General features: G+C 50.3%; 105 protein-coding genes, 2 tRNA genes and 2 pseudogenes. 58 read left to right on the top strand and 51 right to left on the bottom strand.

Annotated elements, in window-relative coordinates; genetic code table 11:
- Positions 1-165: 165 nt before the first annotated feature.
- From PGU50_RS11415 to PGU50_RS11435, 5 genes are all read right to left on the bottom strand, one after another.
- Positions 166-253 (bottom strand) — tRNA-Ser (locus PGU50_RS11415).
- 223 nt (positions 254-476) lie between these two features.
- Positions 477-1,208, bottom strand: a complete 732-nt coding sequence (locus PGU50_RS11420) for a lysophospholipid acyltransferase family protein (RefSeq protein WP_117836198.1) — start codon at positions 1,206-1,208, stop codon at positions 477-479.
- Between the two features lie 3 nt (positions 1,209-1,211).
- Positions 1,212-1,763, bottom strand: coding sequence for a Fe-S-containing hydro-lyase (locus tag PGU50_RS11425; RefSeq protein WP_055158083.1), 552 nt, complete (start codon positions 1,761-1,763; stop codon positions 1,212-1,214).
- A gap of 65 nt (positions 1,764-1,828) precedes the next feature.
- Positions 1,829-2,269, bottom strand: a complete 441-nt coding sequence (locus PGU50_RS11430; protein ID WP_117836200.1) for a C-GCAxxG-C-C family (seleno)protein — start codon at positions 2,267-2,269, stop codon at positions 1,829-1,831.
- A 131-nt stretch (positions 2,270-2,400) separates the two neighbouring features.
- Entirely contained in the window at positions 2,401-3,243 is an 843-nt protein-coding gene (locus PGU50_RS11435; RefSeq protein ID WP_055248668.1) for a fumarate hydratase, read from the bottom strand.
- Positions 3,244-3,437: 194 nt separating this feature from the next.
- Between PGU50_RS11435 and bioB the strand changes: the two genes are divergently transcribed.
- Positions 3,438-4,409 carry a biotin synthase BioB gene (gene bioB, locus PGU50_RS11440; protein WP_055297481.1) on the top strand — a complete coding sequence of 324 codons (972 nt, stop codon included), beginning with the start codon at positions 3,438-3,440 and terminating at the stop codon, positions 4,407-4,409.
- 50 nt (positions 4,410-4,459) lie between these two features.
- Positions 4,460-5,017, top strand: a complete 558-nt coding sequence (locus tag PGU50_RS11445) for a biotin transporter BioY (RefSeq protein WP_117836202.1) — start codon at positions 4,460-4,462, stop codon at positions 5,015-5,017.
- A gap of 273 nt (positions 5,018-5,290) precedes the next feature.
- On the opposite strand, the gene gyrA is transcribed toward PGU50_RS11445, so the two are convergent.
- The 6 genes from gyrA to dnaA form a co-directional block, all read right to left on the bottom strand.
- Complete coding sequence (gyrA, locus tag PGU50_RS11450; protein WP_117836204.1) at positions 5,291-7,825, bottom strand: DNA gyrase subunit A; 2,535 nt, start codon at positions 7,823-7,825, stop codon at positions 5,291-5,293.
- A gap of 10 nt (positions 7,826-7,835) precedes the next feature.
- Positions 7,836-9,752, bottom strand: coding sequence for a DNA topoisomerase (ATP-hydrolyzing) subunit B (gene gyrB / locus PGU50_RS11455; RefSeq protein ID WP_022220242.1), 1,917 nt, complete (start codon positions 9,750-9,752; stop codon positions 7,836-7,838).
- A 10-nt stretch (positions 9,753-9,762) separates the two neighbouring features.
- Positions 9,763-10,848: a DNA replication/repair protein RecF gene (gene recF / locus PGU50_RS11460; protein WP_008371390.1), complete on the bottom strand. Its 1,086-nt coding sequence runs from the start codon at positions 10,846-10,848 to the stop codon at positions 9,763-9,765.
- A 12-nt stretch (positions 10,849-10,860) separates the two neighbouring features.
- A complete protein-coding gene (locus tag PGU50_RS11465; protein WP_022220243.1) occupies positions 10,861-11,070 on the bottom strand; it encodes an RNA-binding S4 domain-containing protein in 210 nt (69 codons plus the stop codon).
- Positions 11,071-11,092: 22 nt separating this feature from the next.
- A complete protein-coding gene (gene dnaN / locus PGU50_RS11470; RefSeq protein WP_008371388.1) occupies positions 11,093-12,202 on the bottom strand; it encodes a DNA polymerase III subunit beta in 1,110 nt (369 codons plus the stop codon).
- 182 nt (positions 12,203-12,384) lie between these two features.
- Positions 12,385-13,785: a chromosomal replication initiator protein DnaA gene (gene dnaA / locus PGU50_RS11475; RefSeq protein ID WP_117559185.1), complete on the bottom strand. Its 1,401-nt coding sequence runs from the start codon at positions 13,783-13,785 to the stop codon at positions 12,385-12,387.
- Between the two features lie 239 nt (positions 13,786-14,024).
- Between dnaA and rpmH the strand changes: the two genes are divergently transcribed.
- The 8 genes from rpmH to rsmG all read left to right on the top strand — a co-directional run bounded on the left by rpmH (position 14,025) and on the right by rsmG (position 21,711).
- The gene (gene rpmH, locus PGU50_RS11480; RefSeq protein WP_022220244.1) at positions 14,025-14,159 is read left to right on the top strand and encodes a 50S ribosomal protein L34; all 135 of its coding nucleotides are present in this window, start codon (positions 14,025-14,027) and stop codon (positions 14,157-14,159) included.
- Positions 14,160-14,217: 58 nt separating this feature from the next.
- Complete coding sequence (gene rnpA / locus PGU50_RS11485; protein ID WP_008371385.1) at positions 14,218-14,562, top strand: ribonuclease P protein component; 345 nt, start codon at positions 14,218-14,220, stop codon at positions 14,560-14,562.
- Between the two features lie 50 nt (positions 14,563-14,612).
- The gene (gene yidD / locus PGU50_RS11490) at positions 14,613-14,825 is read left to right on the top strand and encodes a membrane protein insertion efficiency factor YidD (RefSeq protein WP_008371384.1); all 213 of its coding nucleotides are present in this window, start codon (positions 14,613-14,615) and stop codon (positions 14,823-14,825) included.
- 51 nt (positions 14,826-14,876) lie between these two features.
- Positions 14,877-16,148, top strand: a complete 1,272-nt coding sequence (locus PGU50_RS11495) for a YidC/Oxa1 family membrane protein insertase (RefSeq protein ID WP_117559189.1) — start codon at positions 14,877-14,879, stop codon at positions 16,146-16,148.
- Between the two features lie 13 nt (positions 16,149-16,161).
- A complete protein-coding gene (jag, locus tag PGU50_RS11500) occupies positions 16,162-17,070 on the top strand; it encodes an RNA-binding cell elongation regulator Jag/EloR (protein WP_022220246.1) in 909 nt (302 codons plus the stop codon).
- Positions 17,071-17,397: 327 nt separating this feature from the next.
- On the top strand, positions 17,398-18,777 hold the full coding sequence (mnmE, locus tag PGU50_RS11505; RefSeq protein WP_117824056.1) for a tRNA uridine-5-carboxymethylaminomethyl(34) synthesis GTPase MnmE: 1,380 nt from the start codon (positions 17,398-17,400) through the stop codon (positions 18,775-18,777).
- On the top strand, positions 18,743-20,635 hold the full coding sequence (gene mnmG / locus PGU50_RS11510) for a tRNA uridine-5-carboxymethylaminomethyl(34) synthesis enzyme MnmG (RefSeq protein ID WP_173826454.1): 1,893 nt from the start codon (positions 18,743-18,745) through the stop codon (positions 20,633-20,635). Before mnmE ends, mnmG begins: the two co-directional genes overlap by 35 nt.
- Before the next feature lie 359 nt (positions 20,636-20,994).
- On the top strand, positions 20,995-21,711 hold the full coding sequence (gene rsmG / locus PGU50_RS11515; RefSeq protein ID WP_008371371.1) for a 16S rRNA (guanine(527)-N(7))-methyltransferase RsmG: 717 nt from the start codon (positions 20,995-20,997) through the stop codon (positions 21,709-21,711).
- Between the two features lie 545 nt (positions 21,712-22,256).
- On the opposite strand, the gene PGU50_RS11520 is transcribed toward rsmG, so the two are convergent.
- Positions 22,257-23,210 (bottom strand): alpha/beta fold hydrolase, encoded by a 954-nt coding sequence (locus PGU50_RS11520; protein WP_270246999.1) that lies wholly within the window; start codon positions 23,208-23,210, stop codon positions 22,257-22,259.
- Between the two features lie 444 nt (positions 23,211-23,654).
- On the opposite strand from PGU50_RS11520, the gene PGU50_RS11525 reads away from it, so the two are divergent.
- The 6 genes from PGU50_RS11525 to PGU50_RS11550 all read left to right on the top strand — a co-directional run bounded on the left by PGU50_RS11525 (position 23,655) and on the right by PGU50_RS11550 (position 28,818).
- Positions 23,655-24,422, top strand: coding sequence for a ParA family protein (locus tag PGU50_RS11525; protein WP_117824052.1), 768 nt, complete (start codon positions 23,655-23,657; stop codon positions 24,420-24,422).
- Between the two features lie 2 nt (positions 24,423-24,424).
- A complete protein-coding gene (locus PGU50_RS11530) occupies positions 24,425-25,321 on the top strand; it encodes a ParB/RepB/Spo0J family partition protein (protein ID WP_117836218.1) in 897 nt (298 codons plus the stop codon).
- A gap of 3 nt (positions 25,322-25,324) precedes the next feature.
- Positions 25,325-25,867 carry a DUF4446 family protein gene (locus PGU50_RS11535; protein ID WP_270247000.1) on the top strand — a complete coding sequence of 181 codons (543 nt, stop codon included), beginning with the start codon at positions 25,325-25,327 and terminating at the stop codon, positions 25,865-25,867.
- Between the two features lie 120 nt (positions 25,868-25,987).
- Positions 25,988-27,268: a serine--tRNA ligase gene (gene serS / locus PGU50_RS11540; protein ID WP_008371361.1), complete on the top strand. Its 1,281-nt coding sequence runs from the start codon at positions 25,988-25,990 to the stop codon at positions 27,266-27,268.
- Between the two features lie 15 nt (positions 27,269-27,283).
- The gene (locus PGU50_RS11545; RefSeq protein ID WP_270247001.1) at positions 27,284-28,162 is read left to right on the top strand and encodes a DUF3881 family protein; all 879 of its coding nucleotides are present in this window, start codon (positions 27,284-27,286) and stop codon (positions 28,160-28,162) included.
- A 582-nt stretch (positions 28,163-28,744) separates the two neighbouring features.
- Positions 28,745-28,818 (top strand) — tRNA-Arg (locus PGU50_RS11550).
- Between the two features lie 210 nt (positions 28,819-29,028).
- Here the strand turns inward: PGU50_RS11550 and PGU50_RS11555 are convergent.
- From PGU50_RS11555 to PGU50_RS11590, 8 genes are all read right to left on the bottom strand, one after another.
- A complete protein-coding gene (locus PGU50_RS11555; RefSeq protein ID WP_270247002.1) occupies positions 29,029-30,537 on the bottom strand; it encodes a site-specific integrase in 1,509 nt (502 codons plus the stop codon).
- A gap of 21 nt (positions 30,538-30,558) precedes the next feature.
- Positions 30,559-30,747 carry a helix-turn-helix domain-containing protein gene (locus tag PGU50_RS11560; protein WP_242991768.1) on the bottom strand — a complete coding sequence of 63 codons (189 nt, stop codon included), beginning with the start codon at positions 30,745-30,747 and terminating at the stop codon, positions 30,559-30,561.
- Between the two features lie 130 nt (positions 30,748-30,877).
- Complete coding sequence (locus tag PGU50_RS11565) at positions 30,878-31,099, bottom strand: helix-turn-helix domain-containing protein (RefSeq protein ID WP_270247004.1); 222 nt, start codon at positions 31,097-31,099, stop codon at positions 30,878-30,880.
- Positions 31,080-31,526: a sigma-70 family RNA polymerase sigma factor gene (locus PGU50_RS11570; RefSeq protein WP_118382994.1), complete on the bottom strand. Its 447-nt coding sequence runs from the start codon at positions 31,524-31,526 to the stop codon at positions 31,080-31,082. Before PGU50_RS11570 ends, PGU50_RS11565 begins: the two co-directional genes overlap by 20 nt.
- A 165-nt stretch (positions 31,527-31,691) precedes the next feature.
- Positions 31,692-32,546, bottom strand: coding sequence for an ATP-binding protein (locus PGU50_RS11575; protein ID WP_270247005.1), 855 nt, complete (start codon positions 32,544-32,546; stop codon positions 31,692-31,694).
- 131 nt (positions 32,547-32,677) lie between these two features.
- Positions 32,678-33,823 carry a phage replisome organizer N-terminal domain-containing protein gene (locus PGU50_RS11580; protein ID WP_270247006.1) on the bottom strand — a complete coding sequence of 382 codons (1,146 nt, stop codon included), beginning with the start codon at positions 33,821-33,823 and terminating at the stop codon, positions 32,678-32,680.
- Positions 33,820-34,173, bottom strand: coding sequence for a hypothetical protein (locus PGU50_RS11585; protein WP_270247008.1), 354 nt, complete (start codon positions 34,171-34,173; stop codon positions 33,820-33,822). The genes PGU50_RS11580 and PGU50_RS11585 overlap by 4 nt, the downstream gene beginning before the upstream one ends.
- A gap of 253 nt (positions 34,174-34,426) precedes the next feature.
- Complete coding sequence (locus tag PGU50_RS11590) at positions 34,427-34,807, bottom strand: hypothetical protein (RefSeq protein WP_270247010.1); 381 nt, start codon at positions 34,805-34,807, stop codon at positions 34,427-34,429.
- A 147-nt stretch (positions 34,808-34,954) separates the two neighbouring features.
- Here PGU50_RS11590 and PGU50_RS11595 point away from each other — a divergent pair, with 147 nt between their 5' ends.
- The 28 genes from PGU50_RS11595 to PGU50_RS11730 all read left to right on the top strand — a co-directional run bounded on the left by PGU50_RS11595 (position 34,955) and on the right by PGU50_RS11730 (position 49,824).
- A complete protein-coding gene (locus tag PGU50_RS11595; RefSeq protein ID WP_175306233.1) occupies positions 34,955-35,212 on the top strand; it encodes a hypothetical protein in 258 nt (85 codons plus the stop codon).
- A 323-nt stretch (positions 35,213-35,535) separates the two neighbouring features.
- On the top strand, positions 35,536-35,841 hold the full coding sequence (locus PGU50_RS11600; protein ID WP_270247012.1) for a hypothetical protein: 306 nt from the start codon (positions 35,536-35,538) through the stop codon (positions 35,839-35,841).
- Between the two features lie 149 nt (positions 35,842-35,990).
- Positions 35,991-36,272 carry a hypothetical protein gene (locus PGU50_RS11605; RefSeq protein WP_117786589.1) on the top strand — a complete coding sequence of 94 codons (282 nt, stop codon included), beginning with the start codon at positions 35,991-35,993 and terminating at the stop codon, positions 36,270-36,272.
- Between the two features lie 610 nt (positions 36,273-36,882).
- Entirely contained in the window at positions 36,883-37,149 is a 267-nt protein-coding gene (locus PGU50_RS11610) for a hypothetical protein (RefSeq protein WP_175306307.1), read from the top strand.
- 176 nt (positions 37,150-37,325) lie between these two features.
- Complete coding sequence (locus tag PGU50_RS11615; RefSeq protein ID WP_156058770.1) at positions 37,326-37,499, top strand: hypothetical protein; 174 nt, start codon at positions 37,326-37,328, stop codon at positions 37,497-37,499.
- 191 nt (positions 37,500-37,690) lie between these two features.
- Positions 37,691-37,918, top strand: coding sequence for a hypothetical protein (locus PGU50_RS11620; protein WP_055168018.1), 228 nt, complete (start codon positions 37,691-37,693; stop codon positions 37,916-37,918).
- Positions 37,915-38,160, top strand: a complete 246-nt coding sequence (locus PGU50_RS11625; RefSeq protein WP_055168020.1) for a hypothetical protein — start codon at positions 37,915-37,917, stop codon at positions 38,158-38,160. Before PGU50_RS11620 ends, PGU50_RS11625 begins: the two co-directional genes overlap by 4 nt.
- 2 nt (positions 38,161-38,162) lie before the next feature.
- Positions 38,163-38,447 carry a hypothetical protein gene (locus PGU50_RS11630; protein WP_055262384.1) on the top strand — a complete coding sequence of 95 codons (285 nt, stop codon included), beginning with the start codon at positions 38,163-38,165 and terminating at the stop codon, positions 38,445-38,447.
- 13 nt (positions 38,448-38,460) lie between these two features.
- Positions 38,461-38,940 (top strand): hypothetical protein, encoded by a 480-nt coding sequence (locus PGU50_RS11635; protein WP_055262382.1) that lies wholly within the window; start codon positions 38,461-38,463, stop codon positions 38,938-38,940.
- 395 nt (positions 38,941-39,335) lie between these two features.
- Positions 39,336-39,557, top strand: coding sequence for a hypothetical protein (locus PGU50_RS11640; RefSeq protein WP_055168026.1), 222 nt, complete (start codon positions 39,336-39,338; stop codon positions 39,555-39,557).
- Between the two features lie 654 nt (positions 39,558-40,211).
- A complete protein-coding gene (locus PGU50_RS11645; RefSeq protein WP_227120629.1) occupies positions 40,212-40,430 on the top strand; it encodes a hypothetical protein in 219 nt (72 codons plus the stop codon).
- A gap of 67 nt (positions 40,431-40,497) precedes the next feature.
- Positions 40,498-40,875 carry a hypothetical protein gene (locus PGU50_RS11650; RefSeq protein WP_173803248.1) on the top strand — a complete coding sequence of 126 codons (378 nt, stop codon included), beginning with the start codon at positions 40,498-40,500 and terminating at the stop codon, positions 40,873-40,875.
- A gap of 11 nt (positions 40,876-40,886) precedes the next feature.
- Positions 40,887-42,020, top strand: coding sequence for a DEAD/DEAH box helicase (locus tag PGU50_RS11655; protein ID WP_270247017.1), 1,134 nt, complete (start codon positions 40,887-40,889; stop codon positions 42,018-42,020).
- The gene (locus PGU50_RS11660) at positions 42,007-42,924 is read left to right on the top strand and encodes a zinc-ribbon domain-containing protein (protein ID WP_270247018.1); all 918 of its coding nucleotides are present in this window, start codon (positions 42,007-42,009) and stop codon (positions 42,922-42,924) included. Before PGU50_RS11655 ends, PGU50_RS11660 begins: the two co-directional genes overlap by 14 nt.
- A gap of 155 nt (positions 42,925-43,079) precedes the next feature.
- A complete protein-coding gene (locus PGU50_RS11665) occupies positions 43,080-43,541 on the top strand; it encodes a hypothetical protein (protein WP_055168036.1) in 462 nt (153 codons plus the stop codon).
- Between the two features lie 9 nt (positions 43,542-43,550).
- Positions 43,551-44,024, top strand: coding sequence for a 3'-5' exonuclease (locus PGU50_RS11670; RefSeq protein ID WP_270247019.1), 474 nt, complete (start codon positions 43,551-43,553; stop codon positions 44,022-44,024).
- A 232-nt stretch (positions 44,025-44,256) separates the two neighbouring features.
- Entirely contained in the window at positions 44,257-44,661 is a 405-nt protein-coding gene (locus tag PGU50_RS11675; RefSeq protein WP_270247020.1) for a single-stranded DNA-binding protein, read from the top strand.
- A 10-nt stretch (positions 44,662-44,671) separates the two neighbouring features.
- Positions 44,672-44,881 (top strand): hypothetical protein, encoded by a 210-nt coding sequence (locus PGU50_RS11680; RefSeq protein WP_055168042.1) that lies wholly within the window; start codon positions 44,672-44,674, stop codon positions 44,879-44,881.
- Between the two features lie 33 nt (positions 44,882-44,914).
- Complete coding sequence (locus tag PGU50_RS11685; protein WP_117527829.1) at positions 44,915-45,487, top strand: ParA family protein; 573 nt, start codon at positions 44,915-44,917, stop codon at positions 45,485-45,487.
- A complete protein-coding gene (locus PGU50_RS11690) occupies positions 45,480-45,716 on the top strand; it encodes a hypothetical protein (protein ID WP_117774004.1) in 237 nt (78 codons plus the stop codon). Before PGU50_RS11685 ends, PGU50_RS11690 begins: the two co-directional genes overlap by 8 nt.
- A 4-nt stretch (positions 45,717-45,720) precedes the next feature.
- Positions 45,721-45,921 carry a hypothetical protein gene (locus PGU50_RS11695; protein ID WP_173686769.1) on the top strand — a complete coding sequence of 67 codons (201 nt, stop codon included), beginning with the start codon at positions 45,721-45,723 and terminating at the stop codon, positions 45,919-45,921.
- Positions 45,922-45,972: 51 nt separating this feature from the next.
- Positions 45,973-46,245, top strand: a complete 273-nt coding sequence (locus tag PGU50_RS11700; protein WP_055158128.1) for a hypothetical protein — start codon at positions 45,973-45,975, stop codon at positions 46,243-46,245.
- A gap of 9 nt (positions 46,246-46,254) precedes the next feature.
- Complete coding sequence (gene mihF / locus PGU50_RS11705) at positions 46,255-46,608, top strand: integration host factor, actinobacterial type (RefSeq protein WP_270247021.1); 354 nt, start codon at positions 46,255-46,257, stop codon at positions 46,606-46,608.
- Positions 46,608-47,015, top strand: coding sequence for a hypothetical protein (locus PGU50_RS11710; RefSeq protein WP_270247023.1), 408 nt, complete (start codon positions 46,608-46,610; stop codon positions 47,013-47,015). The genes mihF and PGU50_RS11710 overlap by 1 nt, the downstream gene beginning before the upstream one ends.
- A 697-nt stretch (positions 47,016-47,712) precedes the next feature.
- Positions 47,713-48,117 (top strand): plasmid mobilization protein, encoded by a 405-nt coding sequence (locus PGU50_RS11715; RefSeq protein ID WP_270247024.1) that lies wholly within the window; start codon positions 47,713-47,715, stop codon positions 48,115-48,117.
- 8 nt (positions 48,118-48,125) lie between these two features.
- Positions 48,126-48,347 (top strand): hypothetical protein, encoded by a 222-nt coding sequence (locus tag PGU50_RS11720; protein ID WP_270247025.1) that lies wholly within the window; start codon positions 48,126-48,128, stop codon positions 48,345-48,347.
- A gap of 373 nt (positions 48,348-48,720) precedes the next feature.
- Positions 48,721-49,272, top strand: a complete 552-nt coding sequence (locus tag PGU50_RS11725; protein WP_270247026.1) for a hypothetical protein — start codon at positions 48,721-48,723, stop codon at positions 49,270-49,272.
- A gap of 303 nt (positions 49,273-49,575) precedes the next feature.
- On the top strand, positions 49,576-49,824 hold the full coding sequence (locus PGU50_RS11730) for a hypothetical protein (RefSeq protein WP_147344047.1): 249 nt from the start codon (positions 49,576-49,578) through the stop codon (positions 49,822-49,824).
- A 121-nt stretch (positions 49,825-49,945) separates the two neighbouring features.
- Here PGU50_RS11730 and PGU50_RS11735 read toward each other — a convergent pair whose 3' ends face one another.
- A complete protein-coding gene (locus PGU50_RS11735) occupies positions 49,946-50,311 on the bottom strand; it encodes a hypothetical protein (RefSeq protein ID WP_117773995.1) in 366 nt (121 codons plus the stop codon).
- Positions 50,312-50,379: 68 nt separating this feature from the next.
- On the opposite strand from PGU50_RS11735, the gene PGU50_RS11740 reads away from it, so the two are divergent.
- Positions 50,380-51,645 carry a relaxase/mobilization nuclease domain-containing protein gene (locus tag PGU50_RS11740; protein WP_117773994.1) on the top strand — a complete coding sequence of 422 codons (1,266 nt, stop codon included), beginning with the start codon at positions 50,380-50,382 and terminating at the stop codon, positions 51,643-51,645.
- Positions 51,646-51,807: 162 nt separating this feature from the next.
- On the opposite strand, the gene PGU50_RS11745 is transcribed toward PGU50_RS11740, so the two are convergent.
- Both PGU50_RS11745 and PGU50_RS11750 read right to left on the bottom strand, forming a co-directional pair.
- Positions 51,808-52,254 (bottom strand): hypothetical protein, encoded by a 447-nt coding sequence (locus tag PGU50_RS11745; RefSeq protein ID WP_270247027.1) that lies wholly within the window; start codon positions 52,252-52,254, stop codon positions 51,808-51,810.
- Between the two features lie 51 nt (positions 52,255-52,305).
- Complete coding sequence (locus tag PGU50_RS11750; RefSeq protein ID WP_270247028.1) at positions 52,306-53,454, bottom strand: hypothetical protein; 1,149 nt, start codon at positions 53,452-53,454, stop codon at positions 52,306-52,308.
- Positions 53,455-53,644: 190 nt separating this feature from the next.
- On the opposite strand from PGU50_RS11750, the gene PGU50_RS11755 reads away from it, so the two are divergent.
- The 5 genes from PGU50_RS11755 to PGU50_RS11775 all read left to right on the top strand — a co-directional run bounded on the left by PGU50_RS11755 (position 53,645) and on the right by PGU50_RS11775 (position 56,437).
- Positions 53,645-53,965 carry a helix-turn-helix domain-containing protein gene (locus tag PGU50_RS11755; RefSeq protein WP_055168065.1) on the top strand — a complete coding sequence of 107 codons (321 nt, stop codon included), beginning with the start codon at positions 53,645-53,647 and terminating at the stop codon, positions 53,963-53,965.
- Positions 53,958-54,173 carry a hypothetical protein gene (locus tag PGU50_RS11760; RefSeq protein WP_270247029.1) on the top strand — a complete coding sequence of 72 codons (216 nt, stop codon included), beginning with the start codon at positions 53,958-53,960 and terminating at the stop codon, positions 54,171-54,173. The genes PGU50_RS11755 and PGU50_RS11760 overlap by 8 nt, the downstream gene beginning before the upstream one ends.
- 79 nt (positions 54,174-54,252) lie before the next feature.
- Positions 54,253-54,441 (top strand): hypothetical protein, encoded by a 189-nt coding sequence (locus PGU50_RS11765; RefSeq protein ID WP_270247030.1) that lies wholly within the window; start codon positions 54,253-54,255, stop codon positions 54,439-54,441.
- 3 nt (positions 54,442-54,444) lie between these two features.
- Positions 54,445-55,026, top strand: a complete 582-nt coding sequence (locus PGU50_RS11770; protein ID WP_270247031.1) for a hypothetical protein — start codon at positions 54,445-54,447, stop codon at positions 55,024-55,026.
- 61 nt (positions 55,027-55,087) lie between these two features.
- Positions 55,088-56,437 (top strand): hypothetical protein, encoded by a 1,350-nt coding sequence (locus PGU50_RS11775; RefSeq protein ID WP_270247032.1) that lies wholly within the window; start codon positions 55,088-55,090, stop codon positions 56,435-56,437.
- A 67-nt stretch (positions 56,438-56,504) separates the two neighbouring features.
- Here the strand turns inward: PGU50_RS11775 and PGU50_RS11780 are convergent, their stop codons facing one another.
- From PGU50_RS11780 to PGU50_RS11910, 27 genes are all read right to left on the bottom strand, one after another.
- Positions 56,505-57,287 carry a hypothetical protein gene (locus tag PGU50_RS11780; RefSeq protein ID WP_270247033.1) on the bottom strand — a complete coding sequence of 261 codons (783 nt, stop codon included), beginning with the start codon at positions 57,285-57,287 and terminating at the stop codon, positions 56,505-56,507.
- Positions 57,288-57,311: 24 nt separating this feature from the next.
- The gene (locus PGU50_RS11785) at positions 57,312-57,692 is read right to left on the bottom strand and encodes a hypothetical protein (RefSeq protein ID WP_195509435.1); all 381 of its coding nucleotides are present in this window, start codon (positions 57,690-57,692) and stop codon (positions 57,312-57,314) included.
- Positions 57,693-57,758: 66 nt separating this feature from the next.
- The gene (locus tag PGU50_RS11790; protein ID WP_197032206.1) at positions 57,759-58,811 is read right to left on the bottom strand and encodes an ArdC family protein; all 1,053 of its coding nucleotides are present in this window, start codon (positions 58,809-58,811) and stop codon (positions 57,759-57,761) included.
- Positions 58,812-58,960: 149 nt separating this feature from the next.
- Positions 58,961-59,779, bottom strand: coding sequence for a class B sortase (locus PGU50_RS11795; protein ID WP_270247036.1), 819 nt, complete (start codon positions 59,777-59,779; stop codon positions 58,961-58,963).
- A gap of 14 nt (positions 59,780-59,793) precedes the next feature.
- On the bottom strand, positions 59,794-60,435 hold the full coding sequence (locus PGU50_RS11800; protein WP_270247038.1) for a hypothetical protein: 642 nt from the start codon (positions 60,433-60,435) through the stop codon (positions 59,794-59,796).
- 80 nt (positions 60,436-60,515) lie between these two features.
- Positions 60,516-66,233 carry a VaFE repeat-containing surface-anchored protein gene (locus tag PGU50_RS11805; RefSeq protein WP_270247039.1) on the bottom strand — a complete coding sequence of 1,906 codons (5,718 nt, stop codon included), beginning with the start codon at positions 66,231-66,233 and terminating at the stop codon, positions 60,516-60,518.
- A gap of 99 nt (positions 66,234-66,332) precedes the next feature.
- Positions 66,333-66,944, bottom strand: a complete 612-nt coding sequence (locus tag PGU50_RS11810; protein ID WP_270247040.1) for a hypothetical protein — start codon at positions 66,942-66,944, stop codon at positions 66,333-66,335.
- 24 nt (positions 66,945-66,968) lie between these two features.
- Positions 66,969-67,499 (bottom strand): hypothetical protein, encoded by a 531-nt coding sequence (locus PGU50_RS11815; RefSeq protein ID WP_270247042.1) that lies wholly within the window; start codon positions 67,497-67,499, stop codon positions 66,969-66,971.
- Positions 67,500-67,648: 149 nt separating this feature from the next.
- Positions 67,649-68,407, bottom strand: a complete 759-nt coding sequence (locus PGU50_RS11820; protein ID WP_270247043.1) for a DUF4313 domain-containing protein — start codon at positions 68,405-68,407, stop codon at positions 67,649-67,651.
- 21 nt (positions 68,408-68,428) lie between these two features.
- Positions 68,429-70,597 carry a type IA DNA topoisomerase gene (locus tag PGU50_RS11825; protein ID WP_270247044.1) on the bottom strand — a complete coding sequence of 723 codons (2,169 nt, stop codon included), beginning with the start codon at positions 70,595-70,597 and terminating at the stop codon, positions 68,429-68,431.
- 82 nt (positions 70,598-70,679) lie between these two features.
- On the bottom strand, positions 70,680-71,429 hold the full coding sequence (locus PGU50_RS11830) for a MuF-C-terminal domain-containing protein (RefSeq protein WP_270247046.1): 750 nt from the start codon (positions 71,427-71,429) through the stop codon (positions 70,680-70,682).
- A 90-nt stretch (positions 71,430-71,519) separates the two neighbouring features.
- The gene (locus tag PGU50_RS11835) at positions 71,520-72,524 is read right to left on the bottom strand and encodes a DUF3846 domain-containing protein (RefSeq protein WP_270247047.1); all 1,005 of its coding nucleotides are present in this window, start codon (positions 72,522-72,524) and stop codon (positions 71,520-71,522) included.
- Positions 72,525-73,631 (bottom strand): hypothetical protein, encoded by a 1,107-nt coding sequence (locus tag PGU50_RS11840; RefSeq protein ID WP_270247048.1) that lies wholly within the window; start codon positions 73,629-73,631, stop codon positions 72,525-72,527.
- Positions 73,632-73,665: 34 nt separating this feature from the next.
- The gene (locus PGU50_RS11845) at positions 73,666-74,541 is read right to left on the bottom strand and encodes a hypothetical protein (protein WP_270247049.1); all 876 of its coding nucleotides are present in this window, start codon (positions 74,539-74,541) and stop codon (positions 73,666-73,668) included.
- Positions 74,542-74,687: 146 nt separating this feature from the next.
- A complete protein-coding gene (locus PGU50_RS11850) occupies positions 74,688-74,927 on the bottom strand; it encodes a hypothetical protein (protein ID WP_270247051.1) in 240 nt (79 codons plus the stop codon).
- A 29-nt stretch (positions 74,928-74,956) separates the two neighbouring features.
- Positions 74,957-75,532 carry a hypothetical protein gene (locus PGU50_RS11855; RefSeq protein WP_270247052.1) on the bottom strand — a complete coding sequence of 192 codons (576 nt, stop codon included), beginning with the start codon at positions 75,530-75,532 and terminating at the stop codon, positions 74,957-74,959.
- Positions 75,533-75,593: 61 nt separating this feature from the next.
- A complete protein-coding gene (locus PGU50_RS11860) occupies positions 75,594-75,749 on the bottom strand; it encodes a hypothetical protein (RefSeq protein ID WP_270247053.1) in 156 nt (51 codons plus the stop codon).
- A 120-nt stretch (positions 75,750-75,869) separates the two neighbouring features.
- Positions 75,870-76,934, bottom strand: coding sequence for a type IV secretion system protein (locus tag PGU50_RS11865; RefSeq protein WP_270247060.1), 1,065 nt, complete (start codon positions 76,932-76,934; stop codon positions 75,870-75,872).
- A gap of 34 nt (positions 76,935-76,968) precedes the next feature.
- Positions 76,969-77,832 (bottom strand): hypothetical protein, encoded by an 864-nt coding sequence (locus PGU50_RS11870; RefSeq protein ID WP_270247061.1) that lies wholly within the window; start codon positions 77,830-77,832, stop codon positions 76,969-76,971.
- 22 nt (positions 77,833-77,854) lie between these two features.
- The gene (locus PGU50_RS11875; protein WP_270247062.1) at positions 77,855-79,627 is read right to left on the bottom strand and encodes a glucosaminidase domain-containing protein; all 1,773 of its coding nucleotides are present in this window, start codon (positions 79,625-79,627) and stop codon (positions 77,855-77,857) included.
- Positions 79,628-79,668: 41 nt separating this feature from the next.
- Complete coding sequence (locus PGU50_RS11880) at positions 79,669-82,425, bottom strand: VirB4-like conjugal transfer ATPase, CD1110 family (RefSeq protein WP_270247063.1); 2,757 nt, start codon at positions 82,423-82,425, stop codon at positions 79,669-79,671.
- On the bottom strand, positions 82,346-82,783 hold the full coding sequence (locus tag PGU50_RS11885) for a PrgI family protein (protein ID WP_082430262.1): 438 nt from the start codon (positions 82,781-82,783) through the stop codon (positions 82,346-82,348). Before PGU50_RS11885 ends, PGU50_RS11880 begins: the two co-directional genes overlap by 80 nt.
- An 18-nt stretch (positions 82,784-82,801) precedes the next feature.
- Positions 82,802-83,026 (bottom strand): hypothetical protein, encoded by a 225-nt coding sequence (locus PGU50_RS11890; protein ID WP_082421059.1) that lies wholly within the window; start codon positions 83,024-83,026, stop codon positions 82,802-82,804.
- Between the two features lie 29 nt (positions 83,027-83,055).
- Positions 83,056-83,250, bottom strand: a complete 195-nt coding sequence (locus tag PGU50_RS11895) for a hypothetical protein (RefSeq protein ID WP_117527907.1) — start codon at positions 83,248-83,250, stop codon at positions 83,056-83,058.
- Between the two features lie 64 nt (positions 83,251-83,314).
- Positions 83,315-85,348 (bottom strand): VirD4-like conjugal transfer protein, CD1115 family, encoded by a 2,034-nt coding sequence (locus PGU50_RS11900; protein WP_270247065.1) that lies wholly within the window; start codon positions 85,346-85,348, stop codon positions 83,315-83,317.
- On the bottom strand, positions 85,338-85,874 hold the full coding sequence (locus tag PGU50_RS11905; RefSeq protein ID WP_270247067.1) for a hypothetical protein: 537 nt from the start codon (positions 85,872-85,874) through the stop codon (positions 85,338-85,340). The genes PGU50_RS11900 and PGU50_RS11905 overlap by 11 nt, the downstream gene beginning before the upstream one ends.
- Before the next feature lie 11 nt (positions 85,875-85,885).
- Complete coding sequence (locus tag PGU50_RS11910) at positions 85,886-87,358, bottom strand: hypothetical protein (protein ID WP_270247068.1); 1,473 nt, start codon at positions 87,356-87,358, stop codon at positions 85,886-85,888.
- A gap of 559 nt (positions 87,359-87,917) precedes the next feature.
- On the opposite strand from PGU50_RS11910, the gene PGU50_RS11915 reads away from it, so the two are divergent.
- The 8 genes and pseudogenes from PGU50_RS11915 to PGU50_RS11950 form a co-directional block, all read left to right on the top strand.
- On the top strand, positions 87,918-88,766 hold the full coding sequence (locus PGU50_RS11915; RefSeq protein ID WP_270247070.1) for a PD-(D/E)XK nuclease family transposase: 849 nt from the start codon (positions 87,918-87,920) through the stop codon (positions 88,764-88,766).
- An 864-nt stretch (positions 88,767-89,630) separates the two neighbouring features.
- Positions 89,631-89,780 carry a hypothetical protein gene (locus tag PGU50_RS11920; RefSeq protein ID WP_270247071.1) on the top strand — a complete coding sequence of 50 codons (150 nt, stop codon included), beginning with the start codon at positions 89,631-89,633 and terminating at the stop codon, positions 89,778-89,780.
- Between the two features lie 131 nt (positions 89,781-89,911).
- Positions 89,912-90,070, top strand: coding sequence for a sigma factor-like helix-turn-helix DNA-binding protein (locus PGU50_RS18250; RefSeq protein WP_004611461.1), 159 nt, complete (start codon positions 89,912-89,914; stop codon positions 90,068-90,070).
- Between the two features lie 228 nt (positions 90,071-90,298).
- A complete protein-coding gene (locus PGU50_RS11930) occupies positions 90,299-90,922 on the top strand; it encodes a TetR/AcrR family transcriptional regulator (protein WP_270247072.1) in 624 nt (207 codons plus the stop codon).
- Between the two features lie 110 nt (positions 90,923-91,032).
- Entirely contained in the window at positions 91,033-92,805 is a 1,773-nt protein-coding gene (locus PGU50_RS11935) for an ABC transporter ATP-binding protein (protein WP_270247073.1), read from the top strand.
- 1 nt (position 92,806) lies between these two features.
- Positions 92,807-94,540: an ABC transporter ATP-binding protein gene (locus PGU50_RS11940; protein WP_270247074.1), complete on the top strand. Its 1,734-nt coding sequence runs from the start codon at positions 92,807-92,809 to the stop codon at positions 94,538-94,540.
- Between the two features lie 19 nt (positions 94,541-94,559).
- Positions 94,560-95,366: a class I SAM-dependent methyltransferase gene (locus PGU50_RS11945; RefSeq protein ID WP_270247075.1), complete on the top strand. Its 807-nt coding sequence runs from the start codon at positions 94,560-94,562 to the stop codon at positions 95,364-95,366.
- An 828-nt stretch (positions 95,367-96,194) separates the two neighbouring features.
- Positions 96,195-96,326: pseudogene (locus PGU50_RS11950) on the top strand (type II toxin-antitoxin system PemK/MazF family toxin); the annotation flags it as partial.
- Positions 96,327-96,328: 2 nt separating this feature from the next.
- Here PGU50_RS11950 and PGU50_RS11955 read toward each other — a convergent pair.
- Positions 96,329-97,434: pseudogene (locus tag PGU50_RS11955) on the bottom strand (IS91 family transposase).
- Positions 97,435-97,525 lie beyond the last annotated feature (91 nt).

Here is a 97,525-nt window from a genome sequence, read left to right on the forward strand (position 1 = left end):
TTTTATATTATATCAAAGTGTTTCATGTTTGTCAACAACTTTTTTAAATTATTTTTTGTTGCTTTTTTGAATCTCTCAAACAGCAACTCTGATATATTATCATATATCTTCTTGCTTGTCAATAACTTTTTTGAAGTTTTTTTCAGAAGTTATTTTCAAACAAAACGGAGAAAGAGGGATTCGAACCCTCGCGCCGGTTGCCCGACCTACACCCTTAGCAGGGGCGCCTCTTCGGCCTCTTGAGTATTTCTCCTCAGCCCGATCCAAGGTCTGTATTTAACTGTGTGTTTACATACTTTTAATGTAACTCCACAGCGCATTGATAATTATACCTAAGAACCCTTTTTCTGTCAACGGTTTTTTCGATTATTTTTTTCTTTTTTTAAGTTTGTTTTCTAATTATCTATATATAGAAGAAACAGACTCTTTTTCACTATATCTAGCAAAGAGTCTGTCCTTTTTACCTTATCTTTATTTTATGCTTCCTTTGGTTCATATTCAGATATGGTTTCTTCTATTCTTCTTTTTACTTCTTTTGCGATCTCTGTCGTCTTCATATTTTGATATTCTTCATAATAAATCGGTTCCAGGAAATGTACCTGTACCGTTACCGGTGCGATACTATTTGTATCAAACGGTTTAAAAGAATCGATCAACGCAATCGGTATGATCGGGCATTTCGCTTTTGTTGCCGCCTTGAAGCTTCCACCTTTAAACTCAAGAAGCTTGTTCCCCATCTTCGAGCGGGTTCCTTCTGCAAAGATCAGATAGTTTCTTCCTTTCTTTACTTCCTCTGTAACATCCATGATCACTTGCATAGACTGACGGATATCTTCGCGGTCGATCATGTAGGCCTTCATACATTTAAATGTCTGCTTGAGAAGTGGAACATTTGCCACTTCTTTTTTTGCCACCACAGAAAATGGACGCGGGCAGGCATCAACAATTGCGAGTACGTCATAAAGCCCTTGATGATTCGGAAAAAACATAAACCCTCCCTCTTTGGGAATATTTTCTTTTCCATATGCCTCGATTGTTACATTTCCGCCTTTATTGGCTCTTTTGACAATATATTTCAGAAGCTTATATCGGGTGATCTCCGGATACTTGTCTACGTGCGCGGCATAGTAACACAGCTTGCACCACATAAACGGAACAAGCAGAATATTCCGAATTACCATAAGTGCAATTCTTTTTACACAATTCATTCCCTATTCCTCCGCATACTCTTTGACGGCTGTCTCGTATAAATTATTGCCCTCGGAGTCGATCACAACAATTGCCGGAAGGTCTTCGATCTCCAGGCGGCGGATCGCTTCTGTGCCAAGATCATCATATGCGATCACATCTGCTCTTTTGATACATTTTGAAAGAAGCGCGCCTGCTCCTCCGACTGCTGCAAAATAAACTGCTTTATTTCTCACGATTGCATCCTGGACAGCCTGACTTCTTTTCCCTTTTCCTATCATTCCGCCAAGCCCCAGATCCAGAAGGCGTGGTGCATATTTGTCCATTCTGCTTGCTGTTGTCGGTCCTGCTGAGCCGATCGGTCTTCCTTCTCTCGCCGGAGATGGTCCCATATAATAAATCATCTGATTCTTAATATCAAGTGGAAGCTCTTTTCCTTCTGAAAGCACTTCATCCATTCTTTTATGAGCAGCATCACGGGCGGTATAAATAACTCCCGTAAGATATACATAATCTCCTGCTCTTAAATCCTGTATTTCTTCCTTTGCTACTGGAACTGTAATATGTCTTTCCATATCCTTTTCCTTCCTGATTCTTTTTCTGTATTCTGCTGCGGCGTTTTTAACTGCTAACAGGAGTCTTATAATTCTCTTAAAATAATTTCAGCCAGTTTCTCAACTGTAAAGTCTACAAAACTAATGCACTGCTCTTTTCTCTCCGGAGAATTTTTTTCTTTTCCTCTTGTCAGCACACGACAGCAGGTTGCTCCGCAATGTTCTTTAAATGCGTCGTGAAACTCTTTCGTCAGCCGCTGGCATTTCAAAAAGGCTTCATCTCCAGGTGTTCTTCTTCCGAAAAAATAGCCGATGCACATGGTTGCTCCTGCAAGCGCACCACAAATACAGCCACCATCTCCGAGCCCCCACGGGAATCCGGATGACATAGCGATCGCATCATCTGACAGATCAAGATCAAAGCCCTTTTTAATCGCATAGATCACCGACTCTGAACAGGCGAACCCTTTCTGAAAAATCTCAACCGCATCTTTTCGCATTGCGTCTACGTCTACATTTGTATTCATAATTATCCTCTTTTCATTTCCTTTAAATATTACACATCCTCTCACCGGGCAGAAAACATTTGTAACATGCTTCATCTTCGCACGAGTACATATCTTCGGCACGGAAAGTCTTTTCAGAATCCCCCGGTAAATTAAATAGTGCGGATCACATGGCGGTTAACATGACAGCAAATATTTACAGCTACCGGAAGTCCGGCAATATGAGTCGGATAAGTGTTGACATTGACAGCCAGCGCGGTTGTACTTCCCCCAAGTCCGCCCGGTCCGATTCCAATCTTGTTGATCCGCTCCAGTAATTCTTCTTCCAGTTCTTTTACATATGGAATGTCTGAATGGCTTCCGACTTCTCTTGTAAGTGCTTCTTTTGCCATCAGTGCGCATTTTTCAAATGTGCCGCCGATTCCCACGCCGACAACCATCGGAGGACAGGCATTCGGGCCGGCATCTTTTACTGCCGTAAGAACTGCTTCCTTTACTCCTTCGATTCCGTCTGCCGGTTTCAGCATAAATACACGGCTCATATTTTCGCTTCCAAAGCCTTTTGGTGCGACCTTGATCTTCACCTGATCGCCCGGAACAATTTTATAATGAATGATTCCCGGTGTATTATCTTTTGTATTCTCTCTGAGAATCGGATCTTTCACAACGGATTTTCTCAGATATCCGTCAACATACCCCCGACGGATCCCTTCATTTACCGCATCTTCCAGGTTGCCGCCTTCGAAATGTACATCTTGTCCGATCTCAAGAAATACGACTGCCATTCCAGTATCTTGGCAGATTGGGATCATATCTTTTCCGGCGATCTTCAGATTATCCTGAAGCTGACTTAATATCTTTTTCCCCAGTGGTGACTTCTCTGTTGAAACTGCATTTTTCATCGCAATGTCCATATCTTTTGAAAGAAAATGGTTCGCTTCAATGCACATTTCTTTGATATTCTTTGAAATCTCTTCCACGTTCAATGTACGCATTGGTTTTTCCTCCTGCATTTCATAATCTGATTTTTATTATACTATGGTTTTTTTTCATCTGCAATGTAATCATCTTCAAATAAACCTGTATTACCTCAATTGTTAACCTTATAAAATTTTAAGTTGACATTCTTTCTTTTGCATGGTAAAGTGTGGAATGTATTTGATATTTTTTTACCAAGGAAGGTTTACTTATGATTTCTGAAATTGAAACAACTACAGATCCGGTGCTTTCACGAGAAGATGCGATTGCAATCCTGAATACACCGGACGAAGAACTCGATCAGCTCATTGCACAAGCTGAAAAACTGCGCAGAAAATATAAGGGCAATCATGTAAGTATTCATATTCTTACCAATGCCCGCAGCGGTAACTGCTCACAGGACTGCGCTTACTGTGCACAATCCTGTCGTTCAAAAGCCGATATCGACAAATATAAGTGGGTAGCTGATGAGAAGTTATATAAAGATAATGATTTTGTAAATGAACATCATCTTTCCAGACACTGCATCGGACTCAGCGGTATGAAATTCACCGACGAAGAGATCGAAGAACTGGCTTCTAAGATCCGCAAGATGAAGGAAGACGGAACCCACCTTTGCTGTTCCATCGGATTTCTTACTGAAAAACAGGCTCTAATGTTAAAAGAAGCCGGACTCGACCGGATCAACCACAACCTGAACAGCAGCCGGGCTTACTACAGTCACATCTGTTCTACCCATACTTTTGAGCAGCGCGTTCAGAATATCAAAATGCTTCAGAGACTTGGATTTGAAATCTGCAGTGGCGGAATCATTGGAATGGGCGAAAGCAAAGAGGATGTTGTTGATATGCTTCTGGAGCTTCGTGAGATCCAGCCGGAAGCTCTGCCGATCAACTTCCTGTTGCCAATTCCGGGAACTCCGCTCGGTGATGCCGATATTTCCGAACTCACAACTGAGTATTGCATGAAAGTTCTCTGCCTTGCAAGACTTCTGGTTCCGCAGTCAGATATCCGTTGTGCTGCCGGACGTGAGGTTTATTTTAAAGGTGAAGAAAAGAAGCTTCTCAGCGTTGTAGATTCCATCTTCGCTTCCGGTTATCTGACCGCAGATGGTCAGGGAATCAAAGATACGATCCGGACGATTACGGATGCCGGTTTTACATACGAGATCGAATCTGCTTAATTTATTGACACACCGAACATTATTAACATTCTAAAAGGAGAATACTTAACATGGCTCAGGGAAACACTCAGACACTTAGAACTACCAATACTTACGCAATGGCTGTCACCGCTCTTATGACCGCTGTCACCTGCATTCTTGCACCGCTTTCCATACCGATCGGACCGGTACCGATTTCACTTACCAACTTTGCAATTTATCTTTCTCTCTATCTTCTGGATTGGAAGAAAGGAACGATCAGCTATATCCTTTATCTTCTTCTCGGACTTGTGGGACTTCCTGTATTTTCCGGATTCACCGGAGGAATCGGAAAGCTTGCCGGACCAACTGGCGGATATATCATTGGTTTCATCCCAATGGCAATCATTGCCGGTATTGTAATTAACAAATTCAGCCAGAGATGGATCCAGATTCTTGGAATGATCGTTGGAACTGCAATCTGCTATGCATTCGGAACTGCATGGTTCTGCATTCAGGCAGGTTACACTGTATCTGCTGCCCTTGCAGTATGTGTCATTCCATTTATCCCGGCGGACCTGATCAAGATGGTGATTGCCATGATCATCGGACCTGAAATCCGCAAAAGACTCGGAGCTGTTGCACAGTAAGATGCACGGCGTCTGCCAGAATATTTGAAGTCTGGCAAAATAATAATTTAGCCCCCTCTACAAAGTCCGGAAAGCCTGTTTGCTGCAGCGTTTCCGGGCTTCTTTGTTTTTTTAATCCGGCTTTTACCAGAGCAAACGCAAGCCATGCCATAACATTTCTTTCCATGCAGCCTCACAAAACAAAGCAAGAGACCAGACAAGGCATTTGCATATTCCCTGTCCAGTCTCTTTATGATTTATCCTGCTTCTGTATTTCTACTTTCGCTCAGATCTTTATTCTTCTGTCTGCTCTTCTACAACCGTCTCAGCAGTTGCTTCTGTATTTGCTTCTTCTGCAGTCTCTTCTGCGTTCTCCTCCAGTTCACCTGAAGCCCTGCGTACCTTTGCGATACTTGCAACTTCTTCGTGTTCCTTCAGATTGATCAGTTTAACACCGGATGTGATTCTTCCGAGTACGGAAATCCCCGCACATTCCATACGGATCACGATACCATCTGTGTTGATGATCATAATCTCATCATCCGGACCTACTGCCTTTGCACCGACTACATTTCCGGTCTTCTCTGTGATCTTATAGCATTTCACGCCTTTTCCACCACGGTTCTGGGCTGTGAATTCTTCCATGCGGGTTCTCTTGCCCATACCCTTTTCAGATACGATCAGAAGCTCTTCACCCTGCGCATCAAGCTGCATTGCAACAACTTCATCACGGTCACTTAAATTCATACCACGAACGCCCATAGAGGTCCTTCCGGTTGAACGTACATCAGATTCATGGAAACGGATGCATTGACCATACTGCGTAACGAGAATAACATCTCTTTCGTCATCCGTAATCTTAACTTCGATCAGTTCATCATCCTCGCGGAGTGTGATCGCAGCAAGTCCAGTCTTTCTTACATTTGCGTAATCCAGGATCGGAGTCTTCTTAACAAGACCTTTCTTGGTTGCCATGAACAGATAGTCGCCTTCCTTGAATTCCTTGATCGGAATCATTGCTGTGATCTTCTCATCCGGCTGAAGCTGAAGGATGTTGATAATTGCTGTACCACGGGATGTTCTTCCTGCTTCCGGAATCTCATATCCCTTCAGGCGATAGCAGCGTCCGGTATTGGTAAAGAACATAATATACTGGTGAGTATTGGTCATGAACAGCTCTTCTACATAGTCTTCATCCAGAGTCTGCATACCCTTGATACCCTTTCCGCCACGGTTCTGGCTCTTGAAGGTATCATTGCTCATTCTCTTGATATAGCCCATCTTAGTCATGGTGATCACCACATCTTCTCTCGGGATCAGATCCTCTGTAGAAATGTCGTATTCATCAAATCCGATGGCTGTTCTTCTGTCATCTCCGTATTTTTCAGAGATCACAAGGATTTCTTTCTTAATTACGCCAAGCAGAAGCTTTCTGTCTGCGAGGATCGCCTTGTACTCTGCGATCTTCTTCTCAAGCTCTGCATACTCTGTTTCCAGCTTCTCTCTTTCCAGACCGGTCAGAGCTCTCAGACGCATATCCACGATAGCCTGGGACTGTGCATCACTTAAGTTAAAGCGGCTCATCAACTCTGCTTTCGCAATCTGTACGGTCTTGGATCCACGGATGATCTTAATAACCTCATCAATGTTATCCAGGGCGATCAGCAGACCTTCCAAGATGTGTGCACGTTCTTCTGCCTTATTCAGCTCGTATTTGGTACGTCTGGTCACAACGTCTTCCTGATGTTTCAGATAATGGTTCAGGATTTCCAGAAGGCTCATAACCTTCGGTTCATTATTGACCAATGCAAGCATGATCACACCAAATGTATCCTGCAGCTGTGTATGCTTGTAAAGCTGGTTCAGAACGACATTCGGGTTCACATCTCTTCTCAATTCGATGCAGACACGCATACCTTCACGGCTTGACTGGTCGCTCAGGTCTGTGATTCCATCAATCTTCTTATCTCTTACAAGCTCCGCGATCTTCTCGATCAGGCGGGCTTTGTTGACCATATACGGAAGCTCGGTTACTACGATTCTGTGCTTTCCATTCTGCATTGGCTCGATATTGGATACCGCACGCACACGGATCTTTCCACGTCCTGTGCGGTAAGCCTCTTCGATTCCTCTTGTTCCAAGGATCGTTGCTCCCGTCGGGAAATCAGGTCCTTTGATGATCTCCATGATCTCTTCGATCGTGGTCTCATCTTTATCTTCAATCTGGTCATCAATAATTTTCACAACCGCACCGATGACTTCTCTTAAGTTGTGCGGTGGAATATTGGTTGCCATACCTACCGCGATACCGGAGGTTCCGTTTACCAGAAGGTTCGGGAATCTTGACGGAAGTATGGTCGGTTCTTTTTCTGTCTCGTCAAAATTCGGTGCAAAATCAACGGTATCTTTATTGATATCCGCTGTCATTTCCATCGAAATCTTACTAAGTCTTGCCTCGGTATATCGCATTGCGGCAGCACCGTCGCCGTCCACAGAACCGAAGTTACCGTGACCGTCTACAAGAATGTAACGGGTAGACCAGTCCTGTGCCATATTAACGAGGGCTCCGTAAATAGAACTGTCACCATGCGGGTGATATTTACCCATGGTATCACCGACGATACGCGCGCATTTACGGTGCGGCTTGTCAGGACCGTTGTTCAACTCGATCATCGAATAAAGAATACGTCTCTGAACAGGTTTCAGACCGTCTCTTACATCCGGAAGCGCACGAGAAGCAATAACACTCATGGCATAATCGATATAGAACTCTTCCATGGTTTTTTTCATATCCACTTCATGAACTTTATCAAAAATATTATCTTCCATTGGTATTCTCCTATATATCTAAGTTCTTAACAAATTTTGCATTCTCTTCGATAAATTCTCGTCTTGGTTCTACTTTATCTCCCATCAGGGTTGTAAAGGTAAGATCCAGTTCGGAAGATGTCTCATCGTCCATTGTCACTCTTCTTAAGATTCGATGCTGCGGATCCATTGTGGTATCCCATAACTGCTCTGCGTCCATCTCACCCAGACCTTTGTATCGCTGAATCTTATTGTTCTGATCACGTCCGACTTCGCTGATGATCTTCGCCAGTTCTTCATCGCTGTATGCATACCAGACTTTCTTGTTCTTCTCCAGCTTGTAAAGCGGCGGCTGAGCCAGATATACATAGCCCTGTTTGATCAGCTCCGGCATAAAACGATAGAGAAATGTCAGAAGCAGTGTACTGATATGTGCTCCATCAACGTCGGCATCGGTCATGATGATGATCTTGTGATATCTCAGTTTGGAAATATCGAAATCATCATGGATTCCTGTACCGAATGCAGTGATCATTGCCTTGATCTCGGCATTACCGTAGATCTTATCCAGTCTTGCCTTCTCTACATTCAGGATCTTTCCACGAAGTGGCAGGATCGCCTGGGTCGCTCTGTCACGGGCTGTCTTTGCAGAACCTCCCGCAGAGTCTCCCTCTACGATGTAGATCTCACACTTGGATGGATCCTTGTCTGAACAGTCTGCAAGCTTTCCAGGCAGTGACATGCCTTCCAGTGCGGATTTTCTTCTGGTAAGATCTCTCGCCTTTCTGGCCGCCTCTCTTGCTCTCTGCGCCATAACCGACTTCTCAACAATTGATTTTCCAATAGCAGGATTCTGTTCAAGGAAGATCTGAAGCTGGCTGCTGACGATACTGTCAACCGCACCTCTCGCTTCACTGTTACCGAGCTTCTGCTTGGTCTGTCCTTCAAACTGAGGATCCTCGATCTTAACACTGATAATCGCTGTAAGACCTTCCCTGATATCCTCACCGGAAAGATTCGGCTCACTGTCTTTTAATAATTTGTTCTTTCTCGCATAGTCGTTAAAGGTCTTTGTGATCGCATTTCTGAATCCGACCACATGGGTCCCACCTTCCGGTGTTGTGATATTATTTACAAAACCATAGGTGTTATCTGTATAAGAATCATTGTGCTGCATTGCAACTTCAACTTCTACATTATCTTTTGTTCCTTCACAGTAGATGATCTGCTCGTAAAGCGGAGTCTTACTGCGATTTAAGTACTGAACGAACTCCTTGATACCGCCTTCATAGTGGAACACTCTTTCCTTCGGTTCTTCATCCCGGAGATCAGTCAGGCTGATGCGAAGTCCCTTGGTAAGGAACGCCATCTCACGGAATCTCTGTTTTAACGTATCATAATCAAATACTGTATCTTCGAAAATAGTTTCATCCGGAAGGAAGGTTACCTTTGTTCCTGTCTTCTCCGGATCACATTCGTCTACAACCTTCAGCTTGTAAACAACATGTCCTTTTTCATATCTCTGTCTGTACACCTTCCCTTCGTGGCAGATCTCAACCTCAAGCCAGTCAGAAAGCGCATTTACAACGGAAGCTCCTACACCGTGAAGTCCACCGGATACCTTGTATCCTCCACCGCCGAATTTACCGCCGGCATGAAGCACGGTAAATACAACCTCTACCGCAGGGAGTCCCGCTTTGTGGTTGATCCCCACCGGAATACCACGTCCGTTATCTATAACCGTAATTGAATTATCCGGATTGATGAACACCTGGATATGATCACAGTATCCTGCAAGCGCTTCATCCACCGAGTTGTCAACGATCTCATAGACAAGATGGTGAAGTCCTCTTGAAGATGTACTGCCGATATACATACCAGGTCTCTTTCTTACTGCTTCCAGCCCCTCCAGTATCTGGATTTGGTCTGCTCCATATTCTGCACTCATATTGATCCTCCTAATTCTCTTTTGATACATGTCCGTTCTGAACATGGAATACTTTATTTATTGAAAATCGATGATTGACAAACTCGTCAAGTCCCGTACAGGTGATCAGAGTCTGTATATCATGAATACTGTCCAGTAAATAGTTTTGCCTGTGTTTGTCAAGTTCAGACAATACATCGTCAAGCAGCAGCACCGGCGTATCCTTTATGATCTGCCGTACCAGCTCGATCTCAGACAGTTTCAGCGAAAGTGCCGCTGTCCTCTGCTGCCCCTGCGATCCGAATCTGCGGATGTCGATCCCACCTGCCATAAAACAGATATCATCCCGATGAGGTCCCACCGAGGTACTCTTCATCCTGATATCGCGCTCCCTGTTCTTCTCAAGCGCCGCCTCAAGCGAAAGTGCTCCGCATCCAGGTTCATACGAAAGGCCGATCCTTTCCCTGCCTCCCGTCAGTTTATGGTGAATGTCTCCGATTATCGCATTGACCTCCTCGATAAACCGGAGCCTTCTCTGAATAATCTTTTCTCCATACTGAACCAGCTGCATATCCCATACATCCAGTGTGTCCAGTATATCATCTCTGTAATAGGCATCCTTCAGCAGACGGTTCCGCTGATTGAGTGTGCGGTTATAATTTGCCAGGTCACTAAGATACACCTTATCAAGCTGTGAAAGCTCCAGGTCCATGAACCTTCTCCTCTCCGCCGGACCATTTTTAATAATGTTCAGATCCTCCGGCGAGAAAAACACAAAATTCGTCAGACCGAAAAGCTCACTCGCCCTCCGGATCGGGACCTTGTTAATCGCAATCCCTTTCGGACTGTTCTTCTTCAGGTGCATATCGATCTGCCATGGAACGCCATTTTTCTCAATGACAGTCTCAATATGAGCCTCATCCTGCCCGAATCGGATCAGATCCCGGTCCTTCGTCCCCCTATGAGACTTCGTGGTTCCCGACAAATACACCCCTTCCAGGATATTCGTCTTGCCCTGCGCATTATCACCGTAAAAAATATTCGTGGCATGATCAAATTCAATATTCAATATTTCATAATTTCTGTAATCTTTTAATTTTAATGATTTGATAATCATACCTGTGCCAGCCTATTTTTCAATCTTGATCTCTTCTCCGTTAAATGTAACAACGTCGCCGTCATATAATTTTTTACCACGTCTGGTATCTACTTCTCCATTAACTTTTACCAGACCTTCTGTAATGACTTCCTTGGCTTCCACACCGGATCCTACAAGACCTGCTGCTTTCAGTGCCTGACCAAGCTTGATAAATTCATCTCTGAGTTTGATTGTCTCCATATTTTTTGTCCTCTCTAAATTCCTATACTGCTCCACTGAAGTTCACCGGAAGAATCAGGTATACATAGCTTTCTCCTTCATCCTTGATAAAGCAAGGAGCCTTTGCATTCATAAAGTAAAGATCTGCTTCTTCGTCATCAATGACACGAAGTGCGTCAATGAGGAACTTCGGATTGAAGCCGATCAAGAGGTCTTTTCCCTCTTTGGTGATCATAATCTCTTCATCCATCGTACCCTTCTCTGACTTGATCTTAAGTTCCATCATTTCATCCTGAATGTTGATGATGATCGGCTTCTTATCACCTTCTTTTACAAGAAGAGTTGCACGGTCAATACAGTTCAGGAGTTCTCTTTTATTGATTCTTACCTTTGTCTCATAATCATTGGACAGCATCTGCTCGATACGGAAATATTCTCCTTCAATCAGTCTGGATACTACAACGGTATCATCAAATTCAAATACAATGTGGTTGGCTGTGAAATACAGTCTCACTTCGCTGTCTGCTTCACCTGAAAGGATCTTGCTGACTTCGATCAGGGTCTTTCCCGGAACCACGATCTTCTTCGGTTCATAAGATTCCTTCAGCTCGATCTTGCGGATGGAAATACGGTGTCCGTCAAGGGATACCACTTTCAGAATATCCCCGTTCATATCGAAGAGTTCTCCTGTCATCAGTTTGTTGCTGTCGTTGTCTGCAATTGAGAAAATGGTCTGGCGGATCACTTCTTTCAGTGTGAACTGGGAAATGGAAACCGGATTTTCTCTCTCAATATACGGCAGATAAGAAAAATCTTCACCGGATTTACCGGAAATATTGAATTTTGCTTTTTCACAGGTAATGAGCGTCTGAAAGTTCACTCCACTTTCAATCACGATTTCATTATCAGGAAGCTTTCTTACGATATCTGAGAAAATCCTCGCATCCAGTGCGATCATTCCCTTCTCATCGATCTGCCCTCTGATCACAGTCTCGATCCCAAGCTCCATATCGTTCGCTGTAAGTTTGATAATATCTGTAGTTGCATCTATCAGAATGCATTCCAGGATCGGCATGGTTGTCTTTGTCGGAACAGCCTTTGATACAATGCTGACCCCTTTCACAAGATCTGATTTAAGACATCTGATTTTCATAATGTGTAAAACTCCTTTCGACGCGCAAAATATATATTTATATAAAACAAATCCGTAGTTATCTTAGTAGTGTCTGTTGAATTGTGGACAAGTACTTTAAGGCCTTGATCCAAAAGGATTTAAGGCTTTGACAAGTCCATGGACAGTTCTTTTTCTTCCCTGGCAGATCATGGAAAACTTTTCTACAGCGGGCTGATTTTCTTCTGAATGATCTCGATCGTATTTCTCAAAGTCTCATCTTTTTCCACATCCCGGGCAATCTTGTCCACACCGTGGTTCACAGTGGAATGGTCACGCCCTCCGAGCAGATCACCGATACTTTGAAGAGACGCATCCGTCATCTGCCTGCACAGGTACATCACGATCTGTCTGGCTCCGGCCGTTCTTGCATTTCTCCGACTCCCCTTAAGTTCAGAGACGGAAACATTAAAATGATCGGAGACAACATCCAGAACCAGCTCCGGCGTCACCTTGTGGCTTTCGTCCGGTGCGATCATATCCTTCAGTGCCTCTGCCGCCAGAGAAACATCAAAGTTCTTTCTTCCACCGATCCGGTATAATGCGATCAGCTTGTTAAGTGAGCCTTCCAGTTCCCGGATATTGGTCTTGATGTTCATCGCAATATACTGGATCACCTCATCCGGAATCTGATATCTTTCCAGTTGGTCCAGTTCTATTTTCTTATAAAGAATCGCCATACGTGTCTCGTAATCCGGCACCGAAATATCTGCGATCAGTCCCCATTCAAATCTTGTCCGCAGACGCGCCTCCAGTGTCGTCATATCCTTTGGCGGTTTGTCGCTGGAAATGACGATCTGCTTTCCGGCATTGTGCAGATGATTGAACGTATGGAAAAATTCTTCCTGTGTACTTTCTTTGCCGATAATGAATTGTACGTCATCGATCAGAAGTACGTCATTATTGCGGTACTTATCGCGGAATGCATTCATCGCCAGATCGTTGCCGGTCTTTCCGTTGCGGATCGCCGTGATCAGGTCATTGGTAAATGTCTCACTTGTCACATACAGGACTTTCTTCGATGGTTCCCGGTCCAGTATGTAGTGTGCGATCGAATGCATCAGATGGGTCTTGCCAAGTCCTACCCCACCATATAAAAACAGAGGATTGTAAACCTCACCGGGAGATTCGGCAACTGCCAGTGATGCGGCATGTGCAAAATTATTATTCCCTCCTACCACAAAGGTATCAAACGTATACTTCGGATTCAGATTCGCTTTTTCAGCTATCGGGCTTACCTCTTTATGCTTATGTGTCTTCTCTTTTACGGGCGCAGTCTTCTCCAGATATCTGCGCTGCTGCTCGCGCGGCAGATCTCTGGGAATAAACTTAATCTGATACTCTGTCCCGGTAACTTCCGCGATGCATACTTTAAGCGGAAGAAGATATTTATTCTGAATGTGTTCGATGCTCGCCTTAAAATTAACGGTAAGATACAGAGTGTTGCCTCTGATCTCATATACCTCCAGCGGGCGTATCCACGTTTCAAAAGAAATGTTCGATAGAAAATATTCTACTTTTAGCTTTTGAATGATCTCTTCCCATTTTTCTTTTATGACGTCCATATTCCTGCCCCATTCATCTTCAAAATAAGCATAATCATACTCTTATATTCTACCTTAAAACGATTTCAGAATCAATCAAAAACCATAAACTTATTCATAATTTCCTTAAAATAAGGGTCGAAACTTTATTAAAACTGCTTGACGGAGACAGCTTTTTTGATTATAATGAAGTACGATGTCTTAAAAACGTAAATAAGCTTCTATTCATATAAGAAGGAATCGATAGGAGGTGGATATCAATGAAGATGACATTCCAGCCAAAGAAACGTTCCAGAGCGAAAGTTCATGGATTCAGAGCAAGAATGGCCACAGCAGGTGGAAGAAAAGTTCTTGCAGCAAGAAGAGCAAAAGGAAGAAAAGTATTATCAGCATAGGTCACATATATGTGGCCTTTTCTTCTATGCAAATTTATGTAAATCGGGAGAATAAAGTATGAAATTTTCCGAATCATTGAAGAAAAACAGGGATTTCCAGTCTGTATACAGAAAGGGAAAACCTTATGGCAACAAGTACCTTGTAATGTATCTCCTGGCGAATGATCTCGGACGCAACCGCGTCGGAATTTCCGTCAGCAAAAAAGTTGGGAACAGCATCATAAGACATCATTTAACAAGGCTGATCCGTGAGAGTTACAGGTTACACGAAGAACAGTTCCAATGTGGATATGATATCGTGATCATCGCAAGGACGACCGCCAAAGACCGGTCATACCATGAGATTGAAAGCGCTCTCATCCATCTGGGCAAACTTCATCACATTTATTCGGACTGCAATTAGCCAGTTCAGTATATCGAGAAGACGGATATACACTACGAGGCACTGAAATTATGAAAAAGATATTATTATATTTGATTCGTTTTTACAGAAAATATTTATCACCTATGAAGGTATATACCCACTGTATTTACATTCCAACCTGCTCAGAATATGCGCTGGAGGCGATTGAAAAATACGGGGCGTTTAAAGGAGGCCTTCTGACCGTATGGAGAATCCTCAGATGCAATCCATTCGCCAAAGGTGGATATGATCCGGTGCCTTAAACCTATAGGCCGTCCAAATACCGGGACGGAAATGTTTATGGAGGAAAGGTTATGACAGGAATTTTAATGACACAGGTCAGCACACCAATCATCGGACAGGCTGCCTGGCTGCTCGGTAAGATCATGGATGGTATTTACCGGGTAATGGATTTAATCGGCATTCACAACCTGGGTGTATGTATTATTCTTTTGACAATTGTCATCTACACTTTACTGATGCCGCTCACCATCAAGCAACAGAAATTTTCCAAGATGTCCGCTGCAATGAACCCTGAGCTCCAGAAGGTTCAGCAGAAGTACAAAGGAAAAAATGATCAGGCTTCCATGCAGAAGATGCAGGAAGAAACACAATTGGTTTATGAAAAATACGGAGTATCACCGACCGGCGGATGCTTAAGTATGTTTATCCAGTTCCCAATTCTCTGGGCAATGTACTATGTAATCCGCAACATCCCTGCTTATGTTGGGCAGGTTAAAGCGGTATACACACCGCTTCTTACCTCTATCATGGCACAGGATGGATGGCAGAAGGTCATGGAAAAGATCGGCGAAGCAAAACCGATCCTTATGTCCGCCTCCAAATATGATTACTCTGATAAAAACGTACTGATCGACGTACTGTACAAATTCCAGACTTCAACCTGGGAAACTCTCGGCAAGAAGCTTCCGGATCTGCAGCCTACGATCGACAGCACCGTCGATACATTAAAGTCCATGAATAACTTCCTTGGACTTAACATTGCGGAAACTCCTATGAACCTCATTAGCAACGGTGTAAAAGCCGGCGCATGGGGAATTGTGATCATGGCAGTGCTGATTCCTGTCCTTTCAGGACTTTCCCAGTACCTGAGCGTGAAGCTTTCTCAGCAGACAACTGCAGTTACGAACAATCCGCAGGCTGACCAGATGGCTTCAACCATGAAGACAATGAACGTTACCCTTCCTCTTGTATCTGTATTTATGTGTTTCACATTACCTACAGGTCTTGGAATCTACTGGGTTGCAAGTGCCGTTGTCCGTATGGTACAGCAGTTCTTTATCAACAAACATCTGAATAAGATTCCGATGGATGAACTGATCAAAGAGAATATGGAAAATGCTGCTAAAAAACGCAAGAACAAAAACGAAGTGGATGCAAGCAATGTAAACAAAATGGCTCATAAGAACGTGAAAAACATTCATGAGCCGGTAAGAACAGCTGCTCAGACAAAAGAACTTGAAGAAAAGCTTGAAGAAGCCAAGAAGAAAAATGAAAATGCAAAGGCAGGAAGTCTTGCAGACAAAGCAAACCTTGTAAAGCGCTTTAACGAAGGCCAGAAATAGGGGGACAAGTCAAATGAATGAGATTACAGTATCAGCAAAAACTTTAGACGATGCCATCACAGAAGCTTCTATCCAGCTCGGCGTAGCAAGTGATCAGATGGAATATGACGTGATTGAAAAAGGAAGTGCAGGCTTCCTCGGAATCGGAAGCCGTCAGGCAGTTATCCGTGCCCGTATCAAAAAAACTGTAACAGAAGAAATCAAAGCCGAAGAAATCAAACCGGAAGAGATCAAAAAAGAATTCAAGAAGGATTTCCGAAAAGACCGCAAGGAATTCGTTGGACACAAAGAACGTAAAGAGTACAAAGAACACAAAGAATACAAAAAAGATTCGAAAAAGGACTTCAAAAAAGAGCCTAAGAAAGAATTTGTAAAAGAAAACAAAACAGAAACAGCCTCTGCCGTAACAGCAGCAGCTCCGGTTTATGAAGAAAAGAAAGAACTTCATGTAGCCGTTGTAACAGAAGCGACACAGAAGATCTGTGAAAAATTCTTACAGGAAGTTCTTCAGGCAATGGGAATGGGCGAAGTAACTATCGTATCCTCCATTGATGAAGAAGGTGCTCTTGCAATTGAGATGAGCGGTGACAACATGGGTATCCTGATCGGTAAGCGTGGACAGACATTGGATTCTCTCCAGTACCTCACCAACCGTGTAGCCAACAAGTCACAGGATGGTTATGTACGTGTCAAACTCGACACAGAAGACTACCGCAAGAGAAGAAAACAGACTCTTGAAAATCTCGCAAAGAATATCGCTTACAAAGTAAAACGAAGCAGAAAGCCGATCTCACTGGAGCCGATGAATCCTTATGAAAGAAGAATCATCCATTCCGCTCTGCAGGCTGATGACAGAGTTTCTACCCACAGCGAGGGCGAAGAACCATACAGACGTGTTGTTGTAACACCGAACCGCCGTTAAACAGTAACGCAAATTGGTTGCATACACCGTTATAACTGAATCATTCACAGTAAACCGCAGTCATTTAATGGCTGCGGTTTTTTTACTGTTCACTCCCGTGTCAATCACTACGCTGATTGGCACGGAGGATGCACGTTTTATCTTAAATGGCATCTCGCCCATCGCCAAAGGCGATTTAAAATGGCGAGATGCGTTGCTGGTCACAGGTACTGTGAACAGTAACGCGGTTTTTTTCTACTCTTCACAATAGGCACTTCCATTTTGACAGCTTTCGGGGTAAAATGATAACATCGCATTTATTACAAAAGTATAGAAGGAAGCAATAAAATGGGATTTAAAACAGACACAATCGCAGCAATCTCCACAGCAATGACTAATTCCGGAATCGGAATCGTGCGTCTCAGCGGAGAAGATGCGTTTTCTATTATTGACAAAATTTACAAAGGCAAAAGCCCGAAGCTTCTGTCCGAACAAAAAAGTCATACCATTCACTATGGCTATATCATGGACGGAGAGCAGACGATTGATGAAGTGCTGGTTCTTTTAATGCGTGGGCCGCACAGCTACACCGGTGAAGATACTGTGGAAATCGACTGTCACGGCGGTGTATTTGTCACAAGAAAGATACTTGAAACCGTGATCAAATACGGTGCAAGACCTGCTGAACCGGGTGAATTTTCCAAAAGGGCTTTTCTGAACGGCCGAATGGATCTGTCACAGGCCGAAGCCGTGATCGATATCATCAGCTCCAAGAATGACTATGCACTACAAAGCTCGGTAAACCAGTTGAAAGGCTCTGTCCACAATAAGATTAAAGAAATCCGTGAAGTAATCCTTTACCATACCGCTTTTATCGAAAGTGCACTTGATGATCCAGAGCATATCAGCGTAGACGGATATGGTGACAGTCTCCTGGGCATCGTAAAGGATCTGCAGCAGAAAATCCAGTGTCTTCTGGATACTGCCGATGACGGACGTATCATCAAAGAAGGCATCAAGACGGTTATCGTCGGGAAACCGAACGCCGGGAAATCCTCTCTGATGAACGTTCTGGTAGGCGAAGAAAAGGCAATCGTAACCGAGATTGCCGGAACCACAAGAGATGTTCTGGAGGAAAATATCCAGCTTCAGGGCGTTTCTTTAAACATCATGGATACCGCCGGAATCCGCGATACCTCTGATATCGTAGAGAAGATCGGTGTGGATAAAGCAAAAGAAAATGCAGAAAAAGCCGATCTGATCATCTATGTGGTCGATGCATCCAGACCTCTTGATGAAAATGATCACGAGATCATCGAGATGATCCGGGATAAGAAAGCTGTGATACTACTGAATAAGAGTGACTTATCCACAGTTGTTGATAAAAAGGCATTAGAAACGTTGATAACTAAGCCAATGATCGATATTTCCGCAAAAGAGGAGACTGGGATCCATGAACTGGAATCTACTTTAAAAGAGATGTTTTATCACGGTGATATCTCATTTAACGATGAGGTTTATATCACCAATATCCGACACAAAACAGCTCTTGCCGATGCACTTTCCAGCCTGAAAAAGGTAGAAGAGAGCATCGAAAACCAGATGCCGGAAGACTTTTTCACAATTGACTTAATGGATGCATATGAATCTCTGGGAAGCATTACCGGAGAGACGATAGGAGAAGATTTAGTAAATGAAATATTCAGCAAATTCTGTATGGGAAAATAAAGACGCATACGACATCGTTGTAGTTGGTGCGGGACATGCCGGCTGCGAAGCTGCCCTTGCCTGCGCAAGACTCGGTCTGAAAACGATTGTTTTCACCGTAAGTGTAGAAAGTATCGCCATGATGCCATGCAACCCGAATATCGGCGGTACCTCAAAGGGGCATCTGGTACGTGAGCTGGATGCGCTCGGCGGTGAAATGGGAAAGAACATCGACAAGACATTTATTCAGTCAAAGATGCTGAATAAATCTAAAGGGCCTGCCGTTCATTCCCTGCGCGCCCAGGCAGATAAGAACAAATACAGCAATACCATGCGACAGACGCTGGAAAACCAGGAGAACCTGGAGATCCGGCAAGGTGAAGTCGTCAATATCCTTGTGGAAGATGGTTCTGTAACGGGCGTTCAGACCTATTCTGGTGCTATATACCGCTGCAAGGCCGTTGTACTGTGTACCGGAACCTACCTGAAGGCAAGATGCATTTACGGTGATGTCAGCACGCATACCGGTCCAAACGGGCTGCAGGCAGCAAATTATCTGACCGACTGTCTGAAGGAGCTTGGTATTAAGATGTACCGCTTCAAAACCGGTACACCGGCACGTATCGACAAGCGCAGCATTGATTTCAGCAAAATGGAAGAGCAATTCGGCGACGAGAGGGTCGTACCTTTTTCGTTCACAACGGATCCAGAAGATGTGCAGATTGAGCAGGCTTCCTGCTGGCTTACCTATACCAATCCTACAACCCATGAGATCATCCGTAAAAACCTGGATCGTTCCCCACTTTATTCCGGTATGATCGAAGGCACCGGACCACGCTATTGTCCGTCTATCGAGGACAAAATTGTAAAATTTGCCGATAAAGAACGGCATCAGGTGTTCATTGAACCAGAAGGTCTGGAAACCAATGAAATGTACATCGGCGGAATGTCAAGTTCACTTCCAGAGGATGTTCAATATGAAATGTACAGAAGTGTGCCTGGTCTTGAACACGCAAAAATAGTTAAAAATGCTTACGCAATTGAATATGACTGTATCGATGCAAGGCAGCTTCATCCGACACTTGAGTTCAAATCTATTCATGGTTTGTTCAGCGGTGGTCAGTTCAACGGAAGTTCGGGATATGAAGAAGCAGCCGCTCAGGGACTTATTGCCGGAATCAATGCCGCACTGGAGGTCCTTGGAAGAGAACAGTTAATTTTAGACCGTTCCCAGGCTTATATCGGTGTTCTGATCGATGATCTGGTTACAAAAGAAAGCCACGAACCATATCGTATGATGACTTCACGTGCCGAATACCGGTTACTCCTGCGCCAGGACAACGCCGATCAGAGACTAACCGAAATAGGGCACAAAATAGGGCTTATTTCAGACGAGAGATACCAGATGTTGTTAGACAAAGAAGAAATCATCCGCAAGGAGATCCACAGGCTCGAGCATACCAACGTTGGAACTTCCCAGGAAATCACGGATTTTCTCACAAATTGCGGCAGTACGCCTCTTACTTCAGGATCTACACTTGCTGAGCTTATTAAGCGTCCTGAGCTGAATTATGAGCTTCTCGAACCTATCGACCATATGCGAACAGAACGCTTCAGCCGAGAGATTGTGGAACAAATTGATATCAACATCAAATATGAAGGCTATATCAAGCGCCAGTTAAAACAGGTAGAACAGTTTAAAAAGCTTGAAACCAGGAAAATACCGGCAGATATCGATTACGATGCTGTTCCGAGCCTGCGAATCGAAGCTGTGCAGAAATTAAAGCAGTTCCGACCGCTTTCCATCGGTCAGGCATCCCGTATTTCCGGTGTCTCACCTGCCGATATTTCTGTATTACTGGTATATCTAGGACATTAGACCACCAGATAACCAGACCTGTATTTTGATCTTTTTTGGGATATTACAGAATCCATTATTTCTGGTTTCTGTTTTTCCCTTTATATAGATGTGTACTTTTGAGGGCATCACCCAAAAAGTACACATCTATTTTCAAAGAAATGGTTTTATCGTGTACTTTATAGGGCAAAAAGTATGTTTTTCATCTTTTCGTATACCTTTTAGGTGCATGATTGTATTTTTTTTAAAACATTATCACTTTATCGTGTACCTTTAAGGTGCTATCTTCTCAGAAATTGTGTACCTATTTGGTGCAAAACAGTGTAAATTACTGTTTATTTTCCGCAAAGATGTGTACTTTTAGGGGAAAAAGGAGCAATATGAGTAAAAAATTTGAGCAACAGCTTGCAGAATTAGGTATCACATTAACGCAGACCCAGTTTAATCAGTTTGATAAATATTACGAAATGCTGGTGGAATGGAACAAGGTTATGAATCTCACCGGTATCACCGAGTACGAAGAAGTAAACGAAAAACATTTTGTCGACAGCCTTGCATTAGTAAAGGCCCTGGATATCAGTAAAGTTCAAACCGTGATCGATATAGGAACAGGCGCTGGATTCCCCGGAATTCCTTTAAAAATCGCCTTTCCGCACCTGAAAATCACGTTGCTTGACTCTTTAAATAAGAGAATCCGTTTCCTTGACAGTGTAATTGAAGAGTTAAATCTTACGGATATCCATACAATCCACGGCAGAGCAGAAGATTTTGCCCGTCAGGCAGACTACAGGGAACAGTTTGACCTCTGTGTTTCACGTGCAGTGGCCAATTTATCTACATTATCCGAATACTGCCTCCCTTATGTAAAAGTTGGTGGATTCTTTGTTTCTTACAAATCCGGTGATATTGTCGATGAACTTTCCGCTGCAAAAACCGCAGTACATGTCCTTGGAGGTACACAAAATAAACCAGTTGTATTCCAGCTTCCAGGCAGTGATATTAGCCGTTCATTTGTAAAGATCAAAAAAATCAAGCCTACCGGGAAGAAGTTTCCTCGAAAAGCAGGACTTCCTTCCAAAGAACCTATCCACGGATAAACAGCTATACATACCTGTAGTCTGTATATGCCGCAATGGAAATTGAACTTTTTTTCTTTACCTTGAACTTCTGCTATTAGTTCTTTTTATAATAGTTCAATTTTAATTGTTATAGTTTATTCTATTTTGTATTTTTGATAGTTCAATTTTTTGTATGCATTGAAAATGTATTTTTATTTTTTTGTATGCAGTTCTGCCAGAAATTTGTTTTCCTATTTCATTTCAAAAAGCGGGTAAGTTCAATTTTTTACCCGCTTAAAATCTGATTTTTTATTTTCATTTAGCTTGATTATTTCTACAAAAAGCCCAATAATCATCCTTCTGTTTTGTTTTTCAGAGAAAGACAATTTCCATAGAAATTCCCAGAGTTGCATGTCGGTTTTCATGGTGTTCATGAGTAGAATAAGTACCAGTTAAGTACCAGTTCTGTTTGCTATTAGATAATCGCAAAAGTTGATCAAGAGCCATATATAGCCAAATGCGGGATGTACATTTCGGTGTACATCCCGCATTTGGCTATAATGTGTACTTGAAAGTACTTTATATTATTCAGCAGAGAAAAGGATATCCAGCTGTTCTGCGAATCCTTCCGGTTGTTCAATTTGTGGAAGATGTTTCGTATCCTTTATACACATGCATTCTATAGCAGGCACATGCTTCTGATATTGTTTAGCAATCTCAATACTGTTTTCATCATATTGTCCAGAGATAATGCAGATACTATTTGTCGCCTTGCGAATGCAATGATAAATATTTGTCTTTGTATATCCTCCTTTGATACTTGCAAACAAATATTTTGAATGTGCGTTTTCATTATGAGCAGATTCATGGTATATCTTCGTCATCTGATAATCTATCGTATCTTCGTCATACAGATACTTATCCACAAATTTTTCATCAATCGCTTCTCTTGAATGAATAATGTTGTACAGTAGCGTACCAATAATCGGTATTTCGATAAGGAACTTCAGCGTCTTGGTTCTCTTATTCGGACATTTTGCAAGTTCCGTAAGTGACAGTGGATTCACCATACAAATCTTTCCAATCACGTTTTCATCATTTCCGCATGCCATAACTGCAATAGCAGCCGATTCTCCCGTAGCCACAACATCTGCCTTTTCGCCAATGATATGTTTAATAAAATCCGTCAGCATTTGCACATAAAGAAAATTAGTATAAGTAATATTTGGTTTTTCAGATCGTCCACAACCTAGCAGATCCACGGTATAAACAGTATACTTTTCTGCAAGAATTGCCGCTACTTTTTTCCATTCTACGCCAGAGCTTTCTGCATCCAAATCATGAAGTAGCAGTAGTGGTTTACCATTTCCCTGTTTTCTATAATAGATTTTTCCAAATCTCCAGTCATAATAATTTCCCTCAGATGAGTTTAACAAGCTGTCTTTTGTTGCCATTTCTATAAGTGTTTTATTTATCAGATGGATTGTAATCGCACCAAGTGTTGCTAAAACCGCACAACTTTTCAATTTATTTTTCATCGTCAATTGCTCCCTTCTCCGAATCATTTTTGTCCAGATTCAGCAAGATTATACTCGCAAATAATATCTGTTTTTGTATAATATTTTACCTTGCGGCTTATAGATAAGTATACCATAATCTCCTCACAGTTTAAAGATTTACATCATGTTATTGTTCCTTGGTTTTCGACAAAATGTTTCACGTGAAACATTTTATCTCTCCTTTTTCAGCTGCTCATAGCCAAATATATTTTCATTTATCTAAAATATTTTTCATACATTTTTATATTTCACTTTATGTAGAATGTTTCACGTGAAACATTCCCGCATTTATAAAAAATGCCGAAATAAATGTTTCACGTGAAACATTTAGTAGATTTAGATAAAGTTTAGTGTTACAATTATATCTAGATGTAAATAAAACTTCATATATATTTGCACACTATTAGAAAGGAGGTAATTGCAATGGGACGAATAATTGCCGTTGCCAACCAAAAGGGTGGCGTTGGAAAAACTACAACAGCGATCAATTTATCCTCGTGTTTAGCGGCGAAAGGGCAGAAAGTTCTCGCAATCGACATGGATCCACAGGGTAATATGTCCAGCGGTCTTGGTATAGATAAGGATAATGTTGACTATACTGTATATGATCTTTTAATTGGCGAAGCCACTATAGAGCAAGTGTTACACAAAGAAGCAATTGAAAATCTCGACGTAATTCCCGCAAACATTGATCTATCTGGCGCCGAAATAGAGTTACTCGAGACCGAGAACAAAGAATACATTTTAAGAGATGAGGTGCTTAAGATAAGAAGTAATTACGATTACGTCATTATCGACTGCCCACCTTCACTTAGTATGCTGACAATCAATTCAATGACTACAGCAGATACAGTATTGGTTCCAATTCAATGTGAATACTATGCACTAGAAGGATTGAGCCAGCTGATTAAAACAATCGAGCTTGTAAAAGAAAGATTAAATGAAAATCTTGAAATGGAAGGTGTTGTATTTACTATGTATGATGCCAGAACCAATCTTTCTCTTCAAGTTGTTGAAAATGTAAAAGATAATCTTGATCAGACAATTTACAAAACTATCATTCCACGTAATATACGACTTGCAGAGGCCCCAAGTCATGGCTTGCCAATCAACTTATATGATCCTCGTTCAACAGGAGCTGAAAGTTATATGTTATTAGCAGATGAAGTAATTCATAAAGGAGAAGAGTAAGCATGACAGCAAAACGAGGCGGACTTGGAAAAGGTCTGGATAGTTTAATCAAAGAAAACAAAACCGCAAAGCATACTGCACCAGCTAAAAAAGAAGTAGTGAATGCCGGTCCAATCATGATGAAGATCAATGATGTGGAGCCAAACCGTGACCAGCCAAGAAAACATTTTGAGGAAGATGCTCTCTTGGAACTTGCTGATTCAATCAAACAGTTTGGAATCCTTCAGCCTCTGATTGTTCAGAAGCGGAACGATTACTACGAGATCATCGCCGGCGAGCGTCGCTGGCGTGCAGCAAAGCAGGCCGGTATCAAAGAGGTCCCTGTTATCATTAAAGAATACACGGATCAGGAAATCGTTGAGATTTCTCTTATTGAAAATATTCAGCGTGAAAATCTGAATCCAATCGAAGAAGCGCAGGCATACAAGCGTCTGCTAAATGAATTCAGTCTGAAGCAGGACGAGGTAGCTGAGCGCGTTTCAAAGAGCAGAACTGCTGTAACAAACTCCATGCGTCTTCTAAAGCTGGACGAGAGAGTACAGCAGATGATCATTGATGACATGATTTCAACCGGGCATGCGCGTGCTCTTCTTGCAATCGAGGATAAAGAACAGCAGTACATTCTTGCCAATAAAGTATTTGATGAAAAGCTCAGTGTCAGGGATACCGAAAAACTTGTCAAAGAACTGAAAAAGCCAAAAAAAGAAAAAGAAAAGCCTGTTATCCAGAATGCGTTTGTATATGAAGATCTGGAGGAACGTATAAAATCAATCATCGGTTCCAAAGTCCATGTCAATCATAAAGCAAATGGAAAAGGCAAAATTGAAATTGAATATTATTCGGACAACGATCTGGAACGTATATTTGAATTGTTAATGTCAATACAGGAAGGAGAATAATATATGGAAAGTAAAATTCTAAAGTCACTTGGAATTGATCCGGCGTATATATTTCTTTTTCTTATCATGCTGATCATATTGATGTTTCTTCTTTATATTAATGTCAATATGAAATACAACCGTCTGAAATCGAGCTATAACGTATTCATGCGCGGACAGGACGGTAAAACGCTCGAAGAAAGCTTCAGTGCAAGATTCGATGAACTCGATGAACTTTCCAATATTGCCCACGAAAACAAAGCGGACATCCGCATATTGTATCGTGCGTTGCGAAGCAGCTACCAGAAAGTAGGTATTGTAAAATACGATGCTTTCGGTGAAATGGGTGGAAAACTCAGCTTCGCTCTCACAACGCTTGACAACGACAACAATGGATGGATCCTCAATTCCATGCACAGCAGAGATGGCTGTTACACCTATATAAAAGAAATTGTGCGTGGTGAAAGTTACATTGAGCTCTCTGAAGAAGAGGCCGAATCACTAGATCAGGCCGTTTACCAGGAAATGTATGATCCGGATGTACAAGATGCGATCAAACCACAGTAATTTGCCTAAATCCCTTGATAATCCTCAGGTGATAGAATAAGATGATGTAAGTGGAAAAATTTACTTTTGCCACTCACATCATAAGATATAAAAATAAAGGAATAAGACAGGAGAACAATTATGTTAGATATTAAATTTTTAAGACAAAACCCAGATGTTGTAAAAGAAAACATCAAGAAAAAATTCCAGGATGAAAAGCTTCCACTTGTAGATGAAGTAATCGAACTTGACAAGAGAAACCGTGAAATCAAAGGCGAAGTAGAAGCACTCCGTGCTGAGAAAAATAAAGTTTCCAAAGAAATCGGTGCATGCATGGCTCATGGCGAAAAAGAGAAAGCAGAAGAGCTTAAGAAAAAAGTTCAGGAAAACGCTGCCCGTATGGAAGAACTTTCTGCTGAAGAAAAAGAAGTTGAAGCAAAAATCAAAAAAGATATGATGGTTATCCCAAATATCATCGATCCATCTGTACCGATCGGTAAAGACGACAGCCAGAATGTTGAAATTGAAAAATTTGGCGAACCGGTTGTTCCGGACTTTGAAATCCCATACCATACAGAAATTATGGAAAAATTCAACGGAATCGATCTTGAAAGTGCAGGAAAGGTTGCCGGAAATGGTTTCTATTATCTGATGGGAGATATTGCACGTCTTCACTCAGCAGTTATCTCTTATGCACGTGACTTTATGATCGATCGTGGATTCACATACTGTATCCCACCTTTCATGATCAGAAGCAACGTTGTTACAGGTGTTATGAGCTTTGCCGAAATGGATTCTATGATGTACAAAATTGAAGGCGAAGACTTATATCTGATCGGAACAAGCGAGCATTCTATGATCGGTAAATTCATCGATACCATGCTTGATGAAGCTGAACTTCCAAAGACACTGACTTCTTATTCTCCATGCTTCCGTAAAGAAAAAGGAGCTCATGGAATCGAAGAACGTGGTGTATACAGAATCCATCAGTTTGAAAAACAGGAAATGATCGTTGTATGCAAACCAGAAGAAAGCAAAGAATGGTATGATAAATTATGGAAAAACACTGTTGATCTGTTCCGTTCTCTTGATATCCCGGTTCGTACACTGGAATGCTGTTCAGGTGACCTTGCCGACCTTAAAGTAAAATCTTGTGACGTAGAGGCATGGTCTCCAAGACAGAAGAAATACTTTGAAGTAGGAAGCTGTTCTAACCTTGGTGATGCACAGGCAAGACGTCTTGGCATCCGTGTAAAAGGAAGTGACGGAAACAAATATTTCGCACACACACTGAACAACACAGTAGTAGCTCCTCCGAGAATGCTGATCGCATTTCTCGAGAACAATCTTCAGGCAGACGGTTCTGTCCGCATTCCTGAAGTACTTCGTCCATACATGGGCGGTAAGTCTGAAATCAGATAGAAAACGAGGTAAATTTTGCATAAATATTTAAACGCTATCGGATTCCACGATATCGCATCTGAACGCGAATGGTATCAGATTCTTCTTGAATCCGAAAAGAATTTTTCCGGATATGACCGTATTGCCTTGGACGAACACACAGATCTCTGTGAGCTTCGCAGGGAATACGGCAACGGAATAGGCATTTCTTCCTACGGCTTTATCGATGAAAATGATGAAGCGTTCCGCAGAGAATGCTATTTCCCATATTTTTCAGGCAGTGGAGTCAGCTCTTATGCTGATATTGCAGTAGAACAGAAAACCTTCTCACCGACCTATGTTGGTGTCTGCGAGGATGTAAAGCTCGGCTGCAGTATCATTTTCCATATTCAAAACGGAATGGAATACATAAAAGAAGCCACTCTCGGCGGTCTGAACAAAAGTTCAATCTCTGTAACATTTTCCGGGCTCGCCTTAAGTGGGAAAATTTTGCTTCCGGTCACAAAGGATACAGGCGCTGCGGACAAGAGAGCGGAAGAGCTCCGCAACCGGATGATGCTCATGATCGCAGCAAAGGAAGGGAATCCCGATGCCATTGAAAGCCTTACGCTTGACGACATCGACACCTATGCCGCAGTATCAAAAAGAATCCGTGGGGAAGATATTTACAGCATTGTCGATACACATTTTATGCCATCTGGTCTTGAATGTGACCAGTATGCGATCCTTGGTGAGATTCTGAATATCGATACCATTGAAAATCTTCTTACTGGGAAAGAACTTTATGTTCTTACAGTTGAAACCAATGAGCTTCAATTTGATGTATGCGTACCGGTTGAAAAGGTAATTGGCGAACCGGCAATTGGAAGACGGCTGAAGGCACAAATCTGGCTGCAAGGGCATATTAATTTTTAGGAAAAAATTTTGACTTATATAAAAAGCATGACCAAATTTCTTTTAATTGAAAATTAGTCGTGCTTTTTGTATATGCGCTTCAGAACATTCGACTTTACATAAAGAAGTCCTATAAAAGCTATTTCACATACAAAATCCCGCTTTGTTACCTCACCATAATTATCCCATAATTATTCTCTTAGAAAAGCATTTGACATTTTCATGTTCAAACGGTATGATATATGTGTATGTTCTATTAGTTAAATGAATATAACAAGTGTCTCCTAAGAGAAAGCCGAGGCATTCCCCAAAGTGAAAAAATGAAAAACAACTTTCAGTTCGAATCTATTCTGAATAATGCTAAAGGTGACAACAAAGCATTCCCCAATTTGGGGAACGTTCTAATGTTACCAAAGCAAAAAAATCTGTAGATTGACAACTTGAAAAAGAGTTGATAATCTTATATATGGCCGAAGGGAAAAATCCCAGAAACCCAGTAAAATCAAGGGTTTTCGGCATGTGTCGTCATAGCTCAGCTGGATAGAGCACTCGCCTCCTAAGCGCTTGTTGGGACGAAGACCTTTTGCTAACTGAATATGATGTGTCCCAGTACCTCAGTAGGATAGAGGGTTCGCCTCCTAAGCGAAACGCCGCAGGTTCGATTCCTGTCTGGGACGTGCGGTAAAAATCGCCGGAAGCCTGATTTTTCAAGGGTTTCCGGCATTTTTCCTTTTCGGACGGCTGCACCGTTTTCGGCTGGTATTCCAGTTTTCGGTATAGCCGTCTTTCTGTTTTTCCGTTTCTATTGTTTGCTAACAAAAAATATCTACCCGTGCGTCGGGCGCGACATTTGGGACGATTTGCTAACAGCTTGCTAACAACCACTGCTAACGGGCAGCGGAGACAAGAGCCGCAAGTTGCTCAGGTGACAGGTTCTTGAGTATAGCCGCCAGAGCTTCGCCGATATCCTCTGTTGCTGATGATTTCCCATTTTTGGCGGTAGGGCTGTAGAAGTCGGCTTCCATGCGAGCCGCGTTCTCACGCCGGTTCTCGTCTTCAATTTCCGAGTAAACGTCTGTCACCATCTGGGCTTCGGCGTGACCAGTATCTCCTTGGACGGATTTAATATCGCCCTGTGTCAGTTTGAGTTTATACTTCGTGGAGAGATGGCGGAGCGAATGGAAGTCCACACGTTCGTATCCTGTCGTGTCACAAAAGACTTGCAGGCGCTTTCGGATGATGCGGCTCTCCACCGGATTTCCGTTTTCAAGGGCAACCACAAGATTGTAGTCATGGTAATCCGCTCCAAGGAACTCCTTTAGTTCCTCCTGATTTTTCCTATGCTCCACGAGCATGTGCGCCACGGTTTTCGGAAGCCATACCACACGGGTGCTGGTTTCGGTTTTCGGGGTCTTGAGTACGAGCCTAGTGGTGCAGTGTGGTTTCTGAGCGGGAAACGTGACGAGCACGTCCCGCTCGTTGAGTCTCTGCAAGGCTTCAATGGAAACACGAGCAACCTCCTTGTTGACAATGATGCGAGCGTTGCCGTTTTCAATAGATTCCTCGTCTATGAAAATACAGTCCCATGTGAGACCGGTTATCTCCCCCACCCTGAGCGAACAGGAAAAAGCGAGGTTCATGGCAAGAGCCAGAATATCGTCCTCGACTCTTGGAAGTGCTTCGCGAAACGTGCTCACACTCCACACCTTTCGCTTCGTTTTCTTCATCGTCGGCAGGGTGGCAAGTTTTGCCGGATTCTGCATCATCGGGTCGAGATAGTTCCACTTCATCGCCTGATTGAGTGCAGAGCGGATAACGTCATGAATCTTCTTCACGCCGGAAGGCGCGACACATTCGCCAGTCTTTTTTCGGTTGGCCGGTGGAACGCGCTCGACGGAGAGAAGGTCGTTGTAATACTCTGAAAGGCACTCCGTGGTGATTTCAGACAGCTTCTTATCCCCGATATATGGGTCGATGTAGTTCCTTATCAGTCCGGTCTTTCCGCTGTATGTGCTCATAGACCATTTCGACGTTCCGTACACTTTCACATAGTGCTTTAGGAACTCGCTGAATGTGATATCGTCCTTTTGCGGCGTTACCGCGCTTTTCGGGGTCGTGGTTCTTCTTTGAATCGACTCCGAGTCGCTATCGTGCTCATCGGTTCCGCCTTCTTTCCCCATTTTTGCCTTTTCATCAGCTACTCTTTGAAAATACGTCTCCTCGTTAGGAACGATGGCCTGTCCGTATTTCTCCTGATAGAACTCTACAAAGACCTTGCGGCTCTTTGCTTCGCCAATCGTATCCACAGTGTCCCATTTTTGTTTCCGTTCTCCTTGTTCATTTACATACCAGTAGATAACGGAATACTTTGTTTTTCTCTGCTTGATTGCTGCCATATCGAATCTTCTCCTTGTTGGTTAATTTGGTTCCAACCAACTGTCGAAGGAGCTTTTGGATACCCGAATGGCTCTGCCGACGCGGACGTACTTGAACTGCCCGCTCTTCACGAGAGTATAGGCCACCTTGTCGCTGATGCCCAGCATTTCGGCGATTTCGCCTACCGTATAGGTTTTCTTCTCTTCGGTTCGATTGTGTTCCGATGCCATAATTTTCCTTTCTGGGAAAAAGGGCACCAGACAACCGCTTGACATTTTTATTATACCATGGCTGGTCAAGTAGTTTTCTGGTTTGCTGGTTTTCCCTATTTCTGGTTTTACTTGTTACAAGTAGCGTCTTTTACGGCTGAAACCTCAACATCGCACGCAAGAGCTTCGCCTGCATAAACGATTTCATCGAGAGGTCGATGCCGTAGTCCCAGAAACCATCCGCATCGGTGTAGAACCCGGTGCAGAGTCCGTCCATGAAGTCGTTGAAGTAATCGAGTACCGCCCCGGCGGCAAGGGCATCTCCGCTTGTCGCGGCAACGACGGTATCGTAGTCAATCTTTGTCTTTGCCATGCGGGTCACCCCCTTCCGTCAGAATGTCCGCAAGACGGGCGAGCGCACGGGCGCGACGGTTCTGTACCGTGGAGCGCGGGAACCCCATGTCCTCACCGATACGCCTATCCGACCAGCCGGCGAAATAGGAAAGCAGGATGATTGCCTGCTCCTCTGGGCAGAGTTTTTCCAGCGCATCCGCGAGGTCTTTATCTGTCACGCCGATAGGCTTTCCGGCGGCATCGAATACGGTTTCCCGCTCCGGCACGTCCTGCCAGTCCGCAAGGCTTTCAAGTTCGCTCCTTCTGAGGTCGCAGAACAGCACCTCGCGGTTGCGTCTCCTTTTGCGCTCCCTTAAAACATCCGTCCGCGCGTTCACGAGGGTCTTCCGGCAATAGGTCAGGAACATGCCGACCACTTCGTTACGGTTCGCTTTCTCTTTCGTCATCTTTTTTTCCTCCTTTCGGTATAGGCACGATTTCCGTGCCCTTTCCTGCCAAGAGGAAAAAGAAAGCCCCGCAGCGTCGATACGCTACGGGGCGCGGGGACGGTGCCGGGAAGGAAATCGGCACCAGAATCAGGAAGAAGCGGCTGATGCTTAAAAACCGCTCCGCTACGATTCTATCCCCTCGATTCCCAACTTCCGCTTGAAATCTTTGCGGTTCTTCATTCCGATTTCCCGACGGCGCGAGTTGCCGTCGTACTTCACCGGGAACCCGACCTCAACGATGCGGTCGAAGACACGTCCCCACGGGTCATCTGCCGTGGCGTTCAGGATTCTCTCGCGAAAGTCGAAGTTCGTCGTTATCACCATCGGTTTCCCTGCCTTGTAGCGTCCGTCGATAACGTCGTAGACGTGCTCCATGACGTACTCGGTGGAGCGCTGGGCACCGAGGTCTTCAAGGATGAGGAGGTCTGGGGCGAGGATTCTCTCAAGGTTCCCGGAACGCTTCTCGAAGGAGGATTCCATCAGGTTCACGACCTGCTTGATATCGGTCACGAGACAGGAGAACCCGCGCTCGATGACGGCGTTCGCGATGCAGGACGCATGGAAGCTCTTGCCCGTGCCGCGCTTCCCGTACAGGACAAGCCCCTCCGGGTCTTTTGGGTCGAAGGTCGCGGCAAATGCCTTGCAGACGGTGCTCTGAGCCGCGTTCCTGCCGTCATCGGCATCGAAGGTGCAGAAGGCGTACCTGCCGGATGAGGGGAAGCACTGCTTCCTTAGCCGTTCCGTCCTGCGCCTTTTCTCCGCCCGCTCGGTTTCCTCACGCTGCCTATCCGCTTCCTCCCTCTGGCAACGGCACATGGTCGGAACAAGGTGCGGCTCCTTGAAGATTCCGCCCGCCGGGAACATCCGCTCGCGTGGCTCTCCGCATTTCCCGCAGACGAGGATGCCGTCCGCGTCGCGATAGTCCTCGCCCGGCTTTTGTCCGTCCTGCTCCTTGGTTTTCGTTACGTTTTCGTTCATTTACCTCGTCCTTTCTGCGTTACCCTGTCTGAGAGCCTGTCTACGGGACTTTGTAGTCTTGTTCGGGCAGTTACTGCCACATGACATCTAACGTGTCATAGGCAGGCTCTCAGACATTCTCAGGGGCATTTCTAGTACATGTTCTCGTCGATATATCCCTGAGCCGTCTCCCGGTCACAGCCCCATTTCGCCATGACCTCCTCGACGGAGGGGATTTTCACGACCGCATCGGCCTTCGGTTCCGTGCGTGCGGGAGGGGTAACGGTTTTCGGGTGCTCGTTCCTGTCCCAGACTGCGGCGAGCTTCTTCCAGTCATCGACGGGCTTGCCGGAGTTCGTGCGCCAGCTGCGCCCCTCGTTCACGTCGAAGAAACGGTCGGGGTCAACTGCGAATCCCATCTTTGCGAAGTGCGAGCGTACTTCCTCCCTTGTCGGGATTCCAGAATCTGTCGCTCCCTCCCCATCAGCTATAGCTGTAGATGTAGATGTATTCTTATATCTATCATCTATATTCTTAGGGCGTGACGCAATTTTTACAGCTTCATTTTCAGCCCGTGCAGATTGTCTACCTGCGCTTTTACCGTCTGCGTCAGTGTAAAAACCAGTGTCAAAATCACTGTCAACTTTTACGTCAAAATTGACGTCAACTTTGCTGTCAAAACTGTCAACTTTTACACCGTCAATTTTTACAGTGTCAACTTTCGTGCCGTCATCTTTTACGATTTTTCCGCCTTTTGGGGCTGGAAGTGCTGGCGCATATTCCTTGCGGTACTTGATGACGGAGGGGCGGCTCACTCCGGTCTTCTCGGCAACCTCGGTGTTCGTGGCTTCCGGATGCTCGGAAAGGTATGCGAGCACTTTATCCTTCTTCACCTGACGGGTTCCCTTTCCGTTCTTACGGGCGCGCTCCGAAGCCTTGCGCACGCGGTTTCCCTCGCGCATTGCGTCGATTGCCGGGACGTTCTGGTTGAACTCCCAGTCCGCGATGGCGTAGATGCCATCCTCGCAGATGACAAGGCCGAGCTGCACGAGCGGCTGCACACATTGCCGAAAGGCGGGAACGGTCTTCTTGGTGACCGCAGCAAGCATCTCGTCGGTGTAGGGAACGCTTTCGTGGAGAAGGAGCTTCCCGGCGCAGCCGCATTTCACCGCAAGCGATTGTAGACGGGCGAAGACGGTGTAGATGGAGTCCGCATTGTCCATCGCGTCGATGAGTAGGGCTTCCTGCGTGTCGAAGAACTCACTGTAGTCCCTGCGCCACGCTCCTCGGAGCTTCATTGGTACACCTCCGGGGTCTTCTTATCGCGTTCGGCTTCGGAGTAGGCGAGGTGGTCGAAGGGTGGGAACCTCGCGACAACCGCGAGGGCATGAGTGTACTTGGCGCGATTCGCCCGGTAGCCGAAGGAGGAGAGCATATCCATGACTTCGGTATCCGTGAACGTGCCGTCATCGGTCACGATGGTGAACGTGCCGTCATCGTTTTTCGTGACTGTGCGCGTGTGGATTTTAGCCAGGGCGAGGACGAGTACGGTCGCGGAGTCCCCATTCGGCTCATGGTCGATGAGCGTCATCTCAGGTGTCTCGTAGAAGTTCAAGGGGATGTAGTAGTAGTAGCTGCTGAAATCCATGGTGTTCCTTTCTGCTTGCAATCTGTGATTATGTTTTACTATATCTGTCCTGTTTTGTGGACTTTTCCAGTCAGATTTCATGCTTCTTTCACAATTAGACACGCGTTTTGAGATGGTTCTGCCAGATTCGCGTCCCGTGCGGCGGTGCGCTGTGTTACAGTAGCGAAAGTCCTTTCTGCCTGTTGCTTTTATCTCGGAGTGCGGGCAGGAGAAAAGGGAGCCTGTGATTTCGGTCACACGGCTCCCTTTTCTGTTACCAGTCGGAGTTTTCGCTATCCGGTTCCGCTGCCTGTAACCCACCATCAGCGACAGGCTCCGTTTTTACCGTTTTCTTCTTGCGTGCATCGAGACGCGCCTTGGCATCCTCCGGGGTACTTCCGTGGGCGGTGAGCATGTCGCTCACCTCGTCTGCATGGCTCGCAAGGAATCGGTCGAGTGCGTCGAGGTTGAGTTCCTGCCAAGCGCAACCGACGGCGGAGAGCACACTTTCACCAGCGGAATGGGTGACCAGAGAGCGCCACTTCCGGTTCCGCTCGCGAATCTTCTTTTCAAGTTCCTTTTTCTTCGCTTCGAGTTTGGCGAGTTCCGCCTTCTGTTTCTCGATACGCTCCTCGAAATCTTGAATGGTAGCCATGGTTCTTCCTTCCTACTTGACGGCATCCCTGAACAGATTGTGCCATAACGCGCGGAGGATGGTAAGATTCCGGCAGGGCGCGGTGCCGGAACAGGGGCGAAGGCACCGTGCCCCGGTTTTGCGAAGAAAAAGGAAGGAATTGGGCAGATGTATTCCAAGGATGCAGGGAAAGACCAGATGCTGATGACGATGGAACGCGCGCTTACAAGCGGGCAGAAGGCAGGCTTCTTCTTCCTCGGCTTCCTCGGCGGCATCGTCGGGATTCTCGCCGCATCCCTGATGAACATCAACGCGCCGTACCGACCGGAGGGAACGAAGATGGCGGCACTCGGATTTGCGACGGCCTGCGTTCTAGGCACCCTTATCGCACTTGTTGGCTTCATCGCGCTCCTTGGTGCCAGATAGAGGTGGCAAGATATTGAAGGACTTCCTTAATCAGCGTCCGGCATTCTTCCAGCTGCACCAATCCGTTCGTGTGAGATGAGAAGGGGCATCCTGCGCGGGTGCCCTTTTTTCTCTGCATTGTTATGATGGTTTTATGGCTTGCCGTGTTTGTGGTTTGATGGTCTGCTATATTTATTGTTAGTTAGCCAGAAGGGAGCAGAGGGTGGAAAATATGCCTGACAATGTGAAAGACAATCCCGTCGAAAAAAGGGAAGCCCTGCTCGCCGACCGTCTCAGGCTGCATAAGGGTTACAGGCAGCGGTTCGTGAAGGGAAGGAACAGACATGGACGGATACACGCTTTCCATCAGTCGTTGCAGTGGCGGTGACGGGGTGGAGGAGAGCTTCAAGGCGAAGATAAAGCGTCGAGAAGCTGCGCTTGATGCCTTTGCCGTTGCAGAAGCGTACTGCAAGGAAAGTTGGATGGTCTCAAGATGCGAGCGGGAGGGATTTGACGGTTTCATCATCGAACTGTGCTCCGATGCTGAGGATGAGACCATCCGTCTCGTCAGGCTTGTGCCCGACAGCGAGGATGGCATCATGGATGATGTATTCCGTCTGGAATACGGCAGTTGCGAGTACAAGATTTAGGCACGCTACCTGCGTGTTCATTCATGCTTTTATATGCAGGATATATGGAGTGTACGGTTCACCTGCTTGCTGGTATGCCGGTCTGCTATATTTATAGACAGCAAGAGGGGACGGCAGCGGAGCCGCCCCATGGCAGGAAGGACTTTAGGATGAAGCGTGCGGAGCTTGACAGGCGGATTGCAAACGGGGAGACGTTGGAGGATATCGTTCCTGTGCTCATGGATGATGGTGCCGATATCACGTCCTACGATGACTTGAAGCGTTTCGCCATCGAAAAGATTGAAAGCGACGAGCTGTATCTTGCCGAGCACGTCCTCAAGGCGTGCCTAGATGTTGCCGATTACTACGGTTACGATTATTCGATGGGCACATTGGAAAACCCCACTGCTATTGATGGCGTGGAAGACTTGATTGATTACGTGGAGGATTGAGACGGCGGCAGCACGGGGCATCCGGGAGGGTGCCCTTTTTCTTTGGCTTTTCGGGAGCCGCCATGCGGGCGGCATGAAGGCGCGGGGCGTTGCGGGAACGGGGACTCGGGGGGGCGGCTTTCCCACCCTTCCAACAGCCTGCGGGTTGGTCTCGGAACCCTCCGGCCATTGAAAGCGCGGAAAAGCCTTCTACTTGGTGGAAACGGGGGACAGACCTGCCGGGGTTTCCAACATTCCGACAGGCTCCGGGTCAGTCTAGGAACCCTCCGCCCATCGGAATGTTGAAAACCCCTTCTTCTCGGGAAACCATAGGCCGCAGGCGCGGCAAAGCGGGGCACGCCGCAGCGGCTCGGTAAGGGCGGGGAAAGGAGGGTCGGTGGCTCCGCGACGGGAGGTTGGTTTTTCTTGACACGCTACGGTTTCGCAGGGTCTCTCCGTGGCGCGGTCGCTTGCGCTCCCTCAGATTAGGGGCTGCTCGCCCCTAATGACCCGAGTTCCATGGAGACGGCGTGAAACCTTAGTTAGGAGAGGTACTGTGTTGCTGGTATGCTATAATGCTGGTTATCAGGTAGGCAAGTTAACGGGCTTGCCGAGTAGACGGAAAGGAATCATGAGTATGGCGAGATACCACTACACGCGAGAGAACGAAAACGGCGTGGTACTCTATCTGGAATCGGAACCGGCGGAAGATGCGATGGATGAGTTCGACGATGAGATTGCCGTTGGGTTCAGCGGAAACGGGTACCTGAGTTTTTGGACGAGGTGCCGCAGGGCGGCGGAAGCGCTGCCGAATGGTCTCAAGTATGCGGCGGGCGGCAGATGCGTAATCACAGATACGTTCACGGGCGAGGAAAAGATTTGGAGGGTAGGGCTTTAACCATAGGCATTTAGGGCATCCGAAAGGGTGCCTTTTTGCTATGTATAATATGCAGGAGGTATGGAGTTTCCCGCTCATATCGTGTTTTCCTGCTTGCTGGTATGCCAGTCTGCTATATTTATAGACAGCAAGAGGGGCGGCAAGCAGAGCTTCCCAAAGGCAGAAGGGACTTCAAGATGGCTACTTTGGATGTTACGGAGAAGGTCAACGTCCTCGTGGACGCGATTGGCTGGGAGGGTTTTTGCGAAGAGCTGATGGCACGGATGGACGAGGATGCGCTCGATGCCGTCTGCGACCGTATCGCACCGCGTTACGGCGTGGAGCTTGCGGGGAGTCGCTATGCAGCCTAAAGACACGGAGGAGCGCCGCAGGGCAATCGACCGAGTGAACCGGGCATATGCCGATGAGGACTACGATAGGTACGAAAGGCTCATCGAGCGCTATTGTCATAGGTTCGGGTTTGACGGCGATTACAGTCTTTTTGAGGATGCCTGCACGGATGCCCGCATATTCGGTCACGGAATCGGCTAGAGGAGGAAGCATGACGCTCGGGGAGCTGTTCGAGGAGACTTACATTCAGGGTGAAATCGCGATTCGAAGCTATGATTCGACGGGTACTACGATTGAGCACTATCTAGGCGATGCGGAGGAGTTCTACCCTGACGAACACCCGCAAATCCTTGAAAGGGAGGTCGGCTATATCTTCCCGCTCATGGAGGTCGAGCCGACCATCTGTATCGAGCTGAAAAATGAGGAGGACGAGGGATGAGCGGAATGAAGGTCAAGGAGTTGATGGATAGCCTGAAAGGGGATTGTTACCGCTTTCGCGTCCATTATCCAGAGGAATGGGAGTTTGGACTCATAACGGGAGCGACTTTCTTTGGCAAACGCGGGCTGGTCTTGCAGCATGGGGAGGATGACGTGAGTTCTTTCACACTGAACCCGTCCTGGCTTTCCTGCGAGGACGAGACGCAGCGTTGCATCATGGTCGAGATTTACTTGGAGCCGTAAGGATGGGCGCGGGGAGTAAGCCCCTGCGCCCGTGGCAGGTCTGCGCAGGGGATGTTATCGGTAGTGGCAAGCGGGTCGAGTACGTGTTCGAGCGGTACGGGGAACTGTACATAAACGCAAGCGACGAGGAGCTTGTGCGGCAGGGAAAGCGAACGTATGGAGAGGAGCTTACAAGGCTCTACGACCTCGACCTTTCCGGGTGGAGGGTCATCGGCCATTACGGGTGCGGACGCGGCTACGAGGGACGAAGCTGGTATGACATGGGGAAGCCGTTCGGACGGCGCTAGAGAAGGGATGAATATGGGCAAGGAGAAAATCGAGGAGAAGGACGTGCGGCTTCTGAGGTATGCCGTCGAGCAGGCGTTTGACGGGGCGATGAGGGACGGGGCATTGGCACTGTTGAACCGTCTGGTCGATTCGGCTTCGGAAGCGGCAAATCTTGAGGAAGAGCTTCTGAACCTCAAGGGGGAGTATCAGAGGAGCATGGAGAACTCGAAGAGAGGGGCATTCAAACGCCTTGATGCTGCCTACAAGCGCAAATGCAGGCGAGAGAAGCGAATGGCGAAGGGGCAGATGCTTTGCGCAGACGGCAAGCCGGTCATGTTCGGTGAGACCCTTTACGGAGGGGACGGACGCGATTGGTTGATTGTCGGGATTGCCGGAGCGTGGTCGTATGACGTGTACGGGCTGCACGTCGCGCACGACGGGAAAAAAGAGAAGAAACCGCTTCGAGCGGAATGGCTTGTCCATGAGCTGACGGATGCCGGGGAGGAGGTTTAGGAAAAGGATGCTGCCAACAAAGAAGCGCTGTCCTAGGTGCGGGCGTGTGCTGCCAGCGGAAGCGTTCAACTTGGTTCGCGGCGGAAGGGAGCTTGCCGGGTGGTGCCGTGTGTGCAACCACCGCTATTATCTCGACCGCAAGGAAGCGGGATTCGTCAGGAAGAACCCGAGCGGGCGGAGGATTGCGCATGGAGGGTATACCGATGCGGTCGGCAGGTATATCGACCTCGGATAGGGAAAGGACGGGCATCCGGGAGGGTGCCCTTTTTTCGTGCAGGATATGCAGGATGTATGGAGTGTACGGTTCACCTGCTTGCTGGTATGCCGGTCTGCTATATTTATAGACAGCAAGGGGGACGGCAACCGAGCCGCCCCATGGCAGAAGGGACTTCAAGATGAAGAACGTCAGGGAGCTTGAGACCTATGGTGCAATCCTTATCGGCTGCGGGATTATGGCGTACACGCTCATGCTTGCGAGCGTGGATGCGCCGGTCTGGGCGACAATCGAGTTTGTTATGGGTACGCTCTTCATGGTGGTCGGCGTGTGGTGCGTCTACCTTGCGGGTATGGAGTACGACTACCAGATGGAAAAGCGCCGCTACCGTAACAAGAGGTAAGCACTAGCAGACCATAACCGCTATCGGGAGGAGTTCGGTCGGTAAAGGAGCTAGGGCATCCGGGAGGGTGCCCTTTTTCTTTGGCTTTTTTGGAACTGCCCTGCGAGCGGCGTGAAGGCGCGGGGTCGTTGCGGGAACGGGGACTCGGGGGCGGCTTTCCCACCCTTCCAACAGCCTGCGGGTCGAGCTAGGAACCCTCCGGCCATTGAAAGCGCGGAAAAGCCTTCTACTTGGTGGAAACGGGGGACAGACCTGCCGGGGTTTCCAACATTCCGACAGGCTCCGGGTCAGTCTAGGAACCCTCCGCCCATCGGAATGTTGAAAACCCCTTCTTCTCGGGAAACCATAGGCCGCAGGCGCGGCAAAGCGGGGCACGCCGCAGCGGCTCGGTAAGGGCGGGGAAAGGAGGGTCGGTGGCTCCGCGACGGGAGGTTGGTTTTTCTTGACACGCTACGGTTTCGCAGGGTCTCTCCGTGGCGCGGTCGCTTGCGCTCCCTCAGATTAGGGGCTGCTCGCCCCTAATGACCCGAGTTCCATGGAGAAGGCGTGGAGTCTCGCGTTGTGGAGTGTGCTGGTATGCCGCATAGCTATAATTACAGATAACAGCAAGGGGGACGGCACCGGAGCCGTCCCAAGGCAGAAAGGACGGAGCAAATGGAAATCGAGAAGAACGATATGGTCATGGTCTATGACGGGGGCGGCACTGTTCCCCACTGCAAGTATACCGGCAGGTTCGGTGACCTTACGGCATACTGGCAGGAGATTGTCTCGGATGCGGTTTATCTGTTCCGGCTGGGGGAGAGCGAGGAGTGCGACTGGCTGGTTCTCCTCGGTCAGCCTTGGTCACCGTATTCACCGGACGGCATTCGCTAAGGAATTGAAGGGGCATCGGGAAAGAGATGCCCCTCTTTTTCGATGTACATAAGTAGGGAGCGTGTAAATGGATAGGTACGAGGTCATGGCAGGCAAGATGGCACCCTTGACCGACGGGGCGCACCGCAAATGGGGATTCGCCGGAAAGGTCGAGACGAGGAGCTATGAGCGGCTGGTCGATGCACTCATTGACTTTGTTGAGACCGGAGACGGCCTAAAAGCGCGGTTTCTCACAGGGTTTGCAGCGTGCTTGGCAGCGGATAGGAAATCTGTCGAGAATCGTGGGTTCGGGGTCGCGGTCAGGAAAGTCCGGTGCCATCGGGGCGAGGACGGCACGGTAAGGGTATCTTCCGTAGAGACGATGCATGAACGTCGGTACACGGTCGATGATTGGCGATACGACACGGCGGATTGCGAGCAGACCGAGAACGGTCAGAAGAGTTGAAGGGATGGACAATGAGTTCCACGATTAAACTGTATGAGCATAACCAGAAGGCATATGACGCACTCCTAGATATGCTTGGGGAGTGCGACCGTGCCTGCGTCATCAAGCCGACCGGAACGGGAAAGTTCGTCATCATCGCAAAGATGGTGCAGGACAACCCAGACAAGCGGTTCCTGCTGCTCGGCACCAACGATTACATGTTCAACGACCAGATGGCGAACCTTGCCGAGATTGCGCCGGGGTTCACGCCCGAGAACCTGCAATTCATGACATACAGCGCGGCGATGATGACAGCACGACGCGGTGAGGAGATTTCCGGTTACGACGTTGTGGTTGCAGACGAGTTTCACCACTGCGGTGCGGAGGAATGGGGAAAGGGTGTTACGCACATCCTCGATGCGAACGAGAGCGCCAAGGTGGTCGGCTTCTCCGCCACCCCTATCCGATACTCGGATGGCGGGAGGAACATGGCGGACGAGATGTTCGACGGGAACGTGGCCTATTCCATGGAGCTTGAGGAAGCGTGGCTGCGTGGAATCCTGCCGATTCCGAAATACGTCACCGCTTTCTATGAAGCACCGAAGGAGCTTGGAAGGCTGGCAAAGTCCATTGCTGGAATAAAAGACGAGATGGTGATGAAGCGGTTCCAGAAAAAGTATGAGAATCTTCGTCGTTCCCTTACAGAAGCAGGAGGTGTACGTGAAGCCATCGCGAAGCATCTTAAGAAACGGGATGCGAAGGTCATCGTGTTCTGCCCACGTGTCGCAAAGCTCCGAGAGTTCATGCTTCTGCGGCGGGAATGGTTCGGGGCGGTAAACAGCGAGATACACGCTTATAAGACCGTGAGTGCAGACCCATACGGTTCCGAGGACTTTCAGGCGTTCAAGGATGATGAATCAGATGCTTTAAAGGTGCTCTACTGCGTGAACCAGCTCAATGAAGCCGTTCATGTCAAGGGTGTCGATGCCATCGTGATGGTCAGGCCGACGAAATCACCGACCGTGTTCTACCAGCAGCTCGGACGCGTATTATCTTCAGGAGGAAACCGAACCCCGCTCGTTTTTGACTTCTGCAATAACTTTGGTTCCATCGTTGTAGCGGAAAGGATTCCAAAGCGAATGGAGGAAAACTATGAGCGAGCTTGAAGTGACACGTGTCATGAGCGACCTTCGGGGGCTTTATGAACGCGGCAAACTGTCGGACGAACAAATAGCCAGACTTGATGCCATCGGCTTTAATTGGGAAAGGCAAAAAAGAATAAAACCGACCTTAGATAGCCGACTTGCAGAACTTTGGGATGAGGAAAAGAATGGTGCGGTGGAACTTGTTAGGTTGAAGCAGCGTGATAGATATTGGTGGAAATGCCCCATATGTGGGTGCGAATGGTCGCGAGAGCTTGGCGCAGCACTTAGGTCGAATTTGTGCCCAGCGTGCAATGGGCGCGTGCTAGTCAAAGGCTACAATGATTTGGCAACCACACACCCTGAACTTGCTGCCGAATGGGACTATGACCGCAATGGAGAACTTAGGCCGAGCGATGTTCTGGCAGGGAGCACGCGGGCAGTCTGGTGGAAGTGTTCAAAGTGTCACGGGGTATGGCAATGTAAGGTCGTAAATCGAAAGCTCAATGCTGTACGTTGTCCCTATTGTAGAAAAAAAAGATTGCTTAAGGGATTCAACGACCTTGCTTCTCAGTACCCGGAGCTTGCAAAAGAATATCTTCCCGAACTCAACAGCGGGATTACAGCGGACGAGTTGCCTATAAGAAACAATACAAAGGTTAAGTGGCGTTGTTGCAAATGTGGTTATGAATGGATAACCACTATAGGGCACAGGGCGAAACGAGGAACAGGATGTCCGAGATGCAATGGCAAGAAAACGTCACAGAGTAAAATGAAAGCGGTCGTTTGCGTTGAAACGGGGAAAATCTACGAATCTATCATGAGCGCCGGGAGGGATGTTGAAAGAACAGACGGCGCTATATGTCAAGCTTTGCGCAATGAATCGCGAACATGCGCGGGATATCATTGGAAGTATCTGGACGAATGAACGAAGGCATCCGAAAGGGTGCCTTTCTTTTTTGAACAGAATATGCAGGATGTATGGAGCCTGCCATTAGCCTGCTTGCTGGTATGCCAGTCCGCTATATTTATAGACAGTAAAAGGGACGGTACCGAGCCGTTCAATGGCAGAAGGGAGCCAAGATGGACAGGAAGATTCGATATTTCGTCAACGGGTGGAGCTTTCGGCTCAGTTTTGCAACGCGCCCGGGTTATGACGGAGACCACGAGGATATCAGCGATGGAGATTCGTATGAGCTTGGCGAATACGAGAACTCCGAGGAAGCGCTCGCGGCGGCGGAAGCATTCATATCGACGCATGGGAACGAGGTCAATGACGAGGAAGATGGCATCGGCTCCGTCATCTACTGGACTGTAGAGGTCGAGCGTCGCGTGGAGTACAAAGAGAATGAATGGCTCCCGTGCGATGAGTCCGGGAGGATTGATGATGGTTACGGCAATGAGCCGAATGCGACCGTCGCATATCTCAGCTCACTGGAAGGAAGCCGCGAGGAGCGGGCGTTCGAGCTTGCGAAGAACGAGTATCTGGCATGGCTGGAACACAAGGCAGACCGTTATACGACGGTCTACGGCTACATGGATTAGGTGATAGATATGAACAGCATTTGCTTTGACACCGAGACCACCGGTCTTCATCCGAACGGTAGCGACCCGGATGAGATTCTGACCATCTCCATCATCGGAAGGGACGGCTCCGTCCTGTTGGATGAGAGGTTCCGACCGACCGTGAAGACCGAATGGCCGCACGCGAGCGCCGTCAACGGCATCTACCCGGAGGACGTGGCAGACCTGCCGACTATCGAGACAGCCATACCGCGACTGAGGGAAATCTTTGCAGGGGCAGATGAGGTTATCGGCTACAACGTCGGATTCGACCTCGGGTTCCTATCCGCCGTCGGGGTGCGCCCGAGGGAGGACGCACGCATCACGGACACCATGAAAGAGTTCACGTGGTTCATGGGAAGGCGCTACAAGCTGGTGGATGCCGCCGACCACATCGGATACGAGTGGACGGGCAGGGCGCACGGGTCGCTTGCCGACGCGCTCGCGACGCTTGCCGTGCAGTGATGGCTCGAACAATGGCTCGTAGCAGAGTAGATACGTGCTTAGGCGTGTGAAGAGTTGCTTTTCACACGCCCTTATCTTTGCAGCGCAAGTGTGTGCAATCTATGTGGTTATCTTGCTCTCTGGGTTGCTGGTATTCTGGTCTGCTATATTTATAGACAGCAAGGGACGAAAGTTTTCCCGGCAGGAGGATTCCAGAATCCTCCGCAAACACCATCGAGAGATTGGAAAGACAATGGCTATCAACCGAGTGACCATCATGGGCAACCTCACGCGCGATGCGGAGCTTCGCAAAAAGGGGGATGCCACGAGTGTCCTCACCTTCGGACTCGCCATCAACGAGAAGAAGAAGGACAGCGAGACCGGCGAATATGTCGATGCGCCGGTGTTTGTCGATTGCGCCCTGTTCGGTGCGCGAGCCGAAGCACTTGCTCCCTATCTCACCAAGGGAAAGAAGGTTTCGGTGGATGGACGGCTCCGCTACCACTCTTGGATGAAGAACGATGAGAAGCGCCATGCCCTTTCCGTTTTCGTGACCGATATCGAGTTTGCGGACTCGAAGGGTGCCGGGAAGGATACGGTTTCTGCCCAGGGGCAGTCTACGGAACCGGAAACGTATGATGCGGATATTCCGTTCTAGGGAGGACGGAATGCACCTTCGTGGCGATTCAGTGCGGGAAATCCCCTTCATGCTCTTCCTCGGCCTGCTATTCGCGGTGACCGTCGGATGGTGGGTGTTTCTCACACTTACGGTTTCGGTCGTTTTCGGAAACGTGGCTGCTGCGGTATTCGCCGTGTGCTCGGCACTTTCCGTCACCGTCGGTTACGGGCTTGTGCGCGCATCCGATTCCCGTGAGTAGCGTTTTTCAAACAGGACAGAAAGGACTTCTAACATGTACACGATTCTGATGCTCAACCAGAAGGGCGGGGTCGGCAAGACCACCATCGCGGACGAGCTTTCCTTTGCGCTTGAGCGTCGCGGCAAGACCGTGGCGTTCGTCACTACCGACCCGCAGGGCGGTTCCGTCCATGAGGTCTGCGATGACCCGGATTTCGCGGAGGAGTGCGATTTTCAGGTTGTCGATACGGCGGGCGTGCTCGTGGGCGGTGTGAACGATTGGTGCCGCGCGGCGAATCTCATCCTCGTACCCATGCTTCCGAGCACGCGCGACATGGAGCCGACGCTGAGAACGCTCGATATCGTACGTGAGTCCGGCACTGGCGCAAAAGCGTATGTCATCGTCAACAACTTTTATGCCTACGGCACACTCGACCGTCAGCTCGTGGAGTACCTTGAGGGCGAGGAGGTTCCAATCATCGCGAAGATTCCCCGCGCCGTTGCCCTCTCACGTGCCGCAGCAGCCGGTGTGTCCGTGGCGGAGTACGACCCGAAGAGCCATGTGGTCGCCCCGATTGAGCTGCTTGCAGATTCGGTTCTGAACGAAGAGGAGAAGAACAATGGCTAACAAGACCACAGCGAACGCGTTCATGGCGAGCGCGCAGAAGTCCAAGCGCGAGATGGCGGATATCCAGAAGGAAGGTTCCGGCAAGCATGAGACGGACGAGGTGGAACTCAAGAAAATCAGTCTCCTCATCCCGGCTTGGCTCCACAAGCAAGCGCAGCTCCACCGCGTCGAGACGGGGGAGAGCATGACCAAGCTCATCGTCCGACTGCTTGCCGAGGAGCTTGGTTAAAGGGATGGACTTGATGGTAGCGGAATCGGAAAAATCGAAGCACGACATGCTGCGTGCGATGCGGAAGCACATACGCGAGAACGGCATCACAGACTTCACCGATTTTCAGGACTGGTGCGATGAGAACAACGACCGCTGGTCTCAGGCACTCGATAGCGGACTTTCGTCGGTTATCGAGAAATACATCGACGGGCGTTTTTACTAGAGAGGAAGTGGAGCCGGTAGATGGATTCACTTCGGAAAAAGGGATTGGAACATGAACCTAATCACCATGGTTCCCGCCACCGCGAGGTTTATCGCGCAGATGCGGGGGATGCGAAGGCACATCGTCGCGAACAATGTCACCGAGTTTGCGGTATTTCAGAATTGGTGCGATGAGAACAACGAGAGGTGGGCGGAAGCTCTTGACAGCGGATGCGCCATTGCTATCGAGAAGTTCATCGCCGACTGGAACGGTCGGGCGGATGCGAACCGTTGGAAACATGCGGCGCAGCCTGACGATAACATCTGGGACAACGAGTTGAAGTAGGAAGTAACGATGACCGAGAAAGAGAACCATCTGCCGAACCTTAGCAGCGAGGAGCGTGCCCATGCGCTAGAGCTTGCCATACAGGCTCGCAGGCGCTATGCAGCACTCAAAGCTCGCGTGAAGTCCGGCGAGCTTACGTTCACGGATGCGATGGACGAGGAGGATGCGAAGCGCATTTTGGTCGCATCTCTTCTGCAAAGTGTTCCGGGCATCGGTGCGAGCAAGACGGAGTTCATTATGCGTCTGTACCGGATTCCTAAAAGCAAGCGTGTCGGCGGACTCGGCATCCGACAACGCGAAGCGCTGGTTGCTCTGGAAAAGAACGGCTGGAAACTCGGCTCACTCGAACAGCGCAATTCGTGATGTATCCGAATTGGGAGCACTGGCGCGACTTAAAGGGAACCTGTCCCGTTTGCGGAAAGCCATCGCATGTCGGTGCGAGTATGAGAACCGGTAGATATTACTGGCTTCATGACGATTACGACATACGAGAGTATTACCGCGAACATGGCAAACATTCCAGTCTCGCTGAAATCAGTTTCGATGTGTTTCAGGAGATGATACGTTGCGCAAGGGAACATGGAATCGAACCGGTGGCTACGATTGGGGGTGCAGAAGCGGTAAGCAAGCGCGTGCGATGCATCGAAACCGGGAAGGAGTACCGCAGCATCCAAGACGCAGCCGATGATGTTCAAAGAAGCAGAGCATCCCTTTCGTCCGCCATAAAGAGAAGCGGAACATGCGCAGGATGCCACTGGGCACTTGTATAGGGGCGGACAAGAATGTCCGCTTGAAAACCATTATCGCTGTGGTCTGCAATGCAGATTAGGGAATCGCCCTTTTGGCTTCCGATGATTAGGAAGGGTCTGCGGAAAGGAAGGACTTCGCTATGTGTATACGATTGTAAATACGGAGACCGGCGAAATCCTTTCCCCGATTGGTTCGAGTTAGAGCTTGCCGGTTGGCAGCAAGCAATCAAGTTGATGGAGGATGCAGTAAAGCTCGGAAAAGGAGATTACGTCCATCGGTTTTCAATGGAATTGATTTCGTCTTCGCAGGCGATGGGAACCCGAGGTGGCGGCACCTCGGGTTCTTGGTTTCCGGGCAAGCCGGAAACCCCGCAGAAAAGGCATGGGAAAGGGTGCGGCGGCACCCCCTTTTCCATGTCTTTTCTGCTCTCGCACTGATAGAATATCAGTGCTCACCGGCCAAGGCCGCTCTTCGAGTTGCAAGATTTGGGAAGCGTATATACAAAGTCACGTAAACGAGACTTTTCCATACACTTCCATCTTGCTCCCGAGCGGCTTTCGGAGCCTTGACGGGAGGACGCTTACGCTTAGCGAATCGACAATTTAGGATTGCCGGTTCCCGTTACCCAGCAAAGCGAACCGTCGCTTTCGTGTCATAGTCAAACGGTGGCGGCACCGATACGACTATGAGATTTTGAGAAAATACAGAAGGGGAGTGATGAAGGTGGCAAAAAGAGAAACCGCAGTTCTCATCAGATTGTCTGAACGGGAGAAGAGAACACTCAAGCGAAAAGCCGCGAATTACGGTATGACGGTCTCCGATTACGCCCGGACGCTACTCATCAATTCTGACGATGCGACAATCAAGGTCATCGACACCCAGCCTTTGAAAAAGGCAGCTCACGAACTCGCGAAGCAGGGAACAAACCTGAACCAGTTCATGAAGTTCCTGAACACCTACGGTGTGAAAGTGTTCGACCCGGAGGAAGCGAAACGGGTTTTGGAGAAAGAGGTCTCGTCGTTTTCCGAAATTATGGAAGCTCTCGCAGCGCTCCGAAGGGAAGCCGACCGAAACAACATCCATCTGCAAATCGAGGATTTTGACAACCTCGATAACGAATGACAGGAGATATGGGAATGACTTACCACGCAATGTTTTCGCTTTACATCATGACGGGATTATTAGCGCTTGTTATTAGCGTAAGTCTATTCTGCAAATCCATAGCAGAAGCGAAAGAATGGAAAAAGAAGTTTGGAGAAAGAAACTGGGATTACCTTTATCGAGTTCTCATTGCGTTGGTCGCAATCGCTACATCCGGTTACGCCATTTTCATTCTCTTTGAAATGCGATAACGGGTTTTGATTCTCTGATTTGCGAGGGTACGAAAATGACGAAATGCAATCGTAAAAAATAGCTTTTGGGAAAAAGCATCAGGAATGTTCGGATGCGCTGGAACGGATAGCGAAAGCACTCGATGTGGCACCCGCATGTTTCGATACCTATGGTATCGAGCACTACCACGAACTCATGCACGCGCTTTTCCTTTTAGAGGACAGGTTCGGCATCGAGCCGTGTGTGGACGGAAGCATTCGGTTTACCAACGAAGCAATCCAGTCATGCGTTTGCACTTGGAGGTCTTAGAAAGAGTTCTTGGAGGAGGGAAAAATCACGAGAGAGGAATATGAAGACAAGAAAGACGGTTCCATGAGATAGGGGACGAACAGGATGGGAAAAAGAAAAACGATTGTTTGCATTGAGACTGGAGAACAGTTCAATGGCGCGGAGGATGCAGCCAACGCTCTCGGTTTATCAAATGGTTTCATATCTCACCAGATAAGAGAAGGAAAGCCAATTAAAGGTTTTTACTATTACTATGCTGGTGAGATGCTGCCGGATGAACGCCGTCAAAAGATAATGAATCGAAAGAAAAAGCAAAACAACAAACCGCGCCCGGTCATCTGTCTTGAGACGGGCGAACGCTTTGAGAGTTTAACTCTCGCTTCAAGGATGCTCGGCATAAGCAAATCGAATGTATTTCATGCGATGAAACATGGAAGTGCCGTGCATGGCATTCATTTCTATTACGGTGACGAGCCGAAGCCGGATGATTCGTTCTTCAAGCCTAAACGTAGAAGAAAGGTTCGTTGCACGGAAACCGGCGTTGTTTATGAAAGCATAAAGGACGCGGCGGAGAGAACAAAGATATCGCCGAACGGTATCGGTTCAGCTGCATCCGGTATGGCCGGTGGCTACCACTGGGAATATGCCGATGACTGATTCGGCGTGGCTCCATTACCGCGACCTGAAATCACGGTGCCCGGTCTGCAAGCGTCCGGCGCATATCGCGAAGAGGGATGGGAACTTCTATTTCGTCGATGATGAGTACAACCCGTTTGTCAGGCACGCTCCGGTGAAAACAACGGAAGCGGTATTCCGATTTTTCGCGAACGGTTACCGTCGCGAACATGGAACGGAGCCGGAGGTCACAGGAAACCGGAAGCTGTCGGAATGCGATATTCTTTCCGGCATGGGCGCAGTGCCCGCGAAAATAGATTCATGAAAGCGGTGGGAGCAATGGCGATGGACGATTGCGGAAGTGAAAAGACGATTCACTATGAGGAGGACGGTTGGAGCGTAACGCTCACGAGATACGTGAGCATGGAACTCGGTGAGACCGTTGCATCTTGGGTTGAGTTTCCGAACGGGTGGTATCTTCATTCGGACGAGGCCGATGCCGAGTTCACGCAAGACGGGGCGAAGACGTATCTGCAACGCTTGAAATCCGTCTGGACGAAATCACCGTTTTGGGAAGCGTTTCTATCACAGTAAAGAAGGAAAGATGAGCAGACTTATTATCTGTTTGGAGATGTGAGAACGGTTCGAGAGTCTGAAAAAGGCGAAAGAGAGGAACGACGCAAGCGAAAACTCTCTTTCGCCAAGGCATGAGTAATCAGAATGCCGTGTAACCATAGCTGCGAAGACCGCCATGTCCGGTGGACTCTTCTAAGTTGGCGATAAGCTGGTCTTCATGCAGAAGATACGAACCGGACTCATCCGGTGTGTGCCCGCAGTCATCCATTACATCGTCCTTGTAAAAGTATGTGTACGTTCGCTTCGCCATACAGTTCGGATGCAGATTGAATTTCTTTGCACCGGGTTTCGGGGAGAAGCCAAGGTCGCGCCATTGGTTCGCAGTTTTCAGCGCAGCGGCAAGAGGGGCGGGGAGATGATTCTTGACCGGGATTCCATCGAGTGCAACAGCAAGAACGTCACATCCCATGAAGGGAACGGTCACGTATTCGATTGCTGAGTTCATATCAAGTCCTTTCCGATGACAACGGATTTTAAGTTTATGCCAAATGATATATGAAAGAGAGGTAGACCATGACCATCATCAAGCAGACCGGTGTGCAGAGTTCCGGGCACATGAAGAACCTGCGTGGTTACATCAACGATGACCGAAAGGTGATTCTACGCGACAGTCTGAACATGGACGGTTGCACGAATCCGAAGCGCTGGGCGCATCACATGTGGATGACCAGAGAAGCCTACGGGCACAACAAAGCGGCAAGAAGAGTCCGGGACAAGAAGACTGGGGAGCTTAAGGAAGCGAAGAACACGATTCTGTTTCATCAGATTCTCGGCTTCAATCCCGACGAGTGCGATTTAAATGGTGGGTGGCTCTCACCGGAAGAATGCATGAGGTATGCCAAGGAGTACGTGGGAAAGCATTACCCGAACCAGCAGATAGTGATGGCGCTTCACAACGAATACTGCAAGGCGGACAAGACCCATCGCTATGCCGTCCATATCGTCATCAACCGCACCGACCTGTCAACGGGAAAGCGGCTTGACGAGGGGCGCGGGAAAAGCGCCAAGGTGAAACGCGCCAGCCGCATTCGCGACCTCGACCACGAGTGGGGGTTGAAACAGGTCGTGGAGGGCGAGCGCAATTCCTCCGTCCATAAGAAGCAACCGTCCCGTATCGAGAAGGAACTTGCGGCACGCGGCATCGACTCCTATAAGACGAACTTGCGAGAGCTGTGCCGTATCGCCGCCGGGGAAGCGGAGAACATCTATGATTACCGCGAGCTTTTGGAATCATGGGGCGTTGACACGGAGTTCAAGAGGGGGCGCATGTACGTTACCGACACGGACAGCAACCGCTATGCCTTCTCCGTGGCGAAGCTCGATGCAGACCTCGGAACGAAGGGGTTGGAAGCTGCGTTCACGGCGAATGTGGCGAAATCCATCCATGCGGAAGGAAGCGCAGCCGTTGCGGAGAAGAGGGATATCGAGCAGCAAAAGGCGATGGTAACGGAAACGAAGGAGAAGTACCTTGCGCAAATCCGAAGCGTCTACCGGAAGTACCGCAAGGAGATACGCGGTATGGAAGGCATGGAAATCGCGGATATCCCCAAGCTGAAACTCCCGCGCCCCGATTCGGATATTGCGGACGATTCGGAGGTCAAGCGTCTGATTCTCGCCTGCTGGCGTGGAGCCGACGAACTCAGGGCGGAAGTATCCTCGACGGTCATGCCGAAAGGGAAGAAGAACGGCGGAAACGCCGGGAGCGGCGGTTCCCAGCGGGCGCAACAGGTACCTGCGCAGGAACGCCTGGAACCGAACAAGGAGAACGGCGAGCGTTAAGAAGAAGCGGCACGGGCGTGATGTTTTGCCTGCGCCGCTATACGGGTTGCGGGAGTCGGCATAAAAGCGCCCGCCGTTCCCTTAATGTCGCACATCAGGGAGCAGCGGGCTAAAGCAAGAAAGTTTCTCCGCGGAGGAAGAAAACACGTTCAGTTTACCTCACTATGCGTTCGCGTCAAGCTGACGCTTGAGATTCGACACCTTCAACCACTGGAGAAGGAAGGCAATGGGCGCGAATGCAGCCGGGATGGAAAGAAGAAGCGTCGCTATGAGGAGCAGTCCGAGAGCGTTGCCCCACACGAACAGCTTTGAGCGCTTGATTGCACGCCATGCAGCGATGTAGCCAGCCGGTACCGTGCCGACGTAAAACCCGGTAAAGGCTGTTGCAGCCAGCAGAACGGGAACGAGTGCAATGATTCCAATTGCGCCCGTCTGAGTTATCAGGGCAGGGGAATTAACGAGAAGCAAAAGGAAAACAACTATCGCCGTTATCGCCCCGACGATATAGAGGAACTTCTTCATCAAATCGAAGACTCGTTTTTCCTCATCATATTCAGCGCGAATCGCCATGGCGTTGTCTTGGCATATTGGGTGTTGATAAGTTCTCATTGTATGACCTTCTTTCTAGTTTTGTAATATGGTAGTTCATCTGATTTTTAATCATCGGAATCGGCAGGGTTGCCATCGACAATCAATTCCCCTGATGATGCTTTCGATACGGGCGGGCGGCATGTTCGGGTTGTGCGAGAGAATCGAACGCACTTCATTCGTGAACCCGTCGAGCTTGTCAGGTTCATACCATTTGTAACCGACCAGAAGAGTTTGTTGAAAATCAAAGCTGTTTATTGTGCGTTTATCAACTTGTGGAAAGTCTAGCGATTCAACATTGCACCAAAGGCTGTTGCCGGTGCCGAATATCGGTGCAAACCGGGTGTACGCAAGCGACTCAACGTTACGAATGACACCGAAACTTTGTAAGTCTCGTCCCGGTTTTCCAAGGATGTGGTCACAAGCAAATACTTTCATCACAAAGCTAAAGCTCTCAGCTTTCTCAAACCCCAGACGTTCAAAGCAACAAGTAAGGAATTGAGCTTCGTCCAGCGAATCAGGCTTCTTATGGTTTTGGACAATATCTATAGCGGGAATGAACTCCTCGTCCTCATGGAGCATGTTCGGACACGCGCAGTAGGTGCGCTTCCCTTCTTGATGCAGGGAATAAGGCACATAATCCGTGTCCGCCAGAAGACGCTTGTGCAGATGTGTGGCGATGACCTCGTTATAGACCTCTTGGTTCACGAATCCAGTTCCGCTCTTCACGAGCATACGCACGCCGTTTAAGATAGTCCACTTCTTGTTCAGGTCTCCGCCGACCGTGGAGTTCGGTGACATGAGGTTCGGATTGTCACTCGAAGAGTCCTGCCCCAGAGTCAGAAGCCCGAGGTCTTCCGTGAAGTCGTTGTCGAAGAAGTTGATATCATCCCAGTTCTGCGGATTCTCCGGGTCGTTAATCCAGTAGCGGTCGGAGAGGGAAAGCCCGAAGTTCTTTTCCGCCAGAGCGAGCGTGCTATCGACATGCAGCTCGGCAATGAGCCGCTGTATCTGGGCACGGGACGCTGGAATTGCCCGTCTGAGCCACCAGACGTCGAGTGCAGCCCTTGTCGGGTTTCCTTTCATATCGAGAATCGCGGGAGGAGCGAAGTCAAGCTCGCGCCGCTTTAGTATCTTCACGACATGGTGCGTGTCGAGGTTGTAAAGGAAATCGAGAACCGGTCGGTTCTTGTTCATCAGCGTATAGCGCTTATCGTCCATTGATGCGTCACATCCTTCCTTATATCCATATATGGATAGTGAGTCTATTCTACTATATTGCTGGGTTGCTTTCAAGCTGGTTTGTTGTCTTATTTGTGCGGGATATATGGAGTATCGTCTTGAAGATTTATCTGGTTTGGTGGTATGATATATTACTAGTAGTCAAGCTAGACGGAAGAAGGGAGATACCATGGCGGGTAAGCCACAGGCGGAAAAAGCCGTTGAGCGTTTCCCGGAACTCGGGTGTTTCGCGGTTGCGGTGCGCCGCATTGTGTACGAGAAGGGGATGACGCTCGACAACGCCATCAAGAAAAGCGGAATCAGCAAATCCGCTTGGTTCGCCGGGATGGCCGGAAGCGGGGGAAAGCCGACGCGTCTGCCGAGCCTTGCGTCCTTTTTTGCTATCGCGGACGGTCTCGGAATCACACCCGAGGAGCTAATTGCCGCGATGCGGAAGGAAGCCGAAGTGCGTGAGAAGAGCAATGGAGAGAGGGCTGAGAACGATGAGTAGGATTTTCATCACCATAGGGAGCGCTTACTCGAAAGCCGCAAATGTAAATCCCGTGGACGGCATCTGGTGTTCCGACTGCGGATGGGCTGGGCGCGTCGAGGAGGATATGACGGATTCTGAGGAGAGCGAAGAGCCGCTGTTCGAGGAGCTTTCCGAATATGTCCCGAAGTTTTGCCCGAACTGCGGGGTGAACCTGCGTAAACCCTAGAGGTGTCCAGACAAAGGGACACCTGATGCGATAGGCTATCCCTGTCCGGTGGAAAAGACCGGCAAGGTCGAGGAGAGAAATGGGAAAGGAACGTTTTCTTGTCGAGGTGACGGTGAAGGGCGAGAAGGGTTGGAAGGCGATACACATGTGCGGGAGCATGGCGGATGCCGTGCCGGTCGCGGATGCGGTACACAACCTCTCCTATCTGCTCGACACGCCCATCGCTATCCGCGTGCGCGAGAAGAGGGGCAAGGGTTTGGAGGGCTGACGGATGGAAAGGAGCGAAGATTACATGGCAAAGCATTTTAGCGAGGTGAAGAGGGAACTTGAGCAGCCGGACAGGCATATGGCCGGTATCGGCCAGCAGCTTAAGCTCTCCGAGGAAGCGAGGGATGCCAGAAACGCCGGACGAAGGCTTGAGGACGAGAACGACGAGACCGACCTCATCGGAACCGTGAAGAAGCTGGAAGACCTTATCGCCGAGCAGCGCCGGAGCAACGAACGCATCGCAAGGGAGATGCGCGGCATGGTTTCGGAGATGAAGGATGTGCTCGAAAAGGTCGAGGAGCTGAGAAACGGCGCGGCGGACGCGCAGCATCAGGCGAATCAGATGGCGCTCATGGGAGTTGCGAATGCCCAGCAGAAAGCTGGGGAGATGACCATAAAGAACGTCGAAGAGGTGACTGCAAGGAGCAGGAAGGTCATCGACTCGATGGTAGAGGAATCCAAGAGACGCATTGAGCGGCTTTCGATGGTGACGCTTCCAGACAGACTGTTCTACTACTGCAAGTGGATGGCGGTCATCCTCGTTCTCATCATCCTCGTGCATGTCCTATGGGGTATGCTGGTGTAGAGAACTACCGGTAATATAGATAGCAGGAAATCTTCTTATAAGACAGAAAGGACTGACAGAAATGAAGAAAGACAGCAATATGTTTAACGACAACAACATCGAGACTGAGGGTGTCCCGGCGGATAAGACCGCCGAAATCCCGAAGGTTGTGGATACGACAGAAGAGGAGAACGCTAAGAAGCCGTTCATGCTCTTCGGACGCGAGTTTTCTCGCAAGCAGGTCTGCGCGGCTGGTGCAGGAATCCTCTGCGCGGCGCTTCTCATCGGCGGTGGCGGGTATGCCGTCACACATGCTGGAGTGACGGGCAAAGCGAACGTCCCTGCGGTGTCCCAGTCAAAGGACGATGAAAAGCAGGACATGGAGTTCGTCCTTGAGGTGAAGGCCGAGGGATGGGATGCGGACACCTCCACGCCTGTCATCGCGCATATCGAGGGCGCGGACGGCGAGGTGGATTTCTACACCGCTATCGACGCGAATAAACAGGTAACCGTAAAGGTTGGCAAGTCCGGCACTTATACCGTTACGTTCATCTCTCCGGTGAACGCCGACGGTTCTATCTACAAGGTGCCATCGAAGAGGATTACCGCCGGGAAAACCGACAAGACAGCCGCCACAGGCGTGACTTTCGATAAGGTGGATGCGGACAAAGTGACGAAGGATGAACTGACAGACATTGCCAAGGATGTTGCGGAAGCCGTGAAGAAGGGCGATTCTACTCTGACCGGGGACAAGGGTGCCGAGGTCGTGAAGAAGTTCGAGGACAACATCAAGAAGAACCCGAATGCCGATACGGATGCCGTCGAGAAGGAGACTGGGAAGGCCGAGGAGACCGCCAAGGAAGACAAGTCCGATGCGAAGACACCGGAGACCTCCGGCGGCAAGAAGGATGATGGAAAGGCAACAGGCGGCTCCGATAATTCTGGAAATAAGAGCAATTCATCCTCCAAGAAAGACGAAGGAAAATCCGATAGCAAGCCGAATGGCGGCAACAGCAGCAACTCTGGCTCGAACACCAATTCAGGCAGCTCATCGAAAAAGGATGACACCCCGACGCACAAGCACAACTGGGTTGCCCAGACCAAGACCGTCCATCACGACGCGCAGTATAAGACTGTCCATCACGATGCGCAGTACAAGACCGTCCATCACGATGCAGTTGTGAAGTATGTCAGCATTTGCAATAACTGCGGTGCGGATATTACCGGGAACGAAGCTGCTCATTTTGAGAACTCGTTGCTTAATGGTGGTAACTGTGGTTCTTGTCACGAAGAGTCTCGTACCGTGCAAGCGGCTTATGACGAACAGGTAAAGGTTTCCGATGCCTACGACGAACAGGTTCAGGTAAGTGCGGCTTGGGATGAAACCGTGACCACTGGATATAAGTGCTCTTCCTGCGGTGCCACGAAGTAACTTGAAAGAGCAAGGCAATCGTCTATTTCAGGCAAGGAAAGCCCCGACCAAATGGCCGGGGCTTTTTCTAATGCGCCTTGTTCAGGTCTTTCGGTGGTTCCGACCCGTTCCGTTTCGATAGCTCTGCGGTCGCACTCTTCATATCACTGATTTCGGAACCGAAGAAATCCGGCTCCTCACGCTCAAACGAATGGGCGGGAACCGGAACGATGATACCACTGGAACCCTTGATATAGGAGAGAGCATCGTGGCGCTCGCCGACCTCGGTGAGCGACGCGGCGAGAAGGGAATCCTTGAACCAAGGGTATCGCTGTTGCAATTTCTCCATGACGGCCATCGCCTTGTCAATCGGCATCATCGCTAGAGACTCGTATCCGGAATACTGGGTATGGATGAATCCGTTGCGTTCCATGAAGATTCGGATAAGCGTCCAAGCGCCGCGCCAAGCGTTCGGCCTAATGGAGCTGTAATTTTCGCTGAGCGCAGCCGTTCCCAAATCAAAGTGAAGCTCCTTACGGGTGTCGGGGCGAGAGGAAGGGGATAACTGCATTCCGCTTTCAAGAAACTCCTTCACATCGTAGCTTTCACCGATTTCCGTGAAGGTGGCCGCTTTCAAGCATTTTTGGAACCAAGGAAACTCATTCATCATCTCATCTATGGTGCCATAAGCACGTTGATAGGACATGACGATATTTTCAGCCGATTCATATCCAGAATATTGTGGCTTTTCAAAGCAATGGGATTCCAGAAAGTCTTGAATGTCTGACCATGGATTCTTTTTACCAGTATAGAATCGTTCAACAGACTCGTTGTCTAGGTCGAAGTGAAATGCTTTCCTATCAAGTTCCATTTGGAATCCTAAGTGTAAATGCGGTTAGTCGTAAATACGTTCCGGACTGATATCCCGGATTACCTGTAGGTAGTCTTCACCCTCCGGTTCATTCATATCCTCATAGGTGCGCCATGACTTAATGTTCTGCATCACCCAAGGCTGTTTGGATAGAGTCGCGCAAACAGGGCACTGCGCCCCGAACTGCACCTTGCGGTTCTTTGCCTGCCAAGTACCAAGACCGATGCGCACGTTGCCCATCTGCTCCGCATACTTTCCCACGCAATCGTAGAGGTCATCTACGTTGTAACCATTCCTTTTTGCCTTCTCATCATCGAACTCGATGGTGAAGCGCCAAGGTCTCTTTTCCATTTCTGCCATACCTATCGTCCTTTCTGCCAGATGGCTGTTATCATATGTTACCATTATACTATAATGCCGGTATTACGGCAATATAGGAATTGAACATACGTTCTTTTTGGCAAACGCATGTTACAGAACGGTAGAGAGAACATTTTCTGGCATCTCGCTTTCCGGCTGGTGTTCGGATGTGCTTGCCATGTCATGACTCTCCCCGGCGAGCGATACCTCCTCTTCCAGTTCCGGTGCGTCAATCTCGATGTTCTTTCCAAGCTCCTCCTCGTAGCGCTCCATGATGAAGGTGTCCGCATGGTCGGCTTTCGATGCGGCTTTGAAGAGATAGGAAGGGTCGTTTTCGAGCGCATTCATCCAAGATTGCAGATAGGAGACGTGGTTCTCGTAGAACTCGCCCTCCAAATCGGTGCTCTGGATACCGAGGTCTGCGGAAAGGAACAGGCTTCCAAGCTCCGCGACCAGCTCTTCCTCAGCATAGGAGGGGCTTCCGAACCGGGTGTCGAGTTCACGGGCGAGGGCGGATGGGTGTCCGGTGGAGTGGGTCATCTCATGCAGCAGGACGCGGGTGAACGCTTCATCTGAGCGAAAGGTCTCTCGCGGGGCGATGAGGATGCGGTCGGTAGCCGGAGAGTAGGCGGCACTTCCGAGGTAGCCGCTGCTCTCGATGACGGGGCATCTGGAAGACTCCTCAAGGTTCTGTGCGATGGTTGCCGTTCGGTCGTTCAGATGGACGGGAGCGTTCTCCGGCGGGATGCCCTCGATATCCTCCGCATTGAAGACGTTCCAGTAGCCCACGAGCTTCGGGTAGCGTCCGGCAAGCTCCTTCTCGCCGGTATCCTCGTTTTCCTTGTAGAAGGCGAACTGCTTCCATTTCTCGATGAGCGCGGACTTGGCACCTTTTTTCACATGCCAACCGGCATCCTTTATCTGGTTGAAGGTAGCCCACCGGTTGTCCGTGTAGCCGCGCATGAACCCGATGAAGCCAAGATGCACGCGGTTTCCGCCCTGATACACGGTGCCGGAGACGGGGTTGTGCGGTGTTAGGGAGGGCAGGTACGGTTCTGCCCAACGAAGCCCGTCGCGCTTCATGTCCTCGATGATTTTCTCAACGACCGCCTGACGCTGGTTATCAATAATCTCCGTAGGAGTCTGCTTCTGCTTAGATTTCATCATGGTCTCCTTTCCGGGAAAGCTCATTGAAATTATACGATAGCTGCCGCTTTTCCGACATGTTCTAAGAAAACGACCCCACAGAATCGCATCTGCGGGGTCTTGACGGTACGTTTGTAGCGTAGGTGCGAACGGATTGAAACCTGCCCTTATTTGGCATCAGAGCCAGTCTGACGGGATTCGGTCGAAACAGTTTCCGTTTGCGCTTGTTTTTGATCGATACTGGTGGTCACGACCGTCCGCTCGTTCTGCTTCCAGAAGTTATAGGAGCAGGAGACGAGGGAGATGACCTGATTCGGTTCGGAATCGGTATCGAGTACCATGGCGGCAGATTCCCGCGAGGAATCGTACCAACTTCGGAAATCCGATTCACCGGCAAACGCCGTCCGTTTGGTCGGTTCCCATCCCTTCACGATGTTGGCGAAGCGCACGGTGTAGCGCATCTTCTTTTCCGGTGTCTGGATGAGTACCTTGGCGTGCTCTGATGCGAAAGTTTTATCGCTGTAGTTCTGGATGTTTCCGAAACAGGTGATGGCACCACCGATACGCAGGCTGTGTCCGAGGATGACGGCATTCGGACTTTGAAAGCCCTCCCTCTCGCATTCCGCGTCGAGATAGAGCGCACCCAAGGGGTTGTAGTTCCGGTAGATATCGTGATGCAGGTAGTAATCCGGGTCAGATGAGTGGGCTTGCAGGATGGGATGGTTGATATCCGTCCCCGGCACGGTTATCCATCCGATAACATCCCCGTTCACACTCTTCCAGTAATCCCAATCAACAGTAGGGAACTCGGATTCCCGACCCCCTGCGCTTTCCGTGGCGGTTTCCTGCGGCGTGCCGTTTGGTGACGGTGATGGACTTGCGTCCTGATAGAAATGAAGCAGCACGCCGAAAAGGATGGCAGCGACGGTCAGGAAGACCGCCGCTGCCGCAAAGGCCGCACGGGATTTCCGGTTATGATTTCCCAATCTGGCCATCTGAATTACTTGGCGGCATCCGATGTGGCCTGCGGGGCATCCTTCGTCGCTCCGCAGGTGGTGCAGACCAGCTTGTCGATGACCGTCTCATCGTAAGCCGGGGTGTCGGTGACCTGTTTATCATAGCCCTCGCTCACCATGACCTCATCGGTGATGGGGACGTTGGTGGAGTAGCCGGAGTGACCTGTCTGCTTGATGTGGTCATCGGCCTTGCCGTCGATGACCTGCTTGCACTCATTGCAAACGGTATGGTAGGTGGTCAGGTTCTGGTAGACGGGTGCCACGTGCTCCGTGTGCGTCACAGCGTCATGGTGGACGGTCTTGTAGGTGATAGACCAGTCGTGGGTGTGAGACTTCTCTTTGCTCTTAGAGCCGTCCTTCGCAGACGCGTCGGAACCGCTTTCCTTGGAATCTTCTACCTGCACGGATTCGGACTTGGAGCCTGCACCGGTTTGGTGGCTGATGCCGTAGTAGGCACCGCCGCCAATGAGTGCGACGAGCGCAAGGCCGCAGATGGCGGCAATGACCTTCCGGTTATGCGGCTTCTTCTCGCTTTCCGGGTTCGCGTGCATGTTGTTCCCATCCGCAGGTGATTCGGTGGAATCTCCGTCGTTCATCTCGATATCGTTCTCTTTATCGTCCTTCATGGGTGTATCCCCCTTTCAAATTAAAAGGAAGGCAGGGTGCCGAAGAGCTGGCACCCTGCCGGTTTCAGGCGTTACGGGCACTAGGCTTCGGTGTTATCCTCTGCGCTCTCGTCCGCATCGCCCTTGGTGGTCTTGCGGCTCTTGATGCCGTAAGCGGTCGCGCAGCCTGCGGCAATCAGGAGGATGCCGATGGCGATGGCGATGTTCGTCATGTCAACGCCGGTCTTTCCGTAGGTGGAGCCTGCCGGGGTCGAGGTGACGGTCACGGACTGTCCCTCGTCGTTGATATCCTTATGCTCCGCCACGGTAACGTCCGTGGTCTTGCCGTCGATATCGCTCTGTTTGGTCAGCTCCTCGAAGACAACCAGTGTATGACCGTCGAGGGAGGTTGCATCGAACTCGCCGAGGTTGATGGAGACCGTGCCGCTCTCACTGTTCGGCGTGAACTTGAGTTCGGCGGTCACGCCCTTGTCGGCAACCTTCAAAGGTTCGCCGGTCTTCTTATCCATGAGCGTGGCATGGAGCGTGTACTCCTTGCCGGGAATAAGACCCTCGTACTTCACCTCGTCAGTGATGACGGCATCCTTGCCAGCCATCAGTTCATGGTCACCGTCGGACTTGTCAGTCGCAGTGGTACCGATGGTACTCGGGGCGAGTTTTACCGTCTGTCCCTCGTTGTCCTTATCGCATTCGCTCGCGACGATGGAAACGGGAGTCTCATCGGAAGCGTTCTCGATGCTGCCCTTGAACATGACCTCAAAGACCACGAGGTTCTTGGTCTCGCCGGACAGGCGGTCGATAACGTCGTTGGAGTTGAAGGTGTAGTCCATGTCGATGGAACCGGACTCCTTCTCAGGGGTGAACTCCGCCGTCTTGTAGACAAGGCAGGAGAGGAGGTCTTTGTTCTCCTCGGCATATGCCTTGACCTTGGCGAGGTCAATGGAAGCGGTCGGGAGCTTCTTTGCGTTCGACCAGTCGATACCGTTATCAGTGACCTCGACCTCATCGGCCTTGTAGGTCTCCTCGATATTACGGACGGAGCTTGTGCCGCCGTCTGCGGTGGCGCTGCCGCTACCCTCCAGACCGGTGAGCTTCCAAGTGCCGTCTTCCTGCTCGGTGAGAGTCTGGGTGTCGGTCTTGACAGTCCAAGTGCCGTCCTCGTTCTCGGTGCGCTCGGAAGCATCATAGGTGTAGGAACCGTCCGCGTTCTTCACGATGGCGGCACCGTTGCCCCAGTCCTTGTCCTTAACCTTGATGGAGTAGGTGTTCGACTGGAAGCCAAGCACGTTCATCAGGCCGGAGGTGAACTTGGCAAGGTCATCCTCGGTGTACTTCTTCGCGCCTTCGCCGGTCAGTACGGGAAGGCCGGTCTTTGCATCCATCAGGATACCGGCCATGGTGTAAGCCTTGCCGGTGAGCACATGGTCGTACTCCACCTTGTCGGTGACGGTGGACTCGGCATCGGCGATGACGGTCTTGTCACCATCGAGCTTGTCCGTGGCTGTGGTACCAATCTCGGAGGTGTGCATGGTGACCGTCTGGTCTTCATCCTCGATATCGCTATGGGAAGCAATCTCCTTGTCCTTGTAGGACAGGGACTCGAAAGCGACCACCGGTGTGTTGTCCTTCAGAAGCGACCCATCGAAAGTGAAGGTTACATCGACGGTGCCGTAGGTGTCCTCGGGAACGAACTCGGTCTCGGCGGTGACGGGGTTGCCGTCGGCATCGAGGAGCTGCTTCTTGGAGACCTTGCCGTCCTTGTCGGTGACCTTCTCGTAGAGGGTGCCGGAAACCTTGTAGGTCTTGCCGGGAGTGACGTTCTTGTACTTCACGGTATCGACCACTGAAACCTCGGTATCGGAAACGACGGTCTTATTGCCGTCGAGACCGTCCTTGGCGGTGGTGCCGACTTCGGGCTTCGTGATGGTAACGGTCTGGGACTTGTCCTCGATATCGGCATGGCTCGCGAGTTCCTTGCCGTTCAGGGACAGGGACTCGAAAGCGACCACCTTGTCCTTGGCCTTGAGGTCGGACGCGTCGAAGGCGAAGGTCACATCGACGGTGCCGTAGGTATCATCGGGAACGAACTCGGTCTCGGCGGTGACGGGGTTGCCGTCGGCATCGAGGAGCTGCTTCTTGGAGACCTTGCCGTCCTTGTCGGTGACCTTCTCGTAGAGGGTGCCGGAAACCTTGTAGGTCTTGCCGGGAGTGACGTTCTTGTACTTCACGGTATCGACGATAGTAACATCGCCCTCACCGATAAGGTTCTTGTCCGCATCCAAGCCGTCCACGGCAGTGGTGGAAAGCGTGGGCTTCGTGATGGTGACGGTCTGGGACTTGTCCTCGATATCGGCATGGCTCGCGAGTTCCTTGCCGTTCAGGGACAGGGACTCGAAAGCGACCACCTTGTCCTTGGCCTTGAGGTCGGACGCGTCGAAGGTGAAGGTAACGTCCACATCACCGAAAGCGGTTTCGGGAATGAACTCGGTCTCGGCTGTGACAGGGTTGCCGTCGGCATCGAGGAGCTGCTTCTTGGAGACCTTGCCGTCCTTGTCAAGAACCTTCTCATAGAGGGTGCCGGAAACCTTGTAGGTCTTGCCGGGAGTCACGTTCATGTAATGGACGGTATCGACGATGGTGGCATTATCCTCGCCGATGAGGTTCTTATCACCATCAAGGGCATCCGTTGCGGTAGTGGAGAGCTTGGGCTTCGTGATGATGACAGTCTGGCCGGAATCATTCACGTCGGCATGGGAAGCAATCTCCTTGTCGTTGTGGGACAGGGACTCGAAGGCAACGAGAGAGGTACCTTCCTTGAGCGAACTGCCATCGAAGTAGAAGGTCACATCGACGTTTCCGTAGGAGTCCTCTGCGGTGAAGTTTGCTTCCGCAGTGACGGGGGTACCGTTCTTGTCTTTGAATACCTTCTTCGTGACCTTTCCGTTCTTGTCAAGAACCTTCTCGTAGAGGGTGCCGATGACCTTGTAGGTCTTGCCAGGGGTCACGTTGTTGTAGTGGACGGTATCGCGGACAGCGACATTTTCCTCACCCGTGACCGTCTTGTCACCGTCGGCGGCATCGACGGCGGTGGTGCCGATAACGGGAGCCTTCACGGTAACGGTCTGGTCAATGTCGTTGATATCCTTGTGGCCGGCAATCTCGATACCGTTCGTGGCAACAGTCTCGAAGGCGACGAGCTTGGTGCCGGTCTTGATGCCGCTGGCATCGAAGGTGAAGGTCACGGTCGCGGTACCGCTTTCGGCATCTGCCGTGAATCCCGCAATCGCGGTGACGGGATTGCCGTCGGCATCCACGAAAGCCTTCTTGGTGGACTTGTCCATAAGGGTTCCCGAGAGCGTGTAGGTCTGCCCGGCGGTAAGCCCGGTGTAACGGACATAATCGGTAACGGCAACATCATCCTCAGCGGTGACGGACTTGCTATTGTCCGCATCGCCCACGGCGCTTGTCGAGAGCTTCGGCGTGAGCACGGTCACCTGCTGGGAAACGTCGGATTTATCCCTATGCTCGGCGAGCTTCGCACCCTTTGCATCGGTAAGCGTCTCATAGACCACGAGGGTCTTCCCCTTGAGGTCGTAGGAATCGAAAGCGTAGTCAAGCGTGACGGAACCTGCGGAGTCCTCAGCCGTGAAGGTCTTCTCGGCAGTGATAGCCTGACCGTTAACCGTGACGGCATCGCCGGTAGCGGCATCATGCAGCTCACCGATGACGGTGTAGGTCTTACCCGCGACGAGATGGCTGTACTCTACCTTGTCGGAAATCTTGACGGTGCCGACCCCGACGTAATGGTCGCTATCAGAAGCGTCGTATGCGGTGGTATGGATTTCAGGCTCAGGGTCATCGAAGGTGCCAAGGTCGATGGTCTTGGCATCACGGGTCACGGTAACAGTCGTGTTGATGAGAGCATAGCCCTCATTAGCGGAGCAGCGAAGCTCTTCGACGGAATAGGTGTCAAAGGGCAGGGCACCGAGCTTGTTGTCCGCCTTGACGGCATCGGAGGTGGCAGTGGTGCCGTTCCCATCGAGTACGCTGTTGTTGCCGAACCAGAAACCGGCGTTAGCATCGAGCTTCGTGCTGTCAATGGTGCCGCTTGCGGTCAGCGCCCAATCGTTTGCGTTGGTGTTCGAGTCATGCGCGTTCCAAGAGGACGCGGAGCTGAAATAGCCGTTCTCGTCGGTCACGGCGATATGGGACTCACCGGTGGTGAGAGAGGTCACCTTGAAGGGCACACCGGCGAGGTGCGCGGAACCGTTATCGGCCTTTTTCGTGAACTCGATATCGGAGCGGTAGACCTGCTCGGCAACCTTCGGGACGTTGTAAGTACGAACGGCACCTGTGGTCGGATTCTCCTGAATCTTCTGGAAAGACACATCGTCGGACTTCACATAGCCTGCGGGTGCCTTGGTCTCACGAATGACGATGGTGCCGCGAGGAATACAGATATTATTCTGCCCATTGTAGAAGAAGGCATCGCCTGAGACGAAGTGCTCGGTGTCGAAATAGGAGAATCCATTAGCGTTCGTCTTGAACGTCCAAGAACGCGTCGGCTTCACGTCGGCGTTCTTAAGGTCATCGTAGCTCTTGTAGTCAAGGGTGGCATAGTAATCGACGGTGAACTCGGCACCTGCGAGGGTGGCGGAACCCTGCGGGAGGTTGCCCGCACCGTTATAGGTCTTCTGGCCGTCGTATTTACCAAGGAGCATAGCCACAGGGTCATTTGCAGGATTGTCGCTGACCGAGAGCTTCACAGGCGAGGACTCCCGATTCGCTCCGGAAACATCTGCGGTGTAAACCTGCGAATCGGTGAAATATCCCTTGGGAGCCTTGGTCTCCTTCACATAGTAGCGTCCGGGATTGAGCGAGACGGTGTTCGCGTTCCCGCTTGCGTTCGTCGTAAGGGTCGCTACCTTGTTCGAGCAGTTGGAGTCAGTGTAGACCCCATATTCGGCACCTGCGAGGGAATAGCAGTCATTGGCATCGGTAAGGGTCTTATTTGAGGAGTCCTTATGCAGTGTCAGATATCCCTTGTGCAACGTCTTGATGACACGGTAGTAGCGAACGGGATACTTGGGCGTGATTTTGGAAATCACGTTGCCGCCTGCGGAGTTCGGGAAATAGCCCTTTACAATTCCGTCTGCGTGGCTGGAAGAGTGCCAGAAAAGGTCTTCCGAGCTGTTGCTGCCCCAGAAGAAGCCGATATGGCAGTCTGAATTGCTATGATTCCAGTCCACCGGCTCCATGTAGATGATATCGCCCTTCTCAAGGATACCGGACGCGAGCATCTGCTCTTTGGAGCTGAACGTGTAGCTGACGGCATTGTTGTCGCGACAATACTCTTCCCATTTGGAGGCATTCGCTTCGTTGCCCCTGTTGTAGCCGTCCTTGGCGGTATAGTTTCCGATGATGGATGTGTTCGCTCCGCAGGCACGGAGGACGGCAACCACAAAACCGGTGCAGTTCATATAGGCACCGCTACCGTACTCACCCTTCGGTTTCCAGCAGTCCCAAGTGTCGATTGCACCGTCCTCGCCATGAGGTCCTTTGTTGCCGTAAGGTGTGGTGAGGTAATACTCGTCGTTCTCGTGCTGGGAGAGCACGGACTCGACCGTCTTGGTGGCACCGAGTGCTTGGTCGATGGTCTGACCGGCAGCATAGGTGCTAACACCCGATTTCTGCGCGGCGTAGGCAAGCCCGGTGGGGCAGGCCGATTGGAAGATGAGCACTGCGGTCATGACCGCAGTGAGCACCTTGGATTTCTTGATTCGTCCGAGAATCTTCATGTGTTCTTTTCTCCTTCCTTGTTTGCGTGGTTTTCTGTAGCTTCGTTGGTGGTTCGTTTGAACTGCGTTTCTCGTTTCGTTCTATCTCTAACCGAAGTCCTATCCGCCGATAGCCCCGGTGTTGTCTTCCTCGTCTTGACCTTCCCCGTCATCGTCCACGAAACCCTCGTCCTGAGAGATTTCTGCATCGCGGATGCGCTCGATGGCGGATTCGGTGTAGCCCATGATGCGGGCAATCTCATTATCCGAGTACGTCGGATGCGCGTGCTTCAAGTAGTCGAACACGGCGATGGCGCGGCGGTTGATGGATTGCACCGTGGCATCGGAGTAACACAGCTGCTCCATGGCGAAGAACCGCTCGCCGTTTATCAGCTCATCGCCCTCCCGCCACAGGAGCTTTTCGCCGTCCTTCTTGAGCCAGACCACATCGTCCAGCTCATCTGGCGAGACGAGGAGCATGGCGCTCCCGACCTGACGGGTGGCGGCGGGAACCTTGGTGCCCTCAAGGGTCACCTGCCCGCCTGCGTGCTGCGGATTTCCGTCATACCAGTGCTCTGCGAGGATGATGCCGTTTTCCTCAAGGGCACCGAGGTAGAGGTTCCAGTCGGTAAGGATGTTCGTTCCCTTCGCGCGGAACGGCTCGGAGTTCGTCTGGGCGGACGAGTCGAACTTCTCGTAGCGGAAGGACTTGTAGAGCACCTCGATTACCATGAACTGTCACCTCTTTCCTCTGTACTACTGGGCAATATCCTGTCCGGTGCGCGACTTGGTGGACTTGGCGGGGTCATCGCCTGCGAGCGCGTTCTTCCCGGTCTCCATGTCGCGTGCTTCGCCCGCAAGGCTCACGCCGTCCTTTGCGGCGGCACGCTCTGCGGCTTTTTCTGCCTTATAGGAGTCCTGCGCCACCTTGAGTGCGTGGGTGAGGTCGGTGGCCTTCACCTCGTAGCGCTGATACGGGTGCTCGGCATCGTCCTTCTTCCCCGTCCAGATGGGCACCGGCTCGTCCTTCTTGAGCGAGACCGTGGCGCGTCCCTTCTCAAGCATGTCCTTCTTCATGTAGTCGGAGAGGAACACATCGGTTGAGAAGCCGCTCACGTCGATGCCGTTCACCTTCGTCCCCTTGGGGAAGGAAACGAAGCACTTCTCGAAGGTGCGCCCGTCGCTTGCCTGAAAGTCGTGGGGCGTGAGGAAGGCGGCGGGCATGTTGATTTTGGCGTAGTTGTCTGCCTTGGGAGCCTGCTCTGGCTCCGGTGTCTTCTTGGGCATGTTTTTTCATCCTTTCTGTCTGTGCGGAACGGGTAGTCCCGCGCGGTGTGTATACGGTACCCGATTTTAGCACAATGGTGTGTTTTGGCTGCTTGGGATAGCTGTCGGCGAACGGATGCAAGTCCGGTTTGAGTGAAATCGGCTCATACCTATCGCACCCCTTTCACATGGTTCATGGATTGTTCCGCGCAGTTCGCGTCGCGGGTTTCGAGCACAGCGCTCCCGGAAGCGCAGTCGTGGGATTCGGCATTCAGGTCGTAACCGCTTTCCAAGGCATCCGTGAACTCGCTGCCGTATACGTTTTCGAGTGCCGCGTGGCATGTGTCGCGCACCTCGGCAAGGCTCATATGGTCTGCCGATGCGAACTCGTTTAAGTCGCGCATGTTATCCATGACTTCGGTATCGAAGGTGAAGGCCGGGTAGGAGCAGAACCCCGAGCGCATGAACTGGCCGGTGAAGGCTCCGAGCTGGGAGATTTTCGAGAGCATCGCTTCTCCCATGTTATTGGTGTCGAGGAAAACGGTCGCGTCCTGTTGCAGCGGGGAACCGAAGTTCACGGTGACGCTGCTCCAAGGCTGTCCGAACGATTCGTCGGTGGGGTCGGAGAGATAGGCGGTCACTGCAAGGTTCCCGTCCGCATAGGACTCCCTGACGAGTTCGACCTGCTGGGTGTATCCGAAAGCATCGAAGGAGAACTCGATGCCCGATTTCTCGCTTCCATTTCCTTGCAGATTCCCGGAAAGCATATCCGGGGAGAGCGGTATGGCAGGGCGGTCTGGTGCGGATGTGGTCATATCGTAGGGTACTTCTGGGGTCTGGGCTTCTGGCGCGTGGGGCATGGAAGCCTGCCCGAAATCCATGTTTCGGATATCCTCGGGAAGCATATCCGGTGATAGGAGTGTTGCCATGGCATTCCTTCCTTTCTGCCGCTACCTGCGGCCTTTCTTCGTGGGTTTTCTCGGTGTGAAAATGGGTTCTACCGACCCGTCCTTTTGAAGAACGACTTTGCAGTCGAAGGTCTTCCCGGCCTTGGACTTGCAGCCCCTTAGCGAGACCGCCTTTCCATCAAGAAGAGATGCGGCCTGCTTCTCGGTGAACTTCTTGGTGCAGAAGCCGAACAGCTTGAACCCGCAGCCCGAGACCTCCTTCCAAGTGCCGTCCTCCTGCTTCTCGTTCTTGATGGAGGAGCAGGCGTAGATGGTGCCGGTTTTTACAACGTCCTTGCCGCACTTTGGGCACTTGCCGACCACGGCCTTTCCGGTACCTGCGATGGATGCGCCCACATAGGCGGTTTCCCGGTGGTGATTGAAGACCTCGATGACGGAATCTTGCAGGGCGTTCACGTCCACCTTGCCGTCTGCGATATCCTGCTGGATGAGCCACCATCTTGCAGTCACGTCCGCGCCGCGAATCTCCGGCGGGAGGAGCGCATAGAACGCCTTGGCCTTATCGGTCGCACGAACCTTTCCCTTTCGTTCCTCAAGGTAGCCACGGGTTTTCAGACCCTCGATGATGGAGGAGCGGGTGGCCGTCGTGCCGATGCCGCCGTGCTCGCCCTTCTTGCCGTCATCCTTGCGTTTCAGGATTTCGCGGATTTCCGGGTCTTTGACGTACTTCGCGATGGATGCCATGTCGGCAATGAGGGTGCCCTCGGTGTAGGGTTTCGGGGGCGTGGTCTCCTTCTCGTCGATGGCGCAGGAGATGCCGTCAAGGGTGTGGCTCCCTTCGGGAACAAGCGGGTTCTCCGAATCGGAGTCCGCCCCATCGCTTTCATCCGAAACGTTCCCGAACACGGCCTTGAATCCCGCGTCTATAAGGCGCTTCGCCGTGAGAACGAGCGAGCCGCCATCCACGTCCGCCGTGCTCTCGCTCACGTCGTAGACGGCGGGAGGGAGGAACTGCATCGCATAGCGCTCGCAGATGGCGGTATACACCTTGGCTTCTTCCGTGGTCATCTTAGACACCGGGGCTTTTGCTTCCTGCGGGATGATGCCGTGGTGGGCAGTCACGTTCCCATCGTTGAACGCCTTGGAATGAAGCGAGTAGTCCAAAGGCCAGCTCACACCGAGATTTTCCATGGCCTGAGAGAGAACAGCGGGAGCCTGCTCGCGATGTTCTTCCTTGAGGTATTGGGAATCGGAGCGGTTGTAGGTGATGGCTTTGTACTTATCACGCAAATCCTGCGTGATTTGCTGAGTTTTTGCCGCAGTGAAACCGAAACGCCTGCTCATGTCGGAAAGCAGCACGGTCAGGTTGTAGGGGAGAGGAGGATTCTCCTGCTTTTTGGAAACGGTCGTTTCAAACGGCAGGTCGCGCCCGTCGAGCTTATCCTTGAGGGCTTCCAGCGCGTCCGTATCGAACAGGTGCTTCTCGCCTGCAAGCAGTTCCTTCCCCGGCTTGAACTTGAAGGTGAGCGCACCCGCATCCGAGGTACCGCGAGCCGAAAGCTCGTAAAACTTACGGGTGACATGGTGCTCGATGGCGTTGTCGCGCATGACCACAAGCCCGAGCGTCGGGGTCTGCACGCGACCGACGGTGAAAAGTCCGCCAAGACGCTTCGTGGCAAGTCTCGTCTCGTTCACGCCGAAGCACATATCCGCCATCTGGCGGGCGTAGGCGGCGTTCCCGGCACCCCGGCAGGAGTCGTTGGGCACGAGCTTGTCGAACGCCTTCACGATGTTCTTCTCGATGTTGTCGTTCACATAGACGCGCTCGACCTTCCCGGTGTAACCGAGGTAGTCCAAAAGCTCGTCCACGATGAGCTGTCCCTCATCGTCCGGGTCACCGGCAGCGATGACGGAATCGCAAGTTTCAAGGAGTCCCGCGATTTCCTCCACAAGGCTCTTCTTGTCCTCGGTAGGCTCCTTCGGCCAGTTGTGAACCTCGACGGGAAGAGCATCAAGGCTCCAAGGCTTCCCCCATTTGGGGTCGATGGCATCCGGCTCCACCAGTTCCAGCAGGTGCCCGGCGCAGGCACAGACCGTGTAACCGTTTCCCGAGATGGGAAGGCGGGCGCTTTCGGACACCTCTTTCCCCGTGATGGCACGGGCGATATCGCGGGCAAGCATCGGCTTTTCCGCGATGACTAATTTGCTCATATGGCTTTCTCCTTTCTGCTTCATTTAAGGGACGAAGGTTAATATCTCCTATCCAGCCGGTAATCGTTAACGGCCTGCGTATCTATCCAAGGCACTTCGGGCGTTGCAGAATCCTGTCAATATCGAGACCGGAGCAATTTCCCACAAGCGGAAGCCCGGATAGGTCTTCGAGTGCTTCGATTTTCCTGCCGCTTACGAACACGAAGGCATCCATATCCCGTAACAGGGCGAAGTAACGGATGAAGTTCTGCCTGCTGTAGACGCTCAAGACCATATTCGTCTCCACTTCGCGCCCTCCGTAGCTCCCCGTGCCGTCCGGCTTGATGCCCGCGATGAGCGGGGTGTCGTAGGCATCGGTCGAGAGAAGGATGGCGAGCAGAACATCGTCTCTGGTCGGGCTGTTGGCGAGAACCACCGGGGAAGCAAGAAGCTCGGGAAAGCGCTTTACCTGTTCGATGGAGAAGCCGTGGCGGTGGGGGTTGTAATCGGATTTCGGTGTGAGAGCCTGAAAGAGATGCTTCTGCGTGTAGAGCATAGGTCGCTGCTCGAACCCGGTCTTCAAGAATATCTCCGGCGTGTCGCAGACTTTCAGGGCATCGTAGGGGCTGTATGCGCCGCAGGCGGCAAGGTCAACCTCCTGCCCGAACCGCAGATACTCACTGCATCTGTTCGCATAGGCTTCTTGTGCTTTTACGTTTCCGTTCCCATCCTTAAGGCGGACGATGCCGCACACGTCGAGATAGGTCAGGCGTTCATTATCCGGCATTGCCACGGAGTTCTCGTACTCGCTGATGGTAGTGATAATCTCGGAGCCTTTTTCTACTTTCGTCATTCGCACCTCCCGTTTTTTTCGCGTTTGTGGAGATGCCGCCCCCATACGGGATGCGGCATCCTGCCTTTCTATTTTTTGTCACTTCGTGTTCTATCCGATGTTCTGGTCATCCTTTCCGGGCGCATCCCTTGCAGGCGCATCCGCCGCGAGTGCGTTCCTGCCAGAGGTGCAGTCGTGGCTCTCCACGGTAATGTCGTAGCCGCACGGAGTGATACCGTGCCGGATATCATCGACAGCCTTCGCCCCGCTTCCGGGTTTACTGATAACGGTGAAGTAACCTTCCACGCGGGCAGTCTCCCCATCCGTGAGCGACCGGCTCTCCCCAGTCTCTGGGTCGAAGCCCACGGCTACGATATCGCCGTTTAGAACAGTGTAGAAATCCCCCATCTCCACGACCTTCGAATAATCGAGCTGGGAAAGATACCCGGCCTTTGCCATCTCCTCGGTGGCGAAGATGGCACGGTTTGGCGGGCAGGTGAACAGACCCTCCTCGTTCACGTAAAGGGAAACCTTCTCGCCGAAAGCGATATCGAAAGTCTCGATATCTCCACCCACCAGTGCTTGCAGTGGTTTTAAGGTGGAGCCGTTATTATCCGGCAGAAGGGTCACCTCGCGCGGAGGTTCGCCGGTGGCGATGAGCATGGCACGGATACCCTGTTCTTCGGGAGTACCGAGCGCGTCTTCGGGAAGCGGTGCGCCGCCCTCGTTCTGGATAAAGGCGGAAAGCTCCACGCGGGCGCGGTTCATCGTCGAAACATGGTTTGCGACCTCGTAGCGGCTTTCCAGCTGCTCCCGGAGCAGGACTTTCAGGAGAGGAATCCGGTATTCGTCACCGGCTGTCTCCTTGAAATCACCGATAGGGTCGTAATCCGGGTTGCCCCAATCGGAGCGGAATCCGCCGTCTTGCAGCACGCGGCGCACGTACTCCTCCGGCTGCTCATCGAGATTCAGGTATCCGGTGAGGGTTGCCCAAGTATCCCCCTCCGGCCAAGCGAAGGCATAGGTGAAGGATTCCTTATCCGTCTGTTTGGCGAAGCCTGCGCCCGCGCCTTCCCTGCCGAACAAGGAACCTATCTCCTTGAAATTATCGGTCATCTATTCCATCTCCTTGTTCTGATTGATTTTTTTGGTGCTATCGAGTCCCGTCTGCTCCGCAAGTGCTTCCTTGCCGGATGCCATGTCACGGGACTCGGACTTGACACCGGTTTCGGCAACCAGTGCCTTTTCGGGTTCCACCTGCGCCAGCAGATAATCCTTCATGGATTCCAGAGCTGGAAACGGGGTGCCGTCCCTAGCTTCCGCGAGCAGATAGCGCATCTGCTGGGAGGTAAGGGTTGGGGTGTGCATAAGGATTGTGGAGACCTTTGCCATAGTGGCATCGGAAAACTCTGCCGCCGTTGCATCGAAGACGGCCATGAGCTGTTGCGCGTTCATGTCTGCGCACACCTGCATGGTCATCATGAGAAGTGGTGTGTTATATCCGCACCGGTTCACGGCATAGGCACAGGCGCTCATCTGCTCTACGGAAAGGGAAGCCGGGAACAGCCCTGCAAAGTCCGCATCGCTCAGGTCTGCAACCGGGGTCTGCCCGCGCATGGCGGTAAGAAGCGCGATTTGCTGCTCCGGTCTGTATTCCGGGTTCATGATACGCGCCACCTGCGCTTCGGTCAGCGAGTGCTCACCGGTATAGGGGTCATGACGTGCGTTTTCCATGGCGGCGGCAATGACTTCCATGCTCTCAGGGGTAAACGCGGGCTTTGCGATGGCGCGGACGGTCTCATAGGGGAGAAGGCCTTGCAGAAGGAGGTTGTTGATGGTGAGCAGCTGGGAGCGGGAGAGACGTTCCACAGGTAAGTCGCTCCCCCCGTGCGCCACGACCAGATAGGCGGCTTCCATGCGCCGTGCGTCCATCTGCGGGTCTAGGAAGCGTGCGAAGTCTCCGCCCCTGATGGCGATTTTCGCGATGGCCGTCATCTGGGCTGCGGTGTACTTGGGGGTCGCGAGGGCATCCAGTACGTCTTCTCCCACCGCCGGATTCAGTGCGGCGGCGATGATGGCATTGGCCTGAAAGCCGTTGTACTCGTGTTCGGTCAGGCGCATCGCGTTGGCTTCGGTTAGGCCACGGTCGATGGCCTGTTCGTACTGAACGAGCTGTTTGTCGGTAACGGTTTCCGGGTCGAATGTTTTTCCGTCAGGTGTCATAGGTGTCCTCCTTTCTGTTCATGAAACGACTTTGTCACAGGGAGCCATCTGCCTTTTCCGCGCGTGTCGGGGCATCCTTCGTCTCCGACTGGCTATCGAGTTCGGTGCGAGCGGCCTTCGCGTCGCGGGCTTCGGATGCGAGAGATGCGGCAGTCGCTTCCAGCTCGGCGGATGCAGACTTCTCGGCTGCACGCATGGCTTCGGCGGGGGAAGCCCCGTCCATCAGCGCGAGGTTTACCGAACGCAGCTGCGCAAGGTCAAGCTCCGTCACGGGGAGGTCTTTGCCGCCGTGGAACAGCACGGAAACAGCCGCCTTAAGTGTCTGCTCGTCCATATTGCGAAAATCGAGGGGGTTCTTGCCGACAGAAGCGATATCCAGAAGACCGCGCATCTTACCGGACGAAAGGGTCTTGTCGGCTATCGTCTCAAGCGTCTCGGGCGAGACGTGCGGGCTGCGGGCGGCTTCCATGAGGATATCCGCCTGTCCGTGAGAGAAGTCATGCTTGGCAATCTGCGTAGCGATGGGAAGCGGCACATGGCTCTCCATCGCTTCCGCGTAACGCGGGTAATCTACGTTTTCAGGCACCGTCGCAACGCTCTCCGGCACCGCTTCATAGGAGACGATATTTCCGTCGATGCAATAGCCGAGGTCGATGGAAAGATAGCTGTCAGCTTCCTTGGTCTCGGGGGAAAGCTCGCTCTCCTTAACGAGTCCCATGATGCGGTACACGTCCTCGGGGGTCGCGCCGGAATCGAGAAGTTCGTGGAGGGTGTTCTCGATAGCACCGGAAACATCCTCCATTTCCGGGTCGGACGTGCGCTCACCGAGTGCGAAGCAGGGACGGCCAAAGTTGGTGTTCAGACTATCGACGGTATAGACACGGAGTGCGTAATCCCCCCGGAACGTCAAAGTAGTCCTCATCGTTGAAGTAGGAGAGCAGGAGGGAGAGGTCAACGGGAATCTGCTCCTGCCCAATCCAGAAGTCGTTATCTTGCATGGCAATCATCCTTTCTGTGTTTCTAGTTGTACGGTTTGCTGGCTTTCTGTGGTTCTATCTAACGGGAGAGGTCGGGCTTTGCGACCAGATGCTCGCGGGAAGGTGCGGCAGAACCGCCTGCAAGCTGTTTGGAAGCTGCCATCATGTCCTTGGCTTCCCCGGAGAGGGAGATGCCGCCGCCACCCTTTCCACCGATGCTTGCACCCTTTGTCACGACGGCCTGAACGACCTCTTTTGCGGCCTGCTTGGCGGTATTCACAAGGCCGCTTCCCGTGCTGTCACCGAAATCTTCTGCCATGTTCATTTCTCCTTTCTTGGTGGAAACGCCTAAAGGGCGTTTTCGTTGCTGTCTCTCGACTCATTCAGTTTCCGAATCATATCGAGGGCGGCTTTCCTGTTCTCCGGGAGAGCGAAGCGCGAGAGGGCGGCTTCTTTCGCTTCCCCCGAAAGGGAATAGCCGCCAGCGTCCGCACCGGGCAGGATGCCGAAGACCTTCTGAATCTCGCAGTCGGCGAAAACGTTGCCCTGACCGAAACGGGATGGAGAGCAATCGGTGGCGGCATCGAAGTCCTTGTAGACGGCGATGCCGGTGGACGTGCCGTTCCAGCGCCCAACACTTCCCGACACGAGGATGTGGTTGCCGCCGTAAGGGTTGACGAAATCCGACATGTCGGACTTCTCCCCGTTAAAGAAGGCGGCAAGTGCCCGCATCTCCTCCTCGTAATCGAAATCCTTCATCTCCATCTGATGATTGAAAATCTCATCGTCGGTGAAGTCCTCGCGCACCTCATCCTCGGTCAGACCGTCACGTTCCATGAGGTCGTTTATCGCCATCTCTTCGCCTTCGTCTCCGTAGTAGGAGTCTTCGTCGAAGACGATACGCTCTTTCGGTTTCGGTTCCATAGAGTCTCCTTTCAGCAGAAAACGGGTGGAGCCTTGCCCTCACCCGTTTTCAGGCACATTTCTAACGGTTGTCGGTGTCTACAGGCGGCTGCGCATCTCTATCGTCCTTTTCCGGGGCATCCTTTTCCGGGGCGTTACCATCAAGCCCATCCCTGCCGTTTTCCATATCGTGCGCTTCGCTGTCAACGGAAACCGCTTCCGGTGTGTTATATGCCATAGCGTGTTCCTTTCCATCGGAAGCCTTCGCTTGGCTCCCAATAATAACTTATTAAGGGGAAGGGGCGCACCGGTTTCGGCACGCCCCTTCGGTGAGCGGTAGCAGGTTTTCGGTAAGCGTCTATGCGCCGAGGATTTCCTTCGCCCAAGAGCCGGACTTTACAAGCCCCATCATGGTCGTGATGAGAACGGCGATAGTCTTGATGATGACACCGAACGAGTCGAATGTTTCTACGCCCTGTGCGAGACCAAGCATCTCAGCCTTTCCAAGTCCGCCGGAAACCGCGAGGGCGGTCACAAGATGCGGATAGAGGTAGAGGATAAGAACCATGACCACGCCTGCGAGGGCTGCTGCCGCAAAGTTCTTGAGGTAACCGATTCCGATTTGCTTCGTCTCCTCGAAGCCGAGAAGGGAAATGGGAATCGGAGAGAAGGCGGCATAGACATAGAGCTGAACGGAACGCCCGAGGGCAACGACCATCGAAATGGCATAGAAAACGAGTCCGACCACCCATGAAATGAGTCCGAAAATCAAAAGGAGGAAGCATCCGCCGAACGTGGCGTCGGCTGCATCGTCCTTGGTCATCTCGATTCCGGGTTCATACCAGTTTTTCGATTGCAGCTTGTCCGACACGTTACCAACGAGGTCGTTGAAGATGCCGTAGATGGCGGAAACAAGGTCGAGGGCGTTGTCGATGAAGTAGCTGAGGATGCAGTAGGTCACCACGAGGAACACGATATCCTTCACGGCGGGAAGGGTGCTCGTCGCGTCGATGCGCTGGCTAATCTTGATGAGCTGCATCAGCATGAAGAGACCCAGGATGGCATGGGCAACGGGGATGACCCCGGCTTGATAAAAGTCCTTTATCACGCCATACGGCTCGGTTGTTCCGAAAAGCTCGTTGAACGGCCCGGAAATGAACCTCGCATCAAGCGTCTGGTTGATGACACCGAAATAGGTGTTGAAGAGCGTGGCAGCGATTTGGAGAAGACACGTTTTAATCATGTTGGGGATATCAAGGAAGTCCCCGAGGACACCCGCGTAGGCCGGATGGGGAATGAGGAGCACGAGTGCGCAGGCGGCGAAGAGCGCGAACGTGCCCGCGAGACAAGCCTTTCTCCTGCGCAGGGGAACCGTCTTCGTCTCCTCATGCTGTGTGGATTGTAAAGTCAGTTGTTCATTCATAGAGATTCCTTTCTGCCTGCATGGCGATGCTGCCCTAGCCCTCGAAGGAGAACTCGCCCGTGGACTGCTCGTAAACGCAGGTGATGGAAACAGAGTTTGTGTCGTTGAGCTTGAAGTCCGTGGTGATGACCCCGTTCTCATAGTCGAGGTTCACGACTTTCTGCCATGTAGCTTCGGTGACAGAAGGGTAATGGACGGCGCACCACTTGGAGAGGGCGGTGATGACGGCCTTCTCATCCCCGCCGAAGAGTTTCGTGACCTCGCTGTTCATGCCCTTCACGGTAATGTTTGTGACCGCTTCGGCACGCTCGTATGCGGTGTTTTTCTGAGCGAACATCGTAGAGCTTGTAAGGGTGGAGATGGTGTTCTCACCGGGGGTCTTAGAATCGGAGTTCACCGCAGCGCCACTGCCGTCCGTGTAGGTCACGATATGGGTGCCGGTATCGGTCTCGAAGACGATGGTATAGAGATAGCCGCCGTACCCATCGGAGGTCTTTTCCACGCGGGAGATGGCGTAACTATGGACGGTCGGAGTTCCGTTCACCGTTTCCACGTAGGAGTCATCGGCAAACTTGAGGGTGTAGCGCCCCTCGCTTACCGACCAGACGGAAGAGGAGAGGGTGTCGATGAGTTCCTTGGCATCGGTATCGTATCCCTTGATGATTTCCTTCTGGGCATCGGTAAGCTCCACTTTCCCGGTTTCCTCCTTCGTCTTCTTCTCAGCGGCTGTGGTAGTGTCCGTGTTATTTCCTGCGTTCTGCTCCTTTGCGGTTTCCGCGCGGTGATGCGACACGTTGATGGCGCTCATGGCAGAGCCGCAGGTGAACATCAGGAGCAGGCACAGGGCGATGACGGAAAACTTCTTGTGTTCCGCCATCCATGCTTTCAGTTTCTTCATAGCAGGTATCCTTTCTGGTTTCCTAGCGCCAGTCCCATGGATAGCCGCAGACAACCCATCCTCTTCCGTTTTGGGAAACCCAATCGGACAGGGAGATGGTGCGCAGACCGGAGTAAATGCTATCCATGACCTTGCCGTCACCGATATAGATGCCGACGTGCCCGTAAGCGTTACCGGCGGGGGTGTTGGAGCCGTATTGGGCGGAGATGAGCATTCCTACCTTTATCTGGGAGAGGTCGGTGGTGGCGCGTTTCTGGCTGTAATTGGCACCGTATCCCTGATTGCCGAGCTGCGTATTGCCGTTGCCGCCAACGGGATGACCGGCTCTTGCATAGACCCTTGTTGTCCATGTGGCGCAAAGGTTGGCTCCCGGCCACGGAGTCTGCGAGCAGGCATTCACGATATCCTTCTGCCACTGGTCGGCGCTCTGGTAGTCCTGCCCGCCACCGGGAATGAGGGTGGTGCCGGAGTACCGATTCTTGAACTCCTCTGCGGTCATGGAGTCGAGCTGCGCAACGAGCGGATAGGCTTGGCAGATGGAACGGTACTGGGCGATATAGCTGTCCTGCGACGCGGTGTAGTACCCACCCTCGCCGAGGGCACGCAGGAAGAGTTCGGAGTTGTTGGTGTCGATGGCCTTCTGGTAATTGGCAACGCGGGTGTAGTTGGACTGCTTGTAAAGATGCTCGCACCGGTATTTCATGTACGAATCATCGTCTTTGAAGACGGCGAAATCCGCGTAGGTCTTGTAGGCAGAGCCGGAAGCACTGTATTCGGTGGTGAGCATTTTAACGGAACCCGTGATGAGTCCGCCGTAGTCATAACCGGCATATTTCACGCCGCCGTAGTTGTGGTACAGCCGCCCGAGGTCGGAACCGGAGTCCGAGGTGCCGTTCTCAATCATCATCTGGCCGAGGAGCGCCGAAGCGGGATATCCGTACTGTTCGTGGGCGTTCAGGCACGCGAGCACGAGGTCGTAGGTGACCCATGCGGGCATCCCGTCAAGCGATGCGCTCTTTTGCTCCTCATCGGCGGCACCGCCACCGACAACGGAAATCAGGCCGAAGGCCAAGATGAAGGCAATGATGAGTGGAAAGAATTGGGAGACGGCACCGGCAAGTGATGAAAGCATTCCCTTGATGCCACCGGAAAGAATCGTGAGCGCCTTTTTCTTTCCCGCTTGCGCCGCAGCATTCTCGTAGACGTTCCTATGGAAGTATTTGGAGAACTGCATCCGCTTCTGGGCAGCTTTTTTATCCAGTTTCTCGGTGCGGTATTTCTTTTCCGAGAGGGCACCGAGAGAGTCTTTCTTTTCAAGTGCATCCTTACCGGAACGAAGGTGCTTTCTCGCCTTTCCGGCAAGTTTCGCGCCGGTGTGCGCGGTTGCGACCAAATCGTCCGTGCCTTCCAGCTCGGAGTCTTTGAGAGCGTTGTGGGCAGCTTTTGCGGCTACACCCTTTGCACCACGTTTCAGGCTCTTATTCAGATTGTGGCGAGACTGCACCTTTTTCGTGAGGGCATTTTTTCCGGTTAGCTGGCTACGGGATTTTCCGTCAAGGGCATCGGCGGCGGAAGTCTTCTTACGTTTCCTTGCGATGGCATCGAGGGCGGTACTTCCCGCGCCGTGCGTGCCCTTCTTGCCGACGGAATAGAGGTCACCCTTTAAGGCTTTGGCGCTCTTATCTGCCTTTTCCACCAGACCGGTATTGACGGCATCCGTCTTTTCGGTCTTGAGGAGATTACTCATGGCTTTTTCACGGTCGTTTCCGCCGGTCGTGAAATCCGAAGCCTTCATCTGACGTTCACCGTCCTTTCCGGGGTCTTCTTACTGGGTTGCTAGATAACGGGTTTTGCATCTTTCTTGTCCCCAAGCCCCGTCTTCTTCGTCTCATTGGGGTTCGTGGAGAACAGGTCATAGAGGACGTTGCCGGACGGGAACTTGCCGCGAATCGGCACACGGGCGTTTCCTGCAATGAGCAGGCCGTCACCCGGCTCTGCGGACTCGTCGATGCACTCCTCCTCCTGCTCGGACAGGTTCAGAAGTTCCGCCCACTTCATGCGGTCGAGCGGGGACTGCTTGAGAAGCATGAGGAAGTCCGCGTTAAGGACGATATTTCGCGCCGCTTCGTTGGCGAGCATCGCCGTGGCGTTCTGACTGATACCTGTCAGCAAAAGTCCGAACTTACGACCCTCGTTGGAGAAGCGGGAGAAGTAGTTAAGTACCGTCGGGTACGCGAACATACTCTGCATCTCCTCGACGTAGAGCCATGTGCGGACGTTTCGCTTTGCATTGAAGTACATGCGGTTGCGGACGGCTTCGCAGACGTTGATGAGGGCGAAGACCAGCATGGAATCCGGCAGGTCTTTCAGGTTGAAGTCCACGATGCGGGTGTTGAAATCGACGTTGCTCTGATGGTTGAAGAAGTTCATGGAACCCTTCACGAAGCGCTCGTAACGGAGCGCGATGACCTGAGCCTGCTCCTCCGGCTGCTCGTTCGCGGCATCGTAGAAGTCCTGTAAGGTCGGCGGAAGATTGTCTCCGCGCTCTGCGGCCTTCTGGAAGGCAAGCTCGGTGCAGCGCTGTACGAGTGACTGGTCAACCTCAGAGAAGTTCGACCCGGCTTCGGCAGCGGAAGCGCCCGCCTGAGCTAACATCGCGTCCACCTTGAACGCAATCTGCTCGTTTCTCGTCATGTGTTCCACGGATACCGTATCGAAGGGGTTCAGATGGGTTCCGGTACCCACGCCGAAGTGGTAGGTGCTACCGCCGTAGCGTTCGGCGATAGCGGTGTACTCGCCTGCGCGGTCGATGACGTAAATCTCGTCCGTCGGATTGGAGAAGATGGTGCCCGTCATCTCGGTCTTGGTGAACATACCCTTACCGGAGCCGGTCTTGCCGCAGACGAAGCCCATCGGCGAGGTGAGCTTCTTGCGGTTGCAGACCACGAGGTTGCGGCTGTGCTTGTTCTGGCCGTAGAAGTTGCCGCCTGCATCGTCAAGCTCCTGCGTGGCAAACGGCACGAGGATGGAAACCTGCGCCGTGGTGAACATGCGGGAGATTTCCACGTGGTTATGGCCGAGCGGGAGGATGGAATTAAGTCCCTGACGCTGGCGATAGTCATAGGTGTCAAGCTCGATGGAGTTCTGACGTGCCGTGGAGATGATGCGAAGCACCTGCGTATCCAGCGCTTCCTTGCTCTCCGCGTAAGTGTAGACAAGCCCCGTGAAGACATAGAGACGCTGGTTCTTGTTCTGCAAGTGGTCGAGCACGTCCTCCGTCTCCTCCTTGGAGTATTTCAGCTCCTGCGGGAGGATGGAGAAGTCATAGCCTTTGTTCACTGCCGAGCGCTGTTCCTCGATGATTTCCTTGTCAATCCATGCGGAACGGGTGCGCACGTAATTGATAGCCTTGGATTTATCCATGGGCTGCACGTACCACGTGATAGCCATGGGGATAGGAAGGTCTGCCATGTCGGCAAGTGCGCGGTCGGAAAGTTCCGAGCCGAACTTCTTCATCACGAGTACCTGTGCGTAGACCCCGTTATCGAGTTTTACGCAGTCGTTATAGTGGCCGTCCGGGCGGAAATCAATCTGCGTCGGTGCGATGCAGTCCTTGGTAGTCTGTAAGCGCTTGGCGGAAATATCGCGCTGGTAATCGAACAGGAACGGCTTATAGGGGTTTAAGAGTGAATGGATGACAGAAAGGCGCTGGGTGCCGTTCATAAGGTGTGCCTTGCTGCCGATGGAGTTTAGGATGCGGGAGGATTCGACCTCGATACGGGAGAGCTGACGCGCTGCATCTTCTGCGGTGTCTGCCGTCACGGAATAGGTGAGGTAGCGGTTCCTGCGGATGTTGCTGACCCCCTCCTTCACCTTATCGTTCAGGATGTTGTTGAATACCTGCGCGTCGTTCCTTGCAGCATCGTTTGCCTGACGCTCCGGGTCGAAGAACTTGCGATGACCGACCTCTTCCTTGAGGAGCGGCGTGTTGATGACGCTCATCTGCACGAGCGTATCCGCACCGAACTGGTCGTAAAGGCGGGTGATGGCGGAGAACATGGCTTTCTGCTGCTCATCGCGCACCGAATGATAACTGGTGTCATCGAAGGCGATGGAAGAGGAAAACATCCCCTCCTCCACCTCACAGATGCCATCCTGATACATCTTGTTGTAGCCGATGTAGTTCACCACGTCTTTCGCGGAGTCGCGCTTCTTTCTGGCATCGGCCATCTTATCGGAAAGCTCCTTGTCCCTGTCCTTTAACTGGGACTTGACGGAGCTGTAGGTCTTTTTCGCTTCCTTCTCGGCCTTCTTGGCTTCCTTTTTCCTGCGCTTCATCTCGCGCTTGGCGTGCTTCTTCTCCTTTCGGGTCAGCTTTCCGGCACCCTGCGTGACGTGTGCGACCTGAGAGATGGCATCCATGTCGATAGCGCCGGTATCGGAGCGCAGGGGCGCGGTGTTCCCGAACCCGTCACCGGATGCATGGACGAACGCGTCCACGTCAAATGCGGCGTTAAGAGATGACCCGTCCTGCCCTTGGGGAGTAGGATTCGATGCCGCGAAGGTTTCCCTGCTTTCGGTAGTGTTTTCCATAGATAGTTCCTTTCTGCTTGCTGTTTTCCGACTCAGAGAGAAGCCCCGCAAGACGCATGGACGGCTTGTAGAAGATGCGGTCGTTCGTGAAGTTTGCCTTAAGCCAAAGCGGCGCAAACTGCTCGAAGGGCATCCCGCAGGGCTTCACGAAGCCCACGCACCAAAACGGCAACGAGACGGCGTAGATAAAATAGGTGCAATCGCTGACGTTCAGCCCCAAAACGAAGTAGATGTAAAGCCCGGCAAGTACCGAGACAGAAAGCGCACCCGTGATGGATACCAGGGTGCGCATGGTCATCTTGCCTACGATTTTGGGCTGATACTCGGCGATATCCTTGTGTACTGCTACAGAGAGCATGTTAGATATCGCTCCTTTCTAGCCCGCGAGGGAACCCCAGTTGATACCGGTCTTGAAGTACACGGCAGCACCCACGACGATGGCACCGCCGATAATCATGGCGAGGGCACCGGAGAGCTGACCGCCGCCGCCCTGCATACCGTCCTTGATGGTAAGGCCAAGGTTCACAAGGCCGAAGACGATGAGGATGCCGCCGAGGGCGGTCACACCATCAGAGAGAAGGTTTTTCACGTTTTCCAGCATGGTTGATTCCTTTCTTGTTTACTTGTTTTCTAGTAACCGTACAGATGGGCAAAGGCGATACAGGTAAGTCCCGCGACGATGATTGCAACGGCTTTCCGTATCTCCCCGCCCCCGCCGCGAAGAAGTCCCGCGAGGGTCATCCCGAGATAGATGATTCCCACGACGGTGAATGCGCCCGCAGCGGTTCCTATCGCCGGGGCGGCGAGTTTGACGAGTGTTTCCAAGTTCCTTCCTCCATTCGTCCCCTTTCTGCCTTTTTCGCGTGGCATTTCTCTTAATTATAAGTGACTACCGGTTCAGCAATATGCCCAGAAGCCCCTTCCTTGATTTTTTCCATGCCGCCCACTTCCACGCTGTGAACTCCGCACCCATATCCTCATCGGGGGTGTACGGCTCGCAGCCGTTTTTCAGATACCGCTCGAAATCGAAGGAGTTCTTATGCAAACGCTTCCAGTTGCGCTTATCCACGATATAGCGGTATCGCTTATGGGCGTGGGGGTCGTACTTATCATCCATGAGCGGGTTGGTACCGGCGATGAGCAGGATTGCCTTTAGGCGGCTCATCTTGCCGATTTCTGCTGCGTCGATAAGGTCACGACCCTGAATCTGCAAGTTCTTACTGGCGCTTGAGGACTGCCCCGTGGACTCGTTGTAAGTCATCTGATGGATGGTCTGCTTGCCAATCATCTCCGCAATCTCCTTGTTGGTGGAGTTGGACTTGCCACCAAGGAAGAGCGTCGAGTCGCAGCAGTCGATGATGGTCTGCGCCTTCTTATCGTATTTGCTTTCCAGCTGGCTCATGGATTGCAGGATGATGGTGATGCCGATGTTACGGGAACGGGTGACCGCGATGGTCTCCTCAATCTGCGGGATGGTGCCGATGTTGGCGAACTCGTCGAAGATGAAATGCACCGGGGTCGGGAGTTTCCCGCCATAATCCGAAAGGGCTTTTCGGCACAGCTGGTCGATGGTCTGCCACATGAGGATGGCGAACAGGAAACTGAGGGTCTTGTCGGTATCGGAGAGGATGCCGAAAATCGCCACCTTCGCATCCGGGTCACCAAGGGTGTCAATCTCCATCTCGTCATAGGTCAAAAGCTCGCGCACGCCATCCGTCGCGATGGGCGCAAGGCGCACGTTGCAGGAAATGAGGATGGATTTTAAGGTCTTGCCTGCGGCCACCTTGAAGTTCTTGTAGTTCATCAGGGCGAAGTCCTCGTCGGCGGAAAGTCCCCCGCAGTCGGCGGGCTTCACGCCATCGGAGTTGCGCTTGAACTTACTGGGCACCCAAGACCAACCGTTATCTGCCTGCTTGGTGCCAAAGCTCCTTGAGAGACCGGCATTCCCCGCAGTGTCAGGAGAAGAGCCGTCGTTTTGCTTGTACTTCTTGCCCTCCTCGATTTGGAGGAACATGAGGTCAAGAGCGGACTTGAAGTTCTCATCGTTCTCTCGTGCTTCCGCAAGGGAGAGGAGCGTGAGAAGCGAGGACATGTTGTAGTCCTTCGCCGGGAACCAGTCACGCAACAAGGCGATGAGCGCCGTGTAGAGCATCTTCTCCGCGTTCTCCCAGAACGGGTCACCGCTCGATTTCCCCTCGGGGTTCGTGTTCATAATGAAGCAGTTCACGAAGGAGAGGATATCGGTATCCGTCTTCACGTACTTTAACGGGTTGTAGTGCATGGACTCATCAAGGTTGATGGTATTGAAGCTCTTGAGCTTATAGCCGTTGTCCGTGAACAGGTATCCGGCATCCTTAAGAAGGGTACCTTTTGGGTCGGTGACAAAGTAGCTGGTGTTGAGCTGGCAGATGTTCGGGGTCACGTAGTTAAAGGTCTTACCGGAACCAGAGCCACCGACCACGAGGACGTTTAGGTTGCGGTCATATTCCGGGTCGAACTTGGGGCGGTGCAAGGCAAGGCCGAAGTTCTTGGTGAAGAGAAGATTGTTGTCTTCGGTCTGCAAGTCCTTGAACTTCTTTCCTTCCTTCAAAGTGCCCCACCTTGCGCTTCCCGACTCCTCACCGGAACGGTAGTTTCCAATGAATGCCACGTAGCGAAGCCAAATCATCCAGATAATGAGAAAGCAAGCCCCGCCAAACAGCAGGGAGTTACTGGTCATATCGAGGGCAAACGGCGCATCCCCTATGGTCTCCCACATGGTGAGCATGGCATCGCCCAGATGGTCGAAAATCTGTCCCGGATAGGTGACGAGGGTTTCGGCATAGCGGTCACCGAGATAGAAGAAGACCGTGGCGATGAAGAGGGTACCGAGTGCCGATGTGGCGATTTTTTTGTTGATTTCCGGGTTCGCGCTATTTGCCATACACGTCCTCCTTTTCCACTTCTTCCAGCACAAGCAGGAGCGTGGTCACAATACTCGTGCGCGTCTCCCGCGTGGCCGCGTGGCGGAATCCTTCATAGCAGGTGAGCGAAAAATCCTCGGACACATCGATACCGTTGGAATCGCGCGGAGTGAGACCGTCGCAACGGGAAAGGGTGGAAGGCTCCCAGAGGGTTGTGATGCCATCTTCCGATTTCACGCGCTTGCACCCGGACTTCATTTCATAGAAAAGGTTGTCGAGGGTGGTATGGGTCTCGTTGTCCTTTGGCAGGGCGGCATCGAGGAGGGAGATAAGGTTCCCGATGGTACGCTGGGAAGGCTCACACCAGTCCCTAAAATATCCAAGGGCTGCCATCAGGAGAAGTTTTTCCGTCTTCTTAAAGAAGTCCCCATCTGAATCAGAAAGGTTCACGATGGATTCTGCGATGGTCTCGATATCGCTGTCCGACTCCATGGTAAGAAGCGGGGAGCATTTCAGCCTGTCCGGCAATTTGTCTTTGAGGGTCATGGTCTATCTCCTTACAATGCGTCTTCGCCGTTAAAGGGCAGGCTCGAACCATGCTCACGCGTGGTTTCCTGTGCCTGCGTTTCCGTATCCATCTGGTTCTTGGCAGCGGTCATATCGCGTGCTTCCCCCGTGAGGGAATAGGACTCGGAATCATATCGCTGCTCCTCGCGAATATCGGAGGGGCGAATCTCGCTTCCGGTCTGCTCTACATCCATGACGGCGGTGCGGGAATCGGTATCTGCACCATCGTGGCTCTCAATACCGGAGTTCGGGTCGGGCGTGCGCCCGTCGTTATCCATGGCACCATCAGATGCAACCGGCTCAAGCAGCTGTTGTTTGTCACGCATCTGCTCCTGCGTCAGACGCGCATTCTGCATGGCAAGGTCTCTATCCGGGAGGGTGCCAGCGTCCTTCGGGGTATTCTGCTCGAACCAGTTGTGGGTTACATCGAGGTCGTACCGGTTCTTTAACGTCTCCGCAGAGACCGGCCAGTCACGACCGCGCTCATACGCCGGTACCGAACCGTCCTTATTCAGACTTGCAGGCTCGTAGGCCATGACCTCGCCCTTGCTGGTTTCGGTCACGCCGAAGCCCTGCGCGTTCATCTTGCGCTCGAAGTCGGAAAAGTCTGTGCAGTCCTCCCTTGCCTTTTGGGCAGCGGCTCGGATGTTCTGGGTATGGATGGCGGTGTCCTCGGCACGAAGCGGGGCAACCTTATCGCTGCGGGCAGGTGCATCCTTTCCCGGCGCATCATAGGTCTTTTCCGGGGCATCCGTTTTCACTTGCGTCGCATGAACCTTATAGGGGTCACTGACAGCAATCACATCGAAATCCTCATGGGTCTCACGACCAACCATCTCTGTAAGCTCCTTGTGGGAGTAGCCGGAGAAGAAAATCGAATCGTCGATATTGAGGTCTTCTGTATCCTGTTCGCTAAAGAGCACATCGTAAGTCTCGTCTGGCGCGTCCTTGTAACGGATGGTGACCGGAATGACCGTTACGTCTTCCGCCGGAAGGTCGGGATAGCCTGTCAGCTCCGTGAGGGAATCCATGGTCTTCTTATCCACGGGTTCCGCGTGATTCAGTGCGTCGGTGATACGCTGCTCATCGAGACGCGCCATCACGTCCTTAAATTGCGGGGCATACCCTGCAACGGTTTCCGCATCTTCGCGTGCGAAGGCAAGGAACCCATTTCCCTGTTTATCCGTGTAGACGGCGGCATAGGTACCATTCTCGCGGCATACCTGCGCATAGTAGGCGGCTTCCTCGGAAGTACCAAAAGGCACGACCACCTGCTCACGAGAGGATTGCTTCTCAGCCATTGCTTTTGCCTGCTCGGGAGTGTTCCCTTCTTTCTTATAATGGCGCTGCCACCAGTCAAAAGCACGTTCCCTGCCACGCCCGAACCGCAAGTAGTTCTCCGTCTGCCTTGTGACGAAGTTTAGGAGGGCGTTTCCCATGTCATCGCCGAAATCCTGAGCCATGTGGCATCATCCTTTCTTTTCCGATTTTCTGTCTTTTGAAGCGGCAAGAATGCCGTCTCCTTGGGGACAGATTATAACGCAGGCTATTTTCCATCCCTCTGCCCTATACACGAACGTGCAGGTAGAAACTGCCAAGTCAGAGATGCCGATGATAGAAAAAGACACCATTTGCAATCAAATGAACCCATTTGCGCCTATTTGCGAACGTTGACCCTTTTCTCATCTGGGTAGAGGGATTCGCCCCTCAACCATTCCGTCCACAAATCTTTCATAAATCCGCAGGCGGATTGACGGAAACATTTGGAACGGAAAAGTTGACCGGCTCCGACTCACGTGCATTCGCCTTCGCTGCCGCGATGCGCCGGACGCAGGAAAAGCGAGGGGCTTTCCCGCCGGGCACCGCGACCGCTCATTATATGCACGGAGATTGCTGAAATGGGGCGCTGCCCCAGACCCCGGCCACTCCGCGCAAGCCGCAGGATTTTGTCCTTTCGGCGGGGAAAATACAAGTCTTGAATGTTTACCGGCTTTCTTGTAAAATATATATATAGCAAGATGGTTGATACCTTCTTGTGAGTCGAACAGGAGGTGGTTAACACCGATGAATCAGGAAGAAACAATGCTTTTGCATAAGGAGAGATACAAGGAAACGATTAAGAACCTGACCGTGATGAGCGATATTCTCGCGCGGAACGTATTCAAAGATAAGAATGCCTGCGAGTATGTCCTTAGAATTATTCTGGAAGACAAAGAACTGACCGTCATCGACAATGAGACGCAGATGGATTTCAGAAACATGCATGGCAGAGGTGTCGTGCTGGACTGTGTGGCAAAGGATGGAAGCGGACGCATCTTCAACGTCGAGATACAGCAGGACGATGAGGGAGCGCACCCGAAACGTGCCAGATACAACCTCGGGATGATGGATTCCAACGTGCTGGATACGGGAAAGAACTTCGATAAGCTCCCGGAGACCTACGTGATATTCGTCACGTTGAAAGACGCACTGGGGCACGGACTCCCGATAGCCCATATCGACCGGATAATCCGCGAGAACGGCAAGGAGTTCGGGGATGAGGAGCACTTCATCTACGTGGATTCCAGCAAGGACGATGGCGGGGAACTGGGAAGACTGATGCACGACTTCCGTGTGAAGGAAGCGAAAGAGATGCAGGCGGGAGCCTTGGCCGACCGCGTACACGAACTGAAAGAGACCGAGAAAGGGGTGGAGCATATGTGCAAGGAAATGGAGCAGCTTTGTGATGAAGCAAGAATGGATGAGAAGAGAGAAAACGCCAGAAGCATGGCGGAAGACGGCTTGACAGTAGATAGAATCGCAAAAATCTTGAAAGTAAATGCCCAGATGGTGCAGGAGTGGCTTGCAGGTAGTGTTTCTACTGCAAGATAGATAACCACTTAGACGGCTTCACGGTTTTATGGCTCTACGGGCTTCTGGCTCGTGGAGCCTTTTGCTAAAGAAATATGAAATGCAGTCCTGTTGCTTAAGGGGTGATTTGCAAAAAGTAGAAATCCATGTCCGACAGATTTGCAGGACATGGATTCCTTATTGGCTAATGCCGAAACATTCGAGTATCCAATTCTCCAACGAGAAGGTTGGGGCGGTTAGACAATTCTATTGACTTTAAGCTGCTAACATTCTGCTAACTGATGCCATTCCACAAGTGGATACGGAGCACCGGCTAAGGCAGAAAGAAGCATCCGCTCAATTCATAGAATGCCCGTAGTTACAGCGTCAAGCGGTCATCTGGTATCAGAGGATACCAAGTGCTACCGAATTGCAGGGAGAACTCCTAAGCGAGGGGTCGGAGGTTCAAATCCTCTTGGCGACGGGCTTCAAAGCGTTCGAAAATGTTAGCTGGATTAGCTGACAACGAACGCTTTTGTTATTTTCTAATCACGTTCGTGACACAAAATTCCATTCAAAATAATCAATTTCCAGCTAACGCAATCCGATTTTTGTTAGCTGACAGCTAATCAAAATCACCGGTTTGCAAACATGGTTTTTCAAGAGTCTAGCTAACATTTGGGTTCCGCTCTGGTGTCACCCCTTATTTGTGGATGTAAATCAGAGAAAAGGCGGGAAAAGAAACCATCTCTCTGAAACCTGCAAACATTAATTAGCTGAAACAGTATACAATTCTATTAGCTACAGCTAATGGTCAAACAGCAATGTCTGTTTGGAACTTTACCTAAAACAAAAGTTCCAGGCAGGCATTTTTTATATCCTGAATCCTGGAGGAAAGGAGTCAAGATGACTGAGCCAAACAGACAATCAGAAGCAAAAGAAGAAAGAATCATAGAAATTGAGATTGAGCGTCTTCGTCCTTTTAAGAAACATCCCTTTCAAGTAAAAGATTGTCTGCATCGACATCCTAAATTTTTTTCTGGATTTGAGATATGATATAGGAAAATAACACTAGCCATGATAGAACAGGTACATATCTGGATACCGTAGCAGCATCCACTGATCAAGCAGAACTGAAAACAGTACAGGACTTTCTGGATCGTATTGAGAATCAGAAATTGTATCATGTGCTGATCACCGTGGACAGGCTTACCCTTCAGATCGTTCTGATGAAGATCCAGGGGTATAGCACTCATGAAATAGCCAGGTATCTGAAGATTACCGAAAAGGCGGTTTACAGGCATATGGACAGGCTGAAAGAAAAAGTGAAGAAGATCTTCGAGTAGTTCATGATAATCACAAAGCAGGGTGTGAGAACAAACTCCACCCTGCTTATCATTTATTAGAAAAAATGAAACTTTTGTCAAAACCAGTATTTAAAAATTTTATCAGTAATAAAGTGCAGAATGCTGTTTGGATTGCTATTTTTATGCAACTATTTCTTGTTGCTCTTGACAAAATCTTTTTTAAAGATTAAAATTATAACAGTGTTATATAGCACTGTTATATAGGAGGTGTGCAAAATAAACGGAAATGGAACGACTTTAGAAAATATCCACCGGGCAGCGAAAGCAGAATTTTTAGAAAAAGGATATAAAGACGCTTCCCTGCGGAATATTGTGAAATCCGTGGGAATGACTACCGGAGCCTTTTACGGATATTATAAAAGTAAAGAAGAACTTTTTGAAGCCATCGTTGGTGAGCATTACGAATATATTCTCAAACGTTTTATAAAGGCACAGCAGGAGTTCGCCGAACTACCAGCTGCCCAGCAGCCGGAAGTCATGAGTGACATTTCGGGGCTTTGTATGTACGATATGCTCCATTATGCGTACGAACATTTAGAGGAATGTAAACTGATCCTCTGCTGTTCGGAAGGAACAAAATTTGCCGGGCTAATTGATGAAATGGTGGAGATTGAAGTGGAAGGGACTCATGCCTATCAGGAGGTTTTAAGGAAGCTTGGAAGGTCCTCTCCGCATATCGATCCTTCGCTGGAGCATATTCTGATCACCGGAATGTTTCATACCTTTTTTGAATTGATCATCCACGAAATGCCGCTCAAAGATGCCGAAAACTACGTCAGAGAAATGCGCGCCTTTTATACAGCGGGATGGATGAAAATTATGGGGCAGTAATGCCTTATAATTTTTGCTTGATAGTTAGCTGAAACTAATCTAAATTCGGATATTGTAAGAACATAGACGTGTTCTCTTTATCATAAACACAAAGAAAAGGAGGAATTTTTTTGAAAAAGCAATCCAATTTATCACGCCTGCTGGAAATTGCAGGCAGCCATAAGTACCTGACCTATGCTTCCTGGGTGCTTTCTGCGATCAGTGCCCTGATTGCTCTGGTACCATTCTATTACATCTGGAAAATGATCAAGGAAGTATTGGAGGTGGCACCGAATTTTGACCAGGCACAGAACCTGACCGGTAATGGCTGGATGGCAGTATTGTTTGCGGTTATAGCGGTGCTTGTCTACATAGCAGGGCTGATGTGTTCCCATTTGGGAGCATTTCGTATTGCCACAAACCTGCGTATCCAGACCATGGAGCATATTGTTAAGTTGCCTCTTGGGTTTGCCGAGAGTTTTGGCAGCGGAAAACTGCGCAAGATTGTCAACGAATCCAGCGCAGCCACCGAAACCTATCTCGCCCATCAGCTTCCCGACAGAGCCAATGCCATTGCAACCCCCTGCGGTCTTTTGGTGCTGTTGTTCGTGTTTGACTGGAGACTGGGACTATTGAGTCTTGTTCCAGTTGTGCTGGGGTTTCTGATCATGATGGCAATGACCGGAAAGCAGATGCAGGAAAAGATGAAAGAATACCAGAATGCGCTGGATGATATGTCCAATGAAGCGGTAGAGTATGTCCGTGGGATTCCGGTGGTAAAAACCTTTGGCCAGACGATCTTTTCCTTTAAGAAGTTTAAAGACTCCATTGACCGGTATAAAGTATGGGTGATTGCTTATACCAGGCAGCTTCGGACACCGATGATGTTCTATACAGCTGCGATCAACGGCGTTTTTGCCACACTGATTGCCGGAGGACTGTTGCTTACGCAAGACGGTGTAACTTCCGGTTTCTTACTGGATCTTATTTTCTATATCATCATTACACCGGTTATTTCTGTCACACTGACACGCATTATGTTCCAAAGTGAAAACGCCATGATCGTAGACGACGCTTTACAGAGAATTGACAGCGTTTTGCATTTGAAGCCTCTGGAGGAAACGAAACATTCAAAGCATCCTCAAAACGCTTCCGTGGAACTGAAATCGGTTCATTTCAGTTATGATGGAGAAAAAGAAGTATTAAAAGATATTTCACTGACCATTCCTGCAGGACAGACGGTAGCTTTTGTAGGTCCATCCGGCGGTGGAAAAACAACCCTTGCCAACCTGATTTCCCGATTCTTTGATCCCCAGAGCGGAATGGTAAAAATCGGTGGTGTTAATGTGAAAGACATCCCGAAAGAGGAACTCATGAACACGGTGTCTTTCGTATTTCAGAACAGCCGTCTGATCAAGGCATCTATTCTGGAAAATGTGCGTATGGGAAAACCGGAAGCTACCCGTGAGGAAGTTCTGACTGCCCTTCATCACGCGCAATGCGATGATATTCTGGAAAAACTCCCACAGGGTGTGGATACGGTCATCGGTACAAAGGGTGTCTATCTTTCCGGCGGCGAGCAGCAACGAATTGCCATTGCCCGTGTGATGCTGAAAAATGCTCCGATTATCATTCTGGATGAAGCCACTGCCTTTGCTGACCCGGATAACGAAAGCTGCGTACAGGCTGCTTTCTCAAGACTTTCCGAGGGTAAGACAGTGATTATGATTGCCCACAGGCTTTCTACCGTAACAAATGTGGATCAGATTTTTGTCATTTGCGACGGACGGGTTGCCGAGTGCGGAAACAGTCGCGAATTGCTTGCAAAAGACGGTATATTCAGCCGTATGTGGAAAAATTACCAGACTTCCGTGCAATGGAAGGTAACAAAGGAGGTGCAGTGATATGATCAAAAAACTGCAGAAAAAATATGCCCTGTCTGAACAGGGAGCAAAAGACCTGATCAAAGGCTGCCTGGCCTGTGTCCTTCAGAATCTGTCTTTTATGTTTCCGGTGGGACTTTTATATTACCTGGTCAGCGATCTGATGAACGGGGGTGTTCCCGGCGAGAAAATTCCATTTTATGTGGCAGGCTGCGTGGTGTGTATCGGCTTGATTCTGCTGACCACTTTCTTTCAATACAATGCGACCTATTTTGCCACTTACAAAGAAAGCGGTATCCGCCGCATTACCCTGGCAGAGCATCTGCGCAAAATCCCCCTTTCCTTTTTCGGGAAAAAGGATTTAGCCGATCTTACCAGTACCATTATGGCGGATTGCACCTTCCTGGAGCAGAGTTTTTCGCATTTTATCCCTGAGCTTGCGGGTTCGATCATTTCTACAGTTCTGATTTCCATTGGTCTGCTCTTTACGGACTGGAGAATGGCACTGGCTGCCTTATGGGTTCTGCCGGTTGCCTTTGCGATTGTGGGATTTTCCGCAAAGATTCAGGAAAATCTGAATCAGAAAGCCATGGATGTAAAGATGGCCTGCGCAGACGGGATACAGGAGTGCATTGAAACGGTTCGTGACCTGAAAGCGAACAATGCGGAGCAGGCATATTTAAAAGGTCTGGAAAAGAAGATCCGTGCCGTGGAGCATCGTTCCATCCTCAATGAATTCGGCCTTGCTGTTTTTGTGGTTTCCGCATCGCTGGTGCTGAAGCTTGGTATTGCAACGGTTACGCTGGTGGGAGCTGTTTTGCTCATGCAAGGAAGCCTCTCCGTGCTTACATTCTTTATGTTCCTTCTGGTAGTATCCCGTTTATATGACCCTCTGCAGGGCGCACTCCAGAATCTTGCGGCAGTCATCAGTACACGAACCAACATTGCCCGTATGAATGAAATTCTCGATCATCCGATCCAGCAGGGCAGCGACAGGCTTTCCAATCAGGGGTATGATATTGTCTTTGACCATGTTAGGTTTGCCTACAATACCGGAGAAACCGTATTGAAAGATGTTTCCTTTACGGCAAAACAGGGAGAGGTTACGGCTTTGGTCGGCCCATCTGGCGGCGGAAAAACAACCGTATCCCGGCTGGCAGCAAGGTTCTGGGATATTAACAGAGGAAAGATTACCGTGGGAGGCATGGATGTATCCCGAATTGACCCGGAAACACTGCTTTCTCTGTATTCCATCGTATTCCAGGATGTTACACTGTTTGACAATACGATTCTGGAAAATATCCGAATCGGAAACAAAGACGCCACAGATGAACAGGTCATTGCTGCTGCGAAACTTGCCAATGTGGATGAATTTGCGGAAAAACTGCCGGATGGATGGCATACCAATATCGGGGAAAATGGCTGTGAACTTTCCGGCGGAGAGCGCCAGCGTATCTCTATTGCCCGTGCATTTCTGAAAAATGCGCCGATCATTCTTTTAGATGAAGCCACTGCTTCCCTGGATGTGGAGAATGAAACTCTGATACAGACAGCCCTTTCCCGTCTGATCGCAGATAAAACGGTTCTGGTCATCGCCCACAGGATGCGTACCGTAGCAGGAGCAAATAAAATTGTTGTCCTTTCTGATGGCACCGTGGCAGAAGAAGGATCACCAAAGAATCTGGAAGAAAAGAATGGTGTATATGCCCATATGGTAAAACTGCAGACAGAAAGCCAGAATTGGAAACTTGCGTAAAGAAAAGGGAGGGCTGGTTATGCAAACATTAGGCGTTGTGGAGGATACCCTGTTTGTCCCTATGCTGGGCAGAATCTATGCCAGTGAGCATTGCCCACAAATTTTATATGATAAAAAGGCGTTGGAATTGAAAAATAGGCTGCCGTTAGACTTGATTGAACAGAATATGCAGAACCAGTATACCCTTTTGGCCTCTGCTTCCCGGTCTGCTAATATGGATCGGATTATTCGGACTTTTCTGGAACGCAGACCGGACGGTGTGATTGTCCAGTTGGGCTGTGGTCTGGAGACAACCTATCACCGATGTGATAACGGAAAGACACACTGGTATGCCATGGATCTGCCTCATGTAATCGAATACCGGCGGGGACTTCTTCCCGAACCAGAGAGGGAATTATATATTTCCGGGGATGCCTTTGCAAAGGATTGGATCAAAAAAGTTCGCAATGATGTACTTGATACTCCTATTCTCGTTACTGCAGGCGGATTATTTCATTATTTTGAGGAACATAAGGTCATTGCCCTTCTGCGTATGATTGGGCAATTTGGAAATATGGAAGTTGTTTTTGATACGGTGAACAAAAGAGGCATGACCATGATGAAGAAAAAATATATGAAACAGGTCGGCCATGCCGATGCACAGATGTTCTTTTATGTGGATTCCGCGGAAGAACTGGCAGCAAAAATCGGGGATAATGTGAAAGTGATTACGGAGGAACCATACTATCGTTACATCCCTAAAAACAGTTTAAAGCTATCCACAAAGGTCAGTATGGCAGTTTCTGATCAATTCAAGATGGTAAAGATGATTTGTTTAAAAACCTAAGATTTTTTAACATAAAATAATTTTTGCAAGTGCAAAGAAATAAATCAACGCTTGAAAAAGGAGTAAATAATATTTGATATGCAATAATCATTATCTTAATAAGCTCTATAATGATTTAGTAACAAATTCTCCTAAAATAATTTCAATGAACATTCCCTCTGATATTTGACAAAAGGCGGTTTACAGGCGTATGGACAGGCTGAAAGAAAAAATCAAAAAAATATTTTAATTATGAGGGGAAATTCATAGTTTCCCATTGGCGACAGGGTGAGAGGACGAAATCCTCCACCCTGTTTTCCTTTGTGTGGCGTAAACAGGATTGTTCCTTGACAACCGAATAGTCATTCGCCAAATACTTCCTCTTTGTGATTGTGATGAGCATAAGCGTGCGGAGCAGTACGCCAAGACCTGCCGACAAGCAAATAGCGATGAAAGGTGGTGAGCGAACCTATACTGACTCCAAATATCGGGTAGCCCTCGGTTTCGCCATAACCCACAAAGAGCATAATGGTACTCCCGTCCAGTCACAGTCCGAGCGGTATCCAATCCGCCGCAGGCAATGAGGGCGGCTCTGGCAGACCGTCAGTTGGGGTGAAACTCCCGTGGAGTCAGTTCGCTGCTGACCGTTTGGCGACTTCCCTGCGCTTTTGCGCATTTGCATTTCGGGGTGTCGAGGACAAATAGAAATGCCATGATCATAAAGCCAGATATAAGGTTATCAATGAGAACAGAGCTTTGTTTTATATGCTCCCGACCTCAAAAAGCCTTTCGTCTGGCTTATTACATAGACAGAAACCGTATGTCAAATATAGATTGGAGGGTATTCAAATGAAAAGAACTGTCAGGCGTGGAGATATTTACTACGCAAAACCTGATCCGCATATCGGCTCTGAACAGGGCGGCACAAGACCTGTCCTCATTCTTTCCAATGATACAGGAAACAGGTTCAGCCCTACGATACGTTAACAGAGCATATGTGGTTTTGGTTTTATAAAATGTTGTTCTGTAGGCAGAGGAATAATTTTACCACCACAGGAAGAGCACTTGCATATATCTTTATTGTAAAGAAGACAGATAATGGAAGGTGCATCCATATCTTTCAGTTTGGAAATATATTTTTTGCAGCCAAGGATGTTTCTGCATAGGGCAATCTTTTTCTTCTTATTTCTGGATGAAAGAAGACCATAGTGCCTGATACGTACAAAACGTTTTGGAGGAACGTGCATTAAAAATCGACGGATAAATTCCTCGCCGGATATGGTGATCTCTTTCCAATGCCCTTGATTTTTGTAATCTTTAGCAGAAAAAGTAACTGTAGATTCTGTCATGCCTTTGATTCGGTAGTTGCTGATAGCAATCCGGTGGGTGTATTTTCCAAGGTATCTGATGACAGATTCGGCACCATCAAATGGTTTCTTACAATAAGGAATCCATTCCTTTGCATAGCAGGTATTTAACAATTCCTTGAAAGTATAGTAGTTTTTGTAAGGAGTAGCTGATCTATGAAATTCAAGTCTGTCATTTTCCCAGAGCTGCTTAAGTTCAGCCATATATTTTCCACGAAACGTTTTGGAGATCGCCTTAATCGGAAGAAAAAATCTTTCCCGTTGTCTTTCCAATGATTTTTCACATCCAGCCCTCCACCAAGAACAATTGCATGGATATGAGGATGAAAATTCATGGTGCTTCCCCATGTATGGAGGATACAAATATAGCCGATATCAGTCCCAAGATATTTATTATCAGCAGCAAGTTCACTGAGAGTATCTGAAGCCGCATGATAAAGAGCAGTGTATAAGAATTTCTGGTTGCTGTAGATAATGGGATTAAGTTCTTCCGGAACTGTAAAAACCACATGGAAATAAGGTGCATCTAAGACATCCTCCCGCCGTGCATCTACCCACTTTTCTTTTGGAAACTCCTGACACATAGGACAGCATCTGTCACGGCAGGAGTTATAGTGGACTGATCTACAACCGCAGTCCTCGCATACGCTTACGTTCACACCGAAGGCACCGGTTTTGCAATTCATGATGTGGTAAGCGGCTTTTCTCTGAGCGGGAGAAATATCATGTGTGGATTCAAATGATGAATAAAAACGATGAAAAACATCCTGAATCGTACAATCCTTACTCATGATTCACCACCTTCCGGGTTGT

Source organism: Coprococcus sp. AM11-30B (assembly GCF_027674365.1).
Classification (GTDB): domain Bacteria; phylum Bacillota; class Clostridia; order Lachnospirales; family Lachnospiraceae; genus Allocoprococcus; species Allocoprococcus comes.

Excerpts from the sequence above, each read along its gene's own strand:
- rsmG (WP_008371371.1), top strand. The coding sequence starts at position 20,995 with ATGAGTAAAAAATTTGAGCAACAGCTTGCAGAATTAGGTATCACATTA.
- PGU50_RS11890 (WP_082421059.1), bottom strand. The coding sequence starts at position 83,026 with ATGCTGGAAAACGTGAAAAACCTTCTCTCTGATGGTGTGACCGCCCTC.
- PGU50_RS11880 (WP_270247063.1), bottom strand. The coding sequence starts at position 82,425 with ATGGAAAACACTACCGAAAGCAGGGAAACCTTCGCGGCATCGAATCCT.
- PGU50_RS11750 (WP_270247028.1), bottom strand. The coding sequence starts at position 53,454 with ATGGACGATAAGCGCTATACGCTGATGAACAAGAACCGACCGGTTCTC.
- PGU50_RS11920 (WP_270247071.1), top strand. The coding sequence starts at position 89,631 with ATGACTGAGCCAAACAGACAATCAGAAGCAAAAGAAGAAAGAATCATA.
- PGU50_RS11430 (WP_117836200.1), bottom strand. The coding sequence starts at position 2,269 with ATGAATACAAATGTAGACGTAGACGCAATGCGAAAAGATGCGGTTGAG.
- gyrB (WP_022220242.1), bottom strand. The coding sequence starts at position 9,752 with ATGAGTGCAGAATATGGAGCAGACCAAATCCAGATACTGGAGGGGCTG.
- mnmG (WP_173826454.1), top strand. The coding sequence starts at position 18,743 with ATGAAATATTCAGCAAATTCTGTATGGGAAAATAAAGACGCATACGAC.
- PGU50_RS11945 (WP_270247075.1), top strand. The coding sequence starts at position 94,560 with ATGCAAACATTAGGCGTTGTGGAGGATACCCTGTTTGTCCCTATGCTG.
- PGU50_RS11755 (WP_055168065.1), top strand. The coding sequence starts at position 53,645 with ATGGCGGGTAAGCCACAGGCGGAAAAAGCCGTTGAGCGTTTCCCGGAA.
- PGU50_RS11530 (WP_117836218.1), top strand. The coding sequence starts at position 24,425 with ATGACAGCAAAACGAGGCGGACTTGGAAAAGGTCTGGATAGTTTAATC.
- PGU50_RS11805 (WP_270247039.1), bottom strand. The coding sequence starts at position 66,233 with ATGAAGATTCTCGGACGAATCAAGAAATCCAAGGTGCTCACTGCGGTC.
- PGU50_RS11665 (WP_055168036.1), top strand. The coding sequence starts at position 43,080 with ATGGACAGGAAGATTCGATATTTCGTCAACGGGTGGAGCTTTCGGCTC.
- PGU50_RS11635 (WP_055262382.1), top strand. The coding sequence starts at position 38,461 with ATGGGCAAGGAGAAAATCGAGGAGAAGGACGTGCGGCTTCTGAGGTAT.
- PGU50_RS11570 (WP_118382994.1), bottom strand. The coding sequence starts at position 31,526 with ATGACGAAAGAGAAAGCGAACCGTAACGAAGTGGTCGGCATGTTCCTG.
- PGU50_RS11420 (WP_117836198.1), bottom strand. The coding sequence starts at position 1,208 with ATGAATTGTGTAAAAAGAATTGCACTTATGGTAATTCGGAATATTCTG.
- PGU50_RS11670 (WP_270247019.1), top strand. The coding sequence starts at position 43,551 with ATGAACAGCATTTGCTTTGACACCGAGACCACCGGTCTTCATCCGAAC.
- PGU50_RS11770 (WP_270247031.1), top strand. The coding sequence starts at position 54,445 with ATGGAAAGGAGCGAAGATTACATGGCAAAGCATTTTAGCGAGGTGAAG.
- PGU50_RS11820 (WP_270247043.1), bottom strand. The coding sequence starts at position 68,407 with ATGGCAACACTCCTATCACCGGATATGCTTCCCGAGGATATCCGAAAC.
- PGU50_RS11660 (WP_270247018.1), top strand. The coding sequence starts at position 42,007 with ATGAGCGAGCTTGAAGTGACACGTGTCATGAGCGACCTTCGGGGGCTT.
- PGU50_RS11815 (WP_270247042.1), bottom strand. The coding sequence starts at position 67,499 with ATGCCCAAGAAGACACCGGAGCCAGAGCAGGCTCCCAAGGCAGACAAC.
- PGU50_RS11555 (WP_270247002.1), bottom strand. The coding sequence starts at position 30,537 with ATGGCAGCAATCAAGCAGAGAAAAACAAAGTATTCCGTTATCTACTGG.
- PGU50_RS11650 (WP_173803248.1), top strand. The coding sequence starts at position 40,498 with ATGGATAGGTACGAGGTCATGGCAGGCAAGATGGCACCCTTGACCGAC.
- PGU50_RS11585 (WP_270247008.1), bottom strand. The coding sequence starts at position 34,173 with ATGGATTTCAGCAGCTACTACTACTACATCCCCTTGAACTTCTACGAG.
- PGU50_RS11720 (WP_270247025.1), top strand. The coding sequence starts at position 48,126 with ATGGGAATGACTTACCACGCAATGTTTTCGCTTTACATCATGACGGGA.
- PGU50_RS11685 (WP_117527829.1), top strand. The coding sequence starts at position 44,915 with ATGTACACGATTCTGATGCTCAACCAGAAGGGCGGGGTCGGCAAGACC.
- PGU50_RS11740 (WP_117773994.1), top strand. The coding sequence starts at position 50,380 with ATGACCATCATCAAGCAGACCGGTGTGCAGAGTTCCGGGCACATGAAG.
- PGU50_RS11615 (WP_156058770.1), top strand. The coding sequence starts at position 37,326 with ATGGCTACTTTGGATGTTACGGAGAAGGTCAACGTCCTCGTGGACGCG.
- mihF (WP_270247021.1), top strand. The coding sequence starts at position 46,255 with ATGACCGAGAAAGAGAACCATCTGCCGAACCTTAGCAGCGAGGAGCGT.
- PGU50_RS11620 (WP_055168018.1), top strand. The coding sequence starts at position 37,691 with ATGACGCTCGGGGAGCTGTTCGAGGAGACTTACATTCAGGGTGAAATC.
- PGU50_RS11785 (WP_195509435.1), bottom strand. The coding sequence starts at position 57,692 with ATGGTAACATATGATAACAGCCATCTGGCAGAAAGGACGATAGGTATG.
- PGU50_RS11610 (WP_175306307.1), top strand. The coding sequence starts at position 36,883 with ATGAGTATGGCGAGATACCACTACACGCGAGAGAACGAAAACGGCGTG.
- mnmE (WP_117824056.1), top strand. The coding sequence starts at position 17,398 with ATGGGATTTAAAACAGACACAATCGCAGCAATCTCCACAGCAATGACT.
- PGU50_RS11745 (WP_270247027.1), bottom strand. The coding sequence starts at position 52,254 with ATGAGAACTTATCAACACCCAATATGCCAAGACAACGCCATGGCGATT.
- rpmH (WP_022220244.1), top strand. The coding sequence starts at position 14,025 with ATGAAGATGACATTCCAGCCAAAGAAACGTTCCAGAGCGAAAGTTCAT.
- PGU50_RS11695 (WP_173686769.1), top strand. The coding sequence starts at position 45,721 with ATGGACTTGATGGTAGCGGAATCGGAAAAATCGAAGCACGACATGCTG.
- PGU50_RS11655 (WP_270247017.1), top strand. The coding sequence starts at position 40,887 with ATGAGTTCCACGATTAAACTGTATGAGCATAACCAGAAGGCATATGAC.
- PGU50_RS11900 (WP_270247065.1), bottom strand. The coding sequence starts at position 85,348 with ATGGCAAATAGCGCGAACCCGGAAATCAACAAAAAAATCGCCACATCG.
- PGU50_RS11905 (WP_270247067.1), bottom strand. The coding sequence starts at position 85,874 with ATGACCCTCAAAGACAAATTGCCGGACAGGCTGAAATGCTCCCCGCTT.
- PGU50_RS11810 (WP_270247040.1), bottom strand. The coding sequence starts at position 66,944 with ATGGTAATCGAGGTGCTCTACAAGTCCTTCCGCTACGAGAAGTTCGAC.
- PGU50_RS11425 (WP_055158083.1), bottom strand. The coding sequence starts at position 1,763 with ATGGAAAGACATATTACAGTTCCAGTAGCAAAGGAAGAAATACAGGAT.
- PGU50_RS11735 (WP_117773995.1), bottom strand. The coding sequence starts at position 50,311 with ATGAACTCAGCAATCGAATACGTGACCGTTCCCTTCATGGGATGTGAC.
- PGU50_RS11790 (WP_197032206.1), bottom strand. The coding sequence starts at position 58,811 with ATGAAATCTAAGCAGAAGCAGACTCCTACGGAGATTATTGATAACCAG.
- yidD (WP_008371384.1), top strand. The coding sequence starts at position 14,613 with ATGAAAAAGATATTATTATATTTGATTCGTTTTTACAGAAAATATTTA.
- PGU50_RS11580 (WP_270247006.1), bottom strand. The coding sequence starts at position 33,823 with ATGAAGCTCCGAGGAGCGTGGCGCAGGGACTACAGTGAGTTCTTCGAC.
- PGU50_RS11495 (WP_117559189.1), top strand. The coding sequence starts at position 14,877 with ATGACAGGAATTTTAATGACACAGGTCAGCACACCAATCATCGGACAG.
- PGU50_RS11600 (WP_270247012.1), top strand. The coding sequence starts at position 35,536 with ATGGACGGATACACGCTTTCCATCAGTCGTTGCAGTGGCGGTGACGGG.
- PGU50_RS11850 (WP_270247051.1), bottom strand. The coding sequence starts at position 74,927 with ATGGCAGAAGATTTCGGTGACAGCACGGGAAGCGGCCTTGTGAATACC.
- PGU50_RS11525 (WP_117824052.1), top strand. The coding sequence starts at position 23,655 with ATGGGACGAATAATTGCCGTTGCCAACCAAAAGGGTGGCGTTGGAAAA.
- PGU50_RS11730 (WP_147344047.1), top strand. The coding sequence starts at position 49,576 with ATGGACGATTGCGGAAGTGAAAAGACGATTCACTATGAGGAGGACGGT.
- PGU50_RS11800 (WP_270247038.1), bottom strand. The coding sequence starts at position 60,435 with ATGAAGGACGATAAAGAGAACGATATCGAGATGAACGACGGAGATTCC.
- PGU50_RS11680 (WP_055168042.1), top strand. The coding sequence starts at position 44,672 with ATGCACCTTCGTGGCGATTCAGTGCGGGAAATCCCCTTCATGCTCTTC.
- serS (WP_008371361.1), top strand. The coding sequence starts at position 25,988 with ATGTTAGATATTAAATTTTTAAGACAAAACCCAGATGTTGTAAAAGAA.
- PGU50_RS11605 (WP_117786589.1), top strand. The coding sequence starts at position 35,991 with ATGAAGCGTGCGGAGCTTGACAGGCGGATTGCAAACGGGGAGACGTTG.
- PGU50_RS11860 (WP_270247053.1), bottom strand. The coding sequence starts at position 75,749 with ATGGCATATAACACACCGGAAGCGGTTTCCGTTGACAGCGAAGCGCAC.
- PGU50_RS11940 (WP_270247074.1), top strand. The coding sequence starts at position 92,807 with ATGATCAAAAAACTGCAGAAAAAATATGCCCTGTCTGAACAGGGAGCA.
- PGU50_RS11560 (WP_242991768.1), bottom strand. The coding sequence starts at position 30,747 with ATGGCATCGGAACACAATCGAACCGAAGAGAAGAAAACCTATACGGTA.
- PGU50_RS11595 (WP_175306233.1), top strand. The coding sequence starts at position 34,955 with ATGTATTCCAAGGATGCAGGGAAAGACCAGATGCTGATGACGATGGAA.
- PGU50_RS11630 (WP_055262384.1), top strand. The coding sequence starts at position 38,163 with ATGGGCGCGGGGAGTAAGCCCCTGCGCCCGTGGCAGGTCTGCGCAGGG.
- jag (WP_022220246.1), top strand. The coding sequence starts at position 16,162 with ATGAATGAGATTACAGTATCAGCAAAAACTTTAGACGATGCCATCACA.
- PGU50_RS11465 (WP_022220243.1), bottom strand. The coding sequence starts at position 11,070 with ATGGAGACAATCAAACTCAGAGATGAATTTATCAAGCTTGGTCAGGCA.
- PGU50_RS11875 (WP_270247062.1), bottom strand. The coding sequence starts at position 79,627 with ATGAAGGCTTCGGATTTCACGACCGGCGGAAACGACCGTGAAAAAGCC.
- PGU50_RS11885 (WP_082430262.1), bottom strand. The coding sequence starts at position 82,783 with ATGCTCTCTGTAGCAGTACACAAGGATATCGCCGAGTATCAGCCCAAA.
- PGU50_RS11710 (WP_270247023.1), top strand. The coding sequence starts at position 46,608 with ATGTATCCGAATTGGGAGCACTGGCGCGACTTAAAGGGAACCTGTCCC.
- PGU50_RS11590 (WP_270247010.1), bottom strand. The coding sequence starts at position 34,807 with ATGGCTACCATTCAAGATTTCGAGGAGCGTATCGAGAAACAGAAGGCG.
- PGU50_RS11575 (WP_270247005.1), bottom strand. The coding sequence starts at position 32,546 with ATGAACGAAAACGTAACGAAAACCAAGGAGCAGGACGGACAAAAGCCG.
- PGU50_RS11625 (WP_055168020.1), top strand. The coding sequence starts at position 37,915 with ATGAGCGGAATGAAGGTCAAGGAGTTGATGGATAGCCTGAAAGGGGAT.
- gyrA (WP_117836204.1), bottom strand. The coding sequence starts at position 7,825 with ATGGAAGATAATATTTTTGATAAAGTTCATGAAGTGGATATGAAAAAA.
- PGU50_RS11855 (WP_270247052.1), bottom strand. The coding sequence starts at position 75,532 with ATGGAACCGAAACCGAAAGAGCGTATCGTCTTCGACGAAGACTCCTAC.
- PGU50_RS11445 (WP_117836202.1), top strand. The coding sequence starts at position 4,460 with ATGGCTCAGGGAAACACTCAGACACTTAGAACTACCAATACTTACGCA.
- bioB (WP_055297481.1), top strand. The coding sequence starts at position 3,438 with ATGATTTCTGAAATTGAAACAACTACAGATCCGGTGCTTTCACGAGAA.
- PGU50_RS11825 (WP_270247044.1), bottom strand. The coding sequence starts at position 70,597 with ATGAGCAAATTAGTCATCGCGGAAAAGCCGATGCTTGCCCGCGATATC.
- PGU50_RS11690 (WP_117774004.1), top strand. The coding sequence starts at position 45,480 with ATGGCTAACAAGACCACAGCGAACGCGTTCATGGCGAGCGCGCAGAAG.
- dnaA (WP_117559185.1), bottom strand. The coding sequence starts at position 13,785 with ATGGACGTCATAAAAGAAAAATGGGAAGAGATCATTCAAAAGCTAAAA.
- PGU50_RS11865 (WP_270247060.1), bottom strand. The coding sequence starts at position 76,934 with ATGAATGAACAACTGACTTTACAATCCACACAGCATGAGGAGACGAAG.
- PGU50_RS11870 (WP_270247061.1), bottom strand. The coding sequence starts at position 77,832 with ATGAAGAAACTGAAAGCATGGATGGCGGAACACAAGAAGTTTTCCGTC.
- PGU50_RS11645 (WP_227120629.1), top strand. The coding sequence starts at position 40,212 with ATGGAAATCGAGAAGAACGATATGGTCATGGTCTATGACGGGGGCGGC.
- PGU50_RS11830 (WP_270247046.1), bottom strand. The coding sequence starts at position 71,429 with ATGACGAAAGTAGAAAAAGGCTCCGAGATTATCACTACCATCAGCGAG.
- PGU50_RS11520 (WP_270246999.1), bottom strand. The coding sequence starts at position 23,210 with ATGAAAAATAAATTGAAAAGTTGTGCGGTTTTAGCAACACTTGGTGCG.
- PGU50_RS11675 (WP_270247020.1), top strand. The coding sequence starts at position 44,257 with ATGGCTATCAACCGAGTGACCATCATGGGCAACCTCACGCGCGATGCG.
- PGU50_RS11775 (WP_270247032.1), top strand. The coding sequence starts at position 55,088 with ATGAAGAAAGACAGCAATATGTTTAACGACAACAACATCGAGACTGAG.
- PGU50_RS11910 (WP_270247068.1), bottom strand. The coding sequence starts at position 87,358 with ATGGCTCAGGATTTCGGCGATGACATGGGAAACGCCCTCCTAAACTTC.
- PGU50_RS11780 (WP_270247033.1), bottom strand. The coding sequence starts at position 57,287 with ATGGAACTTGATAGGAAAGCATTTCACTTCGACCTAGACAACGAGTCT.
- PGU50_RS11760 (WP_270247029.1), top strand. The coding sequence starts at position 53,958 with ATGAGTAGGATTTTCATCACCATAGGGAGCGCTTACTCGAAAGCCGCA.
- PGU50_RS11765 (WP_270247030.1), top strand. The coding sequence starts at position 54,253 with ATGGGAAAGGAACGTTTTCTTGTCGAGGTGACGGTGAAGGGCGAGAAG.
- PGU50_RS11435 (WP_055248668.1), bottom strand. The coding sequence starts at position 3,243 with ATGCGTACATTGAACGTGGAAGAGATTTCAAAGAATATCAAAGAAATG.
- PGU50_RS11715 (WP_270247024.1), top strand. The coding sequence starts at position 47,713 with ATGAAGGTGGCAAAAAGAGAAACCGCAGTTCTCATCAGATTGTCTGAA.
- PGU50_RS11835 (WP_270247047.1), bottom strand. The coding sequence starts at position 72,524 with ATGACCGATAATTTCAAGGAGATAGGTTCCTTGTTCGGCAGGGAAGGC.
- PGU50_RS11840 (WP_270247048.1), bottom strand. The coding sequence starts at position 73,631 with ATGACACCTGACGGAAAAACATTCGACCCGGAAACCGTTACCGACAAA.
- PGU50_RS11565 (WP_270247004.1), bottom strand. The coding sequence starts at position 31,099 with ATGGCAAAGACAAAGATTGACTACGATACCGTCGTTGCCGCGACAAGC.
- dnaN (WP_008371388.1), bottom strand. The coding sequence starts at position 12,202 with ATGAAAATCAGATGTCTTAAATCAGATCTTGTGAAAGGGGTCAGCATT.
- PGU50_RS11640 (WP_055168026.1), top strand. The coding sequence starts at position 39,336 with ATGAAGAACGTCAGGGAGCTTGAGACCTATGGTGCAATCCTTATCGGC.
- PGU50_RS11700 (WP_055158128.1), top strand. The coding sequence starts at position 45,973 with ATGAACCTAATCACCATGGTTCCCGCCACCGCGAGGTTTATCGCGCAG.
- recF (WP_008371390.1), bottom strand. The coding sequence starts at position 10,848 with ATGATTATCAAATCATTAAAATTAAAAGATTACAGAAATTATGAAATA.
- PGU50_RS11535 (WP_270247000.1), top strand. The coding sequence starts at position 25,325 with ATGGAAAGTAAAATTCTAAAGTCACTTGGAATTGATCCGGCGTATATA.
- rnpA (WP_008371385.1), top strand. The coding sequence starts at position 14,218 with ATGAAATTTTCCGAATCATTGAAGAAAAACAGGGATTTCCAGTCTGTA.
- PGU50_RS11725 (WP_270247026.1), top strand. The coding sequence starts at position 48,721 with ATGGGAAAAAGAAAAACGATTGTTTGCATTGAGACTGGAGAACAGTTC.